This window comes from Pseudomonas fluvialis, from assembly GCF_002234375.1.
In the GTDB taxonomy this organism is placed as follows: domain Bacteria; phylum Pseudomonadota; class Gammaproteobacteria; order Pseudomonadales; family Pseudomonadaceae; genus Aquipseudomonas; species Aquipseudomonas fluvialis.
Map to the genome: position 1 here is coordinate 1 of NZ_NMQV01000020.1, position 111305 is coordinate 111305.

110 protein-coding genes, 5 tRNA genes and 2 pseudogenes (1 of these 117 running past the window's edge) are annotated in these 111305 nt (G+C 62.8%); 56 read left to right on the plus strand and 61 right to left on the minus strand.

All coding sequences use genetic code 11. The features are described from left to right. Positions 1-312, minus strand: a 312-nt coding sequence (locus CFY91_RS10490) for a cbb3-type cytochrome c oxidase subunit I (protein WP_207759392.1), incomplete at its 3' end; no start/stop codon positions are given. Positions 313-420: 108 nt separating this feature from the next. On the opposite strand from CFY91_RS10490, the gene CFY91_RS10495 reads away from it, so the two are divergent. After that, a complete protein-coding gene (locus CFY91_RS10495; protein WP_133063684.1) occupies positions 421-1110 on the plus strand; it encodes an alpha/beta family hydrolase in 690 nt (229 codons plus the stop codon). Here the strand turns inward: CFY91_RS10495 and CFY91_RS16520 are convergent. Beyond that, on the minus strand, positions 1100-2017 hold the full coding sequence (locus tag CFY91_RS16520; protein ID WP_425439756.1) for a methyl-accepting chemotaxis protein: 918 nt from the start codon (positions 2015-2017) through the stop codon (positions 1100-1102). The two genes, CFY91_RS10495 and CFY91_RS16520, sit on opposite strands and share 11 nt — an antisense overlap. Before the next feature lie 327 nt (positions 2018-2344). Beyond that, positions 2345-2674, minus strand: a pseudogene (locus tag CFY91_RS16525) (PAS domain-containing protein); the annotation flags it as partial. Positions 2675-2838: 164 nt separating this feature from the next. Here CFY91_RS16525 and rlmM point away from each other — a divergent pair. Next, on the plus strand, positions 2839-3894 hold the full coding sequence (rlmM, locus tag CFY91_RS10505) for a 23S rRNA (cytidine(2498)-2'-O)-methyltransferase RlmM (RefSeq protein WP_093986325.1): 1056 nt from the start codon (positions 2839-2841) through the stop codon (positions 3892-3894). A gap of 50 nt (positions 3895-3944) precedes the next feature. Continuing rightward, the gene (gene tusA, locus CFY91_RS10510; protein WP_093986326.1) at positions 3945-4181 is read left to right on the plus strand and encodes a sulfurtransferase TusA; all 237 of its coding nucleotides are present in this window, start codon (positions 3945-3947) and stop codon (positions 4179-4181) included. A gap of 16 nt (positions 4182-4197) precedes the next feature. Here tusA and CFY91_RS10515 read toward each other — a convergent pair whose 3' ends face one another. From CFY91_RS10515 to CFY91_RS10565, 11 genes are all read right to left on the minus strand, one after another. Continuing rightward, entirely contained in the window at positions 4198-5262 is a 1065-nt protein-coding gene (locus tag CFY91_RS10515; RefSeq protein WP_093986327.1) for a protein-glutamate methylesterase/protein-glutamine glutaminase, read from the minus strand. Positions 5263-5269: 7 nt separating this feature from the next. Next, positions 5270-5743, minus strand: coding sequence for a chemotaxis protein CheD (locus tag CFY91_RS10520; protein WP_229727156.1), 474 nt, complete (start codon positions 5741-5743; stop codon positions 5270-5272). Between the two features lie 14 nt (positions 5744-5757). Then, complete coding sequence (locus tag CFY91_RS10525) at positions 5758-6564, minus strand: CheR family methyltransferase (RefSeq protein ID WP_093986329.1); 807 nt, start codon at positions 6562-6564, stop codon at positions 5758-5760. A gap of 32 nt (positions 6565-6596) precedes the next feature. Further along, entirely contained in the window at positions 6597-7127 is a 531-nt protein-coding gene (locus CFY91_RS10530) for a chemotaxis protein CheW (RefSeq protein ID WP_093986330.1), read from the minus strand. A gap of 11 nt (positions 7128-7138) precedes the next feature. Next, positions 7139-8788, minus strand: a complete 1650-nt coding sequence (locus CFY91_RS16325) for a methyl-accepting chemotaxis protein (protein WP_093986331.1) — start codon at positions 8786-8788, stop codon at positions 7139-7141. A gap of 142 nt (positions 8789-8930) precedes the next feature. Beyond that, a complete protein-coding gene (locus CFY91_RS10540; RefSeq protein ID WP_093986332.1) occupies positions 8931-11135 on the minus strand; it encodes a chemotaxis protein CheA in 2205 nt (734 codons plus the stop codon). Positions 11136-11157: 22 nt separating this feature from the next. Further along, positions 11158-11484, minus strand: a complete 327-nt coding sequence (locus CFY91_RS10545; protein ID WP_093986333.1) for an STAS domain-containing protein — start codon at positions 11482-11484, stop codon at positions 11158-11160. 20 nt (positions 11485-11504) lie between these two features. Further along, positions 11505-11873, minus strand: coding sequence for a response regulator (locus tag CFY91_RS10550; protein ID WP_093986334.1), 369 nt, complete (start codon positions 11871-11873; stop codon positions 11505-11507). Between the two features lie 9 nt (positions 11874-11882). Then, a complete protein-coding gene (locus CFY91_RS10555; RefSeq protein WP_371870520.1) occupies positions 11883-13118 on the minus strand; it encodes a methyl-accepting chemotaxis protein in 1236 nt (411 codons plus the stop codon). 319 nt (positions 13119-13437) lie between these two features. Continuing rightward, positions 13438-14478, minus strand: a complete 1041-nt coding sequence (locus CFY91_RS10560) for a DUF3080 family protein (RefSeq protein ID WP_093986335.1) — start codon at positions 14476-14478, stop codon at positions 13438-13440. Beyond that, positions 14478-15842, minus strand: a complete 1365-nt coding sequence (locus CFY91_RS10565) for an MATE family efflux transporter (protein WP_279305026.1) — start codon at positions 15840-15842, stop codon at positions 14478-14480. The genes CFY91_RS10560 and CFY91_RS10565 overlap by 1 nt, the downstream gene beginning before the upstream one ends. Before the next feature lie 129 nt (positions 15843-15971). Between CFY91_RS10565 and pdxB the strand changes: the two genes are divergently transcribed. After that, on the plus strand, positions 15972-17126 hold the full coding sequence (gene pdxB / locus CFY91_RS10570) for a 4-phosphoerythronate dehydrogenase PdxB (protein WP_093986337.1): 1155 nt from the start codon (positions 15972-15974) through the stop codon (positions 17124-17126). Here the strand turns inward: pdxB and CFY91_RS16020 are convergent. After that, positions 17108-17284: a PA1571 family protein gene (locus CFY91_RS16020; protein WP_165765322.1), complete on the minus strand. Its 177-nt coding sequence runs from the start codon at positions 17282-17284 to the stop codon at positions 17108-17110. The two genes, pdxB and CFY91_RS16020, sit on opposite strands and share 19 nt — an antisense overlap. A gap of 107 nt (positions 17285-17391) precedes the next feature. Between CFY91_RS16020 and CFY91_RS10575 the strand changes: the two genes are divergently transcribed. Continuing rightward, entirely contained in the window at positions 17392-18519 is a 1128-nt protein-coding gene (locus CFY91_RS10575) for an ATP-NAD kinase family protein (protein ID WP_093986338.1), read from the plus strand. Here the strand turns inward: CFY91_RS10575 and CFY91_RS10580 are convergent. Further along, positions 18506-19240 carry a phosphoadenylyl-sulfate reductase gene (locus CFY91_RS10580; protein WP_093986339.1) on the minus strand — a complete coding sequence of 245 codons (735 nt, stop codon included), beginning with the start codon at positions 19238-19240 and terminating at the stop codon, positions 18506-18508. The two genes, CFY91_RS10575 and CFY91_RS10580, sit on opposite strands and share 14 nt — an antisense overlap. A 199-nt stretch (positions 19241-19439) precedes the next feature. Here CFY91_RS10580 and thrH point away from each other — a divergent pair, with 199 nt between their 5' ends. Next, a complete protein-coding gene (gene thrH, locus CFY91_RS10585) occupies positions 19440-20057 on the plus strand; it encodes a bifunctional phosphoserine phosphatase/homoserine phosphotransferase ThrH (protein WP_093986340.1) in 618 nt (205 codons plus the stop codon). Between the two features lie 25 nt (positions 20058-20082). On the opposite strand, the gene pabB is transcribed toward thrH, so the two are convergent. From pabB to rloA, 4 genes are all read right to left on the minus strand, one after another. Then, positions 20083-21426: an aminodeoxychorismate synthase component I gene (gene pabB, locus CFY91_RS10590; RefSeq protein WP_093986341.1), complete on the minus strand. Its 1344-nt coding sequence runs from the start codon at positions 21424-21426 to the stop codon at positions 20083-20085. Between the two features lie 94 nt (positions 21427-21520). Then, entirely contained in the window at positions 21521-22501 is a 981-nt protein-coding gene (locus CFY91_RS10595; RefSeq protein WP_093986342.1) for an alpha-L-glutamate ligase-like protein, read from the minus strand. A 4-nt stretch (positions 22502-22505) separates the two neighbouring features. Then, positions 22506-24032, minus strand: a complete 1527-nt coding sequence (rloB, locus tag CFY91_RS10600; protein ID WP_093986343.1) for an osmotic stress tolerance membrane protein RloB — start codon at positions 24030-24032, stop codon at positions 22506-22508. Between the two features lie 5 nt (positions 24033-24037). Beyond that, on the minus strand, positions 24038-24580 hold the full coding sequence (gene rloA / locus CFY91_RS10605; RefSeq protein WP_093986344.1) for a retropepsin-like aspartic peptidase RloA: 543 nt from the start codon (positions 24578-24580) through the stop codon (positions 24038-24040). A gap of 257 nt (positions 24581-24837) precedes the next feature. Between rloA and CFY91_RS10610 the strand changes: the two genes are divergently transcribed. From CFY91_RS10610 to prpF, 5 genes are read left to right on the plus strand one after another with little or no spacing between them, the layout of a single operon-like run. After that, positions 24838-25575, plus strand: a complete 738-nt coding sequence (locus CFY91_RS10610; RefSeq protein ID WP_093986345.1) for a GntR family transcriptional regulator — start codon at positions 24838-24840, stop codon at positions 25573-25575. After that, positions 25572-26459 (plus strand): methylisocitrate lyase, encoded by an 888-nt coding sequence (gene prpB / locus CFY91_RS10615; protein ID WP_093986346.1) that lies wholly within the window; start codon positions 25572-25574, stop codon positions 26457-26459. The genes CFY91_RS10610 and prpB overlap by 4 nt, the downstream gene beginning before the upstream one ends. Positions 26460-26481: 22 nt before the next feature. Continuing rightward, positions 26482-27636: a bifunctional 2-methylcitrate synthase/citrate synthase gene (gene prpC, locus CFY91_RS10620; protein ID WP_093986347.1), complete on the plus strand. Its 1155-nt coding sequence runs from the start codon at positions 26482-26484 to the stop codon at positions 27634-27636. 2 nt (positions 27637-27638) lie between these two features. After that, entirely contained in the window at positions 27639-30248 is a 2610-nt protein-coding gene (gene acnD, locus CFY91_RS10625; protein ID WP_093986348.1) for a Fe/S-dependent 2-methylisocitrate dehydratase AcnD, read from the plus strand. Positions 30249-30297: 49 nt separating this feature from the next. Further along, the gene (gene prpF / locus CFY91_RS10630; RefSeq protein ID WP_093986349.1) at positions 30298-31485 is read left to right on the plus strand and encodes a 2-methylaconitate cis-trans isomerase PrpF; all 1188 of its coding nucleotides are present in this window, start codon (positions 30298-30300) and stop codon (positions 31483-31485) included. 7 nt (positions 31486-31492) lie between these two features. On the opposite strand, the gene CFY91_RS10635 is transcribed toward prpF, so the two are convergent. From CFY91_RS10635 to CFY91_RS10665, 7 genes are all read right to left on the minus strand, one after another. Next, on the minus strand, positions 31493-32311 hold the full coding sequence (locus tag CFY91_RS10635; RefSeq protein ID WP_093986350.1) for an SDR family oxidoreductase: 819 nt from the start codon (positions 32309-32311) through the stop codon (positions 31493-31495). 93 nt (positions 32312-32404) lie between these two features. Continuing rightward, on the minus strand, positions 32405-34393 hold the full coding sequence (locus CFY91_RS10640; protein WP_093986351.1) for an acetyl/propionyl/methylcrotonyl-CoA carboxylase subunit alpha: 1989 nt from the start codon (positions 34391-34393) through the stop codon (positions 32405-32407). 22 nt (positions 34394-34415) lie between these two features. Continuing rightward, positions 34416-35228, minus strand: coding sequence for an enoyl-CoA hydratase/isomerase family protein (locus CFY91_RS10645; protein ID WP_093986352.1), 813 nt, complete (start codon positions 35226-35228; stop codon positions 34416-34418). Between the two features lie 10 nt (positions 35229-35238). Then, the gene (gene atuD, locus CFY91_RS10650; RefSeq protein ID WP_093986353.1) at positions 35239-36396 is read right to left on the minus strand and encodes a citronellyl-CoA dehydrogenase; all 1158 of its coding nucleotides are present in this window, start codon (positions 36394-36396) and stop codon (positions 35239-35241) included. Positions 36397-36416: 20 nt separating this feature from the next. Beyond that, positions 36417-38033, minus strand: a complete 1617-nt coding sequence (gene atuC, locus CFY91_RS10655) for a geranyl-CoA carboxylase subunit beta (RefSeq protein ID WP_093986354.1) — start codon at positions 38031-38033, stop codon at positions 36417-36419. 4 nt (positions 38034-38037) lie between these two features. Beyond that, complete coding sequence (locus tag CFY91_RS10660; protein WP_093986355.1) at positions 38038-38901, minus strand: SDR family oxidoreductase; 864 nt, start codon at positions 38899-38901, stop codon at positions 38038-38040. A gap of 14 nt (positions 38902-38915) precedes the next feature. After that, positions 38916-40703 (minus strand): acyclic terpene utilization AtuA family protein, encoded by a 1788-nt coding sequence (locus tag CFY91_RS10665; protein ID WP_093986356.1) that lies wholly within the window; start codon positions 40701-40703, stop codon positions 38916-38918. A gap of 157 nt (positions 40704-40860) precedes the next feature. Between CFY91_RS10665 and CFY91_RS10670 the strand changes: the two genes are divergently transcribed. Both CFY91_RS10670 and CFY91_RS10675 read left to right on the plus strand, forming a co-directional pair. After that, positions 40861-41484: a TetR/AcrR family transcriptional regulator gene (locus CFY91_RS10670; RefSeq protein ID WP_188390268.1), complete on the plus strand. Its 624-nt coding sequence runs from the start codon at positions 40861-40863 to the stop codon at positions 41482-41484. Positions 41485-41552: 68 nt separating this feature from the next. After that, positions 41553-42335 (plus strand): PhnD/SsuA/transferrin family substrate-binding protein, encoded by a 783-nt coding sequence (locus tag CFY91_RS10675; protein ID WP_229727158.1) that lies wholly within the window; start codon positions 41553-41555, stop codon positions 42333-42335. Between the two features lie 5 nt (positions 42336-42340). On the opposite strand, the gene CFY91_RS10680 is transcribed toward CFY91_RS10675, so the two are convergent. Together CFY91_RS10680 and CFY91_RS10685 are read right to left on the minus strand one after the other, a co-directional pair. Continuing rightward, positions 42341-42502, minus strand: a complete 162-nt coding sequence (locus CFY91_RS10680) for a DUF2897 family protein (protein ID WP_093986357.1) — start codon at positions 42500-42502, stop codon at positions 42341-42343. A 75-nt stretch (positions 42503-42577) separates the two neighbouring features. Continuing rightward, a complete protein-coding gene (locus tag CFY91_RS10685; RefSeq protein WP_093986358.1) occupies positions 42578-43345 on the minus strand; it encodes a substrate-binding periplasmic protein in 768 nt (255 codons plus the stop codon). A gap of 124 nt (positions 43346-43469) precedes the next feature. On the opposite strand from CFY91_RS10685, the gene pyrF reads away from it, so the two are divergent. Beyond that, on the plus strand, positions 43470-44165 hold the full coding sequence (gene pyrF / locus CFY91_RS10690; RefSeq protein WP_093986359.1) for an orotidine-5'-phosphate decarboxylase: 696 nt from the start codon (positions 43470-43472) through the stop codon (positions 44163-44165). A gap of 127 nt (positions 44166-44292) precedes the next feature. Continuing rightward, positions 44293-45054: an SDR family oxidoreductase gene (locus CFY91_RS10695; RefSeq protein ID WP_093986360.1), complete on the plus strand. Its 762-nt coding sequence runs from the start codon at positions 44293-44295 to the stop codon at positions 45052-45054. Between the two features lie 27 nt (positions 45055-45081). On the opposite strand, the gene CFY91_RS10700 is transcribed toward CFY91_RS10695, so the two are convergent. The 3 genes from CFY91_RS10700 to CFY91_RS10710 all read right to left on the minus strand — a co-directional run bounded on the left by CFY91_RS10700 (position 45082) and on the right by CFY91_RS10710 (position 47414). Next, positions 45082-46278, minus strand: coding sequence for a benzoate/H(+) symporter BenE family transporter (locus CFY91_RS10700; protein WP_093986361.1), 1197 nt, complete (start codon positions 46276-46278; stop codon positions 45082-45084). Beyond that, positions 46275-46883, minus strand: a complete 609-nt coding sequence (locus tag CFY91_RS10705) for a LysE family translocator (RefSeq protein ID WP_093986362.1) — start codon at positions 46881-46883, stop codon at positions 46275-46277. Before CFY91_RS10705 ends, CFY91_RS10700 begins: the two co-directional genes overlap by 4 nt. An 84-nt stretch (positions 46884-46967) precedes the next feature. Further along, on the minus strand, positions 46968-47414 hold the full coding sequence (locus CFY91_RS10710; protein ID WP_093986363.1) for a MarR family winged helix-turn-helix transcriptional regulator: 447 nt from the start codon (positions 47412-47414) through the stop codon (positions 46968-46970). 82 nt (positions 47415-47496) lie between these two features. Here CFY91_RS10710 and CFY91_RS10715 point away from each other — a divergent pair, with 82 nt between their 5' ends. Both CFY91_RS10715 and CFY91_RS10720 read left to right on the plus strand, forming a co-directional pair. Beyond that, positions 47497-48657 (plus strand): aminotransferase-like domain-containing protein, encoded by a 1161-nt coding sequence (locus CFY91_RS10715; protein ID WP_093986364.1) that lies wholly within the window; start codon positions 47497-47499, stop codon positions 48655-48657. A gap of 2 nt (positions 48658-48659) precedes the next feature. Continuing rightward, positions 48660-49262, plus strand: a pseudogene (locus CFY91_RS10720) (glutathione S-transferase family protein). Here the strand turns inward: CFY91_RS10720 and CFY91_RS10725 are convergent. The 6 genes from CFY91_RS10725 to nhaD all read right to left on the minus strand — a co-directional run bounded on the left by CFY91_RS10725 (position 49259) and on the right by nhaD (position 53152). After that, complete coding sequence (locus CFY91_RS10725) at positions 49259-49624, minus strand: glutaredoxin family protein (RefSeq protein WP_093986365.1); 366 nt, start codon at positions 49622-49624, stop codon at positions 49259-49261. The pseudogene CFY91_RS10720 and the gene CFY91_RS10725 sit on opposite strands and share 4 nt — an antisense overlap. A gap of 12 nt (positions 49625-49636) precedes the next feature. Further along, positions 49637-50185: a GTP cyclohydrolase I FolE gene (gene folE / locus CFY91_RS10730; protein ID WP_093986366.1), complete on the minus strand. Its 549-nt coding sequence runs from the start codon at positions 50183-50185 to the stop codon at positions 49637-49639. Between the two features lie 46 nt (positions 50186-50231). Next, complete coding sequence (locus CFY91_RS10735) at positions 50232-50789, minus strand: Smr/MutS family protein (RefSeq protein WP_093986367.1); 558 nt, start codon at positions 50787-50789, stop codon at positions 50232-50234. Between the two features lie 46 nt (positions 50790-50835). Further along, positions 50836-51135 (minus strand): hypothetical protein, encoded by a 300-nt coding sequence (locus CFY91_RS10740; protein WP_093986368.1) that lies wholly within the window; start codon positions 51133-51135, stop codon positions 50836-50838. Positions 51136-51197: 62 nt separating this feature from the next. Further along, a complete protein-coding gene (locus tag CFY91_RS10745; RefSeq protein ID WP_093986369.1) occupies positions 51198-51794 on the minus strand; it encodes a cysteine hydrolase family protein in 597 nt (198 codons plus the stop codon). 68 nt (positions 51795-51862) lie between these two features. Then, positions 51863-53152, minus strand: coding sequence for a sodium:proton antiporter NhaD (gene nhaD / locus CFY91_RS10750; RefSeq protein WP_093986370.1), 1290 nt, complete (start codon positions 53150-53152; stop codon positions 51863-51865). A 226-nt stretch (positions 53153-53378) separates the two neighbouring features. Here nhaD and prmB point away from each other — a divergent pair, with 226 nt between their 5' ends. Then, positions 53379-54299, plus strand: a complete 921-nt coding sequence (gene prmB / locus CFY91_RS10755) for a 50S ribosomal protein L3 N(5)-glutamine methyltransferase (RefSeq protein ID WP_093986371.1) — start codon at positions 53379-53381, stop codon at positions 54297-54299. On the opposite strand, the gene CFY91_RS10760 is transcribed toward prmB, so the two are convergent. Continuing rightward, positions 54300-55115, minus strand: coding sequence for a hypothetical protein (locus CFY91_RS10760; protein ID WP_229727159.1), 816 nt, complete (start codon positions 55113-55115; stop codon positions 54300-54302). Positions 55116-55255: 140 nt separating this feature from the next. Here CFY91_RS10760 and aroC point away from each other — a divergent pair, with 140 nt between their 5' ends. Genes aroC through CFY91_RS10775 form a run of 3 tightly spaced genes read left to right on the plus strand, consistent with a single transcriptional unit; the run spans position 55256 to position 58120 of the window. Further along, positions 55256-56347, plus strand: coding sequence for a chorismate synthase (gene aroC, locus CFY91_RS10765; RefSeq protein ID WP_093986372.1), 1092 nt, complete (start codon positions 55256-55258; stop codon positions 56345-56347). A gap of 56 nt (positions 56348-56403) precedes the next feature. Continuing rightward, entirely contained in the window at positions 56404-57549 is a 1146-nt protein-coding gene (locus CFY91_RS10770; RefSeq protein ID WP_093986373.1) for an MFS transporter, read from the plus strand. Positions 57550-57562: 13 nt separating this feature from the next. Then, a complete protein-coding gene (locus CFY91_RS10775; RefSeq protein ID WP_093986374.1) occupies positions 57563-58120 on the plus strand; it encodes a cupin domain-containing protein in 558 nt (185 codons plus the stop codon). 45 nt (positions 58121-58165) lie between these two features. On the opposite strand, the gene CFY91_RS10780 is transcribed toward CFY91_RS10775, so the two are convergent. Then, on the minus strand, positions 58166-58375 hold the full coding sequence (locus CFY91_RS10780) for a YgdI/YgdR family lipoprotein (protein WP_093986375.1): 210 nt from the start codon (positions 58373-58375) through the stop codon (positions 58166-58168). A 375-nt stretch (positions 58376-58750) separates the two neighbouring features. Here CFY91_RS10780 and brnQ point away from each other — a divergent pair, with 375 nt between their 5' ends. Further along, positions 58751-60067, plus strand: coding sequence for a branched-chain amino acid transport system II carrier protein (gene brnQ, locus CFY91_RS10785; RefSeq protein ID WP_093986376.1), 1317 nt, complete (start codon positions 58751-58753; stop codon positions 60065-60067). Positions 60068-60079: 12 nt separating this feature from the next. Here brnQ and CFY91_RS10790 read toward each other — a convergent pair whose 3' ends face one another. Further along, positions 60080-60322: a hypothetical protein gene (locus CFY91_RS10790; RefSeq protein WP_093986377.1), complete on the minus strand. Its 243-nt coding sequence runs from the start codon at positions 60320-60322 to the stop codon at positions 60080-60082. A gap of 178 nt (positions 60323-60500) precedes the next feature. Here CFY91_RS10790 and CFY91_RS10795 point away from each other — a divergent pair, with 178 nt between their 5' ends. From CFY91_RS10795 to CFY91_RS10825, 7 genes are all read left to right on the plus strand, one after another. Beyond that, positions 60501-60965, plus strand: coding sequence for an outer membrane lipoprotein (locus CFY91_RS10795; protein ID WP_093986378.1), 465 nt, complete (start codon positions 60501-60503; stop codon positions 60963-60965). A gap of 216 nt (positions 60966-61181) precedes the next feature. Further along, positions 61182-63974, plus strand: coding sequence for a monovalent cation/H+ antiporter subunit A (locus CFY91_RS10800; RefSeq protein ID WP_093986379.1), 2793 nt, complete (start codon positions 61182-61184; stop codon positions 63972-63974). Further along, positions 63974-64303 (plus strand): Na+/H+ antiporter subunit C, encoded by a 330-nt coding sequence (locus tag CFY91_RS10805; protein WP_093986380.1) that lies wholly within the window; start codon positions 63974-63976, stop codon positions 64301-64303. Before CFY91_RS10800 ends, CFY91_RS10805 begins: the two co-directional genes overlap by 1 nt. Next, a complete protein-coding gene (locus CFY91_RS10810; RefSeq protein ID WP_093986381.1) occupies positions 64300-65799 on the plus strand; it encodes a monovalent cation/H+ antiporter subunit D in 1500 nt (499 codons plus the stop codon). Before CFY91_RS10805 ends, CFY91_RS10810 begins: the two co-directional genes overlap by 4 nt. After that, positions 65796-66293: a Na+/H+ antiporter subunit E gene (locus tag CFY91_RS10815; protein WP_093986382.1), complete on the plus strand. Its 498-nt coding sequence runs from the start codon at positions 65796-65798 to the stop codon at positions 66291-66293. The genes CFY91_RS10810 and CFY91_RS10815 overlap by 4 nt, the downstream gene beginning before the upstream one ends. Further along, entirely contained in the window at positions 66281-66550 is a 270-nt protein-coding gene (locus CFY91_RS10820; protein ID WP_093986383.1) for a K+/H+ antiporter subunit F, read from the plus strand. The genes CFY91_RS10815 and CFY91_RS10820 overlap by 13 nt, the downstream gene beginning before the upstream one ends. A 10-nt stretch (positions 66551-66560) precedes the next feature. After that, complete coding sequence (locus CFY91_RS10825; RefSeq protein WP_093986384.1) at positions 66561-66893, plus strand: Na+/H+ antiporter subunit G; 333 nt, start codon at positions 66561-66563, stop codon at positions 66891-66893. 4 nt (positions 66894-66897) lie between these two features. Here the strand turns inward: CFY91_RS10825 and gap are convergent, their stop codons facing one another. Further along, a complete protein-coding gene (gene gap, locus CFY91_RS10830; protein WP_093986385.1) occupies positions 66898-67896 on the minus strand; it encodes a type I glyceraldehyde-3-phosphate dehydrogenase in 999 nt (332 codons plus the stop codon). 104 nt (positions 67897-68000) lie between these two features. Next, positions 68001-68660 carry a COG3650 family protein gene (locus CFY91_RS10835; protein WP_093986386.1) on the minus strand — a complete coding sequence of 220 codons (660 nt, stop codon included), beginning with the start codon at positions 68658-68660 and terminating at the stop codon, positions 68001-68003. 173 nt (positions 68661-68833) lie between these two features. Here CFY91_RS10835 and CFY91_RS10840 point away from each other — a divergent pair, with 173 nt between their 5' ends. The 4 genes from CFY91_RS10840 to CFY91_RS10855 are packed head-to-tail and all read left to right on the plus strand — an operon-like array spanning position 68834 to position 72803. Then, positions 68834-69628, plus strand: coding sequence for a PP2C family protein-serine/threonine phosphatase (locus tag CFY91_RS10840; RefSeq protein WP_093986387.1), 795 nt, complete (start codon positions 68834-68836; stop codon positions 69626-69628). Beyond that, complete coding sequence (locus CFY91_RS10845; protein WP_229727160.1) at positions 69625-71526, plus strand: serine/threonine-protein kinase; 1902 nt, start codon at positions 69625-69627, stop codon at positions 71524-71526. The genes CFY91_RS10840 and CFY91_RS10845 overlap by 4 nt, the downstream gene beginning before the upstream one ends. Positions 71527-71555: 29 nt before the next feature. Next, positions 71556-72404, plus strand: a complete 849-nt coding sequence (locus tag CFY91_RS10850; protein ID WP_093986388.1) for an FHA domain-containing protein — start codon at positions 71556-71558, stop codon at positions 72402-72404. Beyond that, positions 72405-72803: a DUF488 domain-containing protein gene (locus CFY91_RS10855; protein WP_093986389.1), complete on the plus strand. Its 399-nt coding sequence runs from the start codon at positions 72405-72407 to the stop codon at positions 72801-72803. A gap of 4 nt (positions 72804-72807) precedes the next feature. Here the strand turns inward: CFY91_RS10855 and sstT are convergent, their stop codons facing one another. From sstT to CFY91_RS10885, 6 genes are all read right to left on the minus strand, one after another. Then, complete coding sequence (sstT, locus tag CFY91_RS10860) at positions 72808-74025, minus strand: serine/threonine transporter SstT (RefSeq protein WP_093986390.1); 1218 nt, start codon at positions 74023-74025, stop codon at positions 72808-72810. A 135-nt stretch (positions 74026-74160) separates the two neighbouring features. Then, on the minus strand, positions 74161-74862 hold the full coding sequence (locus CFY91_RS10865; protein ID WP_093986391.1) for an ABC transporter ATP-binding protein: 702 nt from the start codon (positions 74860-74862) through the stop codon (positions 74161-74163). After that, positions 74862-75629 (minus strand): high-affinity branched-chain amino acid ABC transporter ATP-binding protein LivG, encoded by a 768-nt coding sequence (gene livG / locus CFY91_RS10870; protein WP_093986392.1) that lies wholly within the window; start codon positions 75627-75629, stop codon positions 74862-74864. Before livG ends, CFY91_RS10865 begins: the two co-directional genes overlap by 1 nt. After that, positions 75626-76885 (minus strand): high-affinity branched-chain amino acid ABC transporter permease LivM, encoded by a 1260-nt coding sequence (gene livM, locus CFY91_RS10875; RefSeq protein ID WP_093986393.1) that lies wholly within the window; start codon positions 76883-76885, stop codon positions 75626-75628. Before livM ends, livG begins: the two co-directional genes overlap by 4 nt. After that, complete coding sequence (gene livH, locus CFY91_RS10880; RefSeq protein WP_093986394.1) at positions 76882-77808, minus strand: high-affinity branched-chain amino acid ABC transporter permease LivH; 927 nt, start codon at positions 77806-77808, stop codon at positions 76882-76884. Before livH ends, livM begins: the two co-directional genes overlap by 4 nt. Positions 77809-77883: 75 nt before the next feature. Then, positions 77884-79008 carry a branched-chain amino acid ABC transporter substrate-binding protein gene (locus CFY91_RS10885; protein WP_093986395.1) on the minus strand — a complete coding sequence of 375 codons (1125 nt, stop codon included), beginning with the start codon at positions 79006-79008 and terminating at the stop codon, positions 77884-77886. 296 nt (positions 79009-79304) lie between these two features. Between CFY91_RS10885 and CFY91_RS10890 the strand changes: the two genes are divergently transcribed. Genes CFY91_RS10890 through CFY91_RS10910 form a run of 5 tightly spaced genes read left to right on the plus strand, consistent with a single transcriptional unit; the run spans position 79305 to position 81920 of the window. Then, positions 79305-79625, plus strand: coding sequence for a DUF2288 domain-containing protein (locus CFY91_RS10890; RefSeq protein WP_093986446.1), 321 nt, complete (start codon positions 79305-79307; stop codon positions 79623-79625). 19 nt (positions 79626-79644) lie between these two features. After that, positions 79645-80019, plus strand: a complete 375-nt coding sequence (locus CFY91_RS10895) for a DUF5064 family protein (protein ID WP_093986396.1) — start codon at positions 79645-79647, stop codon at positions 80017-80019. A 26-nt stretch (positions 80020-80045) separates the two neighbouring features. Next, positions 80046-80933 (plus strand): NAD(P)-dependent oxidoreductase, encoded by an 888-nt coding sequence (locus CFY91_RS10900; protein WP_093986397.1) that lies wholly within the window; start codon positions 80046-80048, stop codon positions 80931-80933. Then, positions 80930-81715, plus strand: a complete 786-nt coding sequence (locus CFY91_RS10905) for a hydroxypyruvate isomerase family protein (RefSeq protein ID WP_093986398.1) — start codon at positions 80930-80932, stop codon at positions 81713-81715. The genes CFY91_RS10900 and CFY91_RS10905 overlap by 4 nt, the downstream gene beginning before the upstream one ends. Position 81716: 1 nt before the next feature. Beyond that, complete coding sequence (locus CFY91_RS10910) at positions 81717-81920, plus strand: hypothetical protein (RefSeq protein ID WP_093986399.1); 204 nt, start codon at positions 81717-81719, stop codon at positions 81918-81920. Between the two features lie 54 nt (positions 81921-81974). Here the strand turns inward: CFY91_RS10910 and CFY91_RS10915 are convergent, their stop codons facing one another. Both CFY91_RS10915 and CFY91_RS10920 read right to left on the minus strand, forming a co-directional pair. Beyond that, positions 81975-83243, minus strand: a complete 1269-nt coding sequence (locus tag CFY91_RS10915) for an OprD family porin (RefSeq protein WP_093986400.1) — start codon at positions 83241-83243, stop codon at positions 81975-81977. Between the two features lie 156 nt (positions 83244-83399). Continuing rightward, a complete protein-coding gene (locus tag CFY91_RS10920) occupies positions 83400-85358 on the minus strand; it encodes a monovalent cation:proton antiporter family protein (protein ID WP_093986401.1) in 1959 nt (652 codons plus the stop codon). A gap of 160 nt (positions 85359-85518) precedes the next feature. On the opposite strand from CFY91_RS10920, the gene CFY91_RS10925 reads away from it, so the two are divergent. Next, complete coding sequence (locus tag CFY91_RS10925) at positions 85519-86622, plus strand: DUF5610 domain-containing protein (RefSeq protein WP_093986402.1); 1104 nt, start codon at positions 85519-85521, stop codon at positions 86620-86622. A 39-nt stretch (positions 86623-86661) separates the two neighbouring features. Continuing rightward, the gene (locus CFY91_RS10930; RefSeq protein ID WP_093986403.1) at positions 86662-86904 is read left to right on the plus strand and encodes a glutaredoxin family protein; all 243 of its coding nucleotides are present in this window, start codon (positions 86662-86664) and stop codon (positions 86902-86904) included. Positions 86905-86982: 78 nt separating this feature from the next. Here CFY91_RS10930 and CFY91_RS10935 read toward each other — a convergent pair. The 3 genes from CFY91_RS10935 to gliR all read right to left on the minus strand — a co-directional run bounded on the left by CFY91_RS10935 (position 86983) and on the right by gliR (position 88795). After that, a tRNA-Pro gene (locus CFY91_RS10935) sits at positions 86983-87059 on the minus strand. A 62-nt stretch (positions 87060-87121) separates the two neighbouring features. Continuing rightward, on the minus strand, positions 87122-87712 hold the full coding sequence (gene mobA / locus CFY91_RS10940) for a molybdenum cofactor guanylyltransferase MobA (RefSeq protein WP_093986404.1): 591 nt from the start codon (positions 87710-87712) through the stop codon (positions 87122-87124). 45 nt (positions 87713-87757) lie between these two features. Next, on the minus strand, positions 87758-88795 hold the full coding sequence (gene gliR / locus CFY91_RS10945; RefSeq protein ID WP_093986405.1) for an AraC family transcriptional regulator GliR: 1038 nt from the start codon (positions 88793-88795) through the stop codon (positions 87758-87760). Between the two features lie 114 nt (positions 88796-88909). Here gliR and CFY91_RS10950 point away from each other — a divergent pair, with 114 nt between their 5' ends. The 5 genes from CFY91_RS10950 to CFY91_RS10970 all read left to right on the plus strand — a co-directional run bounded on the left by CFY91_RS10950 (position 88910) and on the right by CFY91_RS10970 (position 95784). Next, on the plus strand, positions 88910-90505 hold the full coding sequence (locus tag CFY91_RS10950) for an FAD-binding oxidoreductase (protein WP_093986406.1): 1596 nt from the start codon (positions 88910-88912) through the stop codon (positions 90503-90505). Next, the gene (locus tag CFY91_RS10955; RefSeq protein ID WP_093986407.1) at positions 90502-92115 is read left to right on the plus strand and encodes a glycerol-3-phosphate dehydrogenase/oxidase; all 1614 of its coding nucleotides are present in this window, start codon (positions 90502-90504) and stop codon (positions 92113-92115) included. Before CFY91_RS10950 ends, CFY91_RS10955 begins: the two co-directional genes overlap by 4 nt. Continuing rightward, entirely contained in the window at positions 92108-93667 is a 1560-nt protein-coding gene (locus tag CFY91_RS10960; protein ID WP_093986408.1) for an FGGY-family carbohydrate kinase, read from the plus strand. Before CFY91_RS10955 ends, CFY91_RS10960 begins: the two co-directional genes overlap by 8 nt. Before the next feature lie 142 nt (positions 93668-93809). Then, positions 93810-94736, plus strand: coding sequence for a chemotaxis protein CheV (locus CFY91_RS10965; protein WP_093986409.1), 927 nt, complete (start codon positions 93810-93812; stop codon positions 94734-94736). 244 nt (positions 94737-94980) lie between these two features. Continuing rightward, on the plus strand, positions 94981-95784 hold the full coding sequence (locus tag CFY91_RS10970) for an MOSC domain-containing protein (RefSeq protein ID WP_093986410.1): 804 nt from the start codon (positions 94981-94983) through the stop codon (positions 95782-95784). Positions 95785-95881: 97 nt separating this feature from the next. Here CFY91_RS10970 and CFY91_RS10975 read toward each other — a convergent pair whose 3' ends face one another. Continuing rightward, on the minus strand, positions 95882-97807 hold the full coding sequence (locus CFY91_RS10975) for a transglycosylase SLT domain-containing protein (RefSeq protein ID WP_093986411.1): 1926 nt from the start codon (positions 97805-97807) through the stop codon (positions 95882-95884). 228 nt (positions 97808-98035) lie between these two features. On the opposite strand from CFY91_RS10975, the gene CFY91_RS10980 reads away from it, so the two are divergent. Further along, positions 98036-99958 carry an ATP-binding cassette domain-containing protein gene (locus CFY91_RS10980; RefSeq protein WP_093986412.1) on the plus strand — a complete coding sequence of 641 codons (1923 nt, stop codon included), beginning with the start codon at positions 98036-98038 and terminating at the stop codon, positions 99956-99958. A 24-nt stretch (positions 99959-99982) separates the two neighbouring features. Further along, positions 99983-100663 carry a DUF6901 family protein gene (locus CFY91_RS10985; RefSeq protein ID WP_093986413.1) on the plus strand — a complete coding sequence of 227 codons (681 nt, stop codon included), beginning with the start codon at positions 99983-99985 and terminating at the stop codon, positions 100661-100663. A gap of 35 nt (positions 100664-100698) precedes the next feature. Here CFY91_RS10985 and CFY91_RS10990 read toward each other — a convergent pair whose 3' ends face one another. Genes CFY91_RS10990 through CFY91_RS11000 form a run of 3 tightly spaced genes read right to left on the minus strand, consistent with a single transcriptional unit; the run spans position 100699 to position 102612 of the window. Continuing rightward, positions 100699-101133 (minus strand): universal stress protein, encoded by a 435-nt coding sequence (locus CFY91_RS10990; RefSeq protein ID WP_093986414.1) that lies wholly within the window; start codon positions 101131-101133, stop codon positions 100699-100701. A gap of 15 nt (positions 101134-101148) precedes the next feature. Then, positions 101149-101823: a glutathione S-transferase family protein gene (locus tag CFY91_RS10995; RefSeq protein ID WP_093986415.1), complete on the minus strand. Its 675-nt coding sequence runs from the start codon at positions 101821-101823 to the stop codon at positions 101149-101151. A gap of 24 nt (positions 101824-101847) precedes the next feature. Next, complete coding sequence (locus CFY91_RS11000) at positions 101848-102612, minus strand: hypothetical protein (RefSeq protein WP_093986416.1); 765 nt, start codon at positions 102610-102612, stop codon at positions 101848-101850. A gap of 259 nt (positions 102613-102871) precedes the next feature. Here CFY91_RS11000 and CFY91_RS11005 point away from each other — a divergent pair. The 4 genes from CFY91_RS11005 (at position 102872) to CFY91_RS11020 (ending at position 103245) form a co-directional block, all read left to right on the plus strand. Beyond that, positions 102872-102947: transfer RNA gene (locus CFY91_RS11005), tRNA-Glu, on the plus strand. Positions 102948-102980: 33 nt separating this feature from the next. Next, a tRNA-Gly gene (locus CFY91_RS11010) sits at positions 102981-103056 on the plus strand. A 32-nt stretch (positions 103057-103088) separates the two neighbouring features. Beyond that, positions 103089-103164 (plus strand) — tRNA-Glu (locus CFY91_RS11015). Between the two features lie 5 nt (positions 103165-103169). Next, a tRNA-Gly gene (locus CFY91_RS11020) sits at positions 103170-103245 on the plus strand. Between the two features lie 58 nt (positions 103246-103303). Here CFY91_RS11020 and lpxH read toward each other — a convergent pair. Both lpxH and CFY91_RS11030 read right to left on the minus strand, forming a co-directional pair. Then, entirely contained in the window at positions 103304-104026 is a 723-nt protein-coding gene (lpxH, locus tag CFY91_RS11025; protein WP_093986417.1) for a UDP-2,3-diacylglucosamine diphosphatase, read from the minus strand. Between the two features lie 4 nt (positions 104027-104030). Then, positions 104031-104525: a peptidylprolyl isomerase gene (locus CFY91_RS11030; protein ID WP_093986418.1), complete on the minus strand. Its 495-nt coding sequence runs from the start codon at positions 104523-104525 to the stop codon at positions 104031-104033. A gap of 135 nt (positions 104526-104660) precedes the next feature. Between CFY91_RS11030 and CFY91_RS11035 the strand changes: the two genes are divergently transcribed. Both CFY91_RS11035 and cysS read left to right on the plus strand, forming a co-directional pair. Then, entirely contained in the window at positions 104661-106328 is a 1668-nt protein-coding gene (locus tag CFY91_RS11035) for a glutamine--tRNA ligase/YqeY domain fusion protein (protein ID WP_093986419.1), read from the plus strand. Then, positions 106329-107714: a cysteine--tRNA ligase gene (gene cysS, locus CFY91_RS11040; RefSeq protein ID WP_093986420.1), complete on the plus strand. Its 1386-nt coding sequence runs from the start codon at positions 106329-106331 to the stop codon at positions 107712-107714. 78 nt (positions 107715-107792) lie between these two features. Here cysS and gltA read toward each other — a convergent pair whose 3' ends face one another. Beyond that, positions 107793-109076, minus strand: coding sequence for a citrate synthase (gltA, locus tag CFY91_RS11045; RefSeq protein WP_093986421.1), 1284 nt, complete (start codon positions 109074-109076; stop codon positions 107793-107795). A 359-nt stretch (positions 109077-109435) separates the two neighbouring features. Between gltA and sdhC the strand changes: the two genes are divergently transcribed. The 3 genes in view from sdhC to sdhA are tightly spaced (at most 3 nt apart) and all read left to right on the plus strand, a layout consistent with a single transcriptional unit that may run on beyond the window. Then, entirely contained in the window at positions 109436-109810 is a 375-nt protein-coding gene (sdhC, locus tag CFY91_RS11050) for a succinate dehydrogenase, cytochrome b556 subunit (protein ID WP_093986422.1), read from the plus strand. After that, positions 109804-110172, plus strand: a complete 369-nt coding sequence (sdhD, locus tag CFY91_RS11055; protein ID WP_093986423.1) for a succinate dehydrogenase, hydrophobic membrane anchor protein — start codon at positions 109804-109806, stop codon at positions 110170-110172. The genes sdhC and sdhD overlap by 7 nt, the downstream gene beginning before the upstream one ends. A gap of 3 nt (positions 110173-110175) precedes the next feature. After that, positions 110176-111305 carry the 5' portion of a succinate dehydrogenase flavoprotein subunit gene (gene sdhA, locus CFY91_RS11060; RefSeq protein WP_093986424.1) on the plus strand. Its footprint extends 643 nt past the window's final position, so only the first 1130 of its 1773 coding nucleotides appear in the window; its start codon is at positions 110176-110178; its stop codon lies beyond the right edge, outside the window.

Consider the following 111305-nt stretch of genomic DNA (forward strand, 5'->3'; position numbering starts at 1 on the left):
TTGCCAGCCCCAGAAGGTGAAGGCAGCCAGGCCGTCCGAAAACAGGCGGGTCTGGCAGGTGCGTTGTACGGCGTAGTAGGACGTAGCGAACAGGGCACAGCCGCCAAAGGCGAAGATGACCGCGTTGGTGTGCAGCGGGCGCAGACGACCGAAGCTGGTCCACGGCAGGTTGAGGTTGAGGTCGGGCCAGACCAACTGGGCGGCGAGTAGGACACCGACGGCCATGCCGACGATCCCCCACACCACCGTCATGATGGCGAATTGGCGGACTACTTTATAGTTATAAGCAGTCTGTGTGATTGATGTGCTCATGTTGAGGGCTTCCATCCACTGTTATGGCGCTGTCACGCATCGTCCAGACGCACGGAAAAACCGCCCGTATGGGGACTTGAGACAGGGTTGGCAAGTTGCGAGGTAAGCATGAGCAATGCAAAGGGGGCGGTTATTGACAAGGATCAATGCCCACACACCTATCAGGGGCTTGAAGGGTGGCTGTTTGCCGCACCTGCCGAGCCCTGGGCAACCCTGTTGCTGGCGCATGGCGCGGGTGCCGGGATGGACAGTGAGTTCCTTGAGCAACTGGTAGCACAGTTGCTGGGCGAGGGCCTGGCGGTATGGCGTTTCGAGTTTCCCTATATGGCGGCACGGCGTACCGATGGGCGCCGTCGACCGCCCAATCCCCAGGCGCAGCTACTCGACAGCTGGCGTGCGCGTGTGGCGGACGCACGCCTGCGTAGCACTGGGCCGCTGGTGCTGGCCGGCAAGTCAATGGGGGGGCGCATGGCCAGTCTGTTGGCGGATGAATTGGCATTGCCGGTAGTGTGCTTCGGCTATCCCTTTCGCCCGCCGGGCAAGCCGGACAAGCTGCGCATCGCGCATTTGCAGGCGCTGCGTATGCCGGCGCTGATCGTGCAGGGTGAGCGAGATCCCTTCGGGCGGCGCGAGGAGGTGTCCGGCTACGCGCTGTCGGCCAGTGTGCGCCTGCACTGGCTGGTCGATGCCGACCATGACTTCAAAGCCCTGCGGCGCAGTGCTCTGGATCAAGCGGCATTGATCCGCGAAGCTGCCCGGCAGACGGCCGCCTTTGTCCGGCAACAGCTCAGCGATTGAAACGCTCGACCAGGGCCTGTTGGCTGGCCGCTGTCTGTTTGAGCGTTTCACTGAGCTGCGAGGTGCGTTGTGCTTCCTGGGAGGCCTGTTCGGTATGCGTGGCAATGCTGCTGATGCTGTGACTGATCTGTAGGGCTACGCTGCTTTGCTCTTCCATGGCGCTGGCGATCTGTTCGGTCATGCCGCTGATCTCGGCGACTGCCTGATTGATGCCCTGCAGGGCCAGATGGCTGTCCAGCACGCGCTGTACGCCTGCGGCGGCCTGGTCTTGTCCGTTGCGCATGCTGTCCACGGCGGCCTGGGCGGTTTGCTGCAGGCGGCTGATTAGTTGCTGGATCTGCTCGGTGGACTGACCGGTACGTTGCGCCAAGGCACGTACTTCATCGGCTACCACAGCGAAGCCGCGGCCCATGTCGCCGGCTCTGGCTGCCTCGATGGCTGCATTCAGGGCCAGCAGGTTGGTCTGTTCGGCGATGCTGCGGATGACTTCGACCATCCCGCCGATTTCACGGCTATCCTCGGCCACTCGGGCTACCGTGTCACTGCTGCCACTGATCAGAGTGGCCAATTGCTCGATGGCTGCACGGGTACCGTCGGCCACCTGCTGGCCCTGGCCGCTCAGTTGGCGCGCCTGCTGGCTGGCTTGTGCAGCCTGCTGCACATGTTGCGCGACTTCGCCTGTGGTGGCAGCCATCTGCTGTACGGCAGTGGCTACCTGTTCGCTTTCCAGGCGCTGCTGATGCAGGCTGTGGGCGCTGTGTTGTGCCAGTTCCTCGGCCTGGGTGGCTTGCTGGTAGAGGTGCATGGCGCTTTCCTGCAGGCGTGTAAGGCAGGTGCGTAGGTGGGCGCGCTGGCTGTGCATGGCCATTTCCAGGCGTGCTTCGGCGCCGCGGCTGTCGGTGTACATGCTGGCCGTCAGGGCGTCGCAGCTGGTGTCTTCGGCGTGACGTAGCAGGCGGCGAATGACCCGCTGTTGCCAGTGCAGGCCAGCCAGGCCCAGGGGGACGCTGAGCAGGGCAGCGAGGGCAAAGCCCCAGCCGCTGCCGAGCCAGCTACCAATCAGGAAGCCGATCTGACTGATGAGGATAAAGGGTAGCCAGTCCTGGGCGAGCGGCAGCCAGCGATGGCTGGAGGCGATGGCTGGTTGTCCGTTGTTCAGTCGGCGGTAGAGTTGTTCGGCGCGCCGGATCTGGCCGGGCGTTGGCTTGCTACGTACGGACTCGTAGCCAGTGATCGTGCCGCCTTCAAAAATCGGTGTGACATAGGCATTGACCCAGTAGTGATCACCGTTCTGGCAGCGGTTTTTGACGATGCCCATCCACGGCTTGCCTTGCTTGAGGTGCTGCCACATGTGTGCGAAGACCGCAGGCGGCACATCCGGATGGCGGACGATATTGTGCTCTGCGCCGACCAGTTGCTCGCGGTCGAAACCACTGATCTGCACGAATGCGTCATTGCAGTAGCGGATGCGACCGTGCAGGTCGGTGATGGAGATCAGGCGCTGCTCGTCCGGGAAACGACGTTCTTGCTGGGTGACGGGCTGGTTGTTGCGCATGGTGAGCATCCATCGGTGTAGGGGCGGGATTCCCCTTTAGGGTGCGACATATTACCTCATGGGAGGTATTGCATTGCTTAAAACTAGCAGTTGTTGAGCGATAGGGAAGTCGCCGGACGGGCGGGTAATCGTGACAGCGTTTATCATGGGCGCCTGCTGAGGAGCCTTGATCGATGAATACCCTGTTGCTGCACTGCCGTCCTGGTTTTGAAGGTGAAGCCTGTGCCGAAATCAGTGAATACGCCGCAGCCTTGCAGGTGACTGGTTTTGCGCGTGGCAAACCGGCTAGCGCCTATGCGGAGTTCGTTTGCAGCGAAGCCGATGGTGCGCAGCGCCTGATGCACGGATTGCGTTTTAATCAGCTGATTTTCATTCGCCAGTGGGCACGGGGTGGCTGGCTGGCGTTGCCGGAGCAGGACCGTATCAGTGTCCTGCTGGAGGCGCTGCAGGACTATCCCTGTGCGGGTAGCCTGTGGCTGGAGGTGTTTGACAGCAATGCGGGTAAGGAACTGTCGAATTTCTGCAAGAAGTTCGAGGCGCCTCTGCGCAAGGCGTTGCTCAAGGCCGGCAGGCTGCTTGAAGATGCGCACAAACCACGTTTGCTGCTGAGCTTCAAGAGCGGTCGGGAGGTCTTTGTTGGCCTGGCTGAAGCGAGCAATTGCGCACTGTGGCCGATGGGCATTCCACGGCTGAAATTCCCTCGCGAGGCGCCGAGTCGCTCGACCCTCAAGCTGGAAGAGGCCTGGCATACCTTTATCCCCCGTGAACAGTGGGATGAGCGTTTGTCTGGCGAGATGACCGGGGTCGACCTGGGTGCGGCGCCCGGCGGCTGGACCTATCAGTTGGTTCGCCGCGGCATGCTGGTCACTGCTATCGACAACGGGCCCATGGCCGAGAGCCTGATGGACACCGGTCTGGTGCAGCACCTGATGGTTGATGGTTTTACCTGGACACCCAGGCAGCCGGTGGACTGGATGGTCTGCGATATCGTGGAAAAGCCCGCACGTACGGCCGCCATGGTGGAGCGCTGGATTGGTGAGGGACATTGCCGCGAGGCGGTGGTCAACCTCAAGCTGCCGATGAAGCAGCGTTATGCCGAGGTGCGTCGCCTGCTTGAACGACTCCAGGAAGGCTTTGCCGCGCGCAAACTCAAGGTCTCCATCGCCTGCAAGCAGCTCTACCACGACCGAGAAGAGGTGACCTGTCACCTGCGGCGCCTGGGTAGATGACCTACGGCGTCCGATGGGGGAGAATGCCGACCTGTTTGTGGAGTAAGACCATGCCCCTGATCGCTGATGCCACCCTGGATGCCACCGGATTGTTCTGCCCTGAGCCGGTGATGATGTTGCACAACAAGGTCCGCGATTTGGCGCCGGGTGCGTTGCTGGAAGTCATCGCCAGCGATCCCTCGACGCAGCGTGATATCCCCAAGTTCTGCCTGTTCCTTGGTCATGAGCTGGTGCAGCAAGAGGCCGAGGCAGACGTCTTTCGCTACTGGATACGCAAGCAGGCCTGAGCAGGCTGGGTGTCAGTCAAGTGAGTATCACGGACGCAATGGCGTGCAGGTTGATGACCTGGTCGACGCCGCCCAGCTTGATTGCCTCCTTGGGCATGCCAAATACCACACAGCTCGCTTCGTCCTGAGCGTAGGTACGTGCGCCGCTGTCATGTAGCTCCTTGAGGCCGCGGGCGCCATCATCGCCCATGCCGGTCATGATGATGCCGGTGGCATTGCGCCCGGCGAAGCGCGCCACCGAACGAAACAGTACATCCACTGACGGACGGTGGCGGTTGACCAGCGGCCCATTGACCACCTCGACGTGATAGTAGGCGCCGCTACGCTTGAGCAGCATGTGCTTGCCGCCGGGGGCGATGAGCGCCAGGCCGGGAATGACCCGGTCATTGTTTCTAGCCTCACGAATCTCGATCTGCGCCAGACTGTTCAGTCGCTCCGCGAAAGAGGCGGTGAACTTTTCCGGCATGTGTTGCACGATCACGATACCCGGGCATACCCGTGGCAAGGCCGTCAACACGACTTCCAGTGCCTGCGTGCCGCCGGTGGAGGTGCCGATGGCGACGACGCGCTCGGTGGTTTGTGCCATCGCCTGCCCGTTGCCTGCCGGCAGAATGGCATCGGCATGTAGTTTGGCGGGTACTGGGGGGGCGCTGGCTGCATGTTTGAGCAGTTGATTCAGGTTGGCTTGGGCTGCAGCCCGGATGGCAGCTAGCAGTTCCGCGGCGGAGTCCTGCAGGAAGCTTTTCAGGCCAATTTTGGGTTTGCTGATGATTTCGACAGCGCCGGCTGCCAAAGCCTGTAGCGTGGTTTCTGCTCCCTTTTCCGTCAGTGATGAGCAAATCACTACCGGAGTGGGGCGCTCTGCCATGATCTTGCGCAAGAAGGTGATGCCGTCCATGCGGGGCATCTCCACGTCAAGCAGAATGACATCCGGCCACTGCTTGGCCATCTTGCCCATGGCGAACAACGGGTCGGAGGCGGTGCCAATGACCTGTATGTCCGGTTCGCGCTCCAGCAAGGCCAGGACGACCTGACGTACCACCGCAGAGTCGTCTACCAGCAAGACCTTGATTTTCCTCATCGGTACGTCAACTCCCTGTCAGGCGGTGGTGGCGTACCCATACGTCGCCCGTGGCAATATCGAAAAGGACCTGGCGGTGACCCGTGTGGCCCAGGCTTTCGGCGACCAGTTGCAGTTGATGTCGGGCAACCAGCCGACGTGCCGCTGCGATGTTGTTTTCAGCCACGCTGCCCTGTGCGGAAGGTTTGCTGAAGGCAGGGAACATGTTGCCGCCGCCGAACAGTTTGACCTGATATTCCTGGGGTAAGGTGCCATGGCGTGCGGCCTGCCGCAGGAACATCTGCATGGCCTCTTCGGCGTACCTGCCGTCCAGCTCATGGGTGGAGGTATGCCGGCTGGGTAGCATGTAGTGGCACATGCCACCAATGCGGCGTATGGGGTGCCACAGGGTGATGGCAACACATGAGCCGAGCAGTGTCTGAATACGTGTATTGGCACCGCCGAAGTGGAATTCGCCCGGTTGCAGAGTAACGAGTTGCATGCTGTCAGCGGTATTCATGGCTTGCGGTAGATCGACGGGCTGATGAGTTCCAAGGCATCGGTGACGCCATTTAGGCTTTCCGAGTGGCTAACGATGAAATAGCCCCCTGTCCTGAGCAAAGGCAGCATGCGCGCTACGACCTGCTGCTTGGTGGGCTGATCGAAATAGATCATCACGTTGCGCAGGAAAATGACCTCAAACTCGCCTATTGGCGGAAGCGTCTGGTTGAGGTTGATCTGCATGAAGTGCACGCGCTCGCGCAAGTGGCGTTCGATCAAAAAGGTGCCTTCCTGCCTGCCGGTGCCTTTCAGGCAATATCTGAACAGTTGCGGCTTGCCGATGTGGCGTGCACGCGCCAGTGGGTAGTGGCCACTGCGTGCCTGGGCCAGTACCTGGCTGCTGATATCCGAGGCAAGGATTTCCCAAGGCGCACTACCCAGGCAGTCCGCCAGGGTCATGGCAAGGCTATAGGGCTCTTCGCCGGTTGAGCTGGCGGCACTCCACAGGCGAAAAGGCCTGCCACTGAGCGGCTTGCCGAGTACCTGGCTACGCAGGAAGTCGAAATGCCGGGGCTCACGGAAAAAATAGGTTTCATTGGTGGTGAGCAGGTCCAGGGCAATCTGTTGCTCCTCCCCCGGCGTTTTGCTCATGATCAGTTGGAAGTAGTCACCATAGCTTTGTAGTTGGTGGTATTTCAGGCGCTTGCTCAGGCGCCCGGCTACCAGAGCTTTCTTGGCAGGGCTGAGGCTGATTCCCGCGGTGCGGTACAACCAGCCGCGGAACTGTTGGAATTCGCCATCCTGTAGTGGGGTGACATCCATCGTATTGCGTCCTTGGCCGAGCCCTGTTCGTTTTAGCTGGGGGTGGCGAGTGCGGGGCCGCTGGCTTCGGAGAGCAGGGTCATTTCATCGACGGACAGCACCTGGTCAACATTCAGCACGATGACAAAGGCGCCGTTGACCTTGGCCATGCCGCTAATGAAGTCCGCACGAATCTTCGCGCCGAACGCTGGGGGCGGTTCGATCTCGCTGCGGGCGATCTCCAGCACAGCCGAAACGGAGTCGACCATCAGGCCAATATCCTGTGTATTGCCATCGCTATCGGCCTCGATGATGACGATGCAACTGCGCCTTGTGACCTCTGCGTTATGCCGCCCAAAGCGCGCCGACAGGTCGATGACGGGCACCACGGCACCACGCAGGTTGATCACCCCGCGCACAAAGGCCGGCATCATGGGGACGCTGGTGAGCTGGCCGTATTCGAGTATCTCCTTGATGCCCAGTATGCCAATGGCAAACATTTCTCCACTGAGCATGAAGGTCAGGTATTGCGCCTCTTCCTGGGACTGGCGTAGGTCCGTTTCGCGAGTGAGCAGAGCACCCATGCTGACCTCCTCTAGAAGCGGGTGAAGTCGGCTTCCGCCGGACTGTTTGCGGCATGCAGCGAGCTGTTGGCCGGGGTGTGCAACGGCACGTGAGCAGGCTTGCCGGCGCGCATGGCGCGATGTACGACGGCCTTGTGTGCTGTGCCGGTCGAACCGGATACGCTGAAGAAACTCATGGCCTGCTGCAGTTGCTCGGCCTGGCTGCTCATTTCTTCGGCGGTGGCGGCCAGTTCCTCACTGCTGGAGGCGTTCTGCTGGGTGATCTGGTTGAGCTGGGTCATCGCCGTATTGATCTGCGCCACGCCACTGGATTGCTCCTCGGACGCTGCGCTGATCTCCTGTACCAGGTCGGAGGTCTTGTTGATTGAAGGCAGCATGGCGTCGAGCAGTTTGCCGGCTTTCTCGGCCAGCTCCACGCTGCTGGACGACAGCTCGCCAATTTCCTGTGCGGCAATCTGGCTGCGTTCAGCCAGCTTGCGGACCTCGGCGGCCACCACGGCAAATCCCTTGCCATGCTCGCCGGCCCGGGCGGCTTCGATAGCGGCGTTAAGCGCCAGCAGGTTGGTTTGGTAGGCAATGTCGTCGATGATGCTGATGCGCTGGGCAATCTGTTTCATGGCGGCGACCGTCTGCTGCACCGACTCGCCTCCCTCAGTAGCTTCTTTGGCCGCCTTGCTGGCCATGCCGTCGGTGACCTTGGCGTTTTCCGTGTTCTGGTTGATGCTCGCGCTCATTTGTTCAATGGAAGCGCTGGTTTCCTCGACGCTGGCGGCCTGTTCACTGGTTGCCTGGCTCATCGCTTGAGCAGTGGCGCTGACCTGCTCGGAGGCGCTGGCCAGGCTGTCCGCCGAGTTGCGTACTTCGCCGATGATCTGTGCCAGCTTGCCGACCATATCCCTGATCGAGGCAAGCAGGCTGCTGCTGTCGTCCTTGCGCAGGTTGATATCCACCGTCAGGTCGCCATTGGCGACTTGCTGGGCAATTCTCGCCACATAGCCCGGCTCGCCGCCGAGTTGGCGTGTCAGATTGCGGGTAATCAGCCAGGCGGCGACGAGCGCGACCAGTACCGCAGTGCCTGCGGCAATCAGCATGAGCAGGCGGGCATTCAGGTAATTCTTGTGCGCGGCCTCACCCGAGGCGACCAGCAGCTCAGCCTGATAGGCTTGCAGTCCTTTGGCGCTGGTCTGGTAGGCGATCAGTATGGGGCGCAATTCATTTTGCAGGTATTGCCGTGATTGCTCGGGAGAGCCCTGCTCGATGAGTTGCAGCAGTTGATCCTGGCTGGCGACATAGGCCTGGCGGTGCTGGATGATTTCCTGGAGTAGTTCCAGGCCCCTGACGGAGGTCAGTTCCTTTTCCAGTTTGTCGATGATGGCGCCCAGTTCAGCACGGGTTTGCAGAATGGTCTGTCGCTGCTGGGCACGGTCCTGCGGGTCGTCGGTCAGCATCATGTTGCGCAAGGCAATGGCGATGGTGTTGGTTCGCTCCACGATGCCATAGGCCATTTCGGTCCTTGGCCAGCGTTGCTCCATGACCTGATCCAGCGACTCATTGATCTGGCCCATTCGGCTGATGCCGATAAAGGACACAATAGTCAGCATGATGATCAGCACACCGAAGCCCAGGGCCAGCTTGGTTGCGACTTTCATATTGTTGAGCATGAGTTCTATCCCTTTTCTCAAGTTAAGCGATGCGGCAATCTGGCTGACCTGCTGTCGGGCTGGGTCGCGCAACCGTGTCAGTTATCTGTGCTCGATGTGTCTGTCATGGCATGTGCATGGTTCCTTGCTGTGCACCGCTTGTTTAGCGAGCGCAAATCGACAGCGCAGCGGGTTGCTGGGCGGCGTGAGATGCCTGGCGGGTAATCTGCAGCACCAGGGCGGGTACATCGAGAATCAGGGCTACGGCACCGTTGCCAAGAATGGTTGAACCACTGATCCCGCGTAATGTGCTGAACAGCTTGCCCAACGGTTTGATAACCGTCTGGAATTCGCCCAGCAACTCATCGACAACCAGGCCGGCCTTGTGCTCGGCACAGCGTACGACCACTACGTTTTCACGCCGCCCCGGGCTACCGTCGATGTTGAAGTGTTCGCGCAGGAAAATCAGTGGCAGTACCTCGCCCCGCAAATTGAGGTAGCCACGCTCGCGCGTGGCGCGCCGATCATCGGCAGATAGTTCCACGCATTCCTGCACCATGTTCAGCGGCACGACATAGCTGGCCTGGCTGATGCCCACCAGAAAACCATCGATAATGGCCAGGGTCAGTGGTAGGCGAATGCGCACGCGGGTGCCGAGGCCTGGCTGGCTATCCAGCTCCACGCTGCCACGCAGGGCGGTGATGTTGCGTTTGACGACATCCATGCCTACACCACGTCCGGATAAGCTGGTGATGGCACTGGCTGTCGAGAACCCGGCTTCGAAAATCAGGTTGTACAGTTCCGCATCCGTAGGTGTGGCGGTACTGCTGATCAGGTCTCGCTCACGGGCCTTTTGCAGGATGCGTTGACGGTCAAGGCCGCGCCCGTCATCGCTGATCTCGATAACGATGCTGCCGGAATCATGATAGGCGTTGAGGTGCAGGTTGCCCTTGCTGGGCTTCCCGGCAGCCTGGCGTACTTCCGGCAGTTCTATGCCGTGGTCCATGGCATTGCGGAGCAGGTGCATCAGCGGATCACCAATCTTCTCCACTACGCTCTTGTCCAGTTCGGTCTCCGCGCCGCTGATATGCAGCTCGATGTCCTTGCCCAGCTCCTGGCTGACATCACGTACCACGCGCTGGAAGCGATTAAAGGTATCGCCTATCGGTACCATGCGCAGACGCAGTGCGCCGTCACGGATTTCTTCAACCAGCCCGCTGACTACCGAGGTGGCTTCTTGCAGCGCTTCGTCCTGGCAGTTCTGTGCCAGCAGGCTGGCTCCAGCCCCTGCAATGACCAGTTCGCCGACCAGGTTGATCAGTTCATCGAGCTTGTCGGCCTGCACCCTGACGTAGCGCTGCTCACGGCTACGCTGCTCCTGTAGCTGGCTCTGCTTGTCAAGTGCAGCCTGGACGACCGCCGGCTGCACGACGCGCTGTTCAAGGAGAATTTCCCCGAGCAGCTGCTGGGGCTGGTTGCCAGATGGGTTTTCCTGGGCCGCCAGCCCGCGTTCCAGCTCCTGGGGCGTCAGCGCGCCGCTGCTGACCAGCAGTTCGCCCAGGCGGGAGAAGTCTTCTGGTAGTTGCTGGAGCATCTCGATGTATTCAGCGATCTTGCCGTGGGGTGGCAGGATATGAATCTGGCAGTCGTCACGAACGAAGTCGAAGGTTTCGGCGATCGTGGCACGTTCGGCATCACTTTGTAGCTCGATCTCAAAGCCCAGATAACAGCTTTCCGCGTCCATGCTGTCCATGGGCGGCATGCTGTCGCTTAGTGTGCTGATGCGCTGAATCGAGCCGATGCTGTTGAGGTAGCGCAAAAAGGACAGTGGGTCCATGCCGTTGCGCAGTACCTGTGGGCCGAAGCGTAGGGAAATGTGCCATAGCTCGGAGCTGACGTGCTGCTCGTCGCACACCTCAATGGTGGGCTCCGGGGCATGCACCACAGGCATGCAGGCTTCTTCGGTGACAGCTTGCTGGTAGCTGTACAGGCGCTCGCGCAAGCCGCACTCGTGGGCATGGGCAGTGGCGTCCAGTTGCCCGCCCTGTACAGCAACCACCTCGATCAGTTGTTGCATGTGATCGCCGCATTCGAGCAAGAGGGCGATCAACTGGGCCGTGACAGCAAGATTACCGTCACGCAGGCGTTGCAGGATGTCTTCGACGATATGCGTAAAACTGACGATAGGATCAAGACCAAACAGGCCTGCCGAGCCCTTGATGGTGTGTGCGGCACGAAAAATGGCTCCGAGTGTTTCGGCGTCATCCGGTGCACTTTCCAGACGAAGCAATGCTGCTTCCATCTCCTCCAGCAACTCGCGGGCTTCGGCGATGTAGGTTTGCAGGGCCTGATCCAGGGATGTGCTCATGGGGCATTCCTTTAGCGTTGGCTCAGCCGTTGGGCGAATGGGCAATCACCAGTGGGTCGCCGAAAAAGGCGGCCAGGTTGCATAGGTCGAAGACCTCGAGCACAGCCCGGCTATGCCGGCTCAGGCGCAAGGCTGTCTCGTTACGAGTGGCTTCGCGCTTGGCCAGGATCAGTAGTTGCAGGCCGGCACTGTCGATTTCGCAGACCTCGGCCAGGACGATTTCCAGCTCGCCGTCCTGCCCCAGGTGTGGCATGAGCTGCGCCTTGAGGTCGGCGGCGGTGTAGATCGTCATTTCGCCTTCGATGTGCAGCAGCGTGCGGCCATCCTGGCTTTCCGTGCGTATGCTCATGGCGGGCTCCTGGCTGACAGTCAGGGCAATATGAGCTTGGAAACGGCAGCCAGCATTTGTGCCGGCTGGAATGGCTTGACTACCCAGGCTTTGGCGCCTGCAGCCTGACCTTCCTGTTTCCTGGCTTCCTGGGATTCGGTGGTCAGCATGATGATCGGCGTGAATTTGTAGTTGGCGAGCTTTTTCACTTCCTTGACGAACGTGATGCCGTCCATGTTTGGCATGTTCACGTCACTGATCATCAGGTGGATTTTCTGTCCGCTGAGCTTGTTCAGGGCATCCTTGCCGTCGCAGGCTTCGATGACCTCGTAGCCGGCACCCTTGAGGGCGATGCTGACCACCTGGCGAACACTGCTGGAGTCGTCGACGACCATTACCGTTTTAGCCATGTGCTTCTCCTAGAAAAAGGTGATTGCCTGTTCCCGCGAGTTGTCCAGTGCCTGTCCGTGGTGAATCTGTCGCTGTTCGGTGGTGGCGTAGGTCAGTGCCATGTCGGCCAGCCAGGCGTCTGCGTCGATTTGCTGGAGCATTTCTGGTTGTTCAAGGCAGTCCTGCAGGTGACTGTGCAGCGCCTCCATGTTTTTGCGGACATGCGCCAGGATCTGGCTGACCCGATCCTGGAATTGCAGGGCAACCATGACCTCACTGATTTCGTCACGAATGCCTACGCTTTCCTGCTGGAGCAGTTCGGTGGATTGGCAAAGGCTCTGGGTAATGCCATGGAAGCGATCCAGCACATGCTGGATGCTCTCTTCCGAGCTGCGGATGGAGTGGTTGTCGTTGTCGGCAGTATTGCCGGCGACTTCCACCAGTTGCTGGATGGCGTTGTTGATAATGTCCACCGTGGCAGACATTTTTTGCCCTGTTTGACTCGATAGGCTCGACAGGCTGCGCACTGCGTCGGCGACAACGGCAAATCCCCTGCCGGCTTCCCCGGCACGGGCGGCTTCAATGGCGGCATTCAGTGCCAGCAGATTGGTTTGTGCAGCGATAGCCGCTACTTCGGTGGCCATGCTGCGAAGTTCGCCGGTATATCCGGTCAGTCCGCGGACCTGTTGGAGAAGCTCATCGCGGCTGGATTGGGCCGCCTTGAGCCTGTCGATGACCTTGGTCAGGGCGCTTTCGCTGTGTGCCATCACCCCCAGCACTCCGTCCTGATGATCGGTGGCCAGGTTGCCGGCGGCTTGCTGTGAGGTCTGCACGGCTTCTTGTAGTTTGTCGTAAAGACCGGCGAAGCGTGCAGTAAGGGCGACGATGGCTTCTTCAGTCTGCTCGCGTGAGCTTTCCACTTGCTGGGACCAGATGGGCATTGCGCGCAGGCACACGGCTTGCAGGCCCCGTGAAGTGGCTTGCTGCTGAGTCAGCTGTTGCGCCTGCTGCTCTCTATCCAGGTGTTCCTGCAGTTGCGCCAGTGCCTGCCGATGGCCGCGCAAGACCATGCGACAGGCCAGCGCGGCCAGAGCCAGCAGGCATAGCGTGGCGCCAGCCGTGGCTGTGTTGGCGCCCCCCAGAGCGAGCAGGAACCCACAAGCGACTAGTCCCAGCGCTACTAACGGGCCGAGCAAGACCATGCTGGAGGCCTGGTGGTTGCCGGCAGGGCGGGAATCGACAGGGAAGGAGGCTTGGCTGGGCATGTGATTATCCTTAATCAGTGCGCTCCGTGAGGTGTTGCCATGTTCAGTCTGGTCGCAGGCAGGAGAGGCTGGTTGTCTCTTGCCAAGGTTATTCAGTGAGCAAACCGGCGTCGCAGTGGTTTTGTCTTGATGGCTATCACTGTGGCAACAGCTTGCACCAAGCCCACTACAGGCAATCCTGGGCGGGGTATGGCCAATGTTTTCGAGCGTAGAACAGGTCGTGCTGACTGCAAGGTCAGGTATTGAAAAAAATCGGACAGGCTGACCAGTGGTTTGCCAGGGAGAAGCTGCGTGTTGCGCGGTCAGGTCTTTCTATGGCTCAGCGCAGGCGCCAGCGTGGCTGGCCAGGGGCCATCTGGCAGCTGCGTAGTAGCGCTTGCCAGTGCTCGATATGCGCCTGGCGGCTGGCCTGGAACGACTGCCACAGCGAGTGCTCGGTAGCGCTCAAACGGGCCAGATACTCATCCAGTGCCGGCGGTATGCCGGGTGTCTGGCGTAGCGCCTGCAGGGCCTGCTGCCAGGCCTGTCCCTGTTGTTCCACCTCGGCCAGGTAGGGCTGCAACTGGCCGGCGTAGTAGCGCTGAAAAACCCTCAGCACCGCCTGGGCGCGTGGATTGTCGTAGCCGCCAGGGCACAACGGGCGCTGTAGGCGGGCGCGCAGCAGCACATTACCGCGCTCCAGGCTCTGTTGCAGGCTGAGCAGGCTGGTCAGCAACTGCGCCAGGCTGTGATTGCGTTGCAGCGCCTGGAACAACTCGTCGCTGACTGGGCGTGGCGGGCCGGCATGCGGTGTCTGACCAATCAGTGCCAGGCGCTGCAGCGCAGCGAGGGCTTGCTGATCCATCGGCTGGCCGGATGGCAGGCTGTGCCGTGCAGCGCGTAGCAGGTGCTCGAACTCGCTACTGGCATTCAGCGCGTTCCAGAATACCGCGGGCATTTGCGCACGCTTTTGCTGGTAAAGCCCTTGCAGGCGCTCGGCGGCGGCCCCCTGTAGATGAGGTTGACAGTCCTGCATGGCCTGCAACAGTTCGTTGTCAAAACCCAGGCGCTGGCTGGCGGTGAGTTGTCGACCAAGACTGCCGTTGCGCTCGCCGAGCAGTTGCTGCAGGCGCGGACACGGCTGGATGTCGACCAGCAGCTCCAGCAGGCTGATGCGGATTTCCTCGATGGGCAGCAGGCGCGTGCGGCGTGCGGGCAGCCGGTAGTCGCTGCGCGGTAGCGGCTGAGCGCTGGGCAGTGGGCTGTCGAGAACCCGCGCCAGACGCTGCAGGTAATCAGCCTGCAGGGCCTGCCCCGTATCCTGAGGCTGGCAGGCGGCCAGGCACAGGGCGCTGAGTATCAGCAGTGCCCGGCCGCGCATCAGGCGTTCCTGATCTGCCGTCGAGCGCTGCGCGCCAGGCGGATGCCGAGCATCAGTGCGGCACAGGTCAGCCCCACCACCAGACCCTGCCAGAGACCGGCCGGGCCGCTGGGCGTACCGAACCAGTGGCTGAGCCCCAGGCCGTAGCCGACCGGCAGGCCGATGCCCCAGTAGGCGAACAGGGTGAGCAGCATGGTCACCCGGGTGTCCTGATAGCCGCGCAGGGCACCGGCTGCAGTGACCTGGATGGCATCGGAAAACTGGAACAGCGCGGTGTAGACCATCAGGCTGGCGGCGAGGCTGATCACCGCCGCATCGTGGGTGTATAGGGCAGCAATCGACTCGCGTAGCCAAAGCATGCTGCTGGCCGACAGACAGGCATAGGCCAGTGCGCTGGCCATGGCCACGCCTGCGGCAAAGCGCGCGGCACGTGGCTGGCCGGCACCGAGGGTCTGGCCAACCCGTACCGTGGCGGCCATGCCCAGCGAGTAAGGAATCATGAACACCATGGAGCTGAAGTTGAGGGCAATCTGGTGGCCGGCTACTACCTCGGCGCCCAGGCCGCCGATCAGCAGGGCGATTACCGAGAAGATGCTGGCTTCGGCGAAGATGGCAATGCCAATCGGCAGGCCAACCGCCAACAGGCGCTTCTGTACAGCCAGTTGCAGCCCGTCATAGCGCTGGAATACCTGGCAGGCGCGGTAGTAGGGCGCCCAGCAGACCCACCAGAGCATACCCAGCAACATGGCCCACATGACCAGGCCGGTTGCCCAGCCGCAGCCGACACCGCCCATTGCCGGCAGGCCGAGTTTGCCGTAGATGAACAGGTAGTTGAGGGGAATATTCAGTAGCAGGCCAAGGATGCCCAGCACCATGGCCGGTCGGGTGTGTCCCAGGCCATCACTGAAGCAGCGCAGCACGTGATACAGCGCCACGGCAGGAAAGCCGCAGGCCACTGCCTGCAGGTAACCCATGGTGGGCGGGATCAGCGCTGCATCGACACCCATCAGGCGCAGCACGGGTTCGCTGTGCCAGAGCAGCAGGCCGCACAGGCCGCCCGTCAGCAAGGCCAGCCAGAGCGCCTGGCGTACCAGTGGGCCGATGCTGGCGTGCTCGCCGGCGCCAAAGCGCACTGCAACCTTGGGTGTGGTGGCCAGCAGGACGCCGGTCATCAGCAGGAACAGCGGTACCCACAGCGAGTTGCCAAGGGCTACGGCAGCCAGGTCGGCGGCACTGACCCGGCCGGCCATGAGGGTGTCGACGAAGCCCATGGCGGTATGTGCCAGTTGGGCGATGATGATGGGCACGGCGAGGCCGAGCAGGGCGCGCAGCTCGTGGCCGATGCGCTGGGTTTTGCTTTGCACGGTGTTCACACAACTTGCCGATAAGGTAGGGCGGCAGGGCAGTCTACGCCTGGCCGGACAGTCAGGAAAGCGCCTGCCCCCAGCGCCTGTCGACTGGCGTAGAATGGCGGCCCCGCGAAGGAGTCCTGCATGCATATCCTGGCTGACGAAAACATTCCCCTGGCGGAGGCATTCTTCGCTGAGTTCGGCACCTTGCGCCGTCTGCCGGGACGGCAGATCAGCGCGGCAGACCTGGAGGATTGCCAGGTGCTGCTGGTGCGCTCGGTCACCCGGGTTGACCGTGAGTTGCTGGCCGGCAGCGCGGTACGTTTTGTCGGTACCTGCACTATCGGCACCGATCATCTGGATCTCGACTACCTGGCCACTGCCGGCATCCACTGGGCCAGTGCGCCCGGCTGCAATGCCCAGGGGGTGCTCGACTATGTACTGTCGAGCCTGCTCTGTCTGGCTGAGCGTAACGGCGAAGCGCTGCACGACAAGGTCTACGGGGTGGTCGGTGCCGGTCAGGTCGGCGGTCGTCTGGTGGCCTTGCTGCGTGGCCTGGGCTGGCAGGTGCGCGTCTGCGATCCGCCTCGCCAGCGCCGTGAGGGGGGGGATTTCGTCAGTCTGGAGCAACTGCTCGCCGAATGCGACGTGATCAGCCTGCATACCCCGTTATCCCGTGAGGGCGAGGATGCTACCTGGCACCTGCTTGACCAGGCGCGCCTGGCAGCCCTGCGCCCAGGCTGCTGGCTGATCAATGCCAGTCGTGGCGAGGTGGTCGACAATGCCGCGCTGAAAGGCTGCCTGCAGGCCGGGCAGGCGTTGCAGGTGGTTCTGGATGTCTGGCAGGGCGAGCCGCTGGTGGATGTCGAACTGGCTGCGCTGTGCCAGTTGGCGACACCCCATATCGCCGGCTATAGCCTGGATGGCAAGCTGCGCGGTAGTGAACAGATCTATCGGGCGCTGTGTGCCTGGCTGGGGCAGGCACCCCGTCACCAGCTGTGCGACCTGCTGCCGTCGCCCTGGTTGGCCGGCTTGGCGCTGAGCGCACAAGCCACGCCAGAATGGCTATTGGCCACGCTGTGCCGTGCCGTGTATGACGTGCGCCGTGATGATGCGGATTTTCGCCGTAGTCTGCAGGGCGACGCTATCCAGCGTCGCCAGCAGTTTGATCTGTTGCGCAAGCATTACCCCATGCGCCGTGAGCTGCAGGGGCTGGCGGTCAGCCTGCAGGGTGACAACCAGCAACTGGCCGCGCTGCTGCAGGCCCTGGGTTGCCGGCTTCAGGCTGGGTGTGACTGAGTAGCCAGGCTTTGCTCCAGCTCGCGGCAGGCTTGCTGGATCATTTGCTCGGTGATGGGAATCTCCCGGCCTTCGGCATCGATGATTGCCGCGCTGTACAGCGGCTGGGCGGCACGGCTGGCGGGTTGGCGGGTAGCGGTAGCGTCGAGCTGTTGCATGGAGCGGTCCTCGTCAGATCGGTTTCTAGGCTGGGTACAGGCTAGACGCCGCTGATGACCGCTGGGTTACACGAAGATGTCAGGAATATGCACGGGGAGCAGGTGCTATGCGTATCGGTTTGATCATCAACCCGCTGGCCGGGCTGGGCGGCAGTGTGGCGCTCAAGGGCAGTGACGGGGTGGCCGAACAGGCCCTGGCACTGGGCGCCGAGCCGCGTGCCGTGTGGCGTACCGAGCAGGCCCTGCAGGTGCTGCTGCCCTGGCGCGAACAGGTGGAATTCCTCAGTCTGCCAGGGGCGATGGGCGGTGATCTGCTGGCGCGCATGGGCTTTCGTCATCAGTTGCTGACGCGGCCGCTGCAGGAAACGACTAGCGCAGCCGATACGCGCGCCGCGGTGATCGCTCTGCAGCAAGCCGGCTGTGCTCTGCTGCTGTTTGCCGGTGGCGATGGCACGGCACGTGATGTCGCCGAGGTCGTTGCGCCCGGTCAGGCCGTGTTGGGTATTCCGGCCGGGGTGAAGATCCACTCCGGGGTGTATGCGTTCAGCCCGCAGGCGGCGGGCGAACTGCTGGTGCGTCTGCTGCAGGGCGGTCTGGTGCGCCTAACCCAGGGCGAGGTGCGCGACCTGGATGAACAGGCACTGCGCGAGGGACGGGTGACTGCCCGCTGGTATGGCGAGATGACGGTACCGCAGGAGGGGCACTTCCTACAGCACGTCAAGCAGGCGGGGGTGGAGTCTGAAGAACTGGTACTGCTCGAACTGGCCGACTGGCTGAGCGAGGAGTGGCAGCCAGGTGTTCGCTATGTATTCGGCCCGGGCTCGACCCTGCACGGCCTGGCCAGCCAGCTGGGGTTGCAGACCACGCTGCTCGGCGTGGACGTGATCGAGGATGGGCGGGTGCTGGCTCGCGACGTGGATGCCGCGCAGTTGCTGGCGCTGGTCGACGGGCACGCAGCCCGCCTGCTGGTCACCGCGATTGGCGGGCAGGGGCATATCCTCGGCCGTGGCAACCAGCAGATCAGCCCGCAGGTGGTGCGGGCGATCGGTCTGGACAACCTGCGCGTGGTGGCCACCAAGCGCAAGCTGGCCACCCTGCAGGGGCGGCCGTTGCTGGTCGATAGTGGCGATCCCGCCCTGGATCAGGCCTTTCCCCCCGCGGTGCGGGTATGGGCTGGTTATCGCGAGGAACTGCTCTACCCGCTGGGCTGGACGAGTTCGGCTACGCCTTGCTGATCAGGTTGCCGGCGTGCAGGCCGCACTCCTTGTGAGTGGCTTCCTCCCACCACCAGCGACCTTCGCGCTCGTGCTGGTTGGGTAGTACCGGGCGGGTACAGGGCTCGCAGCCGATGCTGATAAAGCCACGCTCATGCAGCGGGTTGTAGGGAATCTCCAGCATGCGGATGTAGCCCCAGACTTCCTCGCTGGTCATCTGGGCCAGCGGGTTGAACTTGTAGAGCGGCTTGTCGGCTGTCGAGAAAGCGCCATCCAGCTCCAGCGCCGCTACCTGGCTGCGCGTGCCCGGACTCTGGTCGCGGCGTTGGCCGGTGGCCCAGGCACGTACGCTGGCCAGCTTGCGCTTGAGCGGGGCGATCTTGCGCACCCCGCAGCACTCGCCATGGCCGTCCTTGTAGAAGCTGAACAGGCCCTTGTCACGTACCAGAGCTTCGACCGCGGCGGCTTCCGGCGACAACACTTCAATGGCGATGCCATAGTGCTCGCGGACCTGCTCGATGAACCGGTAGGTCTCGGGATGCAGGCGCCCGGTGTCCAGGCTGAAGACCTTGACCTGCTTGTTCAGCTTCCAGGCCATGTCGACCAGCACCACATCTTCGGCGCCGCTGAAGGATATCCACAGGTCATCGCCGAAGTGCTCGAAAGCGAGCTTGAGGATGTCCTGCGGGGACTTGCTGGCATAGGCCGCGGCGAGGGCGGCGACGTCGAAGGCTTGGCTCATGCTTCAGGTTTCCTCATGGCTGGGTGCTGCGTGCACCTCTGTAGGCGGGCGATGGTAGCAAAGGCGTGTTATTCGCCTAAATAACGAAGTTCCATGATGACTGTGGGTTTTAGATATAAGGATGTGCCAGCTCGGATTGCGTGTGTCGCGCGCTGCCGCTAGAGTGCCGCCTTCTCCCACTCTTGCCGAGGATGTACTTGTGGAAATCGCCTGTCTTGACCTGGAAGGTGTGCTGGTTCCGGAAATCTGGATCGCCTTCGCCGAAAAAACCGGAATCGATGCGCTCAAGGCGACCACGCGTGACATTCCCGACTATGACGTCCTGATGAAACAGCGCCTGCGCATCCTCGATGAGCATGGCCTGAAGCTCAAGGATATCCAGGACGTGATTGCCACCCTCAAGCCGCTGGACGGCGCGGTGGAGTTCGTCGACTGGCTGCGCGAGCGCTTCCAGGTGGTGATCCTTTCCGACACCTTCTACGAGTTCTCCCAGCCGCTGATGCGCCAGCTGGGCTTTCCGACCCTGCTTTGCCACAAGCTGATCACCGACGAGACGGATCGTGTGGTGGACTATCAGCTGCGCCAGAAGGATCCCAAGCGTCAGTCGGTGATTGCCTTCAAGAGCCTCTACTACCGGGTCATCGCTGCCGGCGATTCGTACAACGACACCACCATGCTCAGCGAAGCGCATGCCGGCATCCTGTTCCATGCCCCGGACAATGTGATCCGCGAGTTCCCGCAGTTCCCGGCGGTGCACACCTATGAAGATCTCAAGCGCGAGTTCCTCAAGGCCTCCAATCGCTCGCTGAGCCTGTAATCTGCGGCGCTCGGTGCTGGGCCGCTCAGAGGTTTTCCAGGCTGCCTAACAAGACGCTGACCTTGCTGATCGATTCGCGGTACTCGGCCTCGCAGGCCGAGTCCGCGACGATGCCGCCGCCACCCCAGCAGTACGCCTGACCGTCCTCCAGCAGCAGGGTGCGGATGGCAATCGAGCTATCCATCTCTCCGCGTACATCCAGATAAAGCAGTGAGCCGCAGTAGATGCCGCGCTGGCAGGGCTCCAGTTCGTCGATGATCTGCATGGCGCGGATCTTCGGCGCGCCGGTGATCGAGCCGCCGGGGAAGCTGCCCAGCAGCAGGTCCAGGGCATCCTTGCCGGGCGCCAGGCGCGCGGTGATGCTGCTCACCAGATGATGCACGTTGGGATAGCTTTCCAGGCTGAACAGTTCTGGTACGCGCACGCTGCCAGTGGCGCAGCTGCGCCCCAGGTCGTTACGCAGCAGATCGACGATCATCAGGTTTTCCGCACGATCCTTGCTGCTGGCCAGCAATTCACGCGCCGCTGCCTGGTCGCTGCTCGGCTCGCTGCCGCGTGGCCGGGTCCCCTTGATCGGTCGGGTTTCCACCTGGCCCTGGCTGACCCGCAGGAAGCGTTCGGGGGACAGGCTGAGGATGGCGTTGTCACCGCCCAGCGTCAGGTAGCCGGCAAAGGGCGTTGGACAGGCCTGGCGCAGATGCTGGTAGGCCGTCCAGGGCGAGCCACGGTAGGCCGCCTGAAAGCGTTGTGCATAGTTGACCTGATAGCAGTCGCCGGCGGCGATATAGGTCTGGATACGTGCAAAGGCCTGGGCGTACTGTGCGGCGCTTTGCTGGGCCTGGAAAGGTGCCAGCAGCTTGAAGGGTGGCGCAACGTCTGTTGTCGGCTGACTGAACAGGGCAATCAGGCGTTGCTGCTCTGTCTCGTCGAGGGCCGGATGGAACAGCAGTTGACTGCTGCGTTGCTGGTGGTCCGTGATCAGTGCCCAGGCATACAGGCCCAGGCTGGCATCCGCCAGTTGCAGGTCGCGCGTGCGAGGTGCCAGGCAGTGCTCGATATGTCGGCCAAAATCATAGCCGAGGTAGCCGAGCAGGCCGCCAGCGAAGGGCAGTGCGCAGTCGGCCGGCAGGCTGGCCGGGCCAAGTGACTGCAGGGCCTGGCGCAGCCGTTGGGCAAACTGCGTGGCAGATTCTTCCGCGTGTGGCTGTAGCTGTTGCACAGGCCAGGCGCTCATCAGGTCAAAGCGCGCGGTGCGGCCATGGGGTTGCCCGGCATCCAGCAGTACGGCGCCAGGCGCCTGGCTAAGTCGGCTGAAATAATGGCTGGGGTCGGCCTGGTAAGGCAGGCGGTACAGGCTGCAGCGGGGCATGGGCTGTTCGCAGGCTACGGGAGGGCGATTGTAGGGCGCAGGGCAGGCCTGGCAAAGAGCTTGGCAGCGGTACAGCGTACCGCTGCCGGGTCACTCAGGCCTCGTTGACGTGACCGAACAGGCTTTGCGAGAAGCGCACGCGCTCTTCCGGAGTTTCCGAGACGCCCTGTTTTTTCAGGGTTTCCAGGTGTGCCTCGATGGCCAGGGTGCGTTTGGCCAGGCCGCAGTCGTTGGCGATCTGGATATTCAGGCCAGGGCGGGCGTTGAGCTCAAGAATCAGCGGGCCTTTCTCTTCGTCGAGCACCATGTCAACGCCGATATAGCCTAGCCCGCACAGCTCGTAGCAGCCGGCAGCCAACTTCATGAAGCCGTCCCAGTTGGGCAATTGCACGCCGTCCACGGCGTTGCCGGTATCCGGGTGCTTGCTGATCTTGTTGTTCAGCCAGGTGCCCTTGAGCGTGATGCCGGTGGCCAGGTCGACCCCAACGCCGATGGCCCCCTGGTGCAGGTTGGCCTTGCCGTTGGACTGGCGGGTTGGCAGGCGCAGCATGGCCATCACCGGATAGCCCATCAGTACGATGATGCGGATGTCCGGCACACCTTCGTAGCTGATGCTCTTGAAGATCGGATCGGGGGTCACCCGGTACTCGATCAGTACGCGGTCGCGGTGGCCGCCCAGCGAGTACAGGCCGGAGAGGATGCTCGACAATTGCTGGTCGATCTCCTCGCGGCTGATGATCTTGCCGGAAACCGACTTGAAGCGATCTTCGAAACGGTCGGCGATCACGATAATGCCGTCACCGCCGGCGCCTTGTGCCGGCTTGATGACGAAGTCGTTATGGCCTTCGACGATGCGCTCGAAGTTGTCGATTTCCTTTTCCGTGGAAATGATCCCGTACAGCTTGGGCACATGGATGCCGGCGGCGATGGCACGTTCCTTGGTGAGGATCTTGTCATCGACGATGGGGTACAGGTGCCGTTTGTTGTACTTCAGCACGTAATCCGCATTGCGCCGGTTGATACCCATGATGCCCTTGGCTTCCAGGGCCTTCCAGCGTTTGATCAGACCGAACATGGCATCAATCCTTGAGGAAGGCTTTGAAACGGAACAGTTCGGTCAGGCGGTAGCCGCGGTAGCGACCCATCGCCAGCATGAACCCGACCAGAATCAGCAGCACGGCGGGGAAGGTAAAGATGAAGTAGGTCAGCTCGTCGATGCTCATCAGCAGGTGCGCCAGGGTCGCAGCGATCAGCGTGCCGACGGCCACCTTGAAGGCATGGCTGGCGCCGCGCTCTTCCCAGGTAATGGACAGGCGCTCGATGGTCATGGTCAGGATCACCATCGGGAACAGTGCCACCGACAGGCCACGCTCCAGGCCCAGCTTGTGGCTGAGCAGGCTGATGATGGCGATCAGCACTACCACGAAGGTCAGCACGATCGACAGGCGCGGCAGCATCTGTAGCTTGAGGTGCTCCAGGTACGAGCGCAGCGACAGGCCCAGGGCGGTAATCAGGGTGAACAGCAGGATACCGAAGCCCAACTGGGTTTCCCGGAAGGCCAGGGCAATCAGTACCGGGGTGAAGGTGCCGAGGGTTTGCAGGCCGCCGAGGTTGCGCAGGATGAGGATTACCAGCACGCCAATCGGGATCATGATCATGATCTGGTAGGTCTGCTGGGTCTGCAGCGGCAGACCGTACAGCGAGTACTCGAGGAACGCTGCATCGGTATTTTCGTCGGTCAGCTTGGCCAGGCGGATGGCATTCATCTCGCTGTTGTTGAGGGTAAAGCTGACTTCGGCCTTCTTGCCGCCGTCCAGGGTGAGCAGTTCATCGGCACCGGTCCACCAGACCAGACGGTCAGCCGGCAGGCCCTGCTCGCCGGTATCCGGGTTGAAGTACAGCCACTTCTCGCCGTTGAAGCTGCGCACCCAGAGTTCCGGGCTTTGCTGCTGGTTGGCGACCAGGCGAATGGTGTGCAGTCGCTCCAGTGGTACGTGGGCAATCGACAGCAGCAGTTCGATGACGCGGGCCTTGTTGGCGGTGGAGTTGTCGCCGCCGAGCAGCAGCTTGACGTTGTCGTCGCCCTTGGCGTTGACGCGCTTGATGGTTTCGCTGATGAAGGTCTCGACATCCGCCGAGTGCTGGCGAATGGGTGCCAGCAGGGCTTCTGCGGCGATCTTCTCGGCGCCGGCTACCGGCAGGCTGTCACGGAAGATCGGGCCTTTCTCGATGGGCCGCTCACCGCTGTAGCGCTTGGTCAGCACCAGGCGATAGTAGAGGGTCTGCTTGCCGTTGGCGCGACGGGCCGACCAGGTCACCTTGCGGTTGCCGTTGGCGCGGTTGATGCTCACCCCGTAGTTATTGGAGATGAAGCTCTCGTTGAGGCTCACGTAGTCCTGGTTGAGCGGCGGTACGTACATCTGCAGCTTGACCGGCTCGCGCGGACTGGCCTGGAACTCGATGCGCGCATCGATATTCCACAGGTCATCGGTTTCATCCTCGGTAACCGGGATGCCGAGGACGAAGATCTGGTAGGCGGTGATCGCCACACCCAGGGTCACCAGCAGGGTAATGAGAACTTTCAAGTGAAGCGAGAGCGCGCGCATGCTGTTTACTCGGCAGAGTTGGCGACGGTGGTTGTGCAGTCGGGTTTGCCGGCTGCGTATTTCTGGCTCGGATCAACCAGCGCATCAAAGGTTTCCAGCGCGGTAGAGCCGATCAGCAAGGGGTATTCAAAGGCACTGCGGTCGGTCAGGTTGACCTCGATGCGCCGATAGCTTTCGCCCATGCAGACGTTCACATACACCACCGGGCGGGCGGTGTAGGTTTTGCCCTGCTTGGGATCATAGTCGCCGGCACGACGCTTGATCTTGCTGATGCGTGCCAGCGGTTTTTCGATCTGTTGCGGTTGTTCACTGTCGGTGGCTACTTCGAAGCGCACCCAGGTCTCTCCATCACGCTTGAAGCGCTGGATGTTGCGTGCGCTGAGCGATGCAGTCATCGCTCCGGTATCCAGTTTGGCCGGCAGTTTCATGCCGAAGTCATCCAGCAGCACGTATTCATTGAGACCGTAGATGGTTTTTTCCGTGGCCTGCGCTAGGGAGGGCAAGCAACAGAGGCAGCTAAGCAGGACGGCGAAATAATTGGATTTCATGGTGCCTTGGCTGAGACAGAGTGGCACGTCGAGGCGCCGGACAGACGGGAAGCTGTGTGACAGCTTCTTGATGGCGGTCATTCTAGCAGGGCTTTTTTAGCCGGCACAGGTACTTGCGGCTATCTGCTGAAGGACTTTACGGAGCGTGCTGGTAAAAAGTACCCGGATACATTGTCGACAATCCTAAGGTATTAGTTGACGGCTTGTCGGCTTTGTCCTAGTTTTTGCGCCACGCACTCTTGCAGGTTGTCGACAATATGCACTCAGCCGTAGAGCCTCTGCTGTTACCTGAGACTGATTCGGAAACGCTTTCCGAACACGTCTTCCGGCGTATTCAGGCGGCTATCGTCAAAGGCGAGATTCCGCCGGGCAGCAAGATTTCCGAGCCTGAACTGGCGCGTACCTACGGAATCAGCCGTGGCCCGCTGCGCGAGGCCATTCATCGGCTGGAAGGGCAGAAGCTGCTGGTGCGTATTCCGCATGTCGGTGCGCGGGTGGTTTCACTCAGCCATGCCGAGCTGATCGAGCTCTACGAAATCCGTGAATCGCTGGAAGGCATGGCTTGCCGGCTGGCCGCGCAGCGCATGAGCCAGCAGGAAATCGATGAGCTGCGCCGGGTCCTCGACCTGCATGAGCAGGACGCGGCGTTCAAGGCCGGGGTCGGTTACTACCAGCAGGAAGGCGACTTCGACTTCCACTACCGGATCATCCAGGGCAGCGGCAACCAGACGCTGGTGCGCATGCTGTGTGGCGAGTTGTACCAGCTGGTACGCATGTATCGCCTGCAGTTTTCCGCCGTGCCCAGTCGGCCGCGTCAGGCCTTCAATGAGCACCACCGCATACTCGATGCCATCGCCGAGCGAGACGGCGAACTGGCCGAGCTGCTGATGCGCCGCCACATCGGCGCTTCAAAACGCAATATCGAGCGTCACTTCGCCATGAGCGCGGGGCAGGGCGCACTTCCCAAGACAGCCAAAACCCGAGGTGAGTCATGAGTCAGCTTTCTCCTGGTCAGCGTTTCCGTCAGGCCCTTGCCGAAGAGCACCCTTTGCAGGTCATCGGCGCGATCAACGCCAACCATGCCCTGCTGGCCAAGCGCGCCGGCTTTCGTGCCATCTACCTGTCTGGTGGCGGCGTGGCGGCCGGTTCGCTGGGCCTGCCGGATCTGGGTATCAACACCCTGGATGACGTGCTCACCGATGTACGGCGTATCACCGATGTCTGCGACCTGCCGCTCTTGGTCGATATCGACACCGGATTTGGCCCATCGGCCTTTAATATCGAACGCACCATCAAGAACCTGATCAAGGCCGGCGCCGCTGCCGCCCATATCGAGGATCAGGTCGGTGCCAAGCGCTGCGGCCACCGTCCGGGCAAGGAGATCGTCTCCTGTGAGGAAATGGTCGACCGCGTGCGCGCCGCTGCCGATGCCAAGACCGACCCGGACTTCTTCCTCATCGCGCGCACCGATGCGATCCAGGCCGAGGGCGTGGACGCGGCCATCGAGCGTTGCCAGCGTTATGTCGAGGCCGGTGCCGACGGCATCTTTGCGGAAGCCGCCTACGACCTGCCGACCTACAAGCGCTTTGTCGAAGCACTGAACGTGCCGGTGCTGGCCAATATCACCGAGTTCGGTGCCACCCCGCTGTTCACCCGTGATGAGTTGGCCTCGGTGGGCGTAGCCATCCAGCTCTATCCGCTGTCGGCGTTCCGCGCCGCCAACAAGGCCGCCGAGGCGGTGTACACCGCGATCCGCCAGAACGGCCACCAGAAGGACGTGATCGAACTGATGCAGACCCGTGCCGAGCTGTACGACCGCATCGGCTACCACGCCTTCGAGCAGAAACTCGACGCGCTGTTTGCTGCCGGCAAGAAATAACCAGAACCCTGAGGAGATACCCATGAGCACCGAGACCACCCCAGGCTTCAAGCCGAAGAAATCCGTGGCCCTCTCCGGCACTGCCGCCGGTAACACCGCGCTGTGCACCGTAGGGCGCAGTGGCAACGATCTGCACTACCGTGGCTATGACATTCTCGATGTCGCCACGGCCTGCGAGTTTGAGGAAATCGCCCACCTGCTGGTGCACGGCAAACTGCCCAACGTCGCCGAACTGGCCGGCTACAAGGCCAAGCTCAAATCCCTGCGTGGTCTGCCGGCTGGGGTCAAGGTGGCGCTCGAGCAACTGCCGCCCTCGGCGCACCCGATGGACGTGATGCGTACCGCGGTGTCGGTGCTCGGCTGCCTGTCACCGGAGAAGGACGATCACAACCATCCCGGCGCGCGCGACATTGCCGACAAGCTGATGGCCAGCCTGGGCTCGGCACTGCTCTATTGGTATCACTTCAGCCACAACGGCAAGCGCATCGACGTGGAAACCGACGATGACTCCATTGGCGGGCACTTCCTGCACCTGCTGCATGGCGAGAAGCCGCGCGAGTCCTGGGTACGCGCCATGCACACCAGCCTGGTGCTGTACGCCGAGCACGAATTCAATGCCTCGACCTTCACCGGCCGGGTGATCGCCGGCACCGGTTCGGACATGTACTCCTGCATCGCCGGCTCCATCGGTGCGCTGCGCGGGCCCAAGCATGGCGGCGCCAACGAAGTGGCCTTCGAGGTGCAGAAACGCTACGACAACCCGGACGAAGCCGAGGCGGATATCCGTGCTCGCGTAGAGAAGAAGGAAGTGATCATCGGCTTCGGCCATCCGGTCTACACCGTGGCCGATCCGCGCAACAAGGTGATCAAGGACGTGGCACGCCAGCTGTCGGTGGAGCAGGGCAACACCAAGATGTACGACATTGCCGAGCGCCTGGAGAGCGTGATGTGGGATATCAAGAAGATGTTCCCCAACCTCGACTGGTTCAGTGCGGTCAGCTACCACATGATGGGTGTGCCCACCGCCATGTTCACCCCGCTGTTCGTCATCGCCCGCACCTCCGGCTGGTCCAGCCACGTCATCGAACAACGTATCGACGGCAAGATCATTCGTCCCAGCGCCAACTATGTCGGCCCTGAAGACCTGACCTTCGTGCCGCTCAAGGATCGTCGCTAATCATGAACAGTCAATTTCGCAAACCACTGGCCGGCACCGCGCTGGACTATTTCGATGCCCCCGCCGCCGTGGATGCCCTGCAGGCCGGCGCCTGGGCGCGCCTGCCCTATGTCAGCCGGGTGCTGGCCGAGCAACTGGTGCGCCGCTGCGAGCCGCAGCTGCTGAATGACGCGCTGCGCCAGCTCATCGAGCGTAAGCAGGATCTCGACTTCCCCTGGTATCCGGCGCGGGTGGTCTGCCACGACATCCTTGGCCAGACCGCGCTGGTCGACCTGGCCGGCCTGCGCGACGCCATCGCCGAGAAGGGCGGTGACCCGTCCAAGGTCAACCCGGTGGTGCCGACCCAGCTGATCGTCGACCACTCGCTGGCGGTGGAAGCGCCGGGCTTCGACCCGGATGCCTTTGAGAAGAACCGCGCCATCGAGGAGCGCCGCAACGAGGACCGTTTCCACTTCATCGAGTGGACTAAGACCGCGTTCAAGAACGTCGACGTGATCCCGGCCGGCAACGGCATCATGCACCAGATCAACCTGGAGAAGATGAGCCCGGTGATCCAGGCGCGCGGCGGCGTGGCCTTCCCGGACACCTGCGTGGGCACCGACTCGCACACCCCGCACGTGGACGCGCTGGGCGTGATCGCCATCGGTGTCGGCGGCCTGGAAGCCGAGACGGTGATGCTTGGCCATCCGTCGATGATGCGCCTGCCCGACATCGTCGGCGTCAAGCTCACCGGCAAGCGTCAACCGGGCATTACCGCCACCGATATCGTGCTGGCGCTGACCGAGTTCCTGCGCAAGGAACGGGTGGTGGGGGCCTGGGTCGAGTTCTTCGGCGAGGGCGCGGACAGCCTGTCGATCGGTGACCGCGCGACCATCTCCAACATGTGCCCGGAATACGGTGCCACCGCGGCGATGTTCTACATCGACCAGCAGACCCTCGACTACCTCAAGCTCACCGGCCGCGAGCCGGAGCAGGTGGCGCTGGTCGAGCAGTACGCCAAGACCCTCGGCCTGTGGGCCACTGCGCTGCAGACCGCCGAATACGAGCGCGTGCTGGAGTTCGATCTGTCCGGCGTGGTGCGCAACATGGCCGGCCCGAGCAACCCGCACAAGCGCCTGCCGACCTCGGCGCTGCATGAGCGCGGCATTGCCGACGAAGCCAAGCTGGCTGCCGCCAAGGCCGAAGAAGCCCAGGGCCTGCTGCCCGATGGCGCGGTGATCATCGCCGCCATCACCAGCTGCACCAACACCTCCAACCCGCGCAACGTGGTCGCCGCTGGCCTGCTGGCGAAGAAGGCCAACGCCCTCGGCCTGGTGCGCAAACCGTGGGTCAAGACTTCCTTCGCCCCGGGTTCCAAGGTCGCCAAGCTGTACCTGGAAGAAGCCGGCCTGCTCAGCGAGCTGGAAAAGCTCGGCTTCGGCATCGTCGCCTACGCCTGCACCACCTGCAATGGCATGTCCGGCGCGCTGGACCCGGTGATTCAGCAGGAAATCATCGACCGCGACCTGTACGCCACCGCCGTGCTGTCGGGCAACCGCAACTTCGACGGGCGCATCCACCCTTACGCCAAGCAGGCCTTCCTCGCCTCGCCGCCGCTGGTGGTGGCCTACGCCATCGCCGGTACCGTGCGCTTCGATATCGAGCAGGATGTACTGGGCCATGATGCCAGCGGCCAGCCGATCACCCTCAAGGACCTGTGGCCGAGCGACGAGGAGATCGACGCGATCGTCGCTGCCAGCGTGAAGCCGGAGCAGTTCAAGCAGATCTACATCCCGATGTTCGACCTGGGCGCCGTCAAGGAAGCCGACAGCCCGCTGTACGACTGGCGACCGATGTCCACCTACATCCGCCGTCCACCGTACTGGGAAGGCGCGCTGGCCGGTGAGCGCACCCTCAAGGGCATGCGGCCGCTGGCGATCCTGCCGGACAACATCACCACCGACCACCTGTCGCCGTCCAACGCCATCCTGCTGGATTCGGCAGCGGGCGAGTACCTGGCGAAGATGGGCCTGCCGGAGGAGGACTTCAACTCCTACGCCACCCACCGTGGCGACCACCTGACCGCGCAGCGTGCGACCTTTGCCAACCCGCAACTGGTCAACGAGATGGTGGTGGTCGATGGCCAGGTGAAGAAGGGCTCGCTGGCCCGCGTCGAGCCGGAAGGCCAGGTCATGCGCATGTGGGAAGCCATCGAAACCTACATGAACCGCAAGCAGAACCTGATCATCGTCGCCGGTGCCGACTACGGCCAGGGCAGCTCGCGTGACTGGGCGGCCAAGGGCGTGCGCCTGGCCGGGGTTGAGGTGATCGTCGCCGAGGGCTTCGAGCGCATCCACCGCACCAACCTGGTCGGCATGGGCGTGCTGCCGGTGGAGTTCAAACCGGGTACCACCCGCCTGACCCTCGCCCTGGACGGCACCGAGACCTACGACATCGAAGGCGCGCTGGCGCCGCGTGGCGAGCTGACCCTGGTGGTCAACCGGCGCAACGGTGAAGTACTGCGCGTGCCGGTCACCTGCCGCCTGGACACCGCGGCCGACGTGCGCGTCTACCAGGCCGGCGGCGTGCTGCAGCGCTTCGCCCAGGACTTCCTTGAGTCGTCCCAGGGCTGATGCATCACCGGGGCGGCAACGCCCCGGTCTTCTTTGAGGAGAATGCTTTATGGCTCATGCAGCCCAGATCAGAATCCCCGCCACCTACATGCGCGGCGGTACCAGCAAGGGCGTGTTCTTCCGCCTGCAGGACCTGCCGGCCAGCTGCCAGGTGCCGGGTGCAGCGCGTGATGCGCTGTTCATGCGGGTGATCGGCAGTCCCGATCCCTATGCCGCGCATATCGACGGTATGGGCGGCGCCACTTCGTCGACCTCCAAGTGCGTGATCCTGTCGAAAAGCACCCAGCCGGAACACGACGTCGATTACCTGTACGGCCAGGTGTCGATCGACAAGGCCTTCGTCGACTGGAGCGGCAACTGCGGCAACCTGTCCACCGCCGCCGGGGCCTTCGCCATCCATGCCGGGCTGATCGATCCGGCGCGTATTCCGCAGAACGGCACCTGCGTGGTGCGCATCTGGCAGGCGAATATCCAGAAAACCATCATCGCCCATGTGCCGGTGAGCAATGGCCAGGTGCAGGAAACCGGCGATTTTGAGCTGGACGGGGTGACCTTCCCGGCGGCGGAGATCGTGCTGGAATTCCTCGACCCGTCGGATGACGGCGAGGAGGGCGGTTCGATGTTCCCCACCGGCAACCTGGTGGACCAGCTGGAGGTCCCCGGCGTCGGTACCTTCCCGGCCACCCTGATCAGCGCCGGCATCCCCACGGTGTTCGTCAACGCCGCGGACATCGGCTACCAGGGCACCGAGCTGCGCGAGGCCATCAACGGCGATCCGGCACAGCTGGCACGCTTCGAACAGATCCGCGTGGCCGGCGCGCTGCGCATGGGCCTGATCAAGAGTGCCGAAGAGGCCTTGACCCGCCAGCACACGCCGAAGATTGCCTTCGTCAGCCCGCCCAAAACCTACACGGCGTCCAGCGGCAAGACCATCGCGGCCGACGAGGTCGACCTGCTGGTCCGTGCGCTGTCCATGGGCAAGCTGCACCACGCGATGATGGGCACCTGCGCGGTGGCCATCGGCACGGCGGCGGCGGTGCCCGGCACCCTGGTCAACCTGGCGGCGGGCGGTGGCGAACGCGAGGCGGTGCGCTTCGGTCATCCGTCCGGCACCCTGCGCGTCGGCGCTCAGGCGGTGCAGGCCGACGGGCAGTGGACGGTGACCAAGGCGAGCATGTCGCGTTCGGCACGTATCCTCATGGAAGGCTGGGTACGCGTGCCGGGCGACCTGCTGTAACAGGCGGTTATTCGACGAACAGGTCGGTCATCAGTTGCCCGGCCGGGTCATAACGGTACTGCTCGAAGTCCGTCTGGCCCTGCTCGTGCAGAATCTCCTCGTCGATCAGCAGGCGGCCGCTGATGCAGCGGCCGCTGCTGCTGAGGATGGCATGGGCGGCATCGGCCATGATCGCCGGCAGGCGCGCGGCCTTCATCACGGCGGGGCCGCCGGCCTCGAACTCGATGGCGGCGGTGGCGATCACTGTCTTGGGCCACAGCGCGTTGACGCTGATGCCGTATTTCCTGAATTCCTCGTGCATCCCCAGGGTCAGCATGCTCATGCCGTACTTGGTGGTGGTGTAGGGGCCGTAGCTGGCGAACCACTTGGGGTCGAGGTTCAGCGGCGGCGACAGACTGAGGATATGACCCTGGGTTTTCTTCAGGTAGGGCAGCGCCGCCTGGCTGCAGACCATCACCGCGCGGGTGTTGATCTGGAACATCAGGTCATAGCGCTTGGGCTCCAGATGCTCCACGCCCTTGAGGCGGATGGCGCCGGCGTTGTTGATCAGCGCGTCGATGCTGCCGAAGTGCTCGGCAGCCTGGGCCATGGCCGCTTTCACCGCTTCCTCGTCACGCACGTCCAGTTGCAGGGGCAGGGCCTTCCCACCGGCGGCGACGATTTCCTCGGCTACCGAGAAGATGGTGCCTAGCAGTTTTGGGTGGGCCTCGGCGCTTTTGGCCGCGACCACGATATTGGCGCCGTCGGTGGCGGCCTTGAGCGCGATCTCCCGGCCGATGCCGCGGCTGGCGCCGGTGATGAACAGGGTCTTGCCGTTAAGTGACATTTGGCCTCCATAAGGGCGCTTGCACAGAAGTGGGCAAACCCCGCCCAGAAGACTCTGGCGCGGGGCTTGGTATCAGCCAGTGGCGCGTGGCGATCAGGCTGGGTCGGCTTCGATTTCCACCAGCAGCTGACGGTTCTTGACCTGGTCGCCCTGGCTCACGCCGACCCGGCGGACCACGCCGTCGACGCCGGCCTTGAGCGGGTGTTCCATCTTCATGGCTTCCAGCACCACCAGGAGCTGGCCCTTGCTGACGCGGGCGCCTTCCTCGATCAGGACATCGACGATGGCGCCATCCATGGGGGCCTTCACCGCACCGGAGCTGGCGGCGTTCTGGCCCCCGGCCGGTTCGTGGGTTACGTCGGTGAGTTCCAGATTGCCGAAGTGGCCGAACAGCCACAGGCGGTCGCCATCGTGCTGGTAGGCCTGGCGGCGGCGGATGCCGTCCTGCTCCAGGGTCAGCCAGCGGCCGTCGCTGGCCAGCAGGCGCAGTTCAACCTGGCTGTCGCCGACGCGGGCGCGCAGGTGCGGCTGGGCGCCATCGCCGAGCACATCCAGCTCGACACTGTGCTTGTGTTCGCCCTGCTTGAGGATGAAGCGCCACGGCGCGCTACCGGCACTGCGCCAGCCAGCCAGACCGGACTGGTGGCTGCGGCTGTTGGCCGATTCCTGATAGAGCAGGGCGGCGGCGATGGCCAGCTCACTGGCGGCTGGCGCCTGCGGGGTCAGGCTTTCGTCGCTGGCAAAGTGCTCGGCGATAAAGGCCGTGGTGGCGTTGCCGGCGGCGAACTCGGGGTTGGCCAAGAGGTTGGCGAGGAAGCGCTGGTTGCCGTTGACCCCCAGCAGCACGCAGTTCTCAAGGGCACGCACCAGCTTGCGCCGGGCGTCCTCACGGGTGGCGCCGTAGGCGATGACCTTGGCCAGCATCGGGTCGTAGAAGGGCGTGACTTCCTGACCTTCGACCAGACCATGGTCGATGCGGATGCCTTCCAGCAGCTCCGGCTCCCAGCGCAGCACGCGGCCGGTCTGCGGCAGGAAGTTGTGCGCCGAATCCTCGGCGTACAGGCGCACTTCCATGGCATGGCCGGTGAGGGTGATGTCGTCCTGCTTGAGCGGCAAGTGCTGGCCTTCGGCCACGCGGATCTGCCACGCCACCAGGTCCTGCCCGGTGATCAGTTCGGTGACCGGGTGTTCCACCTGCAGGCGGGTGTTCATTTCCAGGAAGAAGAACTCGCCGCTGGCATCGAGCAGGAATTCCACCGTGCCGGCGCCGACATAGTTGACCCGCGCGGCGGCCTTGACCGCCGCCTCGCCCATGGCGCGGCGCAGCTCGGGCGTCATCACCGGGCAGGGCGCTTCCTCGACCACTTTCTGGTGGCGCCGCTGCACCGAGCAGTCGCGCTCACCGAGGTAAACAATATGGCCGTGCTGGTCGCCGAAGACCTGAATCTCGACGTGACGCGGGCGGATCACCGCGCGCTCCAGAATCAGCTCGCCGGAACCGAAGGCGTTCTGCGCTTCCGAACGGGCGGTGCGGATCTGCTCCTGCAGCTCGCTGGCCTGATGCACCAGGCGCATCCCGCGGCCACCGCCGCCGGCGCTGGCCTTGATCATCAGCGGGTAGCCGATGCGCTCGGCTTCACGCACCAGAGTCTCGTCGTCCTGGGCCGCGCCTTCGTAGCCGGGAATGCAGGGCACGCCGGCTTCGAGCATGGCGATCTTCGACAGGCGCTTGCTGCCCATCAGGTGGATGGCTTCCACGGTCGGGCCGATGAAGACGATGCCGGCGGCTTCACAGGCGCGGGCAAAGTCGGCGTTCTCGGAGAGGAAGCCGTAGCCTGGGTGGATCGCGTCGGCGCCGGTCTTCTGCGCGGCAGCGATGATGTTGTCGATCACCAGATAGGACTGGTTGACCTGCGCCGGGCCGATGCACACGGCCTCGTCGGCTACCTGCACGTGGCGGGCGCCGGCGTCGGCCTCGGAGTACACCGCCACGGTGCGGTAGCCGAGTTCCTTGGCGGTGCGCATGACGCGGCAGGCGATTTCACCGCGGTTGGCGATCAGAATCTTGTTGAAGGCGGGCATGGTGCTGCTCCGTTCGATGTTCTTATTGTGCCCAGCGGGCAGCGCGTTTCTGCACGAAAGCCATGGTGCCCTCGATGCCTTCGGCACCGATGACGGCGGCGGCGAACTGCTCGGCGGCCCGATCCAGCAGCGGGCCCAGAGCCTCCTGCTCGGTGGCCAGCAACAGGGCCTTGGTCGCCGCATTGGCGCCCGGTGCACACTGGCGCACCTGGCCGAGTACTTCGCCCAGGCGTTGTTCCAGCGCGGCATCTGAGGCTTCGCAGTAATGCACCAGACCCAGACGCAGGGCCTCGGCGCCGTCGAAACGGGCCGCGGTCAGCGCCAGCCGGCGTGCCTGGGTCAGACCCACGCGCTTGACCACGAAGGGGGCGATCTGTGCCGGCAGGATGCCGAGGGTGGTTTCCGGCAGGCCGAACTTGCAGGCCTGATCGGCGATGGCGATATCGCTGATGCAGGCCAGGCCGAAACCGCCACCCAGCACGGCACCTTCGAGCAGAGCGATCACCACCTGCGGTGCCTGCTGGAATTCCTCCAGCATGGCGCCGAAGGCACGGTTCAGCTCGCGGTAGGCGTCGCCGCGCCCTTCACCTTGAGAGCGTGCTCTGGCTCCCGCCATGTCCTTGATGTCGCCGCCGGCACAGAAGTGGCCGCCGGCGCCGCGCAGGACAATGGCGCGTACCTCGGCGTTGGCGCGCACGCTGTCGAGCACCGCGCGCAGCTCACCGACCATGGCCAGGCTCATGGCGTTGCGGCTGTCCGGGCGGTTGAGGGTGACGTGCAGCACGCCACCTTCAAGGTTGAGCAGCAGGGTTTCGCAGTTCGGCAGCTCGGCCATGACGTGCTCCTTACTTCTTCTTGCCGGGCAGAATGCCCATCAGCTTGCAGATGATGCCCAGCATGATTTCGTCGGCGCCGCCGCCAATCGAGACCAGACGCACGTCGCGGTAGGCGCGGGAAACCGGGTTGTCCCACATGAAGCCCATGCCGCCCCAGTACTGCAGGCAGGCGTCGGACACTTCGCGGCCGAGGCGGCCGGCCTTGAGCTTGGCCATGGAGGCCAGCTTGGTCACGTCACGGCCTTTGATGTACATCTCGGTGGCCTGGTAGACGAGGGCGCGCAGGGCTTCGATTTCGGTCTGCAGTTCGGCCAGACGGAAGTGGATGACCTGATTGTCGATCAGCGGGTTGCCGAAGGTGTGGCGCTGCTTGCAGTACTCGATGGTGCTGTCCACGCAGTGCTCCAGGCCCTTGATCATGTTGGCCGCGCCAAACAGGCGCTCTTCCTGGAACTGCAGCATCTGCATCATGAAGCCGGCGCCTTCGTGGCCGATGCGGTAGCGCTGCGGTACGCGCACGTTGTCGAAGAACACCTGAGCGGTTTCCGAGCTGCGCATGCCGAGCTTGTCCAGGTGCGGGCTGACGGTGATGCCCGGGGTCTTCATCGGCACCATGATCAGCGACTTGTTCACGTGCGGCTTGTCGTCGCTGGTATTGGCCAAGAGGCAGATAAAGTCGGCACTCGGAGAGTTCGTAATCCACATCTTGCTGCCGTTGATCACGTAGTCATCGCCGTCCTTGCGCGCGGAGGTCTTCAGACCGGCCACGTCGGAGCCGGCGCCGACCTCGGAGACGCCGATGCAGCCGACCATGTCGCCGGCAATCGCGGGCTTGAGAAACTCTTCGCGCAGCTCATCGGAACCGAAGCGGGCCAGGGCCGGGGTGCACATGTCGGTCTGCACGCCGATGGACATCGGGATGCCGCCGCAGCGGATGGTGCCGAACTCTTCGGCGGCGACGATGGAGTAGCTGTAGTCCAGGCCCATGCCACCGAACTTTTCCGGCTTGGAGATGCCCAGCAGGCCCAGATCACCGGCCTTCTTGAAAATTTCGTGGATCGGGAAGCGGCCGTCCTTTTCCCATTCGTCGACGTGCGGGTTGATTTCCTTCTCGACGAAATTCTTGACCGTGCGGCGCAGTTCTTCGTGTTCCTGGGTAAAGATCATGATGCAGGCTCCTAATGGGGTTACAGGCGGGCGACGCCGAAGGTGGACGATTTGAGCGGCCGTACCGCGGCCTCCGCGCAGATGTCGAGCAGAAAGCCCAGCAGCTTGCGGGTATCGCGCGGGTCGATCAGACCGTCGTCCCACAGGCTGGCAGTGCCGTAGAGCGCGGTGGATTGGCTGTCGAGTTTCTGCGCAGTCATCTGCTCGAGCATGTCGAGCATTTTCGGATCGGCTTCCTTGCCTTCCTTGAGGTGCTTCTCCTCGGTGACGATGCGCAGCACCTTGCCGGCCTGCGCGCCGCCCATCACGGCGGTCTTGCTGTTGGGCCAGGCGAAGATAAAGCGCGGGTCGAGGCCGCGGCCGCACATGGCGTAGTTGCCGGCGCCGTAGGAGCCGCCGACGACGATGGTCAGCTTGGGCACGGTGGCGTTGGCCACCGCCTGGATCATCTTCGAGCCGTGCTTGATCACGCCGTTCTGCTCGGACTCCGTGCCCACCATGAAGCCGGTGGTGTTGTGGAAGAACAGGATCGGCGTATTGCTCTGCTCGCACAGCTGAATGAACTGGGCCGCTTTCGCCGCGCCACGCGGGGTGATCGGGCCGTTGTTGCCGATGATGCCGCAGCTGTGACCTTCGATCTGCAGGTGACCGCAGACAGTCTGGCTGTCGAACTCGTTCTTGAAGTCGAGGAACTCCGAACCGTCGGCGATGCGCGCGATGATCTCGCGCACGTCGTAGGGCTTCTTGGCATCGGCGGGGACGATGCCCAGCAGTTCCTCGGCCGGGTACAGCGGCTCGCGCCAGGTCTTGGCCGGACGCGCCGGAAGTTGCGCGTTCCACGGCAGCATGCCGACGATCTCGCGGGCCAGGCGCACGCCATCGGCGTCGTTCTCGGCCAGGTATTCGGCGGTGCCGGCGACCTGGGCATGCATCTCGGCGCCGCCCAGTTGCTCGTCGGTGGCCACTTCACCGGTCGCAGCCTTGAGCAGGGGCGGGCCTGCGAGGAACATCTTGGCCTTGCCGCGCACCACCACCACGTAATCGGACAGGCCTGGCTGGTAGGCGCCGCCGGCGGTGCTGGAGCCGTGCACCACGGTGATCTGCGGCAGGCCCATGGCCGACATGCGCGCCTGGTTGGCAAAGCCGCGTGCGCCCTCGACGAAGATGTCGGCGGCGTAGTTGAGGTTGGCGCCGCCGCTTTCGGCCAGGGTCACCACCGGCAATTTGTTCTCGAAGGCGATCTGCTGCAGGCGCAGGGATTTCTTCAGGCCGGTGGGCGAGATGGTGCCGCCCTTGATCGCGCTGTTGTTGGCGATCACCAGGCTGCGTACACCGGCGATGTAGCCGATGCCGGCGATGATGCCGCCGCCGGCCATGCTGCCGTCCTTGTCGTCGTGCAGCTTGTAGCCGGCCAGCGAGGACAGCTCGAGGAACGGTGCGCCCGGATCGAGCAGCAGGTTCAGGCGCTCGCGTGGCAGCAGCTGGCCACGGCGCTCGAACTTGGCCTTGGCCTCATTGGCCTTGTCCAGCACCTTCTGCTCCACGTCGCGGAAGCTGGCGATGGCGGCAAGCATGGCCTCGCGGTTTTGCGCGAAGCCTTCGCCGTGAACGTCGATTTCCGACTGAATGACAGGCATCGGGTTACTCCTTGAACACGTCGGGCAGGTAGGCCCGGTGGAAGCCGTTGTAGGACTCGCTGGATTTCGCCTTGCCCAGGGTCCAGGCACGGGTGCCCTGGCTGGCGGCGCCGTCGATGCGGATGGTGTTGCCGCTGATGAAGTTGGCGCCCGGGGTGAGCAGGAAGACGATGGCCGAAGCCACCTCCGACTCGCTGCCGATGCGCTGCAGCGGCACGTGGTCCTTGAGGTTGCGGATCATGTTCTTCATCGACTCGGGGTAGGTGTCCATGCCGCTGGAGGCAATCCAGCCCGGTGCCACGGCATTGACCCGCACGCCCGAATGACCCCACTCGTAGGCGGCGGTCTTGGTGAAGTTCTCCATGCCGGCGCGGGCGGCACCGGAGTGGCCCATGCCGGGCATGCCGCCCCACATGTCGGCGAGCATGTTGACGATGCTGCCGCCGGTCTTGCTCAGGCTCTGCAGGTAGACTTCCTTGGCCACCAGGAAACCGCCGACCAGGTTGGTGCGTACCACCGTCTCGAAGCCTTTCTGGTTGATGCCGATCAGCGGGGCCGGGAACTGGCCGCCGGCGTTGTTGACCAGATGATGGATGGGACCGTGCTCGGCGATGACCGCCTTGACCATGGCCTTGACCGCTTCCTCGTCACGGATGTCGCAGACCTGAAAGCTGGCCTTGCCGCCATCTTCGAGGATTTCGCCGCAGGTCTTTTCCAGCTTTTCCAGCTTGCGGCCGACCAGCACCACCTGGGCGCCCAGGTGAGCCAGTTCGTGGGCCACGCAGCGGCCGATACCGCTGCCGCCACCGGTGACCAGGATGGTCTGGCCGCTGAACAGGCCGGGCTTGAATACGGAGTCGTAACTCATCGTGCGTGTTGTCCTTACAGGCTGTCAGCCAGTGCACGCGGCACCGGAATCGGGAATTCCAGCAGCTGCTGGGCGAAGGCCTTGCCCTGCGGATCGATGCGCAGGCTGGTCACGCCGCCGCCACCCAGGGCGTTTTCCAGCAGGAAGTTCAGGCTGTGGCTGCCCGGCAGGTGCCAGCGGCTGACCTTGCCGCTCTGGCCGTCGAGTACATGCGCCATCCATTGCGCCACGGCGCCTTCGGAGAGCGCAGCCGCGATCCACGCCAGATACTCGGGCTTTCTGACCATCACGCCGATATTGCTGTGGTTGCCTTTGTCACCGGAGCGGGCCACGGCCAGCTTGACCAGCGGTACCGTTGCATCGGCGCTGCCGGCCGGGGCGGGCAGGGCAGCCTCGCTGGCGATCTGGGCCGCGTCGAACACGGCGACTTCCGGCAGGGTGACCGGCTGGCGCTCGTTGTTGATTTCGATCTCCAGCGCGCAGGCGCTCTTGTCGACCAGAAAGCTGAACAGGCGGATCACCGGGTACACGGTGGGGCGCCCGCCGACGATGCCGGTCAGGCCTGGCGCCATTCCGGTGGCCGCCTGGGCGATCTCGCGGGAGAACAGGATCAGCGCTTCCTTCTTGGCGTGGCGCACGCCGAGCTTGACCACCACTTCGCGGGTGTCAGCGCGCTGGCTGCGGGGGCCATAGGTGGCCTCGGTGCCCAGCAGCTCGATGCACACTTCCTTGTACGGGCCCCAACCGCGTTCGGCGAACATCTCTTCGGTCTTGGCGATGATGGCCTGGCTGACGCGCTCGGCTTTGGCTGCGGCATCGATACCGGCCAGCAGGCAGCTGGCTGTGCAGCGGAAGCCGTCCGGGTGGGTGGCACTGACCTTGTACTGGCTGGTCGGCGCAAGGCCGCGGGCGCCTTTCAGTTCGACGCGGTTGGCGCCGACCTGGGTGAGTTGCACCTGGGTGAAGTCGCAGACCACATCGGGCAGGTAATAGGCACGCGGGTCACCGATCTCGTAGAGCATCTGCTCGCCCACCGAGAGGGTGGAGATCAACCCGCCGGTGCCTTCGGGTTTGGCGACCACGAAGCGGCCATCGGCCTGCACCTCGACGACCGGGAAGCCGATGTGTTCGTAGTCCGGCACGTCGCGCCAGTCGGTGAAGTTGCCACCGGTGCACTGCGCGCCGCATTCGATGATATGACCGGCGAGCGCGGCTTGAGCGAGCTTGTCGTAGTCGGTCCAGCTCCAGCCGAACTCATGTACCAGCGCGGCGCTGACCACGGCGCTGTCGACCACGCGGCCGGTAATGACGATGTCGGCGCCGGCTTCCAGAGCAGCAACGATTCCCGGCGCACCGAGGTAGGCATTGACCGACACGCACATGGGCGGCAGCGGGGCGCCGGTGAACATCTCGGTGGTGCCGGCCTTGGCCAGTTCGCCCAGCTTGGGCTGCAGGTTGTCACCGTGCAGCACGGCAATCTTCAGATTGACCCCGGCCTTCTCGCAGGCAGCGGCCAGGGCCTTGGCGCAGGAGGCCGGGTTGACGCCGCCGGCGTTGCTGATCACGCGGATCTTCTTCTGCGCGATTTCGCCCAGCAGCGGGGCGAGCACCTCGACGAAGTCGGTGGCATAGCCCTCGTCCGGCTTCTTCATGCGCGCTCCGGCCATGATCGACATGGTCACTTCGGCGAGGTAGTCGAACACCAGGTAATCCAGTTCGGCGCCACGAACCAGCTGGGCGGCGGCGGTGGAGGTGTCGCCCCAGAAGGCGGAGGCGCAGCCGATGCGTACGGTTTGGGTCATTGGAGTTATCCGCAACACATGAATAGGGTGAAGCGAACACTACCAAGCAAGCGCTTGGTTGAAAAGAGGGTGTGGCAATTTAATCCAAGCGCTTGCTTGGTTGGCTGCCTGCGCCTAGAGTGCGCGGCATCAGCAGTATGAGGCCCAAGACATGAGTCTGGATGAGCAGAAAGCCCGTGAGGTCATGCAGCAACTGGTGGCCAGCGGCCAGGTCACCGACCCCGAGAGTGCACGCGGCAAACTGCTGCAAACGGCTGCACACCTGTTTCGCAGCAAGGGTTATGAGCGCACTACGGTGCGTGATCTGGCTGGCGCGGTGGGTATCCAGTCGGGGAGCATCTTTCATCACTTCAAGAGCAAGGATGAGATCCTCCGTTCGGTGATGGAGGAGACCATTCGCTACAACACGGCATTGATGCAGGCCGCGCTGGCCGATGCGCAGGATATTCGCGGACGTGTACTGGCGCTGATTCGCTGTGAGCTGCAGTCGATCATGGGCGGTACCGGCGAAGCCATGGGCGTGCTGGTGTACGAGTGGCGTTCGCTGTCCGACGAGGGGCGTACCTATATTCTCGGTCTGCGTGACACCTACGAGCAGCTCTGGCTGCAGGTGCTGAACGAGGCACGGGATGCCGGGTTCTTCCATAGCGATCCGTTCATCATGCGCCGCTTGCTGACCGGTGCGTTGTCTTGGACAACCACCTGGTTTCGTGCCGATGGCCCGATGAGCCTGGACCAGTTGGCAGAGGAAGCCCTGGCGCTGGTCATCAAGGAACGCTGAACTGGCAAACGGCTGGCACTGCGCTAGCCTGACACTTCAGGCGTCCTCATTGATCAGTTGAGGTTTTGATGTCGTTACCCTGGCGCGGGCTGAAGCCGGTGGGCTTGGCCCTCATGCTGTTGTTCCATTCCCTGCAGGCACTGGCCGAACCACAGGATGTGCGTGTCGGCGCCTACCATTTCCCGCCCTATGTCGAGCATCCGGAGCGTGCCGGTGCTGCCGGCCTGTTGCCGGAGCTGCTGGTCTTGCTAAATCGCCAGCAGGCTGACTTTCGCTTCCACTTGGTGCCGACTTCGGCTACCCGGCGCTATCAGGACATGGCGCGCGGGCGTGTCGACCTGATGTTTTTCGAGTCGTTGCGCTGGGGTTGGCAGACGCAGCCGGTGCAAACTGTCGATCTGCTGATCGAGGATACCGAGGTGTATGTGGCCAAGGCCATGGCCGGGCGTGATCAGCGTTATTTCGATGATTTCACTGGCAAGCGCATGGCCCTGTACAGCGGCTACCACTACGGCTTTGCCGGCTTCAACGCCGACCAGGAACAACTACGTCAAACCTTCCAGGCAGTGTTGACCTACTCGCACGACAGTAACCTGCTGATGGTACAGCGCGGTCGTGTCGATCTTACCGTGGTGGCGCGTTCTTACCTGGCCCTGTACCTGACCCGGCACCCGCAGCTACGTCAGGCCCTCTTGGTATCAGAGCGCGCCGATCAGTATTACCAGCATCAGGCGTTGCTGCGGGCGCAAGCACCGATCAGCAGCACGCAGCTCAGTGAATTGCTCGAACAGCTGCGGGGCACGGCCGAATATGCCGCCTTGCTGGCGCGCTACGACCTGCAGGCGCGTTAACCACGCTAGGCTTGTTCGTCGCGATCGGCCTGGGCGTTGCGCTGGCGTATGCGCTCAAGTTGCTCGGGTGTGAGGTCGATCTTGCGGGCGCTGTCGCGTAGCAGCAGCAGGTTGCCGATGATCGCGCCGAGGGCCAGGGCGATGATCAGCCAGGCATACCAAGGCATGCTGTTCTCCTTGAGGGCGATTGATGGCCTGTGCAGTGTTGCAGAGATCAGGCCGACTACGCCAGCCGGCTACAGCTACAGGTAATTGAGCAGGATATCGTCATATAGGCTCGGGCCGATCTTGCCGGGTAGGCGGCGTACACGATCGAGGGCTTCCTGTAGCTGGCGTACCTGCTGATCATCGGTCTGTGGATGAAAGGCGTACCACAACTCACCTTCCTGCAGCACGTGGACTACTTCGAAATCCTCCGGGTCCAGGCGCACATTGCGCAGGAACCAGCGTGCCACATGCTCGTCGTAGGCCCACAGGTCGATGCGTCCGGCATGCAGCTGGCGGGCCAGGGCATCGGCGCTGGATGAACGCTGCAGTTGCTTCCGTGGCACGCCGACGCGCAGGCTGGCGACTTCGCCGATATCCTCGGGCACTACGCCGATGCGGTATTGCCTGAGCTGTTGTGGATCATCGATGCGGATCTGCCGGCTTTTCAGGGCGAGCAGTACGACCCGGGTTGCACAGATAGGGCCTGCCCATTTGAAGAGTGTTTCACGCTCGGCGCTGCGTGTGGTGGAAAACAGCACGCTGCCAGGCTCCTGCAGGGCCATGCGGTAGGCGCGCGGCCAAGGCAGCAAGCGGATCTGGCTGCGCGTCACCGGCTGGGCGCTGCCCTGGGTGGCGCTGACCAGCAAATCCACGGCAATGCCGCGCAGCACGTTGCTGTCGCTGTAGTTGTAGGGGGGGAATGATTCGGTCAGGTAATGCAGCGCCGGCGGTTCAGGTTGTGCGGCCAACAGGGCGCCGGATAGTGCAAGACCGAGCAGGAACAGGGTTGGGTGGGTAAGCATGGGCGTCCTCCTTGGCCGTTTTCGGGCTGATTAACAGCATAGTTGCCTGGGCGCTGGCCTGCCTTGCGCCGGTCGGCACTCCGGCCTGCTAGAATGCCCAGCGTTTTTTTGCCGAGAGCTGTCCATGTCCTGCCAGTCCCCCCTCATCGTCGCCCTTGATTTCCCCAACCGCGAAAGCGCCATGGCGCTGGCTACCCAGTTAGATCCGCAGCAATGCCGGGTCAAGGTCGGCAAGGAGCTGTTCACCCGCTGCGGCCCGGCTATCGTCGAGGACCTGCAGGGGCGCGGCTTCGAGGTATTCCTTGACCTGAAATTCCACGATATTCCCAATACCACGGCCATGGCGGTACGTGCCGCCGCCGAGCTGGGTGTGTGGATGGTCAATGTGCACTGCAGTGGAGGGCTGCGCATGATGGCGGCCTGCCGCAACGAGCTGGACAAGCTCGCCGGGCCACGCCCCTTGCTGATCGGGGTGACCGTACTGACCAGCATGGAGCGCGATGACCTCGTGGGTATCGGCCTGGATGTGCTGCCGCAGGCGCAGGTGTTGCGTCTGGCCAGCCTGGCTGCCGAGGCTGGCCTGGATGGCCTGGTCTGTTCCGCCCAGGAAGCACCGGCCTTGAAGCAGACCCAGCCACAGCTCAAACTGGTCACACCGGGCATTCGCCCCGCCGGCAGCGCCGCGGATGACCAGAAGCGTATTCTCACGCCGGCCCAGGCGTTGCTCGCTGGTGCCGACTACCTGGTGATCGGTCGGCCAATCAGCCAGGCGAGTGATCCGGCCCAGGCGCTGGCAGGGGTGCTGGCCGAGCTACGCTGAGCCGCTCAGGGCGCGCATGATCAATGCGCCGCATGGTCCGACCATTACCCGGCTGATGATGCTGCCGATGCCAGGCCCGGCATGACTAGACTGCAGGGGTTTTTTACTCAATGCAGAGGATCATGCAATGGCGATGAAGTTTTCCGGGCAGGTCGCCCTGGTGACGGGGGCAGCAGCAGGCATTGGCCGGGCCACGGCGCTGGCCTTTGCCGGCGAAGGGCTCAAGGTAGTGCTGGCTGACCGCGATGCGCACGGTGGCGAGGAAACTGCCGAGCTGATTCGTGCTGCCGGCGGCGAGGCTTTTTTCCAGGCATGCGACGTGACTTGCGCTGAGCAGGTCAAGGCGCTCATCGAGGCCGGCAAGGCGCGCTACGGTCGCATTGACTATGCCTTCAACAATGCCGGTATCGAGATCGAACAGGGGCGTCTGGGCGAAGGCAACGAAGCAACCTTCGACGCCATCATGGGCGTCAATGTCAAAGGTGTCTGGCTGTGCATGCGCGAGGAACTGAACCTGATGCTTGGCCAGGGCGGCGGGGTCATCGTCAATGCCGCGTCGGTAGCCGGGGTTAATGCGGCACCGAAGATGAGTATCTACAGCGCTTCCAAGCATGCGGTGATTGGCCTCAGCAAGTCGGCGGCCATCGAATACGCCAAGAAGAACATCCGCGTCAATGCGGTATGCCCGGCGGTGATCGATACCGAAATGTTCCGCCGTGCCTATCAGGCCGACCCGAAGAAGGGCGAATTTGCTGCCGCCATGCACCCGGTGGGGCGCATTGGTAGCGTCGAAGAAGTGGCCATGGCGGTGCTTTACCTGTGCTGTGACCAGGCGGCCTTTACCACCGGGCATGCCTTGGTGGTCGATGGCGGAGCGACGGTCATCTGAGTCCTTCGGGGCTTGCCAGGCGCCTGTTCAGGCGCCTTTTTTTTGTGCGTTGCCGGGTAGCAGGAGTAGGCACAGCAGCCCGGCGGCCAGGCCCCAGAACGCCGAGCCGATCCCCAGCAGGGTCATGCCCGAGGCGCTGACCAGAAAGGTCAACAGTGCCGCTTCGCGTTCGCTCGGCTCGCTCATCGCCTGGGTCAGGCCGCCGCTGATCGAGCTGAACAGCGCCAAAGCGGCAATGGACAGGATCAGTGCACTCGGCAGGGCGCTGAACAGCGCCGCCAGCGTCGCTCCGAAAACCCCGGCGATGGCGTAGCACAGCCCGCAACAGACGGCAGCCGTATAGCGTCGGCGGGGGTCTTCGTGGGCTTCCGGACCGGCGCAGAGTGCAGCACTGATGGCCGCCAGATGGATGCCATGGCTGCCGAAGGGCGCCAGCAGAAGCGAAGCCAGACCGCTGCTGGTCAGCAAGGGGGAAGCCGGTACGTCGTAGCCGTTGGCGCGCAGTACCGCCATGCCGGGCAGGTTTTGCGAGGTCATGGCGACGACGAACAGCGGAATGCCGATGCTGATCGTCGCCGCCAGCGAGAAGCTGGGGGTGGTCCAGTGCGGGGTCGCCAGCTGTAGCTGGAACCTCTCGAAGTTCAGCAAGCCGAAACAGCCGGCCAGCAGACTGCCGGTCAGCAGGGCAGCGAGTACGGCGTAGCGTGGCCACAGGCGTTTGCCGAGCAGGTAGGCGAGCAGCATGGCGATGACCAGGACGGGCTGCTGTTCGGCGGCTACGCAGATTTCCAGGCCGATCTTGAACAGCACCCCGGCCAGCAGGGCGGCGGCTAGCGAGCCGGGGATACGCCGCATGAGACGATCAAAGCTACCGCTCAGGCCGATCAGCACGATCAATGCGGAAGCCAGTATGTAGGCACCAATGGCTTCCCCGTAGGGCACTTGCGGCAAGCTGCTGACCAGCAGTGCGGCGCCTGGCGTCGACCAGGCGATCATTACCGGTGCGCGGTAGCGCAAGGACAGGCCGATGCAGCACACGGCCATGCCGATCGACAGGGCGGCGATCCATGAGGAAATTTGTCCGTTGCTCAAGCCGGCTGCCTGGCCCGCCTGAAACATCAGGACCAGCGAGCTGGTGTAGCCGGTGAGCATGGCAATGAAGCCGGCGATCAGGGTGCTGGGGGCTGAGTCGCGCCACAGGCGCTGCAAAAACGGCATGCTCATAGGCCACGCTCGGCGAGGATGGGGTAGAGCGACAGTACCAGCAGCATGGCCATGCCATGGTTGAACAGACGCCGTTTGCGCGAGTCCTGCAACAGCTTGCGTAGCAGGCTGCCGGCCACGGTCCAGAGACCTACGCTGGGCCCGTTGACCAGGGCGAACAGTGGGGCAAGCAGCAACAGATTGCCGAGGAAATCCTCTTGGGGGATGTAGGTGCCTATGGCGGTGATCGCCATGATCCAGGCCTTGGGGTTGATCCACTGAAAGGCCGCGGCCTGGACGAAGGTAAAGGGCTTTCCGGGGGCTGCGCCGCTGTCGCTCGGCGCGACGCTGCGGGCGATCTTCCAGGCCAGGTACAACAGGTAGGTCGCGCCGCCCCAGGCCAGCAGCGCGTGCAGCAACGGCCAGCGCTGGAACAGCTGGCCCAGACCCAGGCCGACAGCCAGCACCAGCAGCATGAAGCCCAGGCTTACTCCGAGCATGTGTGGCACGCTGCGGCGCAGGCCGAAATTCACGCCGCTGGCCAGCAGCATCATATTGTTAGGCCCCGGGGTGACCGAGGTGACAAAGGCAAACAGGACAAAGGCCAACAGCAGTTCTGGGGTCATGACAGGCTCCGCGACAGCAGGCAAGCCTAGGCGTTGAGCGTGCCGGACGTCACGGTACAGTCAGCGGGTCAGTGAGCCGTACAGTCACGAGCCGACGTTGCGACCGTGGGCCAGGGCCAGGTTGACCTTCAACCAGCCCTGCACGGCGTCTTCGCCCACCTCGGCGAAGACGCGTTGCAGCAGGCGTGCCTGCTCACGGCGCAGGGCCTGTTCCAGGCGTGCACCTTCGGCGGTAAAACCGAGCAGGCGCTTGCGTTTGTCATCGGCGGCCGCCTCGCTCTGCACCAGATGCATTTCCATCAGCTGGCGCAGGGGCGTATTGAGTGCCTGCTTGCTCACCCCCAGGTAGCCAAGTAGCTCCTTCATGCTCAGTCCCGGGTACTTGGCGATGAAGAACAGGATGCGGTGATGCACGCGCGACAGCCCTCGGCGCGCGAGCATTTCGTCCGGCTTGGCGGTGAAGGCCTGGTAGCCAAAGAAGAAGGCTTCCATGGCGGCCTGTTGCACCTGTGGATTTTTTAGGTCAGGCATATTGACGTATCCCTGGGTGGCGGCGTAGTTTCGGTCAATCAGTTTGACTCATCTTTCTTGTCTTTTGCACCCAGGTATTTCCATGGCCTTCTCCGAACGCATCGCCCGCCTGAAAAGCTCCCTGATCCGTGAAATCCTCGCTGCCGCGCAGCGCCCGGAAGTCATGTCCTTTGCCGGCGGCTTGCCCGCCGAGCCGATGCTGCCGAAGGTGGAGTGGGACGAGATGCCGGCGGCGCTGAGCCAGTACGGCATGAGCGAAGGCGAGCCGGCACTGCGTGAGGCGATTGCCGCCGAGGCGCGCCGCCTTGGTGTGCCCTGCGATGCCAGTCAGGTGCTGGTGACTTGCGGTTCGCAGCAAGCGCTCGATCTGGCCAGCAAGCTGTTCATCGATCCGGGTACCGAGATTCTGCTCGAGGCACCGACCTACCTGGCTGCGCTGCAGTCCTTCCAGCTGTTCGGTGCCGACTGCCTGACTGTGCCACAAGAAGCTGATGGCCCTGATCTGGCGGTGCTGCGCGAGCGGCTGCAGCAGCACAAACCGGCTTTCGCCTACCTGATCCCGACTTTCCAGAATCCCTCTGCGGTGCGTTACAGCGAGGCCAAGCGGGATGCCGTGGCGGCGCTGCTGGATGAATTCCAGGTCACCCTGATCGAGGATGAACCCTATCGCGAGCTGGTATTCGACCAGGCGGACGCTACGCCGATTGTCAGCCGCCTCAAACGGGCCAGCTGGATCTATACCGGCACGCTGTCCAAGACCCTGCTGCCGGGCTTGCGCGTCGGTTTCCTGATCGCCACGCCGGATCTGTTCCCTTATCTGCTGCGCTTGAAGCAGGCGGCCGACCTGCACACCAACCGTATTGGCCAGTGGCAGGCGTTGCAGTGGCTGGGCACGGACAAGTACCGCGCGCACCTGGCCGAGTTGCGCGACTTCTATCGCCTGCGTCGTGATGCCATGCAGGTTGCGCTGGAGGAGCACTTCAGCGACCTGGCGACCTGGCAGGTGCCGCAGGGCGGGCTGTTCTTCTGGCTGACCCTCAAGCACAAGCAGGACACTCGCCAGCTGCTGGCGGCGGCCATGGCCGAACAGGTGGCGTTCATGCCGGGTGAGCCATTCTTCGTCGATCCCGAGGCCAATCCGGGTTATCTGCGGCTGAACTTCAGCCACGTTCCGCCGGAAAAGCTGTCTGAGGGCCTGCGCCGCCTGGCGGCGGTGATCCGTCGGGCGCAGGGAGTGTGCTAGCCATGCTCAAGGTCTATGGCGATGAGCGTTCCGGTAACTGCTACAAGGTCAAACTGCTGCTGAACCTGTTGCAGCAGGATTACCAGTGGCAGGCTGTCGATGTGCTCAAGGGCGAAACGCGCAGCGCCGAGTTTCTGGCCAAGAACCCCAACGGCAAGATTCCTCTGCTGGAGCTGGAGGATGGCAGCTTTCTCTGGGAGTCCAATGCCATCCTCAACTACCTGGCCGACGGCACGGCCTGGATTCCGCACGAGCCGCGTTTGCGTACACAAATGCTGCAATGGCAGTTCTTCGAGCAATACAGCCACGAACCCTATGTCGCTACCGCGCGCTTCATTCGCCTGTTCTAGGGCTTGCCGGATGAGCGTCGCGATGAATACGCGCAGTGCCTGTTGGGCGGCGACAAGGCCTTCCGGGTGATGGAGCAGCAGTTGCAGCGCACGCCGTTTCTGGTCGGGGAGCAGTACACCCTGGCGGATATTGCGTTATATGCCTACAGCCATGTGGCCGAGCAGGCGGGTTTTACGCTGCACGCTTATCCGGCTGTGCGTGCCTGGCTGGCACGGGTTGCCAGCCAGCCCGGGCACCTGGCCATGGCCTGTTAGGCGAAGCGTTGCTCCAGATAGGCGATGATCGCCTTGGATTCGTAGAGCCACTGGCTCTGGCCGTTTTCTTCGATGCGCAGGCAGGGCACCTGGATCTTGCCACCCTGTTCGGCCAGTGCCTGGCGATGCTCGGCGTTGTTTTTGGCATCACGCAGAGCAACCGGCACATTCAGGCGATGCAGGGCGCGGCGTGTCTTCACGCAAAACGGGCAGGCGTGAAACTGGTAGAGGGCCAAGTGTTGGGCGGCCTGTTCGACTTCGGCCTGGGCCTGTGGCGTGCGCTGTTGCTTGCGTGGGCGGGTCAGCAGGTCGAGCAGTACGATAAGTTGGCCAAGGGCCAGGCGTAATGTCTTGATAAGCATGGTCACTCCTGGTTAGCGACGAATCAGGCTGAGAAATTCACTGCGTGTAGCTGGGTTGTCGCGGAATTCGCCGAGCATGACCGAGCTGACCATGCTGGAGTTCTGCTTTTCCACACCGCGCATCATCATGCACATGTGCTGGGCTTCGATAACCACGGCTACGCCGAGTGCGCCAGTCACCTGCTGGATGGCATCGGCAATCTGCCGGGTAAGGTTTTCCTGGATCTGCAGGCGCCGCGCATACATGTCGACGATGCGCGCTACTTTGGATAAGCCCAGCACCTGGCCGTTGGGAATGTAGGCTACCTGGGCCTTGCCGATGAAGGGCAGCAGGTGATGCTCGCACAAGGAGTACAGCTCGATGTCGCGCACCAGCACCATCTCGCTGTTGTCCGAGCTGAACAGCGCGCCGTTGGTGACCTCCTCAAGGCTTTGCTGGTAACCGCGACACAGGTATTGCATGGCCTTGGCGGCACGCTTGGGGGTATCGCGCAGGCCCTCACGAGCCGGGTCTTCACCCAGTTGTTCAAGGATGGCGTGGTAATGCTGTTGCAGGGGCATGGCAGGGGTCTCTGGCAATACGGGGCGGGTGCGGCAGGCGGACGACTTATTCGTCGCGCCCTTCGAGCATGCTGCGCTTGAGCAACACATAGAGTGCGCCGGTGCCGCCATGACGCGGCAGGCAGGAAGTGAAACCGAGTACGTGTGGGTGTTGGCGCAACCAGGTGTTGACGTGGCTCTTCAGCAAGGGCTTGCGGCCATCGAGGCGCGCGGCCTTGCCGTGGGTGATGCGCACGCAGCGCACTTCCAGGCGGGTGGCTTCGGCGAGGAATTCCCAGAGGTTTTCCCGGGCTTTTTCCACGCTCATGCCATGCAGGTCGAGGCTGCCTTCGAAGGCCACCTGGCCAGCCTTGAGTTTGCGCAGCTGGCTATCCTGCAGGCCGTCACGCCCCCAGTACAGTGCATCTTCGGCGCCGACATCAATGACGAACAGATCGGACAGACCGTCCACCTGCAGACTACTTGTGGTCTGTAGCGCCTGTTGACGGCGTCGCTCGATCAATTGTCGATCAGCTCGGGGTTTGCCCGTGTCGGCCTGGTCGACCTGTAGCCGGCGTATGCCGTGTATCTGGCGAGTGAACAGGGAAAAATCGTCGTCTTGCATCGGGCTCTCCACAAGGGGGCGGCATTCTACCCGGGTTGCCACCCGCTCAGCGACCCTTCTTCAGCAGACGTGGATCAAGCACCAGGCTGTTGTGTTGCAGGCGGCGACCCTGACGGCGACGTACCAACCAGGCACTTGCCAGCAGCAGGCCGGCACCTGCCAGGTAGGCAATGGCCTGTTCCATGTCCGCCGCGGGCGTTGTGCGATAAGACCAGACGCTGAATCCGGCCAGCCCAGTCAACAGCAGTCCGCCGAGCAGCAGGGCGTGGGCGAGGAGGCGCAGTGGCCAGCAGCGCACCGTGTGTTGGCGCAGGCAGCGGGGGTTGAAACCGTTGTTCGACTTCATCGGCGATCCTCGCAGGGTTGGCCGTGAGACCGTATCGGAGGCGAGCGGTTCCTGGAGGATACTCAGTTGAGCGCCTGCAGGTTGTCGACCACGCAGGCAAAGTTGTCAGCCAGGGCAATCAGTTCGGCACGTTGTACCTGCTCAGCTGGCATGCTGCCACCGGTGCGGTCGGGCAGGTCGCGGGTGGCGCAGGCAGACTCGACCAGGGTGACGCGATAACCGTAGTCCTTGGCCGCTCTGACCGTGGTGCTGACACTGGAGTGAGTCATGAAACCAACCACGATCAGGTCAAGATTGCCAATGCTTTGCAGCTGCTCATGCAGTTGCGGATTGGAGAAGGCATTGGGCAGGCGCTTCTCGATCAGCACTTCGCCAGGCTGCGGGATGCACTCGGGGAGATGTGCGCCGCGCGGGCCACTGGGGTCGAGGATGCCACCGGGCACGCCCAGATGACGAACATGCACGATGGGACGTTGCTGTTCGCGGGCCTGCTGCAACAGGCGGCTGATTTCCGCCACGGCACTTTCCAGCGCGGGCAGGCGTAAGGCACCGCTGCGGTATTCTTCCTGCGTATCGATCACCACCAGGGTGGCATTCTTCAGGCTGGCCGGCGCATAGCTGCGCCCGGTCAGCTGTAGCAGGGTCTTGACGCTGGACATTGGCGGTTCCTTGTTGACGGCAGGGCGCTATTGTCAGTCCTCTGCCGTCCGTTGTGAACCGTCGCGATTCAATACAGGGCGAATACCTGATATTGCACGTACCAGGCGCCGAGCGAGCCAAAGAAGTTGACCAGAATGGCCGGCAGGAAGCGCAGGTGGACGCCGAAGCTGTAGCTGCGATCCAGGGTCATGGCCATGATCCCGGCTGCCGAGCCGACGACAGTCAGCGAGCCGCCGATACCGACCATCAGGGTGTTGAGAGCCCACTGGTCAGCGCCCAGGTTGGGTTTGGACATCAGCGCGGCGGCCTCTACCGGCACGTTGTCCATGATCCCGGAGATAACCCCGAGCAGCAGGTTGACCGTGGTCGGGTCGAACATCTCGAACAGTCGGGAGATGTAGCTGAGCCAGCCGACATGGTTGAGGCAGGCCACCGAGGTGATGATGCCGATGAAGAACAGCAGGGCGTTCCACTCGACCTTTTGTAGCTGATCCTGCCAGGGCAGTTCGATGCCGCGGCGCATCAGGGTCCAGGTGTAGAGGGCGACGAAGCCCAGGCCGATGCCAATGGCGAATTCGATACTGACATGCAGTACGACGTTACACAGTACGGCACCCACCACGGCGAGCAGTCCGACCAGGGCAATACCGGCACCGCCAGGTTTGAGGGCGCTGTCGACCGTGTCGCTGACGTCCAGCAGATCTTCACCCTTGAGTGGGCGCAGGTAGAAGAGGTGCATGACCAGGGCGAATAGCAGCCAGCCGATCAGCGCCGAGGGTAGCAACAGCAACAGGCCCAGCAGGCTGATCTTGCCTGCCAGCAGGACCATCAGGCTGGTTGAAGTGCCGAGAAACCAGACGCCGCTGTTGGACGCTACGACGATATTGCACAGGGCGATATGCCGGTAGCGGGTGTGGCTGGACATGTGGGTGATCGACTTGCCGAAGATCATTGCCGTGGTGAAGTTGTTGATGAAGGGCGCAAGCATCGCCGACAGTGCGCCGGTCGCCCAGAACATGCCGCGTGCACCGAGGCCACGCGCTTTCAGCCAGCCATTCAGGGCATTGAACACATTACGTTCATTGAGCAGTTCGACGATCATCCACATGAAGGCCATGAAGGCGATCAGCCCGAACAGCTCCTCTTTGGTTTCGTTCTGCGCCTCGAGGAAACGCGGGAAGCCGCTGGGGTCGTAGAAGGCATAGTGCACGCCAATGACCACCAGCCCGGACATCATGAACATCGCTGGCTTGAACTTGTCCATTTCCAGCTGGGCTTCGAAGATGATCAGCGTCATGCCAATCAGGAATATCGCCAGGACCAGCAAGCCGGTCAGCGAGAAGGGTTCAATAACCATGGTAGGCGTCTCGTAGGATGGGAAAGTGGCGTTCTGCCCGCAGCGGCGACTGCCTTCCTTGGAGAGCTTTGCCCCTGTTAGAGCGCCTGCCGGGCGGTCGAAAAAATTTGTTGCAAACTAGCTGGAAGCCCCGTCTGGGGCAAGATGTCGCAGCCTGGCTGGCAAAATATTTTTTTCAGCTTGACCGGCAGGCTAAACTGCCGGCCCCTTTCAAGGAGCGCATTTCGTGGCCACTACTTCCTCCCTGCGTACCCTGCGCGACCATATCCGCTGGGCGGTCAGCCGCTTTCACCAGCATGAACTGTTCTTTGGTCACGGCACTGACAATGCCTGGGATGAGGCGCGGCAACTGGTTCTGGGCGCCTTGCAGTTGCCCTGGAACATGGCCGATGCCTACCTGGACTGTGCTCTGGAGGACGACGAGCGCGAGCATTTGCAGTATCTGTTGCGTCGACGTATCGAAGAGCGTGTGCCGACGGCCTACCTACTCGGTGAAGCGTGGTTCTGCGAGCTGCCGTTCGTGGTCGACGAGCGTGTGTTGATCCCGCGCTCGCCCATGGGTGAGTTGATCCAGCAGGGCTTCGAGCCCTGGCTGGCCGAGCCACCGCAGCGTGTGCTGGATCTGTGTTGTGGCTCGGGTTGTATCGGTATTGCAGCGGCCTATGCCTTCCCCGATGCGGAGGTCGTGCTGGGCGACCTGTCTTTCGAGGCGCTGGAAGTGGCTAACCTGAACATCGAGCGACATGGCCTGGAGCAGCGGGTGTACACCGTACAGGGCGATGGGTTTGCCGGGCTGCCCGGGCAGCGTTTCGATCTGATCCTGTGCAATCCGCCTTATGTGGATGCCGAGGATATTGCCGATATGCCGGCCGAGTACCGACATGAGCCCATGCTGGGCCTGGCCTGTGGCGAGGATGGCCTGGATCTGGTGCGTCAGTTGCTGGCCGAAGCAGCTGATCATCTCAATGAACGCGGTCTGCTGTATGTCGAAGTCGGCAACAGCCAGGTGCATGTCGAGGCGCTGTACCCGGAAGTGGATTTCGCCTGGCAGTCGTTCAGCCAGGGTGGGCACGGGGTGTTCATGCTGAGCGCCGAGCAGTGTCGCCAGCACCAAGCCTTGTTTCGCAGCCGCGTGCAGAAGGATTGATCAGGCCAGGGCCATCCAGATCAGTAGGCCAGTCTGAAACAGGCAGAACACCAGCAGGCTGGTGATGGTGAAGCGCAGGCCATGCTCGTCGCGCTTGTGGGCGCGCAGTTGCTCGTTCAGTTGGCGCAGGCGGGCATCCTGCTCGCGCAGGTTCTGGTCAGCCTGCTGGAGCATGTTGGCGGCATCCAGCAGGCTGACCAGCTGGACTTTGTCGCGGTTCCACTCACCCTTGAGCTCGCTGATTCGACAGGGCTTCAGCTGCAGCTGGGTAAACAGTGGATCAAGGTACTCGTAGGCAATGCCCAGGCTGTCGAGCATTTGCTCGCGGCGTTGCCGCAGCTCCTCGTCGAGCGGGTTCTTCGGTTGCAGCAGTTGCCCTTCCAGCAGGTAATGCGCCCAACGCTGGCGTAGCCAGAGAATCGCCTGGGCCAGGATGAAACGGCCCAGGCCGCGGTTTTCCGGGTTGAGGCTCAGGCCGCCGGCAGGCCCCAGGCGAACCCGTTTATGGCCATGATCGACCCATATTTCCAGCAGGTTGTCTTCCTTGTGCAGCAGTTGGCCGGGCAGGGCCAGGCTCAGGCGTAGCAGGCTCAGGCGTGGGTGATGGCGTTCGACCCGGCCCAGCTCGACAAAGCGCAGGGGGCGCGCACCACTCTTGCGTTCGATCGGCAAGGGGGCCAGGCGCAATAGCTGAAAACGCTCGGCCGGCAGGTCGGCCCAGGGATGCGCCTGGTCTTCCCGTGGGAAAGCACTCGGCAGTTCCTCAGCCTCGCTGGCGAGGGGAGTCTCCGGGCTATGTGGGGCGGTTTCGCTCATGCGCAGGGCCTGTGGTGGTTTTCTGCAGTCTGCCGCAAGCATTGCGCCAGGCCAACAAGCTATCGGCCGCTATGCGCTGCGCTTGAAGCCGCTGTTATACTGCGCGGCCTTTGATCCTGCTGAATTTGCGGAGCTGCTGCATGTCCGGTAACACCTTTGGCAAGCTGTTCACTGTCACCACGGCCGGCGAGAGCCACGGTCCGGCCCTGGTGGCCATCGTCGACGGTTGCCCGCCGGGCATCGAGCTGAGCCTGGCTGACCTGCAGCACGACCTTGATCGTCGCAAGCCGGGCACCAGCCGCCACACCACCCAGCGCCAGGAAGACGACGTCGTCGAAATCCTCTCCGGGGTGTTCGAGGGCAAGACCACCGGCTGTTCCATCGGCCTGCTGATCCGCAATACCGACCAGAAGTCCAAGGATTACTCGGCGATCAAGGATCTGTTCCGCCCGGCCCACGCCGACTATACCTACCATCACAAGTACGGCATCCGCGACTACCGCGGCGGCGGGCGTAGCTCGGCGCGCGAAACTGCCATGCGCGTGGCCGCCGGCGCCATCGCCAAGAAGGTGCTGGCTGCGCAGGGCATCATCATTCGTGGCTATATGAGTCAGCTCGGTCCGATCGAGATCCCGTTCAAAACCTGGGACAGCGTCGAGCAGAATGCCTTCTTCAGTCCCGACCCGGACAAGGTGCCCGAACTGGAGGCTTACATGGACCAGCTGCGCCGCGACCAGGATTCGGTGGGCGCAAAGATCACCGTGGTCGCCGAAGGCGTGATGCCCGGACTGGGTGAGCCGATTTTCGATCGCCTGGACGCCGACCTGGCCCATGCGCTGATGAGTATCAACGCGGTCAAGGGTGTGGAAATCGGTGCCGGCTTTGCCTGCGTGGCCCAGCGCGGCACCGAGCACCGCGATGAGCTGACTCCCGAGGGCTTCCTCAGCAACAATGCCGGCGGCATCCTCGGCGGCATCTCCAGCGGCCAGCCGATCGTCGCGCACCTGGCGCTCAAGCCGACCTCCAGCATTACCACGCCGGGGCGTTCCATCGATGTCGACGGCAACCCGGTGGACGTTATCACCAAGGGCCGCCACGACCCCTGTGTCGGCATCCGCGCCACGCCGATCGCCGAGGCGATGATGGCCATCGTGCTGCTCGACCACCTGTTGCGCCAGCGTGGTCAGAATGCCGAGGTGCGTGTACAGACGCCGGTGTTGGGACAGTGCTGAATGTCCCTCTGCCTTGTGTGGCTTAGCCCGGCGCTACTCGCCACAAGGTGATGTCAATGCGCGCCGCCTTGCCCTATTGGCGCCTGTCCGGCTTCTATTTCTTTTACTTTGCCTTGTTGGGGGCTACGGCGCCTTATTGGGCGCTGTACCTCGCCGAGCTGGGCTTTTCCGCGGCGCGCATCGGTGAGTTGCTGGCTATTCCCATGCTTATGCGCTGTCTGGCACCCAACCTGTGGGGGTGGCTGGCTGATCGCAGTGGTCAGCGGCTGCTTATCGTGCGCCTGGGGGCGTTGGCCACGCTGCTCAGTCTGGCGTTGATCTTCGTCAGTCAGCAGTTCTTCTGGCTGGCGCTGGTCATGGCCCTGCATGCGTTCTTCTGGCATGCGGTGCTTCCACAGTTCGAAGCACTGACCCTGGCGCACCTGCAGGAGCGTCCGGAGTTGTACAGCCGCCTGCGTCTGTGGGGGTCGGTGGGCTTCATCGTCAGCGTGGTGGGCCTGGGATATCTGCTGCAGTGGTTGCCGTTGCGCCATTATCCCTGGCTCTTGCTGCTCATCATGGCGGGTATTTTGCTGGCCAGTCTGTGGGTGCCCGATGTGCGCCAGACGGTGGCGGCGGCGCGTGCCGCGAGCGGTTTTCTGCAGCAGTTGCGTGCCCCGGGCGTGCTGTTGTTCTACCTGGCGGTGGCGCTGATGCAGTTGTCCCATGGCCCTTACTACACCTTTATCAGCCTGTATCTGGAAGGTTTGGGCTACAGCCGCGGGTTGATTGGTCAGCTGTGGGCGCTGGGGGTGGTGGCGGAAATCCTTCTGTTCCTCGCCATGCTGCCGATCCTTGCGCGCGTGACGCTGCGCCAGTTGTTGCTGCTTAGCCTGTTGCTGGCCGCCTTGCGCTGGCAGGTGCTGGCCTGGTGGGCAGATCAGTTGGCGCTGCTGCTGTTCAGTCAGCTGTTGCATGCTGCCACCTTTGGCTGTTTCCACGCCGCTGCCATTCATTTCATCCAGCGCCACTTTGCCGCTGGCCAGCAAGGGCAGGGGCAGGCACTCTATGCCACCCTGTCGGGTATTGGTGGTGCGTTGGGAGCCCTGTACGCGGGCTATGCCTGGACTGTCCTGGGGGCGAGCTGGACCTTCGCGCTGGCCAGTCTGGCTGCATTGCTGGCTTTTCTGTTACTGGCCTGGCGCCTGCCTGTTGATCGCTGACCTGGAGTTGCCCATGAGTCGCTTGAGTGTGTTTGCCCTGGCCCAGCCTGCCCAGCCCTGGAAGACCCTGACGCATGCCGAGGATATTGCCACGACCCTGGCTGAGGCGGGCGTGACACTCCTGCACCTGCCTGATACGGCAGCCTGGCGACGTGCTCGTCAGGCTAACGATGATTGGTTGGAAGCCGTGCGCCAGCTCGAGGGTGTGCAAGCGCTTCTGGCCGCTCTACCAGCCTTGCAGTTGTTGAGCTGTGGCCCGCACCAGCCCTTATCGGAAGGCTGCCGGGAGCGCCTGGGCATGCCGCAGCGCTTTGTCGGGGCAGAGGCGCGCCTGGTGCTGGAGGGCAGTTGTCTACTGTCGCTGGTTTGTCAGGAGCAGGTCTGGCAGCTCTGGCTGGATGCGGGGGAGGGGCTAAGCCTGCCCGCCGGCACGCTGCACTGGATGCAGGTGGATTGCCAGCATGACACGCATGTACTGCGCCTGAGTGCGCTCGCCGGTGACTGGCAGGGGCAGGAGGAGTTGGCGTTGTGCGAAGTCGCTCGTCTGATGGCGGACGAGGCGCTCCTCTGAACGCCGCTCCCGGCGGGACTGCATGACCCGCCGGGGCTATCTGGACTAGCGTTCGATCACCGTCTTGATGGTGTCTTGAGGCACCTGCTGAATGCGACCTTCGCTATCGGTGAACTCCAGCAATCCGTTGTTCTTGTCGAGTTCCGGCTTGCCGTAGCTGGTCAGCACATCACCGTTGTTAGTGATCAACAGGTACTCGCTGGCACAGCCGGTCAGCAGCAGGGCAGCCAGGCCAAGGGTGAGCAGTTTTTTCATGGGCAAACTCCTTTTGTGATGGAAACGGTACGCCGGTACGGTGCGATACCAGAGCACTCATCTGACAATAATCCGCTTCGTTGTGGCTTGCCAGCGGATTGCATGTGCTGGGCTGCTGTAGCAGGGGCGATAAGCTGATTGCCAGGTCAAGTTATAGATATGCGACATTGCTGAATGTCTTGCCGACGCTCCGCCGGCTGTGCATCGCGGTACCTGCCGGCTTCCTTTAAGGTGCGCCACTTTGTCAAGCCGCTGCCTCCCACAAGGAGGCTGATGGTCTGTTGTGCAGCCAGCCAACCGCTGGCACGCACAGCGTGCGGCCAACCGCCCGAGCACGCGCCCGAACCGAATACTTTCCGTGTGGTGCTAACGCTTATGAACCAATTGCGCAGCCAGGACCTGTTGGCCCTTGGCTTTATGACCTTTGCCCTGTTCCTCGGGGCTGGCAATATCATTTTCCCGCCCAGCGCCGGGCTGGCCGCAGGGGAAAACCTCGTGCAGGCCGCACTGGGCTTTCTGCTTACCGGGGTCGGCCTGCCCCTGTTGACCGTGGTGGCACTGGCGCGTGTGGGGGGGGGGATGGATCGCCTGACTGCACCGCTGGGCAAGGTGGCCGGTAGCCTGCTGGCCGTGGCAGTCTACCTGGCAATCGGCCCGCTCTTCGCAACACCGCGCACTGCCGTAGTGTCTTTCGAGATGGGCGTGGTGCCTTTCGTTGGCAATAGCGCGCAGGCCTTGTTGATCTACACGCTGGTGTATTTTTCTGCGGTGTTGTTCCTGGCACTCAATCCCGGGCGCTTGGTCGATCGCATTGGTAAATTCATCACCCCGGTATTGCTGGCCGCCTTGCTGGTGCTGGGTGGCGCTGCGGCGTTTGCTCCGGCTGGAGAGATTGGCCAGGTGGCTGACAGCTATCGCGAGGCGCCGTTCGTGCAGGGCTTCCTGCAGGGCTATCTGACCATGGATACGCTCGGTGCACTGGTGTTCGGCATCGTTATCGCCACGGCCATTCGTGATCGTGGGGTCAGTGCAGCGGCGCTGGTAACCCGCTACTCGGTGATTGCCGGGGTAATAGCTGCCTGCGGTCTGTCGCTGGTTTACCTGGCACTGTTCTATCTGGGGGCGACCAGCCAGGGCATTGCCGGTGAGGCGCAGAATGGCGTGCAGGTACTCACCGCGTATGTCCAGCACAGTTTTGGCACGTCAGGCAGCCTGTTGTTGGCGGTGGTTATTACCCTGGCCTGCCTGACCACCGCGGTAGGCTTGCTGACGGCCTGTGGTGAGTTTTTCAGCAATCTGTTGCCGGTGTCCTACCGCACAGTCGTCGTCGTGTTCGGTGTGTTCAGTCTGCTGGTGGCCAACCAGGGACTGACCCAGTTGATCAGTGTTTCGATCCCTGTTTTGGTTGGACTCTATCCGCTGGCCATTGTGTTGGTGGCGCTGAGCCTGGCAGATCGCTTGTGGTTGTCGCCGGCGCGGGTGTTCGTGCCGGTGATGCTGGTGACCCTGTTGTTTGGGCTGTGCGACGGCCTGGCTGCGGCCGGCCTGAACGACTGGGTGCCGGCCTGGATTGGTGGGCTGCCTTTGGCCGAGCAGAGCCTGGGCTGGTTGTTGCCGGTACTGGCCATGTTGTTGGTGGCGGTACTGGTTGATCGCCTGCTCGGGCGCCCGCGCGTGGTTTGCCTGGGTTAAGCGGCGCGCCGCTCAGCGCGCTTGCTGGTGGTAGCTGGCAGCGGCCTGGCGCAGGAAGTTTTCCAGCGCTGCGCCGCGCAGCTTGCGTTGCTGGGCCTGTTGCAGTTGTTCGAGCATGAACGGGCGCATCTGTGGGTTGTCTGCAGCCATGGATAAGGCCAGGTCGCGTTGTGTCCACAGGCGGATGCGCCGGTATAGCCAGTAATGGAAATACAGTCCGGCGGCCGTGGTGATGAAAATGATGAAGTAGTCCATGTGCGGCACTCCTGATGATTGGGCTGACGGGAAAGAGCAGCTATTCTAGGGCCAGTTACGCCTTGCTGGCGTCTCGAAGAACACAAAGGATTGAACCAGATGCCGCTCGCCCTGCTCTAACAGGGTGCAGTCAAACAATGCATGGGCGCCAGAGGCGACCTGCCATAGGGAGAGAGTCATGGGTAAATCGATGTGGCTGGGTGTTACCCTCAGCGCCATGCTGCTGGGGTTGGCTGGTTGTACCTCCAACCTGAGCGGCGATACCTACAGTCGGGATGAAGCACGCCGGGTGCAGACCGTGCGCCTGGGGACCATCGAGTCGCTACGTCCGGTGCAGATCGAAGGCACCAAGACGCCGATCGGCGCAGGGGCGGGTGCGGTGATCGGTGGTATCGGTGGCAGTAGCGTAGGCGGTGGTCGGGGTAGTGCCGTGGCCGCGGTGATCGGTGCAGTGGCTGGCGGCATGCTGGGTGCCGCTGCCGAGGAAGGCTTGACCCGCACCCAGGGTGTCGAGATTACCGTGCGCGAGGATGATGGCAGCCTGCGAGCCTACGTACAGGAAGTGCAGCCCAACGAAATCTTCCGTGTGGGCGACCGGGTCCGTATCCTCACGGTCAACGGCACTAGCCGCGTCGCACGCTGAACCTGCCGCCGCCCCTGTTCTGGGGCGGCTTTTCGTTCTGGCACGGCCTGTGCTAGAAAGCTATCTCATTGCGTGGCCTGTTGATCGGCATATGACGTTCAGCGGCCACTCCGTTCGTGTTTGGAAATAATTGCGTACCTGACGATTGTTGTCAGGCTCGTGATAATCCGCGCTTTTGCCGAGTGCACCGCCGAGGTGCTTGGAGGATCACCCTAGATGACCCTGGCGCTGTTGATCGCCCTGCCGTTCCTTGGTGCCGGCCTGCCTTTGCTGGCCGAGCGTTATGGTCGTTCGCTGTGTGCCGTGGCAGCCGCCTTGGCACCCTTGCTGGCTTTGGGGCTGCTGCTGGGGGAGGCGGGGGCGGTGATCGATGGCGCGCGTCCGAGCCTGTACTGGCAGTGGTTGCCGCAGTTGGGCCTCAACTTCAGCTTGCGCCTGGATGGCTTGGCGCTGCTGTTCGCCTTGCTAATCCTCGGTATTGGCTTGCTGGTCATCCTCTATGCACGTTATTACCTGGGCAAAGAAGAGCCCATGGGGCGCTTTTATGCCTATCTCCTGCTGTTCATGGGGGCGATGCTCGGGGTGGTGTTGTCATCCAACCTGTTGCTCATGCTGGTGTTCTGGGAGCTGACCAGCCTTTCGTCTTTCCTGCTCATTGGCTTCTGGGGACAGCGTAGCGACGCTCGGCGTGGTGCGCGGATGGCCTTGACGGTGACAGCGGGTGGTGGCCTAGCGCTGCTGGCCGGTATCCTGCTGCTGGGGTATGTGGTCGGCAGCTTTGAGTTGCAGGATGTGCTGGCGGCCGGTGATCAGGTGCGGGCCCATGCGCTCTATCCCGTGTTGCTGGTGCTGATCCTGCTGGGCGCTTTTACCAAGTCGGCGCAGTTTCCCTTCCATTTCTGGCTGCCACACGCGATGGCGGCGCCTACCCCGGTTTCGGCTTACCTGCATTCGGCGACCATGGTGAAAGCCGGGGTATTCCTGTTGGCGCGTCTCTATCCGGCATTGTCCGGGCATGAGCTTTGGTTCTATCTGGTCAGCCTGACGGGGCTGACCACCTTGCTGGTAGGCGCTTGCATGGCGCTATTCCAGCACGACCTGAAAGGCCTGCTGGCCTATTCGACGATCAGCCACCTGGGGCTGATTACCCTGTTGCTCGGGCTGGATTCGCGCTTGGCGGCGGTAGCGGCGATTTTCCATGTGATCAACCACGCCACCTTCAAAGCCTCGCTGTTCATGGCCGCCGGTATTATCGATCACGAGACGGGGAGTCGCGACATGCGGCGCATCAACGGCTTGTGGAAGTACATGCCACATACCGCGGTGCTGGCCATGGTGGCGTCTTCGGCGATGGCCGGGGTACCGCTGCTTAACGGTTTCCTGAGCAAGGAAATGTTTTTCGGGGAAACCCTCGACCAGCACATGCTGGGTAGCTTCAGTTGGCTGATTCCCGCAGCGGCGACCCTGGCCGGGGTGTTTTCGGTGGCCTACTCACTGCGTTTCATCCACGACGTGTTTTTCAATGGTGAGCCGATCAACCTGCCCAAATACCCGCCGCATGAGCCGCCACGCTACATGAAGGTGCCGGTCGAGGTGCTGGTCTTCCTTTGCCTGCTGGTTGGCATGCTGCCGGCTTATACCGTAGCGCCCTTGCTGGCGGTAGCGGCCGAGGCCAGTGTCAATGCTGCGTTGCCGAGCTACAGCCTGGCGATTTGGCATGGCTTCAATCTGCCTTTGGCAATGAGTGTGGTGGCATTGCTGGGGGGGATTCTGGTCTATGCGCTGCGCCAGCCACTGTTTCGCTGGTATGCCGGCTTGCCCAGCGTGGACGCCAAGGACTTCTTCGAGCAGCAGGTGCAACGTCTTGTGGCGCTTTCAGGCTGGCTGACCGGCAGGCTGGAGAACGGTTCGCTGCAACGCTATCTGGCCTGGATGATGCTGGCCGCCCTGGTGCTGGTGGCCGTCGCGCTGGAGCCGCTACCCAGTCTGGGGGGGACTTTGCCTCGCATGCCGCTGGATGGCATCACGGCGCTGGGCTTGCTGCTGCTGGCGCTGGCCGCATTGGCCACCGTGCTATTTCATCGCCAGCGCCTGGTGGCCTTGCTGGCGGTCGGCGTGGTGGGGCTGATGGTCAGCCTGCTGTTTACCCGCTACTCGGCGCCGGACCTCGCGCTGACCCAGTTGTCAGTCGAGGTGGTGAGCATGGTGTTGCTGATGCTTGCCCTGTTCTTCATGCCGGCCTATACCCCGCAGGAATCGAGCAGCCTGCGCGGCCTGCGCGATTTCCTGCTGGCCGGGGGCATTGGCACGCTGGTAGCTACGCTGGTCTATGCGGTGCTGACCCGGCCCTATGAGAACATTTCCGGATTCTTCATCGACAACAGCGTGCCGGGCGGCGGCGGCAAGAACGTGGTGAACGTTATCCTGGTGGACTTCCGCGGTTTCGATACGCTGGGTGAGATTACCGTGCTGGCGATTGCCGGTGTTGGCATCTACGCGTTGTTGCACGGCCTGCGCCTGTTCCAGCCGAGCACCGATGCACAGGGGCGCAGTTGGGCGCGTGACCGCCACCCGCTGGTGCTGGCCACCTTGTCGCGAATTTTGCTGCCGATGGCGTTGCTGGTCTCGGTGTTCATCTTCCTGCGCGGCCACAACCTGCCGGGTGGTGGCTTTATCGCCGGCCTGGTAACGGCTGTCGCGCTGATCCTGCAGTACGTGGCGATGGGCGTGCAGTGGACGCAGCAGCGCCTGCCCTTCAACTATCACCGTATGGCGGCTCTGGGGGTCATCCTGGCCACGCTGACCGGCCTGGGCAGCTGGCTGTTTGGCCGGCCATTCCTCACTACTGCCTTCGGTCACTTCAGCCTGCCGCTGCTGGGGGAATTCGAACTGGCCACGGCGATGCTCTTCGACCTGGGCGTGTATCTCACGGTAGTGGGTACCACGCTGCTGATTCTTGCCAACCTGGGCAAGCTGACTCAGGAACCCGCTACCAAGGAGGCAACCTGATGGAAGCGTTGTATGCCATCACGCTTGGCCTGCTGACGGCCTGTGGTGTCTATTTGCTGTTGCGTGCCCGCACCTTTGCCGTGGTACTTGGGCTGACGCTGATTTCCTATGCGGTCAACCTGTTCCTGTTTGCCATGGGGCGCCTGAAGAGCGGGGCGGCTGCGGTCATTGGCCAGTCCAGTGAATATGCCGATCCCCTGCCGCAGGCACTGGTGCTCACCGCCATCGTCATCGGCTTTGCCATGACCGCCTTTGTCGTAGTGCTGGCACTGCGCAGCCTGGCCGAGCAGGGCAATGATCATGTCGATGGCGAGGAGCCGCGCCCATGAACCATGCGCTGATCCTGCCTATCCTGCTGCCCCTGTTGAGTGGCGCCTTGCTGTTGTTTGCCGCGCGCCTGAATCTGGTACACCAGCGCTTGCTGTCCTGCCTGGCAACCTGGGCTTCGTTGCCGCTGGCCGGCTATCTGCTCTGGCAGGCTGACAGCGGGCAGCTGTACAGCTATGCGCTGGGAGACTGGCCTGCTCCTTTCGGTATTGCGTTGTTGCTGGATCGCCTGGCAGCCCTGATGTTGCTGGTGACCGCGTTGCTGGCCAGTGTCGCGGTGTTCTATGCCTGCCGTGGTGATGATCAGCGCGGTGCCAACTTCCATGCACTGTTCCAGTTCCAGTTGCTGGGCATCAATGGCGCATTCCTGACGGCTGACCTGTTCAACCTGTTCGTCTTCTTCGAGATCCTGCTGATTGCCTCTTATGCCCTGTTGCTGCATGGCGCGGGCGCTGCGCGGGTGCGCGCGGGGCTGCACTATGTGGTGCTCAATCTGCTCGGCTCGTCGTTTTTCCTGATTGCCGTGGGGGTGCTCTATGGCATCTGCGGCACGCTGAACATGGCCGACCTGGCACGCCAGGTGGCCCAGGCTACGCCCGATCAGCAACCCTTGCTGGCCGCTGCGGGGCTGTTGCTGCTGCTGGTGTTCGGCCTCAAGGCCGCCGTGCTGCCGCTGTACTTCTGGTTGCCGCGTGCCTACGCCGCCGCCAGTGCGCCGGTTGCCGCGTTGTTTGCGGTGATGACCAAGGTGGGTTTCTACGCCATTCTGCGTGTCTACACGCTGCTCTTTGGCAGTGCCGCCGGCGCGCTGGAAGGCCTCGGGCATGCCTGGCTGTGGCCCATGGCGCTGCTGACTCTGCTGCTGGCGGCTGTGGGTGCGCTGGCCGCGCGTAGCCTGGGTGTGCTGCTGGGTTATCTGGTACTGGTGTCGGTAGGCACCCTGCTGGCCGGCTTGGCTATGGGCCATGTCGAGGCGCTGAGTGCCAGCCTCTATTACCTGCTGCACAGTACCTGGTTGGCGGGTGGCCTGTTCCTGCTGGCTGACCTGATTGCCCGCCAGCGTGGCGACAAGGCCGGCGAATTGCAGCAGGGGCCGGCTATTCTGCAAGGCCGCCTGCTGGGTGGCTTGTTCTTCCTTGCGGCAATTGCCGTGGCTGGCCTGCCGCCTTTCTCCGGGTTTCTTGGCAAGCTGCTGTTGCTGCAAGCCACGCCCGCCGCGCAAGCCTTGTGGTTGTGGCCGCTGCTTCTGCTGGCCAGCCTGCTGGTGTTGGTGGCGCTGAGCCGCGCCGGCAGCACCCTGTTCTGGCGTACCGCGCGGGATGTGCACGGGCGTGCTGAGGTGGATGGCGGGCGTACCCTGGCTTGCGTCCTGTTGCTGTCTTGCAGTCCGGTTCTGGTACTGCTGGCCGGGCCGGTGCTGGCCTATTGTGAGGCGACGGCGCGCCAGTTGCTCGATCTTGCCCCTTACCTGGCGCTGGTTTCCGGAGGTCGCACATGATCGCCCGCTGTTTGCCTCACCCTTGGCTAAGCCTGACGCTGTTGCTGGTCTGGCTGCTGCTGGTCAACGATTTCAGCGCTGGGCAATGGCTGCTGGGGGCTTTGCTGGGCGTGTTGATTCCCCTGCTCAGTCGCGTGTTGTGGATCAATCCGCCGCGTACGCGTCAGCCCTGGCGACTGTTGCCGTTCTTTCTGCGCGTGCTGGGCGATATCGTCATCGCCAACCTGCAGGTGTCCCGGCGTATCCTCGGTTCCATGGACGATCTGCAGCCGGCCTTCGTCGAAGTGCCGCTGGAGGTGCATGACGAGCTGGCCCTGACCCTGCTGACCAGCATCGTTTCGCTGACTCCGGGTACGGTGTCCGCCGATCTCTCCGATGACCGTCGTCGTCTGTTGCTGCATTGCCTGAATGTGCAGGACAGCGCGGCGCTGGTGGCGGAAATCAAGGCGCGCTATGAGGCGCCACTGCTGGAGGTATTCCCATGCTCAGCCTAGTGATCCCGCTGTGCCTGGTGCTGATCGGTCTGGCGGTGTTGCTGACGCTGGCCCGGCTGTTCAAGGGGCCTGACTTGCCGGACCGTATCCTCGCCCTGGATACCCTGTACATCAACGCCATTGCGCTGATCGTGCTGTTCGGTATCTGGCTGGGCTCGAACATCGTTTTCGAAGCGGCCTTGCTGATCGCCCTGATGGGCTTCGTCGGTACGGTGGCGGTCGCCAAATACCTGTTGCGCGGCGACATCATCGAATAAAGGAGGAGCTATGCATCCCTGGATCGAAGCGCTGGTGGCGCTGTTTCTCTTGCTCGGTAGCCTGTTCGCGCTGATCGGAGCCATCGGCCTGTATCGCCTGCCGGACTTCTATACGCGTCTGCATGGGCCGACCAAGGCCACCACCCTGGGAGTGGGTGGCATGGTCATCGCCTCAATGATCCACTTCAGCGTCAGTGAGCAGAGCCTCAGCTTGCACGAGTTGCTGATTACCCTGTTTTTGTTCATTACCGCGCCAGTCAGCTGCCACATGCTGGCCAAGGCTGCCTTGCAGCAGAAGCTGCCGATTCGCCCCGGTACAGGTGGTCAGCCCTGGGAACAGTGAACGCTTAGCGAGCCAGCCAGTGCAGGCTGACATCCAGCATGCGGTTGGCAAAAGCCCATTCGTTGTCATACCAGGCCAGCAGCTTGACCAGCTTGCCCTGTACCCGGGTATGGTTGAGGTCGACCACGCAGGACACCGGGTAGCCGGCAAAGTCGCAGGACACCAGCGGTAGCTCGTTGCACTCCATGACCCCCATTGGCAGCTGGCGCGCCAGGCGTTGCAGCGCGGCATTCAGCTCCTCGGCCGGCCGTGGACGCTGTACCTGCAGGCTGAGGTCGAGCAAGGACACTGCAGCTGTAGGCACCCGCACGGCAAGGCCATCCAGGCGTCCGGCCAGTTCCGGGAGAATCAGTCCGATGGTCTTGGCGGCGCCAGTACTGGTGGGGATCATCGACAGGCCCGCCGCACGTGCGCGATACGGATCGACATGCGTCTTGTCCAGCAGGTTCTGGTCGTTGGTGTAGGCATGCACGGTGGTCATCAGACCCTGCTCGATACCCAGCTCCTGATGCACCAGCATGGCCAGCGGCGCCAGGCAATTGGTGGTGCAGGACGCGTTGGAAACGATCTGCTGGCTGTTCAGCAGTGTGTGATTGACACCGTACACCACGCTCAGGTCGGCGCTGTCCAGTGGATGGGAGAGCAGCACCCGCGGAGCTCCGGCCTGCACATGCTGCTCGACCTGGGCGCGGCTCTTGAAGTTGCCGGAGCACTCCAGAACCAGATCCACGCCCAGCTCCGCCCAGGGTAGCTGTCGTGGATCGCGCTCGCGCAGCAGGCGAATCGACTGGCCGTTGACCTGCAGGATGTCGTCATGCTGGGCGACCCGTGCATTGAATCGGCCGAAGGTCGAGTCGAAGCGCGTCAGATGGCTGAGGATGCTGGCATCCCCCAGGTCGTTGATGGCTTCCAGATGGATCTGCTGTTCCAGGCCGCGTTCAAAGAGGGCGCGCAGGATGGCACGGCCGATACGCCCGTAACCGTTGATGGCAATGCGTAACATGGCGAGCTCCTAGGCTTGCAGGTTTACCTGCAAGCCTAGTGGGCTGTCCGGCTAATTCAACTCGCCGCCCAGGCTACGCGGTTTTGCTCAGTCAGCAGCAGGCTTCAGCGGGCCTGGCGGGCGCCACCGAAATAAGCACAGCCGGTATGCCGCTGGCCATTCAGGCGCAGCTCGGCACGCAAGTGGCTGATCGCCCCCGTCATGCTGTCGACACAGCGCGCGCTGACCAGCCACAGCTGGATATCTTCGCCGTCAGCCTGACTGCTGACCTGCAGGCGGCCGTCGGGAAGTTGCTCTTCGATGTAGGGCAGGGCCAGTGCGGGCTGTCCTGGGCGACTGAGCAGCAGGCCGCGTTGGCCCAACTGGATCGACCAGGCCGGCTCGTTGCCCGTGGCGCGCAGCAGCAGGCGGGAGAACGCCACGTCGTTGCACGCGGGTCCTTCACCCTGTAGGCGCCAGCGCTGGGTGAGCTGCAACAGACCATCCTGCTGGGCAGCTGCCTGCAGGTAGCCAGCGAGGTCGGCGAACAGTACCGGGCCGGCCTCCTCGGCCAGACGTTGCAACTCTTGGTTGAATCCTGGCAGCTGGCGACTATCCAGCTGAAACAGGCGTGCTTCGCCACAAGGCTGCAACAACCACTGGCCATCCTGCAGACGTAACTGGCCTTGCAGGCGTACCTCGTCGGCGGGGGCGACGGGAGCTTCGCTGAACAGCTGGCAACCGCCGAGTAACAGGCTGGAGATGAATGCAAGTAGCAGGCGCATGATGGAGCTCCGGGAAAACCTCGGCGCAGGCTACCGGGCGTGGCTGGGTGGGGCAAGGCTGCTGATCTGCGAATTACTGCACGCTTTGACAGTTCCATGTGCCAGAGACTGGCCAGTCAGCGCCGTGCTGCGCATGATGTGCGACTGATTTTGCCGCGTGGATCGGTGTATTCATGACTCTCGCCAGCCCTTGCACCATGGCCTATTTTGCTGCGCTTAGCGATCCAGGGCAGCTGCGCCCGCATAACGAAGACAGCCTGCTGTGCCTGCCGCAACAACAGCTATGGGCCATCGCCGATGGCATGGGCGGTCACCAGCGTGGCGAAGTCGCCAGTGCCCTGGCGTTGCAGGTGCTGGCGGAGCGCGTACAGGCCGGCGATGAGCTGCTGCAGGCGACTGCGGCAGCGCATCAGGCGATCTGCCAGGCTGCCGAAGACGACCCGGCCAGCCAGGGCATGGGTACCACGCTGGTGGCGGTACGTTTGCAGGCGCAGCGCTTCCAGCTGGTCTGGGTGGGCGACAGCCGTGCCTACCGTGTTGGCCCGCAGCACATCGAGCAGCTCAGCCATGACCACAGCTGGGTGCAGAGCATGCTGGACATTGGCCAGCTGGATGCTGAACAGGCTCGTCAGCACCCACAGCGCAATCTGATTCTGCAGTGCCTCGGCCAGGCGGGCGCCGAGTTGCAGCCCGGCTGGCTGGAGGGCCAGTTGGCCGACAATGAAATCCTTTTGCTGTGCAGCGATGGCCTGAGCAGCGAGCTGGAGGACGCAGAGATTCTGGCCTGCTGCAACACGGCCGCGACGCTTGAAGAGCTGGTCAGCCAGCTGGTTGGCGCCGCGAATGCCGCTGGCGGGCGCGATAATATTTCCTGCCTGGTACTGGCGCCGGCGTTGGCCGCCCGTGCGCTGCCAGCCGACAAACCGGGGCTGCTAGGCCAATGGCTGGCAGCATGGCGCAACCTATGAATAGCCCGAGCAGCATGACCGACAGCGAGATCTTCATTCCCGGGTACAGCATCCATGGCCGCCTGGGCAAAGGCGGCATGGCCGAGGTTTACCTGGCGACTCAGCAAAGCCTGCAGCGCAAGGTGGCGATCAAGGTGCTGAGTGCCGGAACCGATCCGGCGTTGTGCATTCGTTTTATCCAGGAAGGGCACATCGTCGCTTCGCTGCATCATCCGTCGATCGTCACCATCTATGACATCAACCGGCTTGATGACGGTCGCCACTACATGGCCATGGAGTACCTGCCGGGCGGCGACCTGTCTGCACACAAGGGTGAAGTGTTTGCCCCGCAGCGTGCCCTGAAGATCGTCCAGCAAATCGCCAGCGCGCTGGCGGTCGTGCATGACAAGGGGCTGGTACACCGTGACATCAAACCGGCCAATATCCTTTTTCGCACGCCCGACACGGCAGTACTCACCGACTTCGGGATTGCCAAGGAAGTGCAGCTGGACAGCGACATGACCCAGTGCGGTGTGGCGGTTGGCAGCCCGGCCTACAGCAGCCCAGAACAGACCCAGTGCCAGCGTCTGGATGCGCGTAGCGATATCTACAGCCTGGGGGTGATTCTCCTCGAGATGCTCACCGGCAAGAATCCCTATCGCGGCGCCAACTATCCGCTGACCGTGCTCAACCATTTGCAGATGCCCATGCCGGTGCTGCCGGACAGCCTGGCGATGTTCCAGGCGGTGCTGGAACGCATGCTCGCCAAGGACCCGGCGCAGCGCTTTGCCGGTTGTGCCGAGCTGCTCAAGGCGCTCGGGCAGATCGAGCTGCATGATCTGGATGCCACCCAGCTGCTTCCGGCTGTGCCGCTCAAGGCGGCCAGCCCTGCGCCTGTCAGGCCGGCGCGGAGCCCGCAGCGGCGCCGCTGGCTGTTGCCGGCGACGACTGCGCTGGTAGCGCTGCTTACCCTGTTGGCCAGTGGGCTGTACCTGCGTCAGCAGTGGCAGCTTGCCGAGTGGCTGGCGCTGGGCGAGCAGCGTCTGGCGGAGGGGCGCTGGATAGAGCCGGCCGAGGACAGTGCCGAGCATTATTTCAACGCGGTACTGGCGCAACGCCCACAGCATGCCGAAGCGCTGTCTGGTTTGCGGCGTTTGCGTGATGCACGGGTAGCGGCCGCGTTGCTGCTAGGTGAGCAGCGCTTGAGCGAGGGCCAGTTGATCGAGCCGGCTGGCGATAGCGCGCGTGATCATTTCCAGCTGGCGTTGAATCTGGATAGTGACAGTGCAGCAGCGGCCACGGGTTTGCAACGTGTCCAGCAGGCGCGTATCCAGGCCTGGCTGGATCTGTTCAATCAGCGCCTGGCCAGTGGCCACTGGCAGACACCGGCTGATGACAGTGCCGAGTTCTACCTGCAGCTGGCACAAACCCTGGATGCCAGTGATGCACAGGTACTGGCTGCCGCGGCCGCACTGCAGCAGGCGCGTATCAATGCCCTGCTCGAGCAGGCGCGAGCCAGCCTGGCGGACAAGCGCCTGCTGCTGCCGGAGGATGACAGTGCGGTCTATTACTATCGCCAGGTGTTGCTCCTGCAAGCCGATCAGGCGGATGCCCTGGCGGGTCTGGAGCGCGTTGCGCAGATGTATCGTGAGCTGGCTCAGGCCGCCTATGCGCGGGGAGACTTTCCGGCCGCGCTGGCGATGATTGAGCGGGGCCTGCAGGTGCAGCCCGAGCACGGCGAATTGCGGCGCCTCAAGCGCGAACACCAGGGCTTGCTCAATGCGGCCAGGGCCGCGCGCAACGAGCGCAGCCAGCGTGTCGAGCCGGTAGCTGTTGCGCCGGCCAGCGAACCGGCCGAGCCACAGGCGACAGCTCCCAATCCGGTCAAGCGGCTGTGGAACAGCCTGTTTGGCAACTGAAACGCTGACAGAAGAACAACTAGATCATCATGCTCAAACTGCATTTCAAAGACGCTCGCCAGGCACCTCTGTGGCTAACCGAGGAGCGCTTCACCCTGGGGCAGGATCCGCGTAACCAGCTACAGCTGGATGACCCTGGAATCAGTGCATTTCATGCCGAGATTCGTCAGGAACAGGGTTATTACTACCTGTCCGATTGTGGCAGCCTGGCTGGCACCTGGGTCAACGAAGAGCGGGTGACCACCGGCCTGCAATTGCGCAGTGGTGATCAGATCCGCCTGGCCAGTGTCGAGTTGCAGGTGCTTGATCCGGTCAAGCAGTCAACAGCACCGCGCGCTGCTGCGGGCGGCTGGTCCTTGCAGGTGCTCAAGGGCGAGCGTGAGGGCAGCAAGTATCCGGTCAATGCCGCGCTGACGCTGGGACGTGCCAGTGATTGCGAACTGTGCTTCGCCGGTGATCAGCAGTTGTCGCGGCGGCACTGCCAGTTCTATCTCAAGGAGGGCGGGCTGCATTTCAAGGACCTCGGCTCGGCCAATGGTGTGCTGCTCAACCAGCAACCGAGCAAGGCGGCGCCGCTGCATGCTGGCGACCAGCTGCAGCTGGGCTCCATGAGCCTGCTGGTGATAGGCCCCAAGATCACTCAGCACAGCGCCGAGGAGGACCAGGATGCCACGCGCTTCATGCCCATGGTCAGTGCTCCCCGTGCACCAGTACAGCGCCAGAGCAGTCGCGGTGCGGCGGTCAATCCGGCCCGCGCCAGTGCAGCGGACACGCCGCCAAGCGGGGCTGAGCCTGTGCGCCGTGGAGCCCCCTGGCCTTTGCTCGCCGCCCTGCTGCTGGTCGTTGCAGGCGCCGCGTGGATGTTGTTGGGACGCTAGGTGATCAGTCTGTGTCGAGTCCAGCAGCTGCCCGAGGCGTTGCCCGGCCGCTGGCTGCTGGTCGATCGTCTGTGGCCTCGCGGCTTCAGTCGTGAACAGCTGCAGGTGCTGCAGTGGGTGCCGGGCCTGGCACCCAGCCATGCGCTGCGTCGAGCCTTTCACCAAGATGATGATTTTGCGGCGTTTCGCCTGGCCTATCGCTGCGAGCTGGCGGCGCAACCGGGCCTCTGGTGGGGCTTGCTGGACAGTGCCGAGCGAGGCGAGCTGACGTTGTGCAGCGCAGTACGCGACCTGCCGCGTAGCCATGTCGGGGTGCTTGCCGATTGGCTGGATGAAGCACTGGAGCGGCGTGGGCCGCCCAGTTCGTCCGTTTGCTATAGCGGCTTGCCGCCCGAGTAGCTGATCAGGCCTGACGCCGCTCGTCGGCCTGGCAGGCTGCGGCGGTGAACAGTACGTCGGTCGAGGAGTTGAGGGCGGTTTCCGCACTGTCCTGCACGATACCGATGATGAAACCGATGGCCACCACCTGCATGGCCGTCTCCGCATCAATGCCGAACAGACTGCAGGCCAGCGGAATCAGCAGCAGCGAACCCCCGGCTACGCCCGAGGCGCCGCAGGCGCATACCGCAGAAACCACGCAGAGCAGCAGTGCGCTGGGCAGATCCAGGTTGATGCCCAGGGTGTGTGCGGCCGCCAGGCTGAGTACGCTGATGGTGATGGCTGCGCCGGCCATATTGATGGTGGCGCCCAGCGGAATGGATACCGCATAGGTGTCTTCATGCAGGCCAAGGCGTTCGCACAGTGCCAGATTGACCGGTACGTTGGCCGCCGAACTGCGCGTGAAGAAGGCAGTGATGCCGCTTTCACGCAGGCAGGTAAAAACCAGTGGATAGGGGTTGCGACGAATCTGGCTGAATACGATTAGGGGGTTGACCACCAGCGCCACGAACAACATGCAGCCGACCAGCACCAGCAGCAGTCGCGCATAGCCGGCCAGTGCCGCCAGGCCGGCATCGGCCAGGGTGCTGGCGACCAGGCCGAATACGCCCAGCGGCGCACAGCGAATCACCACGCGAACGATCAGGCTGACACCGTGCGACAGGTCGCTAAACAGGTTGCGCGTGCTGGCGCTGCCGTGGCGCAGGGCAATGCCCAAGCCGATGGCCCAGGCCAGGATGCCAACAAAATTGCCGCGCAGCAGGGCATTGATGGGGTTGTCCACCAGGTTCATGGCCAGTGTCTTGAGTACTTCGGCAATGCCCCCGGGCGGTGTGCTGCCGCTGGCGGCTTCGCGGAGTACCAGGGTCGTTGGCCACAGGCTGCTGGCCAGTACGGCGACCATGGCGGCGGCCAGGGTGCCGATAACATAAAGCAGGAGAATCGGGCGGATATGGGTTGGCTGGCCGGGCGTGTGGTTGGCGATGGCTGAGGCGACTAGGATGAATACCAGGATGGGCGCGACGGCCTTGAGCGCGGCGATGAACAGGCTGCCGAAGAAGCTGACCTGAGCGGTGGCCTGGGGGAAGAACAGGGCCAGGGCGATGCCGGCGAGCAGGCCAAGGGCAATCTGTGTGACCAGGCTGGTGCGCTCGATGAAATGCAGGAGGGGACGAAGAAGCATGGCTAGGTGTTCCTGTGCGGGCAACCGGGCGCGTAGCACGGTGCGAAACGAGCGCCGTCATGCGGCGCCCGGTGAAAGACTGGCCGGAGGGATTGCCGCCGCTGCCAGTCGTTGGTTTTCGCAGGTCCGGCGGACTCAACCGCCGAGGTAGGCGTCGCGCACCTTGGGGTCGTGCAGCAGATCGTGGCCGCTGCCCTGCATGACGATATGGCCATTTTCCAGTACGTAGGCCCGGTCAGCCAGCTTGAGTGCCTGGTTGGCATTCTGCTCGACGAGGAAGATGGTCACGCCTTCCTCGCGCAACTGCTCAATGATCTGGAAAATCTGCTGGATGATGATCGGTGCCAAGCCCAGCGAGGGCTCGTCGAGCAGCAGCAGGCGGGGCTTGCTCATCAGCGCCCGGCCAATCGCCAGCATTTGCTGTTCACCGCCGCTCATGGTGCCGGCGCGCTGGTCGTAGCGTTCCTTGAGGCGCGGGAACAGATGCAGCACCTTGTCCAACTGGGCCTGGTTGTCGGCCTTGCTGCCAAAGAAGCCGCCCATGGCCAGGTTTTCCTCGACGGTCAGGCGGGCGAACACGCGACGCCCTTCCGGCACTACGGCAATGCTCTTGCGCATGATGGCGGCGGAGTCCAGACCGATCAGCTCCTCGCCTTCATAGCGGATACTGCCGCTGGCCGCGCGCGGGTCGCCACACAGGGTCATCAGCAGGGTCGACTTGCCGGCACCGTTGGCACCGATCAGCGTAACAATTTCGCCTTTCTGCACTTCCAGGCTGATGTCATGCAGGGCCTGGATCTTGCCGTAGAACGTGCAGACATTTTCAAAACGCAGCATCAGGCTTCTCCCAGATAGGCTTTGATCACATCGGGGTTGTTATGCACCTGTTGCGGTGTGCCGTCGGCCAGGGGGGTGCCCTGGTTGATCACGTAGATGTGGTCGGAAATGCTCATCACCAGCTTCATGTCGTGTTCGATCAGCAATACGCTCACCGCATGCTGGTCGCGCAGCAGGCTGATCAGCGCCTTGAGATCGTCGGTTTCCTTGGGGTTGAGGCCGGCGGCCGGCTCATCGAGCATGAGTAGGCTCGGCTTGGTCATCATGCAGCGGGCGATTTCCAGGCGGCGCTGCTGGCCATAGGCGAGGGTGCCGGCCGGCCGGTTGGCGACGTCCAGCAAGTCGACCTGTTCCAGCCAGTAGGCGGCCAGCTGCATGGCCTCGCGTTCGCTGCGGCGGAATCCCGGAGTTTTCAGCAGGCCGGCGAGGAAGTTGGTGTTGAGGTGCATGTGCTGGGCGACCAGCAGGTTTTCCACCGCGGTCATTTCCTTGAACAGACGCACATGCTGGAAGGTCCGTACCATGCCCTTGCGGGCGATGCGGAAGCCGGGTAGCCCGGACACTTCCTCCCCCTGGAAGCGTACGCTGCCCGAGGTGGGTTGATAAAAGCCGGTGAGGCAGTTGAACACGGTGGTCTTGCCGGCGCCGTTGGGGCCGATGATCGAGACCACCTGGCCCTTGTCGATGCGCAGGGCGACATTATTGACGGCCAGCAGGCCACCAAAGCGCATGGTCAGGCCGGAGACTTCTAACAGGGCTTGGCTCATGTGCGCAGCTCCAGATGCGGACGTTTCATCGGCAGCAACCCTTGTGGGCGCCAGATCATCATGACCACCATCAGCAGCCCGAACAGCAGCATTCGGTACTCGTTGAACTCGCGTGCCAGTTCCGGCAGCACGGTCATCACGATGGCGGCGAGGATCACCCCGAGCTGCGAGCCCATGCCGCCGAGCACGACGATGGCGAGGATGATCGCCGACTCGATGAAGGTGAAGGACTCAGGGCTGATGAAGCCCTGACGGGCGGCGAAGAAGCACCCGGCAAAGCCGGCAAAGGTGGCGCCGATGGTGAAGGCGGTCAGCTTGATGTGCGTCGGGTTGAGGCCCAGCGCGCGGCAGGCAATCTCGTCTTCGCGCATGGCTTCCCAGGCGCGTCCCAGCGGCATGCGCAACAACCGGTTGATAACGAACAGGGTGGCGAGTACCAGAGCCAGGGCCAGCAGGTAAAGGAACATCACCCGGTGGTTGGTGTTGAAGGCGATGCCGAAGAATTCATGGAAGGTCTGTGCGCCTTCCGCTGCGCGGCGGTTGAACTCCAGACCGAACAGAGTGGGCTTGTCGATGCCGCCAATGCCGTTGGGACCGTTGGTCAGCCAGGTCATGTTGTTCAGCAGGATACGGATGATCTCGCCAAAGCCGAGGGTGACGATGGCCAGGTAGTCACCGCGCAGGCGCAGCACCGGGAACCCGAGCAGGAAGCCGAACAGCGCGGCGAGGGCGCCGGCAGCCACCAGGCCGGTCCAGAAACCCACCTGGAAGTACATGGCCAACAAGGCATAGCTGTAGGCGCCAACGGCGTAGAAGCCCACGTAGCCGAGGTCCAGCAGGCCGGCCAGGCCGACCACGATGTTCAGGCCGAGGCCGAGCATCACGTAGATCAGCACCAGGGTGGCCAGGTCGATGGCGCCGCGGTTGGCAAAGAACGGGAAGACGATCGCCGCGGCAATCACGAAACACCAGAACAGCCGGCGTACCGCGACCAGTTCACTCAGCTGGCTGATACCGCCCGGCACGCCCGGCAGTGCGGGCAGGCGCCCGCGTGCCGCATCGATCCAGTCGCGCAGGAGGTTGAAGAGGAAGATGAACAGGCCGGCGCCGGCCATTTTCCACAGTACGTCGGGCGTCGCACCGCTGAGGCTCAGGCTGGTGCCTTGCTGCTCCAGACGTACGCCCAGCAACAGGCCGGTGAGGGCGACCACCACAGCCAGCGAGAGCAGGGCGGCTTTGAAATGCAAACGCTTCATACCTTCTCTACCTCCGGGCGGCCGAGGATGCCGGTCGGACGGAACAACAGGATCAGGATCAATAGACTGAAGGCCACCACGTCTTTGTATTCGGTGCTGAAGTAACCGGCGGTGATAGCCTCGGTAACGCCCAGTAGCAGGCCGCCGAGCACCGCCCCCGGAATGCTGCCGATGCCGCCCAGTACGGCCGCGGTGAACGCCTTGAGACCGGCCATGAAACCGATGTAGGGGTTGATTACCCCGTAGTACAGGCTGAGCAGTACGCCGGCCACGGCAGCCAGCGCGGCGCCGATGACGAAGGTCAGGGCGATCACGTTGTTGGTGTTGATGCCCAGCAGGTTGGTCATCTTGATGTCTTCGGCACAGGCGCGGCAGGCGCGGCCCATGCGCGAACGGGAGATGAACAGGGTCAGGGCAGTCATGGTGATGAAGGTGACGATGAAGATCACCAACTGCATGTACGACAGGGTGGCGTGGAAGCCTTCCTCCGGGCCGATGCTCCAGCCGCCGGTGATCAGGCTGGGCATGGCGATGTCGCGTGAACCCTGGGCCAGACGCACCACATTCTGCAGGAAGATCGACATGCCGATGGCCGAGATCAGCGGGATCAGGCGGTTACCGCCGCGTAGTGGGCGATAGGCGACGCGTTCGATGCTGAAGCCGTAGGCGCTGGTGACGATCATGCTGATGGCAAAGGCGCCGATCAGCATCAGCGCTAGTGAGTCGAGGCCCAGCAAGGCCAGCGCGGCGAGGACGATGAAGGCAATGTAGCTGCCGATCATGTACACCTCGCCGTGGGCGAAGTTGATCATGCCGATGATGCCGTAGACCATGGTGTAGCCAATGGCGATCAGCGCATAGGTGCTGCCCACGGTCAGGCCGTTGAGCAACTGCTGGATAAAGTAGTACAGGGGTTCGGTCATAACTGCGTAACCTGCAAGAGCGGACAGACAAAGCCCACTGCGCGAGCAGTGGGCTTTGTGTTCAGGCGGGGCGGGTTATTCGCCGAGAGCGGTCTTGGTGCCGTTGGCGTGCCACTGATAGACCACGAAGCTGAAGTCCTTCAGGTCGCCTTTCTCGTCGAAGGCCAGCGTGCCGGTGGGGGTGTCGAAGCTGGTGCTGCGAATGGCTTCGGCAACCTTGTCGGTGTCGGTGCTGCCGGCTTTCTGGATGCCTTCGGCAATCACTTGCACAGCGGCATAGGCGGGGAACACGAACGGACCGCTCGGGTCTTCTTTCTTGGCCTTGAAGGCTTCGACCAGATGAGCGTTCTTCGGATCTTCATCGAACGCCTTGGGCAGAGTAACCAGCATGCCTTCCGAGGCTTCGCCGGCGATGGCCGAGATGTCGGCGTTACCCACGCCTTCCGGGCCCATGAACTTGGCATTCAGGCCCTGCTCCTTGGCTTGGCGCAGGATCAGGCCCAGTTCCGGGTGGTAGCCACCGTAGTAGACGAAGTCGACATTCTGACGCTTGAGCTTGGCAATCAGTGCGGAGAAGTCCTTGTCGCCGGCGGTCACGCCTTCGAACAGGGCGACCTTGTAGCCGGCGGCTTCGACGGTCTGCTTGACCGCCGTGGCGATGCCTTCGCCGTACTGCTGCTTGTCATGTACCACGGCAATGTTCTTCGGCTTGACCTGCTCGGCAATGTACTTGCCAGCGGTGGGGCCCTGCAGGCTGTCCAGGCCGATGGTGCGGAATACCAGCTGGTAGCCGCGCGCGGTGATTTCCGGGCTGGTGGAGGCCGCGGTAATCATCAGAATGCCTTCGTCTTCGTAAATGTCCGAAGCGGGCTGAGTGGAGCTTGAGCAAAGGTGGCCGACCACGAACTGCACGCCGTCATTGACGATCTTGTTGGCTACCGCAACGGCCTGCTTGGGATCGCAGGCGTCGTCATAGACCACGCCTTCCAGCTGTGCGCCGTTGACGCCGCCGGCCTTGTTGATCTGCTCGATGGCCATCTTGGCGCCGATGAACTGCATGTCACCGTATTGCGCCACGGCACCGGTCACCGGACCGGCCATGGCGATCTTGATGGTGTCGGCGGCAACGGAGTAGCTGGCCATGCCGGCCAGGGCCATGGCTGCGAACAGCTTGGATACGTGCTTGGTAGCCTTGTTCATAGTGCTCCACTCATGGTTGGTCATTGTTCTGTTGCGGATCTGCACCGGCCTGCTGGCAGGGCAATGGCGGCTTCGACGACGCTCGGAAGGGTCGAAAAAACTGTACCGGTACAGTGTAGGGGGCTGTCCAACGCCTTGAAAAGCGTGCAAATCGTCGCCTGTGATGGTCGTGTCGCCTGATTGAAATATTGATATAGAAAAGCGGCATTTATTGACTGCCTGATCAATAAAAAGCCTGGCTGGCGTCGTGGTCAGGCACAGGTATCATGTGCGCCTTTTCCAATGAGGCGAGCCGCATGAACGAAGAGACTAGCCTGCTTTATGCCAAGTTGCTGGGCGAGACGGCGCAGATCACCTGGGCCGAGCTGCAACCATTCTTTGCCCGTGGGGCGTTGCTTAGCGTGCAGCCGGGTGAGGATATGGTGGGGGTGGCCCTGGCCATGGCCGAGAATGACCAGGCGCGTCTGCGCGACTGGTTGCAAGGTGGGCAGTTGGTGCGCCTGAGCGATGACCAGGCGCAGGACTGGCAGGCTCGTGATCCGCTCCTTTGGTCTGTAGTGGTAGCGCCCTGGGTGCTGGTTCAGGAGCGTGACAGCGCTACACTGCCTGGTAACTGACCCGCAGGAGAAAACCCGCATGTTCAAGCCAGGCCATTTGCACAGGCAGCGTGCCCCAGGGGTGACTGATGTGCCGGACTACGTGGTAGACGTCTATTACGAGGTGCAGGAGGAGCCGGGCGAAGGCCTCTTGCTGTGCCTGACCATGCAGGGGGTCGTCGATGGCCGGGCTTTCACCGAGCAGGTGCGTTTGCATCGGGATACCGCCTTCAATTTTGCCGCAGTGCTGGGGCGTCTGGCCGGTCGTTACGGCCTGCCGCGTAATGCCAGTCCGATCATGCGCGAACATGCCGAGTATGATGCGATGTATCGCGACATCCGCGAGCGCCTTGGCGCGGTGAGTGGCGAACCCGTCGATTTCGCACACCTGGAGCAGGACTTGCGCCAGCTGTAACGCTGTTCAGTAGTTTGAGAGACATCATGCAAATCATGCCTTCCCTGGGCTTTGCCGGCATCGGCCTGATGGGCCTGCCGATGTGCCGTCGCCTGTTGGTGGCTGGCTATCCCCTGCGAGTGTGGAACCGCAGTGCGGACAAATGCCTGCCTTTATTGCAGGAGGGTGCCGGGCGTGTCGAAACCCCGGCCGAGCTGTGTGCTGATGCCGAGGTGGTCATGCTCTGCCTGGCAGACACGGCGGCGGTGCGCGAGGTGGTATTCGGTGCGGATGGCCTGGTCGAAAGCGCCCGTCCTGGCCAGTTGCTGGTGGACTTCTCCAGCCTGGAGCCCGCGGCTACCCGTGAGATGGCGGAGGAGTTGTTGCAGCGCACCGGGATGCACTGGCTGGACGCACCGGTTTCCGGCGGCACGGCTGGCGCAGAGGCGGGTAGCCTGGCGATCATGGCCGGTGGTCGTGCGGACGATGTGCAGCGCGTGCGGCCGATTCTGGCGCATCTCGGACAACGCCTGACCCACATGGGCGAGGTGGGCGCGGGACAAGTCAGCAAGGTGTGCAACCAGATGCTGGTGGCGTGCAATGCGCTGGTGATCGCCGAGGTGGTGGCGCTGGCCGAGCGTAGCGGGGTGGATGCCAGCCTGTTGGCCAGCGCCCTGGCCGGTGGCTTTGCCGACAGCAAACCCTTGCAGATTCTCGCGCCGCAGATGGCCGCGAGCCAGTTCGAGCCGGTTCGCTGGCATGTGCGTACGTTGCTCAAGGACCTGGATACGGCGGTCAAGCTTGCCCGTGAGCAGGGCAGTGCCACGCCGATGAGCGGCCTGGCGGCGCAGTTGATGCGCCTGCATGGCAGCCAGGGCAACCTGTCGCGTGATCCGTCGACGTTGATCGAGATGCTGCGCGAGGCCTGCCCATGAGGATCGCCGCCAACCTCAGTCTGCTATTCAGCGAATTGCCGCTGCTGCACCGCGTACAGGCAGCGGTGGCGGCTGGCTTTTCCGGGGTCGAGGTACAGTTTCCCTATGAACAGCCGGCGATGCTTTGGCATGAAGCCTTGCAGCGCGCCGGCGTGCCGTTGGTGCTGTTTAACCTGCCGGCGGGCGATCTATTGCAAGGGGGACGCGGCCTGGCGGCACAGCCGGATTGCCGCGAGGCTTTTGCCGAGGGTCTGCAGCTGGCTTTGCGCTATGCCGCCTTGCTGCGGCCGCGTGCGGTCAATGTGCTGGCCGGTCGTCTGGTCGCCCCGCTAACCCGCGAAGTGGCCTGGCAAACCCTGGTGGATAATCTGCGGCAAACGGCAGATGCCTTTGCCGTGCTGGGCATCAAGGTGCTGGTCGAGGCAATCAACCCGCTGGATATGCCGGGATTCCTGATCAAGACCCCTGAAGATCTGCTGCGCCTGCTGGATGATGTGGCACATAGCAATTGCCTGGCTCAGCTGGACCTGTATCACATGGCGCGGCAGGGGCTGGATATCCCGCAGGCTATCGAGTGCCTGGCGGGGCGCATCGGCCATGTGCAGTTTGCCGACTGCCCCGGGCGGGGACAGCCGGGCACCGGCAGCCTGGACTTTTCACGGGCGTTTGCAGCCTTGCACAAGGTAGGTTACGAGGACTGGCTGGCTGCTGAGTACCACCCGCAGGGCGAGACGCGCGAGAGCCTGGCTTGGCTGGCACAGTGGCGGGTATCGGGGGGCTGAAGTGAGCGAGGGGCGGGCAGCCTATCACCAGGCCCATCAGGCGCGGGCCGAAGCCGAAGCACAGCGCTTGTGGGCGCAACGTGAGGTTTTGCAGGGGCGCTGGCATGCCTGGGTGGCCCTGCAGCTCTACCAGCTGACACCTGCGCCTTATGCCAGCATGGTGCGCCGTGCGCTGCAGCAGCGGCGTGACGCAGCGGGCGAATGAGCGGCCTGGCAACCAGCCCGCCTTGTGGAAAGCGCGGACTGGTTGCGGCCTCGATTACAGCAGGGGAATGGTGTAGCTGACGATCAGGCGGTTTTCGTCCAGATCGCCGATCGAGGCGTTGGAGCGCACCATGGCGTTGCGCCAGCGGAACGCCAGGTTCTTCAAGGTGCCTTCCTGGATGGTGTAGCTGATGTCCAGGTCGCGTTCCCATTCCTTGCCGTCGACGTTGCCGACCTTGAACTCGTCGCCGCGTACGTAGCGCACGAAGGCGTTCAGCCCGGGTACGCCGTAACTGGCGAAGTTGAGGTCGTAGCGGGCTTGCCAGGAGCGCTCGCCGGCGCGGGTGAAGTCAAGGATCTGCAGGTAGCTGGAAATTGCCGGATCGGTTTCCTGCAGGAACGGGAAGGGATTGTCGCCGTCACTGTGCTGATAACCCAGGCGGAAGGTATGCGCGCCGGTGTTGGCCGAGAGCATCAGGCTGGTCAGGTCGTTGTCGATTTTGCCGGCCAGCTGGCGGCCGTTCTCGTCGGAGTCGAAGTAGCCAAAGACTGCACCGAGCTTCCATGCGCCTACCGCCTGGTTGTGGGTCAGTTGCAGCAGCTTCTGGTCATAGATGTCCTGCAGTTCGGAGTACCACAGACCGACCGCGGTATTGTCCTGGTTGAACTTGTAGTCGCCGCCGATGAAGTTGAAGCGATTACTCTCAGCTAATGGGAAGTTCTTTTGCGTATACGTCGCTGTGTTGATACGCATTTTCTGCATGTCGGTGGAGTCGCGGTAGTTGACCTCGCGCAGCTGGCCGGCATTGACGGTCAGGCCAGCGATTTCCTGCGAGGTCAGCATGGCGCCATTGAACACCTGGGGCAGCAGGCGTGCATCACCCGAGGATACGACCGGCAGCTTGGGCATCAGGCCGCCGACCTTGGCGACAGTCTTGGACAGGCGCACCTTGGCGGCGACCGCCGCTTCGGAATACTCGTCGCTGCCTTCGCTACCGTAGCTGTTGGGCAGCAGGTTGCTGCCGGCGCGATCGTCCGAGGAGCTGAGCTTGACGCCCAGCCCGGCATAGGCATCCACGCCAAAACCGATGGTGCCTTCGGTGAAGCCGGATTCGGCCTTGAGAATGAAGCCCTGGGCCCACTCCTCGCGTTTGGCCTGGCTGCCGGGGGCACTGTTGCGCAGGTCACGGTTGAAGTAGAAGTTGCGCAGTTCCAGGGTGGCCTTGCTGTCATTGATGAAGTCGGCCTGGGCCAGGCTGGGAAGGGCCAGGCCGGCGCCGGCGGTGGCCAGTGCTACCGCCTGGGCGAGCAGAGTGCGGCTCATGGTGGTGAGGTCTCCTGATTGTTCTTATGAATGCCGCCCTGTGCATGGAGGGGGCAATGGTGCAGCGGCGTGACTAAAACACGGCAGCCGGCGGGCTGCCCTTAGACCATAGTCGAAGCGTGGGAATTAACGCAGGTGTGGCCTGTCGTGCCAGCTTCAGCTGGCCAGCAAGTGAGCTTCGCTGCTTTCAATGGCGACCAGCGGGCCCGCCAGGAGCAGGGTGTCGCCAGCTTGCAGGCGCAATTGCGGAGCGGGGCTGAGCTCCTCGCCATGGCGGCGGATGCCCTGTATCTCGACGCCCAGTTGCTCGAGTTGTAGTTCGTCCAGGCTGCGTTGGCAGGCGCTGGCTTGCGCGCTGAGTGTCACTGCGTGCAACAGGGTGCGCGGCTGTTGATGTTGCCCCAGCAGGTCGGCATGACCGCCATGGTAGAAGCCATGCAGCAAGCGGTAGCGTCCGGCTCGTACGGCATCCATGCTCTGTTGTACGCGCGATTCCGGCAGGCCGAGCATGACCAGCGCGTGTGAAGCGAGCATCAGGCTGGATTCCAGCAGCTCCGGCACGACTTCATTGGCGCCCAAGGCCAACAGGGCATCCAGCTTGCTGTCGTCGCGGGTGCGAACCAGTATCTGCAGTTCCGCCTGCAGACGCCGGGCCTGCTCGACAATCTGCAAGGCAGCCTCGCTGTTGTCCACGGCGACCACCAGCAGGCGTGCCTGGGCAATGTTCATGGCTTGCAGCAGATCGGCACGTCGGCAGTCGCCGTAGTGCACGTGATCTTCGCCGGCTGCCGCTTCCTGGACGCGTACCGGATCGTCGTCGAGGGCAATGTAGGGGATGTTCTCGCGCCGCAGGAAGCGGCCGATGGATTGGCCGACCCGACCGTAGCCACAAATCAGTACATGTCCCTGCTGGGCTTCGCCGCTGGCACTGATGGCTTCCAGTGAGCTGTCTCCGCTGTGGCGGCGTTGCAGGCGTGCCGCCAGGCGCGGAGCACCACGCAGTAACAGGGGGGTGACGCTCATCGAGCAGAACACCGCCGCGAGTAACAGGCTGGCCAGATTGCTATCGAGCAGCGTGCTACTTTGCATCTGGGCCAGCAGGGCAAAGAAGAACTCGCCGCCTTGCGCCAGGGCCAGGCCGCTGCGCCAGGCGACAGTTGTGGTATTGCCGCGCAGGCGCACCAGCAGGGCCACGGCTAGCCCCTTGATGGCGATCAGCAGCAGCGTCAGGGCAATAATGGTCAGGCCATGGCTGAGGAACAGGCGCAAGTCGATGAGCATGCCGACGCTGACGAAAAACAAGCCCAGCAGCACGTCGCGAAATGGACGGATGTCGGCTTCGATCTGATGGCGATAGTGGCTTTCGCCGAGCAGCATGCCGGCGAGAAAGGCGCCCAGTGCCATGGACAGGCCAAGCAGGTGGGTCAGCCAGGCCGTCAGCAATACGATGACCAGGGCCATGAGCAGGAACAGTTCATTGGAGCGTGCTGCCGCCACTTCATGAAACAGGCGCGGCAGCAGCCAGCGACTGGCCACCAGCAGGCCGATGAACAGCAGCACGGCTTTGCCCAGGGTCAGCGGCAGCGCCACGTACCAGGCTTGCTCGGAACCGCCGCTGATCAGTGGCAGCAGGGTCAACAACAATACCGCGACCAGATCCTGGAAGAGCAATACGCCAATGGCGTTCTGTCCGTGGGGGGTAAAAATCTCCCCTAGGCTGCTCAACTCCTTGCTGACGATGGCCGTGGAGGATAGGGCGAGGCCGGCGGCCAGGGTCAGCGACACGGCCAGTGACAGGCCGTATAGATGTAGCAGCGCCGCCAGTGGCAGGCTGGTACAGATGACTTGCAGGCTGCCCAGGCCAAATACCGTACTTTTCAGGGCCAGCATGCGTGGCAGGGAGAACTCCAGGCCGAGGGTAAACAGCAGGAACACCACACCCATTTCTGCAAGGATCGACATGTCCTGGCCGCCTGCGCTGATCCAGCCGGCGGCAAAGGGGCCACACAGCACGCCGACACACAGGTAGCCGAGCAGGGGAGGCAGGTTCAGGCGGCGGAACAAGGCAATGGTGATCAGTGATGCGACCAAAATGATCAGCAGGTTGGCGAACAAGATGAACTTCCCCCATGTCGATCTGCCAAGCATGCGATCTGCGGGTTACGGCGTCCAGCACGTCGACCGTCTGTCGCCTGCCTTGTTGACCTGACTCAAGCGTCGCGCCGCTCTGCCGTCATATAGGCATGCACAGCATGCTGCCAGTGAGGTAAACCCGATGAGCGCTCTCTCTTCCCTGACTGCTCAGCCGCGTGCGGCGCTCATGCCCGCTCCGCTCAGCAACGCCCCCTCGGCCGGCACGGGCGTGTTGGCCAATCGTCTGGCCGAGCGCCTGGGCGTATCGCCGTCCAGCCTGCAGGCGCCTACCGAGCAGTTCACTCCCACGCGGGTCGCCGAGCGTGTCTTGGGCTTCATCGAGCAGCGCTTGCAGCGCGAAGCAGCGGATGGCGCTGATCAGGAAAAGTTGCAGGGGCTTTTGCAGCAGGCCCGCGAAGGTATCGAGCAGGGCTTTGCCGAGGCGCGCAAGATCCTGGATGGGCTGGGTGTGCTGCAGGGCAAGATCGCCACGGATATCGATGAAACCTATGCGCGTCTGCAGGACGGTTTGCAAGGCTTGCAGGCCCGCACACTGCCGGCCGGGCAGGGCGTGGCAGCCCTGCAAATGAGTAGCGAACGTCTGACGGCGCGCAGCGAAACCTTCGAGCTACAGGTAACCACGCGCCAGGGTGATCGCCTGCGTATCAGCCTGGCGCAGGCTGCGCTGGACTATCGGCAGACCGATGTGAGTCTTTCCACTGCTAGCGAAGGAACGCGCCTGAGTGTCCAGCAGCGCAGTACCAGCTTGCAGGTAGGGAGCTTCATGGTGGCCGTGGAGGGCGATCTCAACGACCAGGAGCGTGGTGCACTGAATGACCTGCTGCGTCAGGTGCAAGGACTTTCCGGGCAGTTCTACGCGGGTGATCTGGCCGGGGCCTTCGACAGTGCGCTGTCTTTGAACATGGATGGCAGTCAGTTGGCGAGTATGTCATTGCGCCTGACCCAGACCCAGTTGCGTCAGGCCAGCGATACCTATGCCGCGGTGGCGCAGAGTGGCGGTCAGGGGCGTTCCGTTGGTAATGGCTTGCTGGCCGATTACGCACAGGGCCTGCTGCAGGCACTGCGTAGTGCCGAGACGCTGGTCGAGGCCTCCCGGGAGTTGCTGGAGCCGTTGTTGCAGGCGGCGTTCAGCCTGGACCCGCGCTTGAGCGATGTGCAGTTGCCGCGTGCCGAGCAACTCAACAGCCGCCTGCTCGATGGCCTGCAGCAGCGGCCTGCCGCCTGATAGACTGCGCGTCGGAATGGGTGAGCTGGGGCGCGGCATATGGCGATAGAGGTTCAGTTGCTAGGCACGTTGGGTTGTCACCTGTGCGAACAGGCTGAACAGCTGTTGATGCCCTGGTTGGCACGCGACGTGGTGGTCGAGTTGCTGGATATTGCCGAGAGTGAGGCGTTGGTAGCGCGCTATGGCTTGCGCATACCCGTGCTGCGTCGTGAGCGCGATGGCGCCGAGCTGGGCTGGCCGTTTGACGAAGGCAGCCTGGCGGCTTTTCTGCAGGGGGGCTGATGGCAGCAGCCATAAAAAAACCCGCTTTCGCGGGTTTTTTTATGGGTCAACCTTGCTGGCAAGGTGACTCGGGATGTTTGGTCGGAGCGACAGGATTCGAACCTGCGACCTTCTCGTCCCGAACGAGACGCGCTACCAAGCTGCGCTACGCTCCGTTTGATGGCCGGCATTCTACCGAAAAAGTTTTGATGCACAAGGGGTTAGCGAAAGTTTTTTGTCATGCCCGAGGTATCAGGGCGGCAGCCAGCAGCTCGGGGCTGTTGAGATTGGCCAGGCGTGGGTCGTCGATCGGGCATTGCAGTGTCTGGCAACCGAGCTGGCGCAGTACACGTTGCGGGCTGCGTTCGCCGGCCTGCCAGGCTGCCTCGATCTGTGCCTGCACGGCACGTGGAATCAGGCTGAACAGCGGCTCCAGATAATCGCCGCGCGCCAGACAGACAGGCTGTGTGCCGGCGCGCTGCAGCAAGGTCAGGAGCAGTTGGCGATCCAGGCAGGGCGCGTCGCAAGGCAGTACCAGCAGCTGAGCATGGCGTGCCGCGGCCAGGCCAGCACGTATACCGGCCAGCGGGCCGGGGAAGTCTTCCTCGGCATCACGTACCAGCTGGTCGGCATAGGCGACGTAGTGTTCAGCGTTACGGTTGCAGGAGATGATCAGGTCATCGCTGAGCGGACGCACCAGTGCATGCAGCCAGGCAATCAGTGGCCGGCCCTGCCAGTCGATCAGTCCCTTGTCGCGCCCGCCCATGCGCTGGCCGCGGCCACCCGCCAGCAGCAGTACGGAACAAGGGGGCAGGTTGGCTGTGCTCATACGGCATTCTTCCTCAGCGGGGCGCGCTGTATAGCACTGCACTGCTTATCCGCCAAGCCCGCTGGTGGCTTTGTGCTGCTCGCGGTATTGCCCTGGCGTGCAACCGGTCCATTGCTTGAAACTGCGATGGAAGGAGCGTGTCTCGCTGAAGCCTAGGTAGGCGGCAATATCCTGGATGGGCAGTTCGCTGTGCTGCAGATAATGCTCGGCCAGTTCACGGCGCAGCTGGTCGAGGATCTCCTGGTAGCTGGTGCCGGCCTGTTGTAGGTGGCGTTGCAGGGTGCGCAGGGTCATGTGCAACTGCTCGGCAACGCGCTCTTTACGCGGCAGGCCCTCGCCGAGCATCTGTCGTAGCAGATTGCGCACCCGCTGGGGCAAGGGTTGTTGCTCATCGAGACGGGCCAGCAGACCGCTGGCATGTTGCTCCAGGGTGCGCAGCAGGCTGGCATCAGCCTGGCGCAGGGGCAGTTGCAGGTAGTCCTGGGGAATCAACAGGGCGTTGCAGGGTTGCTCGAACAGCACCGGGCAACCAAAGTGTTCCTCGTACTCGGCCTGGCGGCAGTCGGCTGGCCGGGCGTGTTCCAGCCACACTTGCTGCGGTGAGTAGTGCATGTCGGCAATCCAGCGCGCGTAGTGCAGCCAGGAGGCCAGCACGTTTTCGATCAGCTGGCGACGTACCGGCGAGTTGGGATAGTGGCACTGCCAGCTCAGCTGCACCTGCGTATCGTGCGTAGCGATATGGCTGGTGCCCATGTCGCCGACCAGTTTCTCATAGGGCAGGATGCGCGCCATGGCCTGACCGAGGGTGGCGCAGTTCATGGTGATGTAGCCCAGCACGCTCCATGAACCCGGTTGCACGTAGCGTGCAGCATGCAGGCCGAACAGTGGATCGCCGGACTGCTCGAGGAGATTGAGCAGTAGGCGTTCGTGTTGTTCGCCGCTGATCCGTCGGCTGTTGTCGCTCAGCAGGTGGTTGTCCAGGCCGGCGGCGCGCAGCGCCGCCTGGCAATCCAGGCCCAGCGCCTGAGCGTGGCTGAAATATTTGAGCAGAACCGCGACGGCGGTGTAGCCGAGACTGTGCATCTTGCTGATTTTGGCTCGATTGGCGAATGGGCTTGACCGCATCGGACAATGTCCGGCGCGCGCGGCTGGCTAGTATAGGCAGCCTGATCACATCACCGACAAGAGGAGCAGGGCATGCGGCGCTGGAACGGGTGGGGCGAGGAAGCAACTGAAGTCGAACTGCCGGCACATGGCGCGGCGTTTCTAAGCCAGCGGATTGGCGAGGGGCAGCCCTTGCACGATGCCAGCCTGGCCGAGGTGCTGGCCAAGGTGCCGCCGTCGCGCCTGCCCGCCCACCCGCTGGTCAGCACCGATGCCGAGTTGCGGGTGCGTCACGCCCGTGGGCAGAGCCTGCCAGACTGGCTGGCCATGCGCTCCGGGGAGTTTGGCCGGTTTCCTGATGGCGTGGCACTGCCGCAGAGCGCCGAACAGATTCGCGAGCTGCTGCGCTGGGTGGCCGCCGAGGACATCTGTCTGGTGATCTACGGTGGCGGTACTTCGGTGGCCGGGCACATCAACCCGCCGGCCGTGGAGCGTCCGGTGCTGACGCTGTCGCTGGCACGCATGAACCAGTTGCTGGCGTTGGACGAGCAGAGCCGCCTGGCCACCTTCGGCCCCGGCGCCAGCGGCCCGCAGGTCGAGTCGCAGCTGCGCGCACGGGGTTACACCCTGGGGCATTTTCCGCAATCCTGGGAGTTGTCGACCCTGGGTGGCTGGGTGGCCAGCCGTTCCAGCGGCCAGCAGTCGCTGCGCTATGGGCGTATCGAACAGCTGTTTGCCGGCGGCAGCCTGGAAACCTTCGCCGGCACCCTGGAGCTGCCGAGCTTTCCGGCCTCGGCCGCCGGCCCGGATCTGCGCGAGCTGGTACTGGGCAGCGAAGGGCGTTTCGGGGTGATTTCCCAGGTCAAGGTGCGTGTCACGCCACTGGCCGAGCAGGAGCGTTTCTACGCCGTCTTCCTGCCGGACTGGACGCGGGCCTTGCAGGCTATCCGCGAGCTGGTGCAGGCGCGCATTCCGTTGTCCATGCTGCGCCTGTCCAATGCCGTGGAAAGCGAAACCCAGCTGGCCCTGGCCGGGCATCCGCGGCAGATCGCCTGGCTGGAAAAATACCTGGCCTGGCGCGGCGCGGCTGCCGGTAAATGCTTGATGACCTTTGCGGTCACCGGCAACCCGGCGCAGAACGCCTTGTCGCTGCGTCAGACGCGACGTCTGCTCAAGGGCTTTGGCGGGGTATTCACCGGCACCCTGCTGGGTAACAAGTGGGCGCAGAATCGCTTTCGCTTCCCCTACCTGCGCCATGGGCTGTGGCAGGCCGGGTATTGCGTGGATACCCTGGAAACCGCCTGTGACTGGCCGCATGTCGATCAGTTGTTGCAGGCGGTAGAGCACAGCCTGCGCGAAGGCCTGGCCGATGAGGGCGAGCGGGTGCATGTGTTTACCCACCTGTCGCATGTCTACGCACAGGGTTCGAGCATCTACACCAGCTACGTCTACCGGCCCGGTGGTGATTATGCCCAGGCCCTGGCCCGCTGGCAGCGTCTCAAGCATGCCGCCAGTCAGGCCATCGTTGCCAACCATGGCACCATCAGCCACCAGCATGGCGTAGGGCGTGACCACGCACCTTACCTGGCGGTAGAGAAAGGGGCGCTGGGCATGGCCACTCTGCACAGCCTGGCGCAGCATTTCGATCCGCAGCAGCGTTTGTTGCCCGGCGTGTTGCTGGAGTCCTGAGCATGGTCTGGAATGCGCAATGGCGGGCCGCTGCGCTGCCTGCGCTGCTCGCGCAGCCGTGGGACCTGCTGGTGGTTGGCGGGGGGATCAGCGGGGCGGGGATTCTGCTTGAGGCGGCGCGTGCCGGTTGGCGCTGCCTATTGCTGGAGCAGCGCGATTTTGCCTGGGGGACGTCCAGTCGTTCCTCGAAAATGGTGCATGGCGGCCTGCGTTATATCGCCCAGGGCCAGCTGGGCCTGACCCGGGCTGCGGTGCGTGAGCGCCAGCAGATGCTGCGCGAGGCGCCGGGGCTGGTCGAGCCGTTGGGCTTCCTGTTTCCCCATTACCGCCGGGCGTTTCCCGGGCCACGGGCTTTTGGCGGCTTGCTGGCGCTGTATGACGCGCTGGCCGGTCAGCGCAACCGTGCCTATCACGACCTGTGCCGGCTGGGCTATCTGCAGCCCGGTTTGCAGCCCCAGGAGCTGCGCGGCGCCAGTGGCTTTGTCGATGCGTTGACCGATGATGCGCGGCTGGTCATGCGCGTGCTGCATGAAGCGCGCGCAGCCGGTGGCGAAGCGCTGAGTGGCGTACAGGTGCAGGGGCTGCTGCATGCGCCGGATGGGCGTGTCGAGGGCGTGCAGCTGCTTGACCGGGAAAGCGCTCTGCGCAGTGAGCTGCGCTGCCGCATGCTGGTCTGTGCAACGGGCAGCTGGGCCGGGCAACTACAGGCGCCGGCTGGCACTGAACGGATCCGCCCGCTGCGTGGCAGTCATCTGTTGTTGCCACACTGGCGCCTGCCGGTCGCCCAGGCGGTGAGCTTCATGCATGCCCGCGATGCGCGCCCGGTGTTCGTCTACCCCTGGCAGGGCGCCACGGTGGTCGGCACCACGGATGTTGACCACGCCGAGCCTCTCGACGAAGAAGCACGCATCAGCCCGACCGAACTGGAGTACCTGCTGGCCGCCTGCGCTCAGCAGTTTCCCCAGGCGCGCATCGTGGCCGGCGACGTGCTGTCCACTTGGGCGGGTGTGCGTCCGGTGGTCAGCACAGCCGGCAGCCAGCGTGCGCCCTCGGCGGAGAAGCGCGAGCATGTGCTCTGGCAGCAGCCAGGCTGCCTGACCCTGGCGGGCGGCAAGCTGACCACTTTTCGCCTGCAGGCCCGTGAGGTCATCAAGGCCTGTGCCGCCAGCTTGGGCGAGGCCGCACCAGCCTGTCCGGCGCATATCTTCTCCGCGCCGCAGAGCGTAGCGTTGCCCGCCGGGCTTGGTGTGGATCAGCAGCGTCGCTTACGGGGCTACCACGGCCCGCTGCTGGAGCGCCTGGTCGAGTTGCTGGCGGTGTGGGGACATGGCTGCGTGGCACATACTCAGGTCCTCTGGGCCGAGCTGGCCCTGGCCTGCGAGGCAGAACAGGTGTTGCACCTCGATGACCTGCTGTTGCGCCGTACCCGCCTGGGCCTGCTGTTGCCCGAGGGTGGGCGGGCCTGGCTGGAGCCCATAGGCGCGCTGTGCCGTACCTGCCTGGGCTGGGATGAAACGCGCTGGCGTGAGGAAGCCGAGCGCTACCAGACACTCTGGCAGCAGTGCTATAGCCTGCCCACCGCCTACCATGACGAGGCTGAATATGCCTGAAGCCAACTACCTGCTGGCCATCGACAACGGCACGCAAAGCGTGCGTGCGCTGCTGTTCGACCTGCAAGGCAACCTGCTGGGCAAGGGCAAGGTAGAGCTGCAGCCCTACTACAGCAGCCAGCCCGGCTGGGCCGAGCAGGATCCCGAGTATTACTGGCAAAGCCTTGCTGAAGCCTGCCGGCGCCTGTGGGCCAGCGTGGATATCGACAAGGCACGGATTGCCGGGGTGTCGCTGACCACCCAGCGCGGCACCCTGATCAATGTCGATGAGCAAGGCCGCCCGCTGCGCCCGGCCATGCTCTGGCTGGATCAGCGCCAGGCGGCACCCGGCCCGGCCATGCGTGGTCCCTGGGCCTGGCTGTTCAAGCTGCTGCGTGAGGAGCAGACGATTGCCTATTTCCGCGCGCAGGCCGAGGCCAACTGGATTGCCCAGCAGCAGCCGGAGGTGTGGGCACGCACCCATAAGTTCCTGCTGCTCTCGGGGTTTCTGACCCATCGCCTGTGTGGACGTTATGTCGACTCTACGGGCAGCTGTGTCGCCTACCTGCCGTTCGATTACCGGCGTTTGCGCTGGGCCGGCCCGCGTGACTGGAAGTGGCAAGCCATGCCGGTACGCCGGGAGATGCTGCCGGAGCTGCTGCCGCCCGGTGAGTTGCTGGGCCATATCACCGAGCAGGCCAGTGCGCTGACGGGCATTCCCGTCGGGCTGCCACTGATTGCCGCGGCGTCGGACAAGGCCTGCGAGGTGCTGGGTGCCGGAGCGCTGGATGCGCATATCGCCTGCCTGTCCTACGGCACCACGGCGACCATCAACACCACGCGGGCCGACTATGTGGAAACGGTGCGGCATATTCCGCCCTATCCGGCGGCCTTGCCGGGCCACTACAACACCGAGGTGATGATTTTTCGCGGCTTCTGGATGGTCAGCTGGTTCAAGGAGCAGTTTGCCCACGACCAGCGCCAGCGTGCGCTGGATCTTGGCGTGGAGGTGGAAACGCTGTTCGACGAGTTGGTCAACAGTGTGCCGGCCGGCTCCATGGGGCTGATGTTGCAACCCTTCTGGTCGCCGGGGATTCGCGAACCGGGGCTGGAGGCCAAGGGCTCGATCATCGGCTTTGGTGATGTGCATACCCGCGCGCACCTGTACCGGGCCATTCTCGAAGGGCTGGCGTATGCCCTGCGCCAGGGGCGCGAGCGTATTGAACAGCGTACCGGTACGCCGATCACACGCCTGCGGGTCTCCGGGGGCGGTTCGCAAAGTGATGCGGCCATGCAGCTGACCGCGGACATCTTCGGCTTGCCGGCCGAGCGGCCGCACCTTTATGAAACATCCGGGCTGGGCGCCGCGATCGACTGTGCGGTGGGGCTGGGCCTGCACGCCGACTTTGCCTCGGCGGTGGCGGCCATGACCCGCGTCGGCCAGGTGTTCATGCCGCAGCCTGAAGCGCAGGCACGTTATGAGCGGCTGTATCGTCAGGTCTACCTGCGCATGTACCGGCAATTACGCCCGTTGTATCGCAGTATTCGCGAGATAACCGGCTATCCAGCGTGAACCTTGCCAGCTGCCTGATGCTGGCAGTTGTCGCGCGGCTGGGCCATGATGAAGGGGCCTGTCCGCTCAAGAGATGAGCGCCCAGGCCGATAGCAAGCCTGATTCGGGGAAAATCCCGTCGTTTTCTCCTGGGGAGCACGCAATGGCCGGCATTCTCGATACGGTGGATCAACGCACCCAACTGGTGGGTGAGAACCGCCTGGAAATTCTCATGTTCCGTTTGGTGGGCCGGCAGTTGTTCGCCATCAACGTGTTCAAGGTGCAGGAAGTTCTGCAACTACCCAAGCTGACCCTGATGCCGCATCGCCATCCTTATGTGTGTGGCGTGGTCAACCTGCGTGGGCAGACCCTGCCGGTGATCGATCTGTCGCAGGCGATCGGCATGCGCCCACTGGTGCCCAGCGAGCAGAGCACCATCATCGTCACCGAGTACAACCGTTCGGTGCAGGCGTTCCTGGTGGGTAGTGTCGATCGCATCATCAACCTGAATTGGGAGTCGATCCTGCCGCCTCCCGGCGGGGCAGGCCGCCAGCACTACCTGACGGCTATTACCAAGGTCGAGGAACAGATCGTCGAGATCATCGACGTGGAAAAGGTGCTGGCGGAAATCAGTCCGATGAGTACCCGGGTGTCCGAGGAAAAGCTTGCCGATCCGGTTCTGGAGAAGGCCCGTGGCCGCGAAGTGCTGCTGGTTGATGACTCCACCGTAGCGCTCAATCAGTTGCGCGAGACCCTCGCGCAACTGGGCATACGCACCCATAGCGCCAGCGATGGTCTGCGTGCCTTGAATCTGCTGAAAAAGTGGGCCGATGAAGGGCAGGACATGACGGAGCGCCTGCTGATGATCTTTACCGATGCGGAAATGCCGGAAATGGACGGCTATCGGCTGACCACGGAGATTCGTCAGGACCCGCGCCTGCGCGACCTCTACGTGGTCTTGCATACCTCGTTGTCGGGAAGTTTCAACGAAGCGATGGTGAAGAAGGTCGGCTGTGACAACTTCCTCTCCAAGTTCCAGCCTGACCGCTTGGTGGAAGTGATCCGTGAGCGCTTGTTGCGTGACCGTTGACCGCCTGGGCGAGGCCGCTGGCATAGGCTTGGCGGTCCGCTATAAACAGACGCCACGTAGCGCGGCGGAGTAAGCGCAGCGTAACTGCACATGCTCGGCGCGCGGGGCTGCTCTCTTGAGCTGATTGCTCTGGCAGCGCCGCGGGGCCCTTGATCTTTTGTCTGTGCCTGGTCGGCTGTCTGTTCTTGGACTGACCCTCGACAAGGCTATAAACCGCCTTTCAGTGAACGCAGGGAGTGCTGTCGTGTTGCAGTTGAGCCAGCTTTACCGATACCCGTTGAAGTCCGGCGCTGCCGAGCTGCTGCGCAGCGCGTGGATTGATGCGCTGGGCGTACAGGGTGATCGGCGCTGGATGGTGGTGGATGAGCAGAATGGGCGCTTTCTCACGCAACGCCTGTTGCCTGCGTTGGGCCGCATCGTCGCCCGCTGGCAGGGTGAACAGCTGCTGCTAAGTGCGCCGGGCTGTGCGGATCTGCTGGTGCGGGTCACGGATCACGCTGCCGCCCGGCGCATAGTGCAGGTGTGGCGTGACACCCCGCAGGTGGTCGATGCCGGTGAGGCGGCGGCACACTGGCTCAGTTGCCTGCTGCAACGCCCCTGCCGGCTGGTGCAGATTACCGAGGAGACGGCGCGCCAGGTCGACCTGCAATATGCCCGTCCCGGCGAGCGGGTAGGCTTTGCGGATGGCTTCCCGCTGCTGCTGATTGGTGAGGCGTCCCTGCAAGCCCTGAGTGATGAAGTGGGCCGGCCGCTGGAGATGTTGCGCTTTCGCCCCAACCTGGTGGTGTCGGGTAGTCCGGCCTATGCCGAAGATGGCTGGCAACGTATCGCCATTGGTGAGTTGACCTTTCGCCTGGTGAAGCCCTGCGGCCGTTGTGTGATGACCACTCTGGATCCGCAGAGCGGCGAGCGTAGTGCGGACAACGAGCCGTTGGCTACTCTCAAGCGTTTGCGCCAGCACAACGGCGAGGCGTTGTTCGGACAGAATCTGATTGCCGAAGGCTGTGGCGAGTTGCGCCTGGGAATGCCGGTGCGCGTGTTGCAGTAAGCCGTGTAGGCAGGCTTGGCAAAGGGCCAGCAGGCCTTGCAGCCTGCTGCGCATACAACCTCGGGTGTTGTCGGTTTAGCTCTGGGCGGGCAGGCCTTCAGGGTGTGAACTCGCGTTCGTGCCATTCCACCAGTTTCTGCGGGCTGCCCAGCTTCTGTCCGTAAATGACCGCGTAAGTCAGTACGTTTTGTACGTAGCTGCGCGTTTCATCGAAAGGAATGTTCTCTACCCAGACATCGAATGGCAGGTGGCGCGTGTCTTTCAACCACTGGCGCACCCGACCCGGACCGGCGTTATAGGCTGCGGAGGCGAGGATGCGGTTGCCATTGAACTGGCCGTAGACCTGGCTCAAGTAGGCCGCGCCCAGTTGGATATTGGTCTGCGGATTGAGCACATTCTGCGGATTGGCCAGAGGGATCTGGAAGCGTCGGGCGGTTTCCTTGGCGGTGGCCGGCATCAGTTGCATCAGACCCATGGCGCCGGCGTGCGAGCGTGCATCGGCCATGAAGGCGCTTTCCTGGCGGGTGATGGCAAATACCCAGCTGGAGTGCAGGCCGCGTAGTTTCGCCTGTTGCCGCAGTGTCTGGCTGTGTGGCATGGGGAAGCGTACTTCCAGGTCATCCCAGTACTGTGCTTGACTGATGCTGCGGATGGCTGGGAAATACCATTCCATTTCATAACCCAGACGTGCCTGGGCGAGGAGTTCTTCGCGGCTGAACAGGCGGCTGGCGTGGTACCACTCACGACGTGCGTCGACGATCTGCCCACGCGCATGGAACTCCACGGCACGGCGAATGGCCGCAGCGTTGCGAACCTTCTGCATGACCTTGGGGGCGACGGGCGCTGGCTGGTGGCGCAACTGATAGGGCTGCTGCAGCTGGTCGGCAGCGAGGAAACCGTAGAAGTCCCGTTCATTGGCCACCGGCTGGTAGAGACCGATGGCTGCACTGTTCTGCGGCTGGGCCAGTTGCAGGCTGCGTGCCTGCCAGTAGCGCCAGCGATTGCTGCCGGCCAGCTCGCTGGGCATTTTTCGGGTCAGCTGGTACAGCTCGTCCCAGCGACCATCGCGCATCAGTAGGCGTGCGCGCCATTCGCTGACGGTATTGTCGCGCAGTTGCGGGTCGTACTTGGCCATGATCGCCAGCGCCCGGGCATCAAAGCGGCGCGCCAGGGTCAGGCCGATCTCGCGGGCGATAGCCACTTTTTCCGTATCGGAAAATGCCAGGCGGGGTGAGTAGTGCTCCAGCAAGCGCAGCGCCTGCTCCGGGTCCTGGCGTGCCAGGCGGCGCAGGCCCAGGCTGACCACATCGGCCGTGGCACTGTCGGTCTGATTGAAACGACTGGTTTGGGTGATTGCCGCGGGATTCTTGGCGACCTCTTGCAGCAGGGCGCCCTGCTGCGACAGGCTCGGCAGGTCTTTGATCAGGAAGGCCAGCAGGCCGAAATTACGCTCCTGGGCGGCCAGTTTGGCACGTTGCCAACGCAACGCTTCACTGAGCAGGCCTTCCTCGCGCCAGCGTTGAAACAGCGGATCGCAGGCATTGTGCTGCGATTTGCCGACCAGCCAGAGTTTTTCTGCCTGGGCCCGTGCCTGCGGCAGCAGGTTGGCTTGATACAGGTACTGGCCATACAGACAGTCCAGTTCCGTGAAGTTCAGCGCGGGATCATAGTGAGCAGCGAAACGCGGCCATTCACCGCGTTCAGCCAGCCAACGCAGCCAACGCAGCTTCATCCAGCCGATCTGCGGAAGGTCGCCGTGTTCGATGAGAAACTTCTCGATTTCATCGTTACTGGCCCATTTCAAGCGATGGGTCAGCTCGTCATAGGCGAGGTGCGCGGTCAGCGGATAGTCGCGCAAGGCCTGGGCGTGGCGTTTGTAGGGAGCGCTGTCGCCCTTGGCTAGGGCGCGCTTGGCTTCATCGTAGAGCAGGCGCTGCTGGGCCAGGGATGTGGCCTGGGCGCTGGCCAGGGGGAGCAGGGCAAGCAGCAGGCAGGTCAGCAGGCGAGGTAGAGGCAACAGCATGGCTTTTCCGCGAATCGAACGAACAGGGGGCGCGATGGCACCGGCGGGAGGCTAGATTAGCGGTTGGTCAGGCGTCCCGGAAGCCTTGTGCAAAGCGTTGCAACGAGTTTTCTAGCGCCCGGAAGCAGTGCGACAGGCGTCGCATTATCCCCGTCCTGCACAGAAAAATGCCGGCAATGTGCCACGCTAACTCGGTTAGAATGCGCGCCCTGTTTCCGGAGGCTGCCCATGACCCTGCTCAAGTTCACCGATGTATCCCTGGCCTACGGCGCCATGCCGTTGCTGGACAAGGTGTCCTGGCAGATCGCGCGCGGTGAGCGGGTGTGCATCATCGGCCGCAACGGCACCGGAAAGTCGAGCATGCTGCGCCTGGTGAAAGGCGAACAGAAAGCCGACGATGGTGAGATCTGGCGCGCACCGGCCTTGAAAATCGGCGAACTGCCTCAGGAGTTGCCGCGCGCCGATGAGCGTACGGTGTTCGATGTGGTGGCCGAGGGCTTGTCCGGCGTGGGTGAGCTGCTGGCGCGTTACCATCAGCTCAGTCAGAACATTCACAGTGAGGCCGATCTTGAGCAGCTCATGCATGTACAGCAGGAGCTGGAAGCCAAGGATGGCTGGCGTTTGCAGCAGTTGGTCGACAGCACGCTAAGCCGTTTGCAGTTGCCTGCGGATAAGACACTGGCCGAACTGTCCGGTGGCTGGCGACGCCGAGTGCTGCTGGCGCAGGCGCTGGTTTCCGAACCTGATCTGCTGCTGCTGGATGAGCCGACCAACCACCTGGATATTGGTGCCATCGCCTGGCTGGAAGAAGCCTTGCAAGGCTTCAATGGCGCCGTGCTGTTCATTACCCACGACCGGGCTTTCCTGCAGAACCTGGCCACGCGCATTCTTGAGCTGGATCGCGGTGGCCTGATCGACTGGAATGGCGACTATGCGAGCTTCCTCGTGCACAAGGAGCAGCAACTGGCGGCTGAAGAAACCGCCAATGCGCTATTTGACAAGAAGCTGGCCCAGGAAGAGGTGTGGATTCGTCAGGGTATCAAGGCGCGTCGTACACGTAATGAGGGGCGTGTGCGCGCGCTAAAGGCCATGCGTGCCGAGCGTGCCGAGCGACGCGAGCGTCAGGGTAAGGCCAGTTTCCAGCTGGAAACGGCCGACAAGTCCGGTAAGCAGGTCATCGTCGCCGAGCAGGTGAGTTTCGCCCATGCTGGGGGAGAAACGTTGCTCAGGGATTTCTCGCTGGTCCTGCAACGTGGCGATCGGATTGGCCTGCTCGGTGCCAATGGCACGGGCAAGACCACTCTGCTCAAGCTGTTGCTGGGTGACCTGCAGCCGAGTAGTGGGCAGATTTTGGTCGGTACGCGCCTGGAAGTGGCATATTTCGACCAGTTGCGTCACCAGCTCGATCCGGAGAAAACCGTCGTTGATAACGTCTCGGAAGGGCGCGACTTCATCAGTATCGATGGCCAGAATCGTCATGTGCTCAGTTACCTGGGCGATTTTCTGTTCAGCCCGCAGCGTGCGCGTACGCCGGTCAAGGCGCTGTCCGGCGGGGAGCGGGCACGTCTCTTGCTGGCCAAGCTGTTCAGCAAGCCGGCTAACCTGCTGGTGCTGGATGAGCCGACCAATGACCTGGATGTGGAAACCCTCGAATTGCTGGAAGAGGTGCTGCTGAACTTCCCTGGAACCGTGTTGATCGTCAGCCACGACCGGGCTTTCCTCGACAACGTGGTGACCAGCACGCTGGTCTTCGAAGGGCAGGGCAAGGTGCGTGAGTATGTTGGCGGCTACCAGGACTGGCTGCGCCAGGGCGGAAGTATCCGTCTGTTGGGCGTGACGGAGCAGCGTACCGGCAACAAGATGCCGGTTGCCGAAGCTGTAAGTAGTGCGCCAGCGCCTGTTGCAGTTGCCAGCACACCGGGCGAGTCGAGCAAGAAGAAACTCAGCTACAAGCTTCAACGTGAGCTGGAAGCGCTGCCGGCGCAGATCGAGTCGGTCGAAAAACAGTTGGCCGAGGTGCAGGCACAGATTGGCCAGCCATCATTTTATCAGCAGCCTGCGGCACAGACCCAGGCCGTACTGGCTCGTTTGCAGACCCTGCAAAGCGAGCTGGATGCCTTGCTTGAGCGTTGGACTGAATTGGAAGCGTAAGCCTTAGGAATGCACGGAGCGGCCATGGCCATTGAGTACCGTATTACCCTGGATGATAACCACGAGTTCAACTATCGCATCGAGGTGGAGCGCCCAGCCGAGCAGCCGGCGGAGGCGCCGAGCTGGACGCGGCTAGAGTACAACCAGTGCAGCAATTGCCCGCTCAAGAAGGAAAGCTGTAGCCACTGCCCTGCCGCGGTTGATCTGCACAGAGTGGTAGAGGATTTCCACGGCTTGCCGGCCTTCAAGAAGGCGCGGGTTTGGGTGCGCACGCCGGAGCGGGAGTACAGCAAGCATGTCGGCCTGGAAGAGGCCTTGCGTTCCCTGTTGGGCTTGATCATGGCGACCAGCGCCTGCCCGGTGCTGTCTCGCCTCAAGCCGATGGCCTACCAGCATCTGCCTTTTGCCAGTAGTCAGGAGTTCATCCTGCGCACCATTTCCCTGTATCTGGCTCGCCAGTATTTCAACTTCCGTGAAGGGCGTAGGCCGGATTGGGAATTGCGCGGTCTGGTGAAGAACTTCCAGCAGTTGCAACTGGTTAACCAGGCGTTGTGGCAGCGTATCCACGATACCTGCGAAGGGGACTCCAATCTCAAGGCGTTCCTGTCGTTCTTCTCCATGGCGTCAAGCATGACCTATTCGCTGGAAACCCAGCTGCAGAAGATCCGTCCGATGGTGATGAGTGCCGGTGACGCTGCTGAATAGCGGGTTCCGGCTGGCTCACGCCTGTTCCGGGTGAGTCAGTCGGCCAGGTGGACGGCCAGTACATCCAGCCGGGCGCCGTGTAGTAGTTCGTTAGCCGTGGAACCCAGCAGTAGAGCCAGGCCATGGCGTCCGTGGCTGCCAACGACGATAAGGTCGCAACACAGCTGTTCGGCGAGGCTGTGGATTTCATGCCGCGGCTGACCGCTTAGCAGGTGTCTGTCTTCGTCACGCAGAGCGCTGTATTGCGCAGCGAATTGCCTGAAGCGCTGCATGGCTTGTTCGGTCTGTTGTTGCTGGAGCAGTGATAGGTCCATGGGGACGTCGGCAGCAAAGGCCATGGCGAGGGGTTCTATGACGTGTACCAGGCTGAGCCGGGCTTGGCTGCACTGAGCCAATGCCATGGCCCGCTGCATGACCGCATGACACTGTTCGCTGAGATCCACGGCTACCAGAATGTGCGTGTAGGGCATGCTGCTCTCCTGGGGTCAGGGCTGGGTATGGCGCGCCTTGTGCAGTTTGGCGAGCAATTTTTCCTCACTGGCCAGTATGTCCTGTAACGCAGGTCGTGCTACGCAGCGTGCAAAGAGCCCGGCCAGTCCCGGCCAGCGCTGGCTGTCCAGGATTTCTCCGCCATGACGCATGTTGATCAGTTGGCAGCACAGCGCCAGGTCAGCCAGGCTGAATGCATCACCGAGCAGATAGGCCTGGTTGCCCAGCTGTTTTTCCAGGTAATCGAAGTGGGCCGGCAGGCGTTCCTCGAGGGCCTTGCGGACGATCTGCTCGTCGCAGGGTTGCCCCATGCTCGGCTGCAGAACGCGCTGGCGGAAAATCGCGAAGGTGGCGTGTGGCGCCAGTTCATAGTCAGCGTATTTCTCCAGCCACAGTACACGAGCCCGTTGTCGTGCATCGCTACCGTACAGGGCCTGCGGATGGGCGTGGGCTTCGGCCAGGTACTGGCAGATGACGCTTGAGTCGGCCAGTTCGAAATCACCATCGCGCAGGGCAGGAATGCGTCCCAGTGGGCTGAGCTGGTAGTACCACTGTGGTGGATTGAAGGGCAGAACCATCTCCAGCTGATAGTCCAGGCCTTGTTCTGTCAGATACCAGCGCACCTTGCGAACAAAGGGGGAGAGGGCGGCGCCAAATACGCAGAGGCTCATGCTCGGCTCCTTGCTAGTGGACGGTTAAAAAGATTTTTTCTTCCAGTCGTCTTCTTCATCCAGGGCTTGCAGCCCTTCGGTCAGTGCATTGCTGAGGTTTTCGTCGGGAGCGGAGGCTTGCAGTACCAGCGCATTGATACGCTCGAGCTGCTGTTCAAAAAGTTGCAGGGCTTTCTGATGCTTGGCTGGTTCAGGCTGCTTCTTCAGGTATTGCACGCCGCGCTCGATTGCCAGGCGGGCTTGTCGTGGTTCATTTTTCTGCAGGTAGTGCTGGCCCAGGTTGCTGAACAGTTCGATGTGCGTGTGTACCAGTGCCTGGCGAATCTCGCCGGCCCATTGCTTGCTTTCTGCAGCGCTGAGTTGCTGCTCCTGGGTGGCGCGGGTCAGCAGGCTATGGAAATTTTCCAGGAGAAAACGGATTTCCTTGGCTTGCGCCTCGTTGCTGACAGCGCGAGGTGCATTGCGTACGGGAATGCCATCTGCTTTTGACACCAGATTGCGCAACTCCTCAATACGAGTGCGCAGGTCGCTGTTGTTCTTTTCCAGGGGCAGCAATCGCTCGCTGAGCTTGAGCTCCATGTTGCTGAGTAGCAATTTCATGGCAGGGGTCATCAACTGACCGGGCATGCTTTCCGATACGTCGGCACAGCGACGGATACGGTCTTGCAGGTCGGCGCGCTGGCGTGCCTTTTCCAGTTTGCTGTTTTCCACCACATGGTTGATGTAGGCAATGCTGCCGAGAAGAATGATGCCGATGACAATCAGTAGGGTGATCAACAATGGCGACACGGGACTGCTCTCTTCACTGGATATGCCAAGGAGTGTAGTGCCTAGGCGTGTCGGCTGATAGAGGTGAGGGACTTTTTGCGCCAGGCCGACGTTTGGCGAGCTAACGGCTGATACGAAGGTTGGGCTGAAGTCTTTGATTTTAAAAATGTTTGCAAGAGGCTTGACGCCCGTCTGCAGGCTCCATAGAATGCGCGCCACTTCCACTGACAAGCCGCAAGGCGGTTGATGGTAAGTGTTGAAACGTTGGTTTTGCTGCTGTGTCCCCTTCGTCTAGTGGCCTAGGACACCGCCCTTTCACGGCGGTAACAGGGGTTCGAGTCCCCTAGGGGACGCCACTTAAGTGGCGTCACTGGCACGGTAGTGATAGAGCGGGAATAGCTCAGTTGGTAGAGCACGACCTTGCCAAGGTCGGGGTCGCGAGTTCGAGTCTCGTTTCCCGCTCCAGTTTCAAGCAGACGGTACTTTTAGTATTGTTTGTCCCCTTCGTCTAGTGGCCTAGGACACCGCCCTTTCACGGCGGTAACAGGGGTTCGAGTCCCCTAGGGGACGCCATGTTTGCGGGAATAGCTCAGTTGGTAGAGCACGACCTTGCCAAGGTCGGGGTCGCGAGTTCGAGTCTCGTTTCCCGCTCCAAATTTAAAAAGCCAGTCTAACGACTGGCTTTTTTTATTCCTGAAAAAAGCCTTGTTGGCTAGTCCAGCGCAAAGGCTTCCAGTCGTGCTTCCTGTGCGGTGATTTCCAGTGCCCAGCCTTGTTGGTCCCAGTCGCCGAGGACGATGCGTTCGCCTGGTTGTTCGTTGACCTGCAGCGAGTGACGTGCGGGGCGATGCGTGTGGCCGTGGATCAGTCGTTGTACGCCGTGAAGTTGCATCTGGCGCAGAACTTCCTCGGGCGTGACGTCGACAATGTCGTTTGCTTTCATGCGCACCTGGTTGCGGCTTTCGTTGCGCAGTTTGCGGGCTAATTTGTGGCGTGCCGAGAGCGGCAGGTGGCGCAGAATAAACAGCGTTGCCGGGTGGCGCAGGATACGACGTAGCTTCATGTAGCCGAGGTCGCGGGTGCACAGGCTGTCACCGTGCATGAGTAGCGTGGGGATGCCGTAAATATCGATGCAGGTGGGGTCGTTGAGTAGTTGGCAGCCGGCGCGGCGACAGAACGCCTGGCCGATCAGGAAGTCGCGGTTGCCGTGCATCAGCCCTATGCGTGTGCCGTGTTCGCTGAGTTGGCGCAGTTCATCGGCAATTTGCTGCTGTAGCGGTGACATGCCGTCATCGCCAATCCATGCCTCGAAGAAGTCGCCGAGTATGTACAGCGCTTCGGCCTGTCGTGCGCGACCATGCAGGAAATGCACAAACGCCCGGGTGATATCCGGGCGTTGTTCTTCCAGGTGCAGATCAGAGATCAGCAGGATCATCGGTTTACTCGATGATCTCGGCGTTCTCGATGATCACATCCTCCACCGGGACATCCTGATGGCCCATGCGGCTGGTGGTCGCTACGCCCTTGATGGCATTGACCACGTCCATGCCTTCCACGACCTCGCCGAATACCGCGTAGCCCCAGCCCTGCACGGTGGGAGCGCTGTGGTTGAGGAAGCTGTTGTCAGCAACATTGATGAAAAACTGTGCGCTGGCCGAGTGCGGCTCCATGGTGCGTGCCATGGCAATGGTCCCGACCTTGTTGGCAACGCCGTTGTTGGCTTCGTTCTTGATCGGAGCGCGGGTGCTTTTCTGCTGCATGCCCGGCTCGAAACCGCCGCCCTGAATCATGAAGTTGCTGATCACGCGGTGGAAGATGGTGCCGTCGTAGTGGCCGTCTTTCACGTACTGCTTGAAGTTGGCCACGGTTTCCGGGGCTTTGTCTTCAAAGAGGTTGAGAGTGATGACGCCGTGGTTGGTGTGCAGTTTGATCATTGCGGTATCCGTGATTGAGGCATTCTGACCCCGAAAGTGCAGCCGCTCTGTCGGGGGCTTGACAGGTTGGTTATCATACGGACTTTGCCCGAGACGGCCTACCCTGTGCCGCATATCTGCCAAGTTAAGGATCACATGAGCAAGCCCACCGTCGAAAAAGCCGCGAACTTCCTGCGCCCCATCGTCCAGGCCGATCTGGACAGTGGCAAGCACGCCAAGATCATCACCCGCTTCCCGCCTGAGCCCAACGGTTACCTGCATATCGGTCATGCCAAGAGCATCTGCCTGAATTTCGGCCTGGCTCAGGAGTTCGGCGGCGAGTGCAACCTGCGTTTCGACGACACCAACCCGGCCAAGGAAGACCAGGAATACATCGACGCGATCAAGGCCGACGTGCAGTGGCTGGGCTTCCAGTGGGCCGGCGAGGAACGCTACGCCTCCAATTACTTCGATCAGCTGCATGCCTGGGCCATCGAGCTGATCAAGGCCGGCAAGGCCTTCGTCTGCGATCTGAATGCCGACGAGATGCGCGAATACCGCGGCAGCCTGACCGAGCCGGGCAAGAACAGCCCGTTCCGCGACCGCTCCGTGGAAGAGAACCTCGACCTGTTCGCCCGAATGAAGGCTGGTGACTTTCAGGACGGCGCCCGTTCGCTGCGCGCCAAGATCGACATGGCCTCGCCGAACATCAACCTGCGCGACCCGATCCTCTACCGCATCCGCCACGCCCATCACCACCAGACCGGCGACAAGTGGTGCATCTACCCGAGCTACGACTTCACCCACGGTCAGTCGGACGCCCTGGAAGGCATCACCCACTCCATCTGCACCCTGGAGTTCGAGGATCACCGCCCGCTGTACGAGTGGTTCCTGGCCAACCTGCCGGTGCCGGCCCAGCCGCGCCAGTACGAGTTCGCCCGTCTCAACCTGAACTACACCGTCACCAGCAAGCGCAAGCTCAAGCAGCTGGTGGACGAGAAACACGTGCAGGGCTGGGATGACCCGCGCATGTCGACCCTGTCCGGCTACCGTCGCCGCGGCTACACCCCGGCCTCGATCCGCACCTTCTGCGACATGATCGGCGTCAACCGCGCTGGTGGCGTGGTCGATATCGGCATGCTGGAATTCGCCATCCGCGAGGACCTGGACGCCAATGCGGCGCGCGCCATGTGCGTGCTCAAGCCGCTGAAGGTGGTGATCACCAACTACCCGGAAGGCCAGGTCGAGAACCTCGAACTGGCGCGCCACCCGAAGCAGGACATGGGTGTGCGTGTGCTGCCGTTCTCCCGTGAGATCTACATCGACGCCAGCGACTTCGAGGAAACCCCCCCGGACGGCTTCAAGCGCCTGATCCCGGGCGGCGAAGTGCGCCTGCGCGGCAGCTACGTGATCCGCGCGGATGAGGCCGTGAAGGACGCCGCCGGCAATATCGTCGAGCTGCGCTGCTCCTACGACGAGAACACCCTGGGCAAGAACCCTGAAGGCCGCAAGGTCAAGGGCGTGATCCACTGGGTGCCGGCCGCCGAGAGCGTCGAGTGCGAAGTGCGCCTGTACGACCGCCTGTTCCGCTCCGCCAACCCGGAGAAGAGCGAGGAGGGTGGCAGCTTCCTCGATAACATCAATCCGGATTCGCTGGTCGTCCTCACCGGCTGCCGGGCCGAGCCGTCGCTGGCCAACGCTGCGCCGGAAGAGCGCTTCCAGTTCGAGCGCGAAGGCTACTTCGTCGCCGACCTGAAGGACACCCAGCCGGGCAAGCCGGTGTTCAACCGTACCGTCACTCTGCGCGATTCCTGGGGTCAGTAAATGGCACTTTCCATCTACAACACCCTCTCCAAGACCAAGGACGTCTTCCAGCCGCTGCAAGGCAACAGCGTGCGCATGTACGTGTGCGGCATGACCGTGTACGACTTCTGCCATATCGGCCATGCCCGCGTGATGGTCGCCTTCGACGTGGTGACCCGCTGGCTGCGCGCGCGCGGCTATGACGTGACCTATGTGCGCAACATCACCGACATCGACGACAAGATCATCAAGCGCGCCAACGAGAACGGCGAGCCGTTCGAGGCGCTGGTCGAGCGCATGATCGCCGCCATGCACGAGGACGAGGCGCGCCTGAACGTGCTGCGCCCGGACATCGAGCCGCGCGCCACCGGCCATATCGCCGGCATGCACCAGATGATCCAGACCCTGATCGACAAGGGCTACGCATACGCCCCGGGCAATGGCGACGTGTACTACCGCGTCACCAAGTTCGAGACCTACGGCAAGCTCTCAAGGCGCAAGATCGACGAGCTGAAGATCGGTGCGCGCATCGAGGTCGACGAGATCAAGGAAGACCCGCTGGACTTCGTGCTGTGGAAGGGCGCCAAGCCGGGCGAGCCGAGCTGGGATTCGCCCTGGGGCAAGGGTCGGCCGGGCTGGCACATCGAGTGCTCGGTGATGTCCACCTGCTGCCTGGGCGAGACCTTCGATATCCACGGCGGCGGCCCGGACCTGGTGTTCCCGCACCACGAGAACGAGATCGCGCAGAGCGAGGCAGCCACCGGCAAACTCTACGCCAACGCCTGGATGCACGCCGGCGCGGTGCGCGTGGACGGCGAGAAGATGTCCAAGTCCCTGGGCAACTTCTTCACCATCCGCGAGGTGCTGGAGAAGTACCACCCGGAAGTGGTGCGCTACCTGCTGGTGTCCAGCCACTACCGCAGCCCGATCAACTACTCGGAAGACAGCCTCAAGGAAGCCAAGGGCGCCCTGGAGCGCTTCTACAACGGCCTGAAAGGTCTGCCGGAAGTCGCGCCGGCTGGCGGTGAGGCATTCGTCGAGCGCTTCGGCGCGGCCATGGACGACGACTTCAACTCGCCGGAAGCCTGCGCCGTGCTGTTCGAGATTATCCGCGAGGTCAACCGCCTGCGCGAGTCGGATGAACAGGCTGCCGCCGGCCTGGCCGCCCAGCTCAAGCAGCTGGCCGGTGTGCTCGGCGTGCTGCAGCTGGAGCCGGAGGCCTTCCTGCAGGCTGGCGCTGCCGGCAAGGTCGATGCCGCCGAAGTCGAAGCCCTGATCGCCGCGCGCCTGCAGGCCCGTGCCGAGAAGAACTGGGCAGAAAGCGATCGCATCCGCGACCAGCTCACCGCCATGGGCGTGGTGCTGGAAGACGGCAAGGGCGGCACCACCTGGCGTCTCGTTGACTGAAAAATACGCTGCACACAAAAAAGCCGCTCTGTAGAGCGGCTTTTTTGTGCTCCCGCCATGGGCGGGAGCTGTTTGCGCTTAGCGCTTGTCCAGCGGATTGTAGTCGCGCTGCGCATAGCCGGTGTACAGCTGGCGCGGACGCCCAATCTTGTACGGGCCGGAGAGCATTTCCTTCCAGTGCGAGATCCAGCCGACGGTACGAGCCAGGGCGAAGATCACGGTAAACATGCTGGTTGGGATGCCGATGGCCTTGAGGATGATCCCCGAATAAAAGTCTACGTTGGGATACAGGTTGCGCTCCACGAAGTAAGGGTCGTTGCGCGCAATTTCCTCCAGCTTCATCGCCAGTTCCAGTTGCGGGTCGTTGATTCCCAGTTCGGCGAGTACTTCGTCGCAGGTCTGCTTCATGACCTTGGCGCGCGGATCGAAGTTCTTGTAGACGCGGTGACCAAAGCCCATCAACTTGAACGGATCGTTCTTGTCCTTGGCCTTGGCTACGAACTTCTCGATGTTTTCCACACTGCCGATTTCTTCCAGCATGGTCAGTACGGCTTCGTTGGCGCCGCCGTGGGCCGGGCCCCAGAGTGCGGCAATACCGGCTGCGATGCAGGCAAATGGGTTGGCGCCCGAAGAGCCTGCCAGGCGTACGGTGGAGGTCGAGGCGTTTTGCTCGTGGTCGGCGTGCAGAATGAAGATGCGGTCCATGGCCTTGGCCAGTACCGGGCTGATCGGTTTGATCTCGGCCGGGGTGTTGAACATCATGTGCAGGAAGTTTTCCGCGTAGTTCAGGTCGTTACGCGGGTACATGATGGGCTGGCCCATGGAGTACTTGTAAACCATTGCGGCAATGGTCGGCATTTTGGCGACCAGGCGGTGTGCTGAGACTTCACGGTGCTTGGGATTATTGATGTCCAGCGAGTCGTGGTAGAACGCCGAGAGGGCGCCCACGATGCCCACCATGATGGCCATCGGGTGCGAATCGCGACGGAAACCGTTGAGGAAGCTCTTCAGCTGCTCGTGAACCATGGTGTGGTTCTTAATGGTTTCGAAGAACTTGGACTTTTGCTCGGCAGTCGGCAGTTCGCCATTCAGCAGCAGATAGCAGGTTTCCAGATAGTCGGAATGCTCGGCGAGTTGCTCGATCGGGTAACCGCGGTGCAGCAGGATGCCTTTGTCGCCGTCGATATAGGTGATTTTCGACTCGCAAGAGGCAGTCGACATAAAGCCAGGATCAAAGGTGAACCGACCCGTGGAGGTCAGGCCCCGCACATCGATAACATCAGGGCCTACGGTGCCGCTCAGGACGGGCAGTTCGACGGGGGCTGCGCCCTCGATGATCAACTGCGCTTTTTTGTCAGCCATGCTGGCCTCCTATTTATGCTTGGAATCATCAGTGGCCCCCCACGCAGGGCCCGCATCACTATAGAGGCATAAATGCGAATGTCAATTTGCCTGAGCCCTGTAGTTAGACGGGTTTTTGCCGGGTCTGGCCGGGCAAAAGGGGGCTATTTACGGCATTTGCAAAGGCTCTGCAATCCGCTCTTTGGGTAGGGTGGTCGCGTTGTCATTAGTTCCCTAACTGTCTATACTCGGCGACCGACCGGCAGGGCTTTGCCAGCCTGAATTCTGCCGTTCGGCACTCCCGTGGTGAGGGGTACCTGACCAGTGCACTTCCCGACAACTTGCCTGTTTGTTACGGGCCACAGTGTGAAAATAAAGCCGTGAATAGCCAACGACCTGTAAACCTAGATCTTCGGACGATAAAACTTCCGATCACTGCTTATACCTCCATCCTGCACCGCATTTCCGGTGTCATTCTCTTTGTCGGTCTTGTCGTGATGCTTTATGCGCTCGATAAGTCGCTGGCATCCGAGCAGGGTTTCAAAGAGGTACAGGAATGCTTGTCCAGCCCGCTGGCCAAGTTGGTGACGTGGGGGCTGCTGTCCGCACTGCTGTATCACCTGGTGGCCGGTATTCGCCATCTGATCATGGACATGGGCATCGGTGAGACGCTGGAAGGCGGCAAGCTGGGCTCGAAAATCGTCATCGCCGTTTCGGTGGTGCTGATCCTGCTCGCGGGGGTGTGGGTATGGTAACCAACGTAACCAATCTGTCGCGTTCCGGTCTGTACGACTGGATGGCGCAGCGTGTTTCCGCCGTGGTTCTGGCGGCTTACTTCCTGTTTCTGCTCGGCTACATGGTGGCCAGTCCCGATCTGGGCTATGCCCAGTGGCATGCATTGTTCTCCCAGAACTGGATGCGCATTTTCAGCCTGATGGCGCTGGTCGCCCTCTGTGCGCATGCCTGGGTTGGCATGTGGACCATCTCCACCGACTACCTGACCTCCATGGCCCTGGGCCGTTGGGCAACGGCAGTGCGTTTTCTCTTCCAGGCAGTCTGCGGCATGGCCATGTTCGTGGTGTTTGTCTGGGGCGTGCAGATTCTTTGGGGTGTCTGATCAATGGCTAGCATTCGTACTCTTTCCTATGACGCCATCATCGTCGGTGGCGGTGGTGCGGGCATGCGTGCCGCACTGCAACTGGCTCAGGGTGGTCACAAGACTGCCGTAGTCACCAAGGTTTTCCCGACCCGCTCGCACACCGTGTCCGCCCAGGGTGGCATCACCTGCGCCATTGCTTCGGCTGATCCGAACGATGATTGGCGCTGGCACATGTACGATACCGTCAAGGGTTCCGACTACATCGGTGACCAGGACGCTATCGAGTACATGTGCTCTGTCGGTCCGGAGGCCGTGTTCGAACTCGAGCACATGGGCCTGCCGTTCTCGCGTACCGAGCAGGGCCGCATCTATCAGCGTCCGTTCGGTGGTCAGTCCAAGGGGCCGGATAATCCCACCCAGGCTGCCCGTACCTGCGCTGCTGCCGACCGTACCGGTCACGCCCTGCTACATACCCTGTACCAGGGTAACCTGAAGGCAGGCACCTCGTTCCTCAATGAATGGTATGCCGTTGACCTGGTGAAGAATCAGGATGGCGCCATCGTCGGCATCATCGCCATCTGTATCGAGACCGGCGAGACCGTCTACATCCGTTCCAAGGCCGTGGTTCTGGCTACTGGCGGTGCTGGCCGTATTTACGCCTCCACCACCAATGCGTTGATCAACACCGGTGATGGCGTGGGCATGGCTCTGCGTGCCGGCGTGCCGGTGCAGGACATCGAAATGTGGCAGTTCCACCCGACCGGTATTGCCGGTGCAGGTGTGCTGGTTACGGAAGGTTGCCGTGGCGAGGGTGGTTACCTGATCAACGCGCATGGCGAGCGCTTCATGGAGCGTTACGCACCGAACGCCAAAGACCTGGCCGGTCGCGACGTGGTTGCCCGCTCCATGGTCAAGGAAGTCATCGCCGGCAACGGCTGTGGTCCGAACAAGGATCACGTGCTGTTGAAGCTGGATCACCTCGGTGAAGAAGTGCTGCACAGCCGCCTGCCGGGTATCTGTGAGCTGTCCAAGACCTTTGCTCATGTTGACCCTGTGGTTGCACCGGTTCCGGTCATTCCGACCTGCCACTACATGATGGGTGGTGTGGCTACCAACATCCATGGTCAGGCGATCACCCAGGACGCCAATGG

Coding starts and splice junctions, on each gene's coding strand:
- CFY91_RS10675 (WP_229727158.1), top strand. CDS start 41,553: ATGTCGTTACCCTGGCGCGGGCTGAAGCCGGTGGGCTTGGCCCTCATG.
- CFY91_RS10915 (WP_093986400.1), bottom strand. CDS start 83,243: ATGAGCCGCACTCTGCTCGCCCAGGCGGTAGCACTGGCCACCGCCGGC.
- livM (WP_093986393.1), bottom strand. CDS start 76,885: ATGAAGCGTTTGCATTTCAAAGCCGCCCTGCTCTCGCTGGCTGTGGTG.
- CFY91_RS10580 (WP_093986339.1), bottom strand. CDS start 19,240: ATGAGCCAAGCCTTCGACGTCGCCGCCCTCGCCGCGGCCTATGCCAGC.
- CFY91_RS10790 (WP_093986377.1), bottom strand. CDS start 60,322: ATGGACTACTTCATCATTTTCATCACCACGGCCGCCGGACTGTATTTC.
- CFY91_RS10900 (WP_093986397.1), top strand. CDS start 80,046: ATGCAAATCATGCCTTCCCTGGGCTTTGCCGGCATCGGCCTGATGGGC.
- pdxB (WP_093986337.1), top strand. CDS start 15,972: ATGCATATCCTGGCTGACGAAAACATTCCCCTGGCGGAGGCATTCTTC.
- rlmM (WP_093986325.1), top strand. CDS start 2,839: ATGAATACCCTGTTGCTGCACTGCCGTCCTGGTTTTGAAGGTGAAGCC.
- tusA (WP_093986326.1), top strand. CDS start 3,945: ATGCCCCTGATCGCTGATGCCACCCTGGATGCCACCGGATTGTTCTGC.
- gltA (WP_093986421.1), bottom strand. CDS start 109,076: ATGGCTGACAAAAAAGCGCAGTTGATCATCGAGGGCGCAGCCCCCGTC.
- CFY91_RS10775 (WP_093986374.1), top strand. CDS start 57,563: ATGAGTCGCTTGAGTGTGTTTGCCCTGGCCCAGCCTGCCCAGCCCTGG.
- CFY91_RS10640 (WP_093986351.1), bottom strand. CDS start 34,393: ATGCCCGCCTTCAACAAGATTCTGATCGCCAACCGCGGTGAAATCGCC.
- CFY91_RS10645 (WP_093986352.1), bottom strand. CDS start 35,228: ATGGCCGAGCTGCCGAACTGCGAAACCCTGCTGCTCAACCTTGAAGGT.
- CFY91_RS10515 (WP_093986327.1), bottom strand. CDS start 5,262: ATGAGGAAAATCAAGGTCTTGCTGGTAGACGACTCTGCGGTGGTACGT.
- pyrF (WP_093986359.1), top strand. CDS start 43,470: ATGTCCTGCCAGTCCCCCCTCATCGTCGCCCTTGATTTCCCCAACCGC.
- CFY91_RS10780 (WP_093986375.1), bottom strand. CDS start 58,375: ATGAAAAAACTGCTCACCCTTGGCCTGGCTGCCCTGCTGCTGACCGGC.
- CFY91_RS10950 (WP_093986406.1), top strand. CDS start 88,910: ATGCGGCGCTGGAACGGGTGGGGCGAGGAAGCAACTGAAGTCGAACTG.
- CFY91_RS10965 (WP_093986409.1), top strand. CDS start 93,810: ATGGCCGGCATTCTCGATACGGTGGATCAACGCACCCAACTGGTGGGT.
- CFY91_RS10985 (WP_093986413.1), top strand. CDS start 99,983: ATGGCCATTGAGTACCGTATTACCCTGGATGATAACCACGAGTTCAAC.
- CFY91_RS16325 (WP_093986331.1), bottom strand. CDS start 8,788: ATGCTCAACAATATGAAAGTCGCAACCAAGCTGGCCCTGGGCTTCGGT.
- CFY91_RS10695 (WP_093986360.1), top strand. CDS start 44,293: ATGGCGATGAAGTTTTCCGGGCAGGTCGCCCTGGTGACGGGGGCAGCA.
- CFY91_RS10815 (WP_093986382.1), top strand. CDS start 65,796: ATGATCGCCCGCTGTTTGCCTCACCCTTGGCTAAGCCTGACGCTGTTG.
- CFY91_RS10745 (WP_093986369.1), bottom strand. CDS start 51,794: ATGTCCAGCGTCAAGACCCTGCTACAGCTGACCGGGCGCAGCTATGCG.
- CFY91_RS10525 (WP_093986329.1), bottom strand. CDS start 6,564: ATGGATGTCACCCCACTACAGGATGGCGAATTCCAACAGTTCCGCGGC.
- CFY91_RS10575 (WP_093986338.1), top strand. CDS start 17,392: ATGCGTATCGGTTTGATCATCAACCCGCTGGCCGGGCTGGGCGGCAGT.
- CFY91_RS10700 (WP_093986361.1), bottom strand. CDS start 46,278: ATGAGCATGCCGTTTTTGCAGCGCCTGTGGCGCGACTCAGCCCCCAGC.
- gap (WP_093986385.1), bottom strand. CDS start 67,896: ATGTTACGCATTGCCATCAACGGTTACGGGCGTATCGGCCGTGCCATC.
- CFY91_RS11035 (WP_093986419.1), top strand. CDS start 104,661: ATGAGCAAGCCCACCGTCGAAAAAGCCGCGAACTTCCTGCGCCCCATC.
- atuC (WP_093986354.1), bottom strand. CDS start 38,033: ATGCCTGTCATTCAGTCGGAAATCGACGTTCACGGCGAAGGCTTCGCG.
- CFY91_RS10845 (WP_229727160.1), top strand. CDS start 69,625: ATGAATAGCCCGAGCAGCATGACCGACAGCGAGATCTTCATTCCCGGG.
- CFY91_RS16020 (WP_165765322.1), bottom strand. CDS start 17,284: ATGCAACAGCTCGACGCTACCGCTACCCGCCAACCCGCCAGCCGTGCC.
- prpF (WP_093986349.1), top strand. CDS start 30,298: ATGGCTCATGCAGCCCAGATCAGAATCCCCGCCACCTACATGCGCGGC.
- CFY91_RS10555 (WP_371870520.1), bottom strand. CDS start 13,118: ATGCCCAGCCAAGCCTCCTTCCCTGTCGATTCCCGCCCTGCCGGCAAC.
- CFY91_RS10665 (WP_093986356.1), bottom strand. CDS start 40,703: ATGACCCAAACCGTACGCATCGGCTGCGCCTCCGCCTTCTGGGGCGAC.
- atuD (WP_093986353.1), bottom strand. CDS start 36,396: ATGATCTTTACCCAGGAACACGAAGAACTGCGCCGCACGGTCAAGAAT.
- acnD (WP_093986348.1), top strand. CDS start 27,639: ATGAACAGTCAATTTCGCAAACCACTGGCCGGCACCGCGCTGGACTAT.
- livG (WP_093986392.1), bottom strand. CDS start 75,629: ATGAGCCAAGCCCTGTTAGAAGTCTCCGGCCTGACCATGCGCTTTGGT.
- CFY91_RS10975 (WP_093986411.1), bottom strand. CDS start 97,807: ATGCTGTTGCCTCTACCTCGCCTGCTGACCTGCCTGCTGCTTGCCCTG.
- CFY91_RS10560 (WP_093986335.1), bottom strand. CDS start 14,478: ATGCGCGGCCGGGCACTGCTGATACTCAGCGCCCTGTGCCTGGCCGCC.
- CFY91_RS10610 (WP_093986345.1), top strand. CDS start 24,838: ATGCACTCAGCCGTAGAGCCTCTGCTGTTACCTGAGACTGATTCGGAA.
- CFY91_RS10770 (WP_093986373.1), top strand. CDS start 56,404: ATGCGCGCCGCCTTGCCCTATTGGCGCCTGTCCGGCTTCTATTTCTTT.
- rloA (WP_093986344.1), bottom strand. CDS start 24,580: ATGAAATCCAATTATTTCGCCGTCCTGCTTAGCTGCCTCTGTTGCTTG.
- CFY91_RS10530 (WP_093986330.1), bottom strand. CDS start 7,127: ATGGGTGCTCTGCTCACTCGCGAAACGGACCTACGCCAGTCCCAGGAA.
- CFY91_RS10725 (WP_093986365.1), bottom strand. CDS start 49,624: ATGCTTATCAAGACATTACGCCTGGCCCTTGGCCAACTTATCGTACTG.
- CFY91_RS10905 (WP_093986398.1), top strand. CDS start 80,930: ATGAGGATCGCCGCCAACCTCAGTCTGCTATTCAGCGAATTGCCGCTG.
- CFY91_RS10805 (WP_093986380.1), top strand. CDS start 63,974: ATGGAAGCGTTGTATGCCATCACGCTTGGCCTGCTGACGGCCTGTGGT.
- CFY91_RS10810 (WP_093986381.1), top strand. CDS start 64,300: ATGAACCATGCGCTGATCCTGCCTATCCTGCTGCCCCTGTTGAGTGGC.
- lpxH (WP_093986417.1), bottom strand. CDS start 104,026: ATGATCCTGCTGATCTCTGATCTGCACCTGGAAGAACAACGCCCGGAT.
- CFY91_RS10595 (WP_093986342.1), bottom strand. CDS start 22,501: ATGTTCGGTCTGATCAAACGCTGGAAGGCCCTGGAAGCCAAGGGCATC.
- CFY91_RS10835 (WP_093986386.1), bottom strand. CDS start 68,660: ATGCGCCTGCTACTTGCATTCATCTCCAGCCTGTTACTCGGCGGTTGC.
- CFY91_RS10990 (WP_093986414.1), bottom strand. CDS start 101,133: ATGCCCTACACGCACATTCTGGTAGCCGTGGATCTCAGCGAACAGTGT.
- aroC (WP_093986372.1), top strand. CDS start 55,256: ATGTCCGGTAACACCTTTGGCAAGCTGTTCACTGTCACCACGGCCGGC.
- CFY91_RS10715 (WP_093986364.1), top strand. CDS start 47,497: ATGGCCTTCTCCGAACGCATCGCCCGCCTGAAAAGCTCCCTGATCCGT.
- CFY91_RS10545 (WP_093986333.1), bottom strand. CDS start 11,484: ATGAGCATACGCACGGAAAGCCAGGATGGCCGCACGCTGCTGCACATC.
- nhaD (WP_093986370.1), bottom strand. CDS start 53,152: ATGGTTATTGAACCCTTCTCGCTGACCGGCTTGCTGGTCCTGGCGATA.
- CFY91_RS10740 (WP_093986368.1), bottom strand. CDS start 51,135: ATGAAGTCGAACAACGGTTTCAACCCCCGCTGCCTGCGCCAACACACG.
- CFY91_RS10960 (WP_093986408.1), top strand. CDS start 92,108: ATGCCTGAAGCCAACTACCTGCTGGCCATCGACAACGGCACGCAAAGC.
- rloB (WP_093986343.1), bottom strand. CDS start 24,032: ATGCGCGCGCTCTCGCTTCACTTGAAAGTTCTCATTACCCTGCTGGTG.
- CFY91_RS10930 (WP_093986403.1), top strand. CDS start 86,662: ATGGCGATAGAGGTTCAGTTGCTAGGCACGTTGGGTTGTCACCTGTGC.
- CFY91_RS10710 (WP_093986363.1), bottom strand. CDS start 47,414: ATGCCTGACCTAAAAAATCCACAGGTGCAACAGGCCGCCATGGAAGCC.
- CFY91_RS10635 (WP_093986350.1), bottom strand. CDS start 32,311: ATGTCACTTAACGGCAAGACCCTGTTCATCACCGGCGCCAGCCGCGGC.
- CFY91_RS10925 (WP_093986402.1), top strand. CDS start 85,519: ATGAGCGCTCTCTCTTCCCTGACTGCTCAGCCGCGTGCGGCGCTCATG.
- CFY91_RS10890 (WP_093986446.1), top strand. CDS start 79,305: ATGAACGAAGAGACTAGCCTGCTTTATGCCAAGTTGCTGGGCGAGACG.
- CFY91_RS10795 (WP_093986378.1), top strand. CDS start 60,501: ATGGGTAAATCGATGTGGCTGGGTGTTACCCTCAGCGCCATGCTGCTG.
- CFY91_RS10820 (WP_093986383.1), top strand. CDS start 66,281: ATGCTCAGCCTAGTGATCCCGCTGTGCCTGGTGCTGATCGGTCTGGCG.
- CFY91_RS10550 (WP_093986334.1), bottom strand. CDS start 11,873: ATGGCTAAAACGGTAATGGTCGTCGACGACTCCAGCAGTGTTCGCCAG.
- CFY91_RS10495 (WP_133063684.1), top strand. CDS start 421: ATGAGCAATGCAAAGGGGGCGGTTATTGACAAGGATCAATGCCCACAC.
- CFY91_RS10980 (WP_093986412.1), top strand. CDS start 98,036: ATGACCCTGCTCAAGTTCACCGATGTATCCCTGGCCTACGGCGCCATG.
- CFY91_RS10895 (WP_093986396.1), top strand. CDS start 79,645: ATGTTCAAGCCAGGCCATTTGCACAGGCAGCGTGCCCCAGGGGTGACT.
- CFY91_RS10660 (WP_093986355.1), bottom strand. CDS start 38,901: ATGAGTTACGACTCCGTATTCAAGCCCGGCCTGTTCAGCGGCCAGACC.
- CFY91_RS10865 (WP_093986391.1), bottom strand. CDS start 74,862: ATGCTGCGTTTTGAAAATGTCTGCACGTTCTACGGCAAGATCCAGGCC.
- CFY91_RS10825 (WP_093986384.1), top strand. CDS start 66,561: ATGCATCCCTGGATCGAAGCGCTGGTGGCGCTGTTTCTCTTGCTCGGT.
- CFY91_RS10705 (WP_093986362.1), bottom strand. CDS start 46,883: ATGACCCCAGAACTGCTGTTGGCCTTTGTCCTGTTTGCCTTTGTCACC.
- CFY91_RS16520 (WP_425439756.1), bottom strand. CDS start 2,017: ATGTACACCGACAGCCGCGGCGCCGAAGCACGCCTGGAAATGGCCATG.
- CFY91_RS10995 (WP_093986415.1), bottom strand. CDS start 101,823: ATGAGCCTCTGCGTATTTGGCGCCGCCCTCTCCCCCTTTGTTCGCAAG.
- CFY91_RS10735 (WP_093986367.1), bottom strand. CDS start 50,789: ATGCAAGACGACGATTTTTCCCTGTTCACTCGCCAGATACACGGCATA.
- brnQ (WP_093986376.1), top strand. CDS start 58,751: ATGAACCAATTGCGCAGCCAGGACCTGTTGGCCCTTGGCTTTATGACC.
- CFY91_RS10885 (WP_093986395.1), bottom strand. CDS start 79,008: ATGAACAAGGCTACCAAGCACGTATCCAAGCTGTTCGCAGCCATGGCC.
- gliR (WP_093986405.1), bottom strand. CDS start 88,795: ATGCACAGTCTCGGCTACACCGCCGTCGCGGTTCTGCTCAAATATTTC.
- prpC (WP_093986347.1), top strand. CDS start 26,482: ATGAGCACCGAGACCACCCCAGGCTTCAAGCCGAAGAAATCCGTGGCC.
- sdhD (WP_093986423.1), top strand. CDS start 109,804: ATGGTAACCAACGTAACCAATCTGTCGCGTTCCGGTCTGTACGACTGG.
- CFY91_RS10760 (WP_229727159.1), bottom strand. CDS start 55,115: ATGAGCGAAACCGCCCCACATAGCCCGGAGACTCCCCTCGCCAGCGAG.
- CFY91_RS10850 (WP_093986388.1), top strand. CDS start 71,556: ATGCTCAAACTGCATTTCAAAGACGCTCGCCAGGCACCTCTGTGGCTA.
- mobA (WP_093986404.1), bottom strand. CDS start 87,712: ATGAGCACAGCCAACCTGCCCCCTTGTTCCGTACTGCTGCTGGCGGGT.
- livH (WP_093986394.1), bottom strand. CDS start 77,808: ATGACCGAACCCCTGTACTACTTTATCCAGCAGTTGCTCAACGGCCTG.
- CFY91_RS10840 (WP_093986387.1), top strand. CDS start 68,834: ATGACTCTCGCCAGCCCTTGCACCATGGCCTATTTTGCTGCGCTTAGC.
- folE (WP_093986366.1), bottom strand. CDS start 50,185: ATGCCCCTGCAACAGCATTACCACGCCATCCTTGAACAACTGGGTGAA.
- prpB (WP_093986346.1), top strand. CDS start 25,572: ATGAGTCAGCTTTCTCCTGGTCAGCGTTTCCGTCAGGCCCTTGCCGAA.
- CFY91_RS10540 (WP_093986332.1), bottom strand. CDS start 11,135: ATGAGCACATCCCTGGATCAGGCCCTGCAAACCTACATCGCCGAAGCC.
- CFY91_RS11030 (WP_093986418.1), bottom strand. CDS start 104,525: ATGATCAAACTGCACACCAACCACGGCGTCATCACTCTCAACCTCTTT.
- sstT (WP_093986390.1), bottom strand. CDS start 74,025: ATGCTTCTTCGTCCCCTCCTGCATTTCATCGAGCGCACCAGCCTGGTC.
- CFY91_RS10685 (WP_093986358.1), bottom strand. CDS start 43,345: ATGCTTACCCACCCAACCCTGTTCCTGCTCGGTCTTGCACTATCCGGC.
- CFY91_RS10800 (WP_093986379.1), top strand. CDS start 61,182: ATGACCCTGGCGCTGTTGATCGCCCTGCCGTTCCTTGGTGCCGGCCTG.
- cysS (WP_093986420.1), top strand. CDS start 106,329: ATGGCACTTTCCATCTACAACACCCTCTCCAAGACCAAGGACGTCTTC.
- CFY91_RS10520 (WP_229727156.1), bottom strand. CDS start 5,743: ATGCAACTCGTTACTCTGCAACCGGGCGAATTCCACTTCGGCGGTGCC.
- CFY91_RS10680 (WP_093986357.1), bottom strand. CDS start 42,502: ATGCCTTGGTATGCCTGGCTGATCATCGCCCTGGCCCTCGGCGCGATC.
- pabB (WP_093986341.1), bottom strand. CDS start 21,426: ATGCCCCGCTGCAGCCTGTACCGCCTGCCTTACCAGGCCGACCCCAGC.